At 67.5% G+C, this 115,343-nt stretch carries 93 protein-coding genes and 1 pseudogene (2 of these 94 only partly in view); 35 read left to right on the forward strand and 59 right to left on the reverse strand.

The features are described from left to right. The 3 genes and pseudogenes from OVA31_RS04360 to OVA31_RS04370 all read right to left on the reverse strand — a co-directional run. On the reverse strand, positions 1 to 15,017 hold the beginning of the coding sequence (locus tag OVA31_RS04360; RefSeq protein WP_267629874.1) for a non-ribosomal peptide synthetase. It extends 33,985 nt beyond the left edge of the window; the window shows 15,017 of its 49,002 coding nt (coding positions 1–15,017); its start codon is at positions 15,015 to 15,017; its stop codon lies beyond the left edge, outside the window. 100 nt (positions 15,018 to 15,117) lie between these two features. Then, a pseudogene (locus tag OVA31_RS04365) lies at positions 15,118 to 19,632 on the reverse strand (amino acid adenylation domain-containing protein); the annotation flags it as partial. A 74-nt stretch (positions 19,633 to 19,706) separates the two neighbouring features. After that, on the reverse strand, positions 19,707 to 27,791 hold the full coding sequence (locus tag OVA31_RS04370; RefSeq protein ID WP_267629875.1) for a non-ribosomal peptide synthetase: 8,085 nt from the start codon (positions 27,789 to 27,791) through the stop codon (positions 19,707 to 19,709). Between the two features lie 501 nt (positions 27,792 to 28,292). On the opposite strand from OVA31_RS04370, the gene OVA31_RS04375 reads away from it, so the two are divergent. From OVA31_RS04375 to OVA31_RS04390, 4 genes are read left to right on the forward strand one after another with little or no spacing between them, the layout of a single operon-like run. Continuing rightward, positions 28,293 to 29,774: an ATP-binding cassette domain-containing protein gene (locus OVA31_RS04375; RefSeq protein WP_267629876.1), complete on the forward strand. Its 1,482-nt coding sequence runs from the start codon at positions 28,293 to 28,295 to the stop codon at positions 29,772 to 29,774. Then, positions 29,771 to 30,586: an ABC transporter permease gene (locus OVA31_RS04380; protein ID WP_420714192.1), complete on the forward strand. Its 816-nt coding sequence runs from the start codon at positions 29,771 to 29,773 to the stop codon at positions 30,584 to 30,586. The genes OVA31_RS04375 and OVA31_RS04380 overlap by 4 nt, the downstream gene beginning before the upstream one ends. After that, positions 30,583 to 31,434 (forward strand): ABC transporter permease, encoded by an 852-nt coding sequence (locus OVA31_RS04385; RefSeq protein WP_420714139.1) that lies wholly within the window; start codon positions 30,583 to 30,585, stop codon positions 31,432 to 31,434. Before OVA31_RS04380 ends, OVA31_RS04385 begins: the two co-directional genes overlap by 4 nt. A 49-nt stretch (positions 31,435 to 31,483) precedes the next feature. After that, positions 31,484 to 31,852 (forward strand): GNAT family N-acetyltransferase, encoded by a 369-nt coding sequence (locus tag OVA31_RS04390; RefSeq protein WP_267629877.1) that lies wholly within the window; start codon positions 31,484 to 31,486, stop codon positions 31,850 to 31,852. Positions 31,853 to 31,885: 33 nt separating this feature from the next. On the opposite strand, the gene OVA31_RS04395 is transcribed toward OVA31_RS04390, so the two are convergent. The 15 genes from OVA31_RS04395 to rpsJ all read right to left on the reverse strand — a co-directional run bounded on the left by OVA31_RS04395 (position 31,886) and on the right by rpsJ (position 42,218). Further along, positions 31,886 to 32,980, reverse strand: coding sequence for a hypothetical protein (locus OVA31_RS04395; RefSeq protein WP_267629878.1), 1,095 nt, complete (start codon positions 32,978 to 32,980; stop codon positions 31,886 to 31,888). Beyond that, entirely contained in the window at positions 32,977 to 34,206 is a 1,230-nt protein-coding gene (locus OVA31_RS04400; RefSeq protein ID WP_267629879.1) for a sensor histidine kinase, read from the reverse strand. The genes OVA31_RS04395 and OVA31_RS04400 overlap by 4 nt, the downstream gene beginning before the upstream one ends. Positions 34,207 to 34,316: 110 nt before the next feature. Continuing rightward, on the reverse strand, positions 34,317 to 35,405 hold the full coding sequence (locus OVA31_RS04405) for a hypothetical protein (RefSeq protein WP_267629880.1): 1,089 nt from the start codon (positions 35,403 to 35,405) through the stop codon (positions 34,317 to 34,319). Beyond that, positions 35,392 to 36,663: a sensor histidine kinase gene (locus OVA31_RS04410; protein ID WP_267629881.1), complete on the reverse strand. Its 1,272-nt coding sequence runs from the start codon at positions 36,661 to 36,663 to the stop codon at positions 35,392 to 35,394. Before OVA31_RS04410 ends, OVA31_RS04405 begins: the two co-directional genes overlap by 14 nt. A 244-nt stretch (positions 36,664 to 36,907) precedes the next feature. Next, a complete protein-coding gene (gene rpsQ, locus OVA31_RS04415) occupies positions 36,908 to 37,207 on the reverse strand; it encodes a 30S ribosomal protein S17 (protein WP_267629882.1) in 300 nt (99 codons plus the stop codon). Then, complete coding sequence (gene rpmC, locus OVA31_RS04420) at positions 37,204 to 37,437, reverse strand: 50S ribosomal protein L29 (RefSeq protein WP_267629884.1); 234 nt, start codon at positions 37,435 to 37,437, stop codon at positions 37,204 to 37,206. The genes rpsQ and rpmC overlap by 4 nt, the downstream gene beginning before the upstream one ends. Continuing rightward, positions 37,437 to 37,853, reverse strand: a complete 417-nt coding sequence (gene rplP, locus OVA31_RS04425; RefSeq protein ID WP_161062057.1) for a 50S ribosomal protein L16 — start codon at positions 37,851 to 37,853, stop codon at positions 37,437 to 37,439. Before rplP ends, rpmC begins: the two co-directional genes overlap by 1 nt. Before the next feature lie 2 nt (positions 37,854 to 37,855). Then, entirely contained in the window at positions 37,856 to 38,674 is an 819-nt protein-coding gene (gene rpsC / locus OVA31_RS04430; protein ID WP_164308674.1) for a 30S ribosomal protein S3, read from the reverse strand. Then, the gene (rplV, locus tag OVA31_RS04435) at positions 38,674 to 39,084 is read right to left on the reverse strand and encodes a 50S ribosomal protein L22 (protein ID WP_164308673.1); all 411 of its coding nucleotides are present in this window, start codon (positions 39,082 to 39,084) and stop codon (positions 38,674 to 38,676) included. The genes rpsC and rplV overlap by 1 nt, the downstream gene beginning before the upstream one ends. Further along, positions 39,084 to 39,365 carry a 30S ribosomal protein S19 gene (rpsS, locus tag OVA31_RS04440; protein WP_005203946.1) on the reverse strand — a complete coding sequence of 94 codons (282 nt, stop codon included), beginning with the start codon at positions 39,363 to 39,365 and terminating at the stop codon, positions 39,084 to 39,086. The genes rplV and rpsS overlap by 1 nt, the downstream gene beginning before the upstream one ends. 20 nt (positions 39,366 to 39,385) lie before the next feature. Then, positions 39,386 to 40,222, reverse strand: a complete 837-nt coding sequence (rplB, locus tag OVA31_RS04445; protein WP_267629885.1) for a 50S ribosomal protein L2 — start codon at positions 40,220 to 40,222, stop codon at positions 39,386 to 39,388. Between the two features lie 32 nt (positions 40,223 to 40,254). Further along, positions 40,255 to 40,560: a 50S ribosomal protein L23 gene (rplW, locus tag OVA31_RS04450; RefSeq protein ID WP_164308671.1), complete on the reverse strand. Its 306-nt coding sequence runs from the start codon at positions 40,558 to 40,560 to the stop codon at positions 40,255 to 40,257. Positions 40,561 to 40,562: 2 nt separating this feature from the next. After that, positions 40,563 to 41,225, reverse strand: coding sequence for a 50S ribosomal protein L4 (gene rplD, locus OVA31_RS04455; protein ID WP_267629887.1), 663 nt, complete (start codon positions 41,223 to 41,225; stop codon positions 40,563 to 40,565). Then, positions 41,222 to 41,896: a 50S ribosomal protein L3 gene (gene rplC / locus OVA31_RS04460; RefSeq protein WP_164308669.1), complete on the reverse strand. Its 675-nt coding sequence runs from the start codon at positions 41,894 to 41,896 to the stop codon at positions 41,222 to 41,224. Before rplC ends, rplD begins: the two co-directional genes overlap by 4 nt. A gap of 16 nt (positions 41,897 to 41,912) precedes the next feature. Next, a complete protein-coding gene (gene rpsJ, locus OVA31_RS04465; RefSeq protein WP_003938093.1) occupies positions 41,913 to 42,218 on the reverse strand; it encodes a 30S ribosomal protein S10 in 306 nt (101 codons plus the stop codon). Positions 42,219 to 42,627: 409 nt separating this feature from the next. Between rpsJ and OVA31_RS04470 the strand changes: the two genes are divergently transcribed. From OVA31_RS04470 to OVA31_RS04490, 5 genes are all read left to right on the forward strand, one after another. Further along, positions 42,628 to 43,113 (forward strand): hotdog fold domain-containing protein, encoded by a 486-nt coding sequence (locus OVA31_RS04470; protein ID WP_420714140.1) that lies wholly within the window; start codon positions 42,628 to 42,630, stop codon positions 43,111 to 43,113. 61 nt (positions 43,114 to 43,174) lie between these two features. After that, the gene (locus OVA31_RS04475; RefSeq protein WP_267629889.1) at positions 43,175 to 45,859 is read left to right on the forward strand and encodes a carboxylate--amine ligase/circularly permuted type 2 ATP-grasp protein; all 2,685 of its coding nucleotides are present in this window, start codon (positions 43,175 to 43,177) and stop codon (positions 45,857 to 45,859) included. A gap of 3 nt (positions 45,860 to 45,862) precedes the next feature. Next, a complete protein-coding gene (locus tag OVA31_RS04480; RefSeq protein WP_267629890.1) occupies positions 45,863 to 47,662 on the forward strand; it encodes an N-acetylglutaminylglutamine amidotransferase in 1,800 nt (599 codons plus the stop codon). Between the two features lie 47 nt (positions 47,663 to 47,709). Then, on the forward strand, positions 47,710 to 49,656 hold the full coding sequence (locus OVA31_RS04485; RefSeq protein WP_267631405.1) for an alpha/beta hydrolase family protein: 1,947 nt from the start codon (positions 47,710 to 47,712) through the stop codon (positions 49,654 to 49,656). A 151-nt stretch (positions 49,657 to 49,807) separates the two neighbouring features. After that, complete coding sequence (locus tag OVA31_RS04490; RefSeq protein WP_267629891.1) at positions 49,808 to 50,515, forward strand: GntR family transcriptional regulator; 708 nt, start codon at positions 49,808 to 49,810, stop codon at positions 50,513 to 50,515. Positions 50,516 to 50,554: 39 nt separating this feature from the next. Here OVA31_RS04490 and hpxZ read toward each other — a convergent pair whose 3' ends face one another. From hpxZ to OVA31_RS04505, 3 genes are read right to left on the reverse strand one after another with little or no spacing between them, the layout of a single operon-like run. Further along, positions 50,555 to 50,932 carry an oxalurate catabolism protein HpxZ gene (gene hpxZ, locus OVA31_RS04495; protein ID WP_267629893.1) on the reverse strand — a complete coding sequence of 126 codons (378 nt, stop codon included), beginning with the start codon at positions 50,930 to 50,932 and terminating at the stop codon, positions 50,555 to 50,557. Further along, positions 50,929 to 51,483, reverse strand: a complete 555-nt coding sequence (locus OVA31_RS04500) for a DUF1097 domain-containing protein (protein WP_267629894.1) — start codon at positions 51,481 to 51,483, stop codon at positions 50,929 to 50,931. Before OVA31_RS04500 ends, hpxZ begins: the two co-directional genes overlap by 4 nt. Next, entirely contained in the window at positions 51,476 to 52,732 is a 1,257-nt protein-coding gene (locus OVA31_RS04505; protein ID WP_267629895.1) for an amidohydrolase family protein, read from the reverse strand. Before OVA31_RS04505 ends, OVA31_RS04500 begins: the two co-directional genes overlap by 8 nt. Before the next feature lie 79 nt (positions 52,733 to 52,811). Here OVA31_RS04505 and OVA31_RS04510 point away from each other — a divergent pair, with 79 nt between their 5' ends. The 6 genes from OVA31_RS04510 (at position 52,812) to OVA31_RS04535 (ending at position 59,707) form a co-directional block, all read left to right on the forward strand. Continuing rightward, positions 52,812 to 53,534 carry a FadR/GntR family transcriptional regulator gene (locus OVA31_RS04510; RefSeq protein WP_267629896.1) on the forward strand — a complete coding sequence of 241 codons (723 nt, stop codon included), beginning with the start codon at positions 52,812 to 52,814 and terminating at the stop codon, positions 53,532 to 53,534. Then, positions 53,531 to 54,643 (forward strand): acetamidase/formamidase family protein, encoded by a 1,113-nt coding sequence (locus OVA31_RS04515; protein ID WP_267629897.1) that lies wholly within the window; start codon positions 53,531 to 53,533, stop codon positions 54,641 to 54,643. Before OVA31_RS04510 ends, OVA31_RS04515 begins: the two co-directional genes overlap by 4 nt. After that, the gene (locus OVA31_RS04520; protein WP_267629898.1) at positions 54,640 to 55,368 is read left to right on the forward strand and encodes a YoaK family protein; all 729 of its coding nucleotides are present in this window, start codon (positions 54,640 to 54,642) and stop codon (positions 55,366 to 55,368) included. Before OVA31_RS04515 ends, OVA31_RS04520 begins: the two co-directional genes overlap by 4 nt. Before the next feature lie 165 nt (positions 55,369 to 55,533). Further along, positions 55,534 to 57,102, forward strand: a complete 1,569-nt coding sequence (locus OVA31_RS04525; protein ID WP_267629899.1) for an NCS1 family nucleobase:cation symporter-1 — start codon at positions 55,534 to 55,536, stop codon at positions 57,100 to 57,102. A 73-nt stretch (positions 57,103 to 57,175) separates the two neighbouring features. Then, positions 57,176 to 57,904, forward strand: coding sequence for an aspartate/glutamate racemase family protein (locus OVA31_RS04530; protein WP_267629900.1), 729 nt, complete (start codon positions 57,176 to 57,178; stop codon positions 57,902 to 57,904). Between the two features lie 438 nt (positions 57,905 to 58,342). Further along, the gene (locus OVA31_RS04535; RefSeq protein WP_267629901.1) at positions 58,343 to 59,707 is read left to right on the forward strand and encodes an 8-oxoguanine deaminase; all 1,365 of its coding nucleotides are present in this window, start codon (positions 58,343 to 58,345) and stop codon (positions 59,705 to 59,707) included. Positions 59,708 to 59,752: 45 nt separating this feature from the next. Here OVA31_RS04535 and OVA31_RS04540 read toward each other — a convergent pair whose 3' ends face one another. The 6 genes from OVA31_RS04540 to mftE form a co-directional block, all read right to left on the reverse strand. Further along, positions 59,753 to 60,871 carry a CynX/NimT family MFS transporter gene (locus OVA31_RS04540; RefSeq protein WP_267631406.1) on the reverse strand — a complete coding sequence of 373 codons (1,119 nt, stop codon included), beginning with the start codon at positions 60,869 to 60,871 and terminating at the stop codon, positions 59,753 to 59,755. 119 nt (positions 60,872 to 60,990) lie between these two features. Beyond that, on the reverse strand, positions 60,991 to 61,668 hold the full coding sequence (locus tag OVA31_RS04545) for a FadR/GntR family transcriptional regulator (RefSeq protein WP_267629902.1): 678 nt from the start codon (positions 61,666 to 61,668) through the stop codon (positions 60,991 to 60,993). A gap of 63 nt (positions 61,669 to 61,731) precedes the next feature. After that, complete coding sequence (locus OVA31_RS04550) at positions 61,732 to 62,160, reverse strand: PPOX class F420-dependent oxidoreductase (protein ID WP_267629904.1); 429 nt, start codon at positions 62,158 to 62,160, stop codon at positions 61,732 to 61,734. Positions 62,161 to 62,196: 36 nt separating this feature from the next. Next, entirely contained in the window at positions 62,197 to 63,522 is a 1,326-nt protein-coding gene (mftG, locus tag OVA31_RS04555; RefSeq protein WP_267629905.1) for a mycofactocin system GMC family oxidoreductase MftG, read from the reverse strand. Beyond that, a complete protein-coding gene (mftF, locus tag OVA31_RS04560) occupies positions 63,519 to 64,961 on the reverse strand; it encodes a mycofactocin biosynthesis glycosyltransferase MftF (RefSeq protein WP_267629906.1) in 1,443 nt (480 codons plus the stop codon). The genes mftG and mftF overlap by 4 nt, the downstream gene beginning before the upstream one ends. Then, entirely contained in the window at positions 64,958 to 65,689 is a 732-nt protein-coding gene (gene mftE, locus OVA31_RS04565) for a mycofactocin biosynthesis peptidyl-dipeptidase MftE (protein ID WP_267629907.1), read from the reverse strand. Before mftE ends, mftF begins: the two co-directional genes overlap by 4 nt. A gap of 182 nt (positions 65,690 to 65,871) precedes the next feature. Here mftE and OVA31_RS04570 point away from each other — a divergent pair, with 182 nt between their 5' ends. Together OVA31_RS04570 and OVA31_RS04575 are read left to right on the forward strand one after the other, a co-directional pair. Continuing rightward, entirely contained in the window at positions 65,872 to 66,984 is a 1,113-nt protein-coding gene (locus OVA31_RS04570) for a CaiB/BaiF CoA transferase family protein (RefSeq protein WP_267629908.1), read from the forward strand. Positions 66,985 to 67,216: 232 nt separating this feature from the next. Continuing rightward, positions 67,217 to 68,155 carry a type IV toxin-antitoxin system AbiEi family antitoxin domain-containing protein gene (locus OVA31_RS04575; RefSeq protein WP_267629909.1) on the forward strand — a complete coding sequence of 313 codons (939 nt, stop codon included), beginning with the start codon at positions 67,217 to 67,219 and terminating at the stop codon, positions 68,153 to 68,155. A 144-nt stretch (positions 68,156 to 68,299) separates the two neighbouring features. Here OVA31_RS04575 and OVA31_RS04580 read toward each other — a convergent pair whose 3' ends face one another. The 5 genes from OVA31_RS04580 to mftA all read right to left on the reverse strand — a co-directional run bounded on the left by OVA31_RS04580 (position 68,300) and on the right by mftA (position 72,310). Beyond that, positions 68,300 to 69,112 carry a mycofactocin-coupled SDR family oxidoreductase gene (locus tag OVA31_RS04580; RefSeq protein WP_267629911.1) on the reverse strand — a complete coding sequence of 271 codons (813 nt, stop codon included), beginning with the start codon at positions 69,110 to 69,112 and terminating at the stop codon, positions 68,300 to 68,302. A 159-nt stretch (positions 69,113 to 69,271) separates the two neighbouring features. Further along, on the reverse strand, positions 69,272 to 70,468 hold the full coding sequence (gene mftD, locus OVA31_RS04585; protein WP_267629912.1) for a pre-mycofactocin synthase MftD: 1,197 nt from the start codon (positions 70,466 to 70,468) through the stop codon (positions 69,272 to 69,274). Positions 70,469 to 70,547: 79 nt separating this feature from the next. Continuing rightward, positions 70,548 to 71,825: a mycofactocin radical SAM maturase gene (gene mftC / locus OVA31_RS04590; RefSeq protein WP_267629913.1), complete on the reverse strand. Its 1,278-nt coding sequence runs from the start codon at positions 71,823 to 71,825 to the stop codon at positions 70,548 to 70,550. 42 nt (positions 71,826 to 71,867) lie between these two features. Next, positions 71,868 to 72,212, reverse strand: a complete 345-nt coding sequence (gene mftB, locus OVA31_RS04595) for a mycofactocin biosynthesis chaperone MftB (protein ID WP_267629914.1) — start codon at positions 72,210 to 72,212, stop codon at positions 71,868 to 71,870. After that, positions 72,212 to 72,310 carry a mycofactocin precursor MftA gene (gene mftA / locus OVA31_RS04600; RefSeq protein ID WP_267629915.1) on the reverse strand — a complete coding sequence of 33 codons (99 nt, stop codon included), beginning with the start codon at positions 72,308 to 72,310 and terminating at the stop codon, positions 72,212 to 72,214. Before mftA ends, mftB begins: the two co-directional genes overlap by 1 nt. Before the next feature lie 110 nt (positions 72,311 to 72,420). On the opposite strand from mftA, the gene mftR reads away from it, so the two are divergent. The 3 genes from mftR (at position 72,421) to OVA31_RS04615 (ending at position 74,620) form a co-directional block, all read left to right on the forward strand. Then, entirely contained in the window at positions 72,421 to 73,041 is a 621-nt protein-coding gene (gene mftR, locus OVA31_RS04605) for a mycofactocin system transcriptional regulator (RefSeq protein ID WP_267629916.1), read from the forward strand. Between the two features lie 109 nt (positions 73,042 to 73,150). Continuing rightward, positions 73,151 to 74,206, forward strand: a complete 1,056-nt coding sequence (locus OVA31_RS04610) for a ferredoxin--NADP reductase (RefSeq protein WP_267629917.1) — start codon at positions 73,151 to 73,153, stop codon at positions 74,204 to 74,206. Between the two features lie 36 nt (positions 74,207 to 74,242). Next, a complete protein-coding gene (locus tag OVA31_RS04615) occupies positions 74,243 to 74,620 on the forward strand; it encodes a DoxX-like family protein (protein WP_267629918.1) in 378 nt (125 codons plus the stop codon). Positions 74,621 to 74,667: 47 nt separating this feature from the next. Here OVA31_RS04615 and OVA31_RS04620 read toward each other — a convergent pair whose 3' ends face one another. From OVA31_RS04620 to OVA31_RS04665, 10 genes are all read right to left on the reverse strand, one after another. After that, positions 74,668 to 75,396: a DNA alkylation repair protein gene (locus OVA31_RS04620; protein WP_267629919.1), complete on the reverse strand. Its 729-nt coding sequence runs from the start codon at positions 75,394 to 75,396 to the stop codon at positions 74,668 to 74,670. Between the two features lie 2 nt (positions 75,397 to 75,398). Then, complete coding sequence (locus OVA31_RS04625; protein ID WP_267629920.1) at positions 75,399 to 76,613, reverse strand: NAD(P)/FAD-dependent oxidoreductase; 1,215 nt, start codon at positions 76,611 to 76,613, stop codon at positions 75,399 to 75,401. Between the two features lie 133 nt (positions 76,614 to 76,746). Beyond that, positions 76,747 to 77,286 carry a hypothetical protein gene (locus OVA31_RS04630; protein WP_267629921.1) on the reverse strand — a complete coding sequence of 180 codons (540 nt, stop codon included), beginning with the start codon at positions 77,284 to 77,286 and terminating at the stop codon, positions 76,747 to 76,749. After that, positions 77,283 to 77,900 carry a hypothetical protein gene (locus OVA31_RS04635; RefSeq protein ID WP_267629922.1) on the reverse strand — a complete coding sequence of 206 codons (618 nt, stop codon included), beginning with the start codon at positions 77,898 to 77,900 and terminating at the stop codon, positions 77,283 to 77,285. Before OVA31_RS04635 ends, OVA31_RS04630 begins: the two co-directional genes overlap by 4 nt. Next, a complete protein-coding gene (locus tag OVA31_RS04640) occupies positions 77,897 to 78,424 on the reverse strand; it encodes a hypothetical protein (protein WP_267629923.1) in 528 nt (175 codons plus the stop codon). The genes OVA31_RS04635 and OVA31_RS04640 overlap by 4 nt, the downstream gene beginning before the upstream one ends. Then, the gene (locus OVA31_RS04645; protein WP_267629925.1) at positions 78,421 to 78,999 is read right to left on the reverse strand and encodes a hypothetical protein; all 579 of its coding nucleotides are present in this window, start codon (positions 78,997 to 78,999) and stop codon (positions 78,421 to 78,423) included. Before OVA31_RS04645 ends, OVA31_RS04640 begins: the two co-directional genes overlap by 4 nt. 102 nt (positions 79,000 to 79,101) lie before the next feature. Beyond that, positions 79,102 to 79,971: an SDR family oxidoreductase gene (locus OVA31_RS04650; protein WP_267629926.1), complete on the reverse strand. Its 870-nt coding sequence runs from the start codon at positions 79,969 to 79,971 to the stop codon at positions 79,102 to 79,104. Positions 79,972 to 80,023: 52 nt separating this feature from the next. After that, a complete protein-coding gene (locus tag OVA31_RS04655; protein WP_267629927.1) occupies positions 80,024 to 80,623 on the reverse strand; it encodes a TetR/AcrR family transcriptional regulator in 600 nt (199 codons plus the stop codon). Continuing rightward, entirely contained in the window at positions 80,620 to 81,960 is a 1,341-nt protein-coding gene (locus OVA31_RS04660) for a cytochrome P450 (protein ID WP_267629928.1), read from the reverse strand. The genes OVA31_RS04655 and OVA31_RS04660 overlap by 4 nt, the downstream gene beginning before the upstream one ends. Before the next feature lie 90 nt (positions 81,961 to 82,050). Continuing rightward, positions 82,051 to 83,046: an o-succinylbenzoate synthase gene (locus tag OVA31_RS04665; protein WP_267629929.1), complete on the reverse strand. Its 996-nt coding sequence runs from the start codon at positions 83,044 to 83,046 to the stop codon at positions 82,051 to 82,053. Between the two features lie 73 nt (positions 83,047 to 83,119). On the opposite strand from OVA31_RS04665, the gene OVA31_RS04670 reads away from it, so the two are divergent. Next, the gene (locus tag OVA31_RS04670; RefSeq protein ID WP_267629930.1) at positions 83,120 to 84,055 is read left to right on the forward strand and encodes an oxygenase MpaB family protein; all 936 of its coding nucleotides are present in this window, start codon (positions 83,120 to 83,122) and stop codon (positions 84,053 to 84,055) included. Here the strand turns inward: OVA31_RS04670 and OVA31_RS04675 are convergent. The 7 genes from OVA31_RS04675 to OVA31_RS04705 form a co-directional block, all read right to left on the reverse strand. Continuing rightward, entirely contained in the window at positions 83,989 to 84,966 is a 978-nt protein-coding gene (locus OVA31_RS04675) for a hypothetical protein (protein WP_267629931.1), read from the reverse strand. The two genes, OVA31_RS04670 and OVA31_RS04675, sit on opposite strands and share 67 nt — an antisense overlap. Positions 84,967 to 85,015: 49 nt before the next feature. Further along, complete coding sequence (locus OVA31_RS04680) at positions 85,016 to 85,771, reverse strand: alpha/beta fold hydrolase (RefSeq protein ID WP_267629933.1); 756 nt, start codon at positions 85,769 to 85,771, stop codon at positions 85,016 to 85,018. A gap of 55 nt (positions 85,772 to 85,826) precedes the next feature. Further along, on the reverse strand, positions 85,827 to 86,735 hold the full coding sequence (locus OVA31_RS04685; protein WP_420714193.1) for an alpha/beta hydrolase: 909 nt from the start codon (positions 86,733 to 86,735) through the stop codon (positions 85,827 to 85,829). A gap of 409 nt (positions 86,736 to 87,144) precedes the next feature. Next, positions 87,145 to 88,812: an FAD-dependent oxidoreductase gene (locus tag OVA31_RS04690; RefSeq protein WP_267629935.1), complete on the reverse strand. Its 1,668-nt coding sequence runs from the start codon at positions 88,810 to 88,812 to the stop codon at positions 87,145 to 87,147. Positions 88,813 to 88,815: 3 nt separating this feature from the next. Then, on the reverse strand, positions 88,816 to 89,574 hold the full coding sequence (locus OVA31_RS04695) for a crotonase/enoyl-CoA hydratase family protein (protein WP_267629936.1): 759 nt from the start codon (positions 89,572 to 89,574) through the stop codon (positions 88,816 to 88,818). After that, entirely contained in the window at positions 89,571 to 90,335 is a 765-nt protein-coding gene (locus tag OVA31_RS04700) for an SDR family NAD(P)-dependent oxidoreductase (protein WP_267629937.1), read from the reverse strand. The genes OVA31_RS04695 and OVA31_RS04700 overlap by 4 nt, the downstream gene beginning before the upstream one ends. Before the next feature lie 28 nt (positions 90,336 to 90,363). After that, on the reverse strand, positions 90,364 to 91,542 hold the full coding sequence (locus OVA31_RS04705; RefSeq protein ID WP_267629938.1) for a thiolase family protein: 1,179 nt from the start codon (positions 91,540 to 91,542) through the stop codon (positions 90,364 to 90,366). Positions 91,543 to 92,196: 654 nt separating this feature from the next. On the opposite strand from OVA31_RS04705, the gene OVA31_RS04710 reads away from it, so the two are divergent. The 7 genes from OVA31_RS04710 to OVA31_RS04740 are packed head-to-tail and all read left to right on the forward strand — an operon-like array spanning position 92,197 to position 101,035. After that, positions 92,197 to 93,369, forward strand: coding sequence for an acyl-CoA dehydrogenase family protein (locus OVA31_RS04710; protein WP_267629939.1), 1,173 nt, complete (start codon positions 92,197 to 92,199; stop codon positions 93,367 to 93,369). 16 nt (positions 93,370 to 93,385) lie between these two features. Then, the gene (locus OVA31_RS04715; protein WP_267629940.1) at positions 93,386 to 95,038 is read left to right on the forward strand and encodes an AMP-binding protein; all 1,653 of its coding nucleotides are present in this window, start codon (positions 93,386 to 93,388) and stop codon (positions 95,036 to 95,038) included. 29 nt (positions 95,039 to 95,067) lie between these two features. Beyond that, positions 95,068 to 96,234, forward strand: coding sequence for an acyl-CoA dehydrogenase family protein (locus tag OVA31_RS04720; RefSeq protein ID WP_267629941.1), 1,167 nt, complete (start codon positions 95,068 to 95,070; stop codon positions 96,232 to 96,234). A gap of 38 nt (positions 96,235 to 96,272) precedes the next feature. Beyond that, positions 96,273 to 97,154: an HpcH/HpaI aldolase/citrate lyase family protein gene (locus tag OVA31_RS04725; RefSeq protein WP_267629942.1), complete on the forward strand. Its 882-nt coding sequence runs from the start codon at positions 96,273 to 96,275 to the stop codon at positions 97,152 to 97,154. A 28-nt stretch (positions 97,155 to 97,182) separates the two neighbouring features. Then, positions 97,183 to 98,673 carry an aldehyde dehydrogenase family protein gene (locus tag OVA31_RS04730; RefSeq protein WP_267629943.1) on the forward strand — a complete coding sequence of 497 codons (1,491 nt, stop codon included), beginning with the start codon at positions 97,183 to 97,185 and terminating at the stop codon, positions 98,671 to 98,673. Then, the gene (locus OVA31_RS04735; protein ID WP_267629945.1) at positions 98,673 to 99,890 is read left to right on the forward strand and encodes a CaiB/BaiF CoA transferase family protein; all 1,218 of its coding nucleotides are present in this window, start codon (positions 98,673 to 98,675) and stop codon (positions 99,888 to 99,890) included. Before OVA31_RS04730 ends, OVA31_RS04735 begins: the two co-directional genes overlap by 1 nt. Then, the gene (locus tag OVA31_RS04740; RefSeq protein WP_267629947.1) at positions 99,887 to 101,035 is read left to right on the forward strand and encodes an acyl-CoA dehydrogenase family protein; all 1,149 of its coding nucleotides are present in this window, start codon (positions 99,887 to 99,889) and stop codon (positions 101,033 to 101,035) included. Before OVA31_RS04735 ends, OVA31_RS04740 begins: the two co-directional genes overlap by 4 nt. A gap of 287 nt (positions 101,036 to 101,322) precedes the next feature. Here OVA31_RS04740 and OVA31_RS04745 read toward each other — a convergent pair whose 3' ends face one another. The 8 genes from OVA31_RS04745 to OVA31_RS04780 all read right to left on the reverse strand — a co-directional run bounded on the left by OVA31_RS04745 (position 101,323) and on the right by OVA31_RS04780 (position 106,240). After that, positions 101,323 to 101,853, reverse strand: coding sequence for a nuclear transport factor 2 family protein (locus tag OVA31_RS04745; RefSeq protein WP_267631408.1), 531 nt, complete (start codon positions 101,851 to 101,853; stop codon positions 101,323 to 101,325). Then, on the reverse strand, positions 101,853 to 102,305 hold the full coding sequence (locus OVA31_RS04750) for an acyl-CoA thioesterase (protein WP_267629948.1): 453 nt from the start codon (positions 102,303 to 102,305) through the stop codon (positions 101,853 to 101,855). Before OVA31_RS04750 ends, OVA31_RS04745 begins: the two co-directional genes overlap by 1 nt. A gap of 8 nt (positions 102,306 to 102,313) precedes the next feature. Beyond that, entirely contained in the window at positions 102,314 to 102,721 is a 408-nt protein-coding gene (locus OVA31_RS04755; RefSeq protein ID WP_267629949.1) for a MaoC family dehydratase, read from the reverse strand. Beyond that, positions 102,718 to 103,029, reverse strand: coding sequence for a hypothetical protein (locus OVA31_RS04760; RefSeq protein WP_267629950.1), 312 nt, complete (start codon positions 103,027 to 103,029; stop codon positions 102,718 to 102,720). Before OVA31_RS04760 ends, OVA31_RS04755 begins: the two co-directional genes overlap by 4 nt. 119 nt (positions 103,030 to 103,148) lie before the next feature. After that, positions 103,149 to 104,699: an AMP-binding protein gene (locus OVA31_RS04765; protein WP_267629951.1), complete on the reverse strand. Its 1,551-nt coding sequence runs from the start codon at positions 104,697 to 104,699 to the stop codon at positions 103,149 to 103,151. Between the two features lie 64 nt (positions 104,700 to 104,763). Next, positions 104,764 to 105,165: a nuclear transport factor 2 family protein gene (locus OVA31_RS04770; RefSeq protein WP_267629952.1), complete on the reverse strand. Its 402-nt coding sequence runs from the start codon at positions 105,163 to 105,165 to the stop codon at positions 104,764 to 104,766. 41 nt (positions 105,166 to 105,206) lie between these two features. Next, the gene (locus OVA31_RS04775; protein ID WP_267629953.1) at positions 105,207 to 105,767 is read right to left on the reverse strand and encodes a nuclear transport factor 2 family protein; all 561 of its coding nucleotides are present in this window, start codon (positions 105,765 to 105,767) and stop codon (positions 105,207 to 105,209) included. Further along, positions 105,764 to 106,240, reverse strand: a complete 477-nt coding sequence (locus OVA31_RS04780) for a nuclear transport factor 2 family protein (RefSeq protein ID WP_267629954.1) — start codon at positions 106,238 to 106,240, stop codon at positions 105,764 to 105,766. Before OVA31_RS04780 ends, OVA31_RS04775 begins: the two co-directional genes overlap by 4 nt. A gap of 220 nt (positions 106,241 to 106,460) precedes the next feature. Here OVA31_RS04780 and OVA31_RS04785 point away from each other — a divergent pair, with 220 nt between their 5' ends. Then, the gene (locus OVA31_RS04785; protein WP_267629955.1) at positions 106,461 to 108,080 is read left to right on the forward strand and encodes a flavin-containing monooxygenase; all 1,620 of its coding nucleotides are present in this window, start codon (positions 106,461 to 106,463) and stop codon (positions 108,078 to 108,080) included. A gap of 44 nt (positions 108,081 to 108,124) precedes the next feature. Beyond that, positions 108,125 to 109,561, forward strand: a complete 1,437-nt coding sequence (locus OVA31_RS04790) for an aldehyde dehydrogenase (RefSeq protein ID WP_267629957.1) — start codon at positions 108,125 to 108,127, stop codon at positions 109,559 to 109,561. 203 nt (positions 109,562 to 109,764) lie between these two features. On the opposite strand, the gene OVA31_RS04795 is transcribed toward OVA31_RS04790, so the two are convergent. After that, positions 109,765 to 109,962: a ferredoxin gene (locus OVA31_RS04795; RefSeq protein WP_267629959.1), complete on the reverse strand. Its 198-nt coding sequence runs from the start codon at positions 109,960 to 109,962 to the stop codon at positions 109,765 to 109,767. 141 nt (positions 109,963 to 110,103) lie between these two features. Between OVA31_RS04795 and OVA31_RS04800 the strand changes: the two genes are divergently transcribed. The 5 genes from OVA31_RS04800 to OVA31_RS04820 are packed head-to-tail and all read left to right on the forward strand — an operon-like array spanning position 110,104 to position 114,667. Continuing rightward, positions 110,104 to 111,375 carry a cytochrome P450 gene (locus OVA31_RS04800; protein ID WP_267629960.1) on the forward strand — a complete coding sequence of 424 codons (1,272 nt, stop codon included), beginning with the start codon at positions 110,104 to 110,106 and terminating at the stop codon, positions 111,373 to 111,375. Continuing rightward, positions 111,372 to 112,553 (forward strand): FAD-dependent oxidoreductase, encoded by a 1,182-nt coding sequence (locus tag OVA31_RS04805; RefSeq protein WP_267629961.1) that lies wholly within the window; start codon positions 111,372 to 111,374, stop codon positions 112,551 to 112,553. The genes OVA31_RS04800 and OVA31_RS04805 overlap by 4 nt, the downstream gene beginning before the upstream one ends. 28 nt (positions 112,554 to 112,581) lie before the next feature. Continuing rightward, positions 112,582 to 113,364: an enoyl-CoA hydratase/isomerase family protein gene (locus OVA31_RS04810; protein ID WP_267629962.1), complete on the forward strand. Its 783-nt coding sequence runs from the start codon at positions 112,582 to 112,584 to the stop codon at positions 113,362 to 113,364. A gap of 43 nt (positions 113,365 to 113,407) precedes the next feature. Continuing rightward, complete coding sequence (locus OVA31_RS04815; protein ID WP_267629963.1) at positions 113,408 to 114,163, forward strand: SDR family NAD(P)-dependent oxidoreductase; 756 nt, start codon at positions 113,408 to 113,410, stop codon at positions 114,161 to 114,163. Positions 114,164 to 114,208: 45 nt separating this feature from the next. Beyond that, the gene (locus tag OVA31_RS04820) at positions 114,209 to 114,667 is read left to right on the forward strand and encodes a MaoC family dehydratase (RefSeq protein ID WP_267629964.1); all 459 of its coding nucleotides are present in this window, start codon (positions 114,209 to 114,211) and stop codon (positions 114,665 to 114,667) included. Positions 114,668 to 114,757: 90 nt separating this feature from the next. Here the strand turns inward: OVA31_RS04820 and OVA31_RS04825 are convergent, their stop codons facing one another. Next, on the reverse strand, positions 114,758 to 115,343 hold the 3' portion of the coding sequence (locus tag OVA31_RS04825) for a mycofactocin-coupled SDR family oxidoreductase (protein ID WP_267629965.1). It continues 239 nt past the right edge of the window; only the last 586 of its 825 coding nucleotides appear in the window; its start codon lies beyond the right edge, outside the window — the gene reads right to left on this strand; it ends in the stop codon at positions 114,758 to 114,760.

A 115,343-nucleotide genomic window follows, 5' to 3' on the forward strand; every position in this document is an offset into this window, starting at 1 on the left:
AGCGGGGCGATCCGGTCGGCGTCGGTGATCGGCGCGACGGTCGCGTTCGGTGCCTCGGTCGGGACGGTGACGATGCCGATCTGCTGTGCGCTGAGAACGCCTGCGGTGTCGTCGGTCACGAGCACGAGCATCGCGCCCGACGTGTCGAGCATGTACCCGATCCGGTCAGCCGGGGCCTCCGGGTCGATGGGCACGTAGTGGCCGCCTGCCGCGACCACGGCATGCAGGGCGACGAGCAGTTCCACCGACCGAGGAATACACACGCCCACGGCGACTTCCGGTCCCACGCCGCGCGCGATGAGATCGCGTGCCAGGGCCGACACCCGCGAGCCGAACCGGGCGTACGTGACCGAGTCGCCCTCGAAGACGAGCGCGGTCGCATCGGGTGTCGCCCGGACCTGCGCGGCAACATGATCGGTGATGAGGCCGGCATCGACGCCGACGTCGTCGCCGTGCGCCCACCCGGTGACCAACGCCCGATCGGCGTCGCTGATGGTGTCGACGTCGGAGAGGAGGCGATCGGGCATCTCGACGAGCGTGGCCAGCACCGTGCGGACATGGTCGGCAACGCGCACCACGTCGTCGTCGCCGATCACGCTCGGCAGGTATGTGAAGGCGAACCGCATGCCGTCACCCGCCGGGCCGACGATCAGATTGAGCGGGTAGTGGGTGGAGTCGGCGAAGTCGACGCCGGTGATGTCCAGACCGGCCGCGCGACTCCCCGACGCGAGGGCGTCGGAGTCGACCGGATAGGACTCGTAGACGGTCAAGGTGTCGAACAAGACCGGGTGCCCGCCGATCTCGCCGATGTCGGCGAGGCCGAGATGCTGATGATCCAGCAGGCGGGTCTTGGCGTCCTGCAGTACCGATGCGACCTCGCCGAGGGTCTGCGCGGGATCGCAGTCGACGATCACCGGGTTGGTGTTGATGAACAGGCCGATCGCGGCCTCCACGCCGTCGAGGTCGGCCGGACGGCCGGACACGGTCTCACCGAAGGCGACCACCTGCTGCCCGGTCAGCCGGGACAGCGTGAGGGCCCAGGCCACCTGGATCGCGGTCGACGGCGTCACCCCGTGGTCGCGGGAGAAGCGATGCAGTCCGGAGACCAGGTCGTGGTCGAGGTCGACGTCGCGTTCCGCCGGTGTCTCGGCAACCGTGGCCCGCTCGGGTGCGAGGAGGGTCGGGCCGTCCAACGGCGCCAACGCCTCTCGCCACGCATCCCGCGCGGCGGCACCGTCCCGGTCGGCCAGCCAGGTGAGGAAGTCGGCGTAGTCGGCGCGGGGCGTCGGCGGGGTGGGAACCGCGCCGTCGCCGAGGTAGGCGGCGAACAGGTCGGCGATCACCAGCGGCCCGGACCATCCGTCGAGCAGGATGTGGTGGTTGGTGATGATCAGCCGGTGCTCACCCGACGGCATCGCAACCCCGACGAACCGGATCGGACCGGGTCGTGCGAGGTCGAAGCGGGTGGTGCGCTGCTTGCCCGCCAGTTCCGCCAGCCGCGACTGTGCCGTCGGGGCATCGAGAGCACTGAGATCGACTGTCTGCCAATCGGGTTCGACGATCGGCGGCACCACCGTGACGGGAGTGCCGTCGGTTGTCCGCACGTAGGCGGATCGCAGCACCGGGTGTGCGCGGAACAGTTCGCCTGCCGCCCGACGCATCCGGGACTCGTCGATGCCGCCGGCGATCGCGATGATCACCTGGACCGAGTACACGTCGATCTCACCGGGACGGTCGACGATCTCGGACTGGAACAGCAGCCCGTTCTGCAGGGGGGACAACGGCCAGAGGTCCGCCGCCGGATACCGGCCGCCGAGTTCGTCGATCTCGTGCTGCGCGAGTCCGGTGGTCACCACATCGGATTCGGACAGTCCGGGGTCGCCCACGGCGTCGAGGTCGGCCACGATGGCGTCGAGTCCGTCCTGCCACCGTCGCGCGATCCCGGTGACCTCGTCCTCGTCGAGGACACCGCCCGGGAAGCTGAAGTCGGCCCGCAGGATCCGGCCGTCGCCACCGGCGACCGCGGAGACGTTGACCGCCAGGGACGACAGCGCCACCATCGCGCCGGACACCGACGGGGGCAGCACCGGAGCGTCGGTCGCCGGCAGGAAGCCGGCGGCATCGTCCGCCGCGACATCGTTGCCCGCGGCAGGACCCGCAGGACCACTGACATTGCCGAAGTAGTTGAAGCTGATCGACGGGAGCCGCAGGTCTGCGAGCGGCGAGCCGTCGCGCAGGTAGCGCAGTGACCCGAATGCCACGCCGTGATCGGGCATGGCGGCCCGGGAGTCCTTGACGGACTTGACCAACGCGGTGGTGTCGGCCGTGTCACCACCGTCCGCGGGGACATCGACGGTCAGCGGTGCGATGCTGGTGAACCATCCGACCGCGCGCGACAGATCGGCGCCCGGCGCGACGGTTTCCTCACGTCCGTGGCCTTCGAGCAGGATGGCGACACGACCACCGGTGGCCGCGTCCGTCACCGCGCGGGCCAAGGCGGCGAGCAGCGAGTTGTCGGCACCGGTCCGGTAGGCGTCCGGCACTCTGGTCAGCAGGGCCTCGGTCAGGTCGGTGGGCAGCGTCCACGAGACGGTCCGGACCGTCGCCTGCCGGTCTCGGCTCCGGTCGAAGGGCCGTCCCACCTGCTCGGCCTCTGGCGCCCGGAGGTGCCCGGCCCACATCGGGAGTTCCTCGTCCCGGTCGGCGAGATCGGCCAGCACGCCGGCCCAGCGCCGCATCGACGTGCCGGTCGGCTGCAGCGAGATCTCCTGTCCCGCCGAGTACTGCGCCCATGCCGTGACGAGATCGGTGATGATCGCCGACCACGACACGGCATCCACCGCGAGGTGATGGATGGCGACGATGAGCCTGCCGCGCCCGTCCGGGCTCCGCAGCCCGATGGCCTGGAGCACGGCACCGGTGCCCGGGTCGAGACGTCCCAGCGCCCAGGCGTGCCCGTCATGGACGGCGTCGGTGAAGGCATCCGAATCGATCGGGGCGTCGACGGCGTGGATCCGCACCGCGGTGTCGGCGCCGAACTCGTTGCCCGCGGTCAGCTCCCACTCGCCATCGCGCTCGACGAGCCGTGCACTGAGCATCGGGTGATGTGCGACGACCGCGGCGACCACCGTGCGCAGCTCGGGTTCGGTGATTCCGTCGGGCAGGATGAGCACGCTGCTCTGCGAGAAGTCGGCGATGTCGGACGGCTCGTCGGCGTGGTCGAGCATCCAGTGCACGGCCGGCGTGAGAGCGACCTCGCCCTCTCCCCCACCCGGGTATTCCGCCAGGTCGGCGACCGCGTCGGCACCGGCTGCCATCGCGAGGGCCCGCACGGTCCGCCGCTCGAAGATGTCGCGGGGACTCACGGTGTAGCCCGCGGCTCGCAGCGCCGACGCCACCCGGATGGACATGATCGAGTCGCCGCCGAGGGCGAAGAAGGACTCGGTGACCGAGATCCGGTCGACGCCGAGGGCACCGGCGAAGATCCCGGCGATCGCACGCTCGTCGTCGTCGGCGGGCGCCTCGTAATCGGTGTCCAGTGCGGTGAAGTCGGGCTCCGGCAACGCCCGACGGTCCAGTTTTCCGGAGCTGCCCAGTGGGATGGCGTCGAGCAGGGTCCACACGGTCGGCCGCATGTACTCCGGCAGGGCCTGTGCCGCCGCAGTTTTCGCCGGCTCGGGGTTGGCCGGGCCGACCAGGTAGGCGACGAGGTGTTCGGCGCCGCTGGACGAGCGGGCGACGGTGACCGCGGCGTGCACCACGTCGTCGACCGCGGTGAGCACCGACTCGATCTCGCCGAGCTCGATCCGCTGTCCGCGCAGCTTCACCTGGAAGTCGGTGCGGCCCAGATACTCCAGCTCGCCGCCGGAGTTGTGGCACACCAGGTCGCCGGTGCGGTACAGGCGAGCGCCGGGTGCACCGAACGGGTCGGCGACGAAACGTTCCGCGGTGAGATCCGGGCGGGCCGCGTAACCTCGGGCGATCTGCACGCCCCCGAGGTACAGCTCGCCGGGCACGCCGGCGGGTACCGGGCGCAGCCGGTTGTCGAGCACCCAGGTCGTGGTGTTCCAGGTCGGGTGCCCGATCGGCACGACGTCGCCGACGGTGGTCAGATCCTGGTGCGCGACCTCGACCGCCGCCTCGGTGGGGCCGAACAGGTCGTGCAGACCTGCTCGCGGCAGTGCGCTACGGGTGGCCTTCGCGACGGCCGGCGGCAGCGCCTCACCGGAGGCGAAGACGTACCGAAGCGAGGTGAGGTCTGCCAGCGTCTCGTCGTCGACGACGTCGAGGAACACCGACAGCATCGACGGCACGAAATGGACCGATGTCACCTGCTCCGACTCGATCACCGCGGCGAGGTATCCCGGATCGGTGTGACCGCCGGGCCGGGCGATCAGCATCCGCGCACCGGCGAACAGCGGCGCGAACAGCTCGGGCACCGAGACGTCGAAGGTGTACGGCGTCTTGAGGATCACCGTGTCCGAGGCATCGATCGGGAAGGTGCTCAGACCCCAGTGCAGACGGTTGAGGACGGCACGGTGCGACACCGTCACGCCCTTGGGCCTGCCGGTCGAACCCGAGGTGAAGATCGTGTAGGCGGCGTGCTCCGGATGCAGTGGCGCTCGCCGGTCGGCATCGGCGACGGGAACGATGTCGGGGTCGAACGGTGCCGTGGTATCGACGTCGAGCACGGTGACGCCGGCTTCGACGAACGCCTGTGGGGAGGAGTCGGGCCCGACGAGGACGAGGTCCACGTCCGCGGTGTCGAGCATGTGGCGCACTCGATCGACGGGGGCCTCGGTGTCCATCGGCACGTACTGGCCACCGGCGGCCACGATGGCGTGGATCGCGACCACCATCTCGACGGATCGCGGGATGCTCACGCCGACTGCGTCATCCGGGCCGACGCCGCGCGCGATCAGATCCCGCGCCAGGCCGCTGACCCGGGCCACGAGCTCTGCGTAGTCCACGCTCCTGTCCTCGAACATGAGGGCGGGCGCCGACGGTGTGCGTCGCGACTGCTCGACGATCGCGGTGTCCAGCGTGGTGTCGCGGACCGCCACGTCGGACCCGACGGAGAGTCGGCGGACGTCGCCGTGCTCTCGGTCGGTGAGCAACGGGCGGTCGCCGACCGCGGCCGACGGGTGAAGCGCGAGATCACCGAGGAGATCGACGAATCGGGTGGCCAGTCGCTCGATGGTCGAGGCGTCGAAGAGATCCGTCGCGTACACGATCGAACCGCGCCAGCCGTCGGGACCGTCTCCGACGGCGATGTCGATGGTCAGATCCACCTTGGCGGACGGCTCGCCTGCCTGTACCGGTGCGACGGTCAGCCCGGGCAGATCGATGCTCCCCCTCGACGAGGCGTCGACCGTCAACAACACCTGCGACAGTGGCGCAAACGCCTCCGAACGAGTCGGGTTCAGTTCCTCGACGAGATGTTCGAACGGAACATCCGCGTGCGCGTACGCGTCGAGATCGGTGCGCCGCACCGAGTCGAGGAGTTCGGCGAACGTCGTCGACGAGTCGACCTCGGTACGCAGGACGAGCGTGTTCACGAACATGCCGACGAGATGATCGAAGGCCGCATCGCCACGTCCCGCGATCGGCGTGCTGACGGCGATGTCGGTGGTGCCGGACAATCGGGCGAGCAGTACGGCGAGCGCGGCATGCACGACCATGAACGACGTGACTCCGCGATCGGCGGCGATCGCGGTGACCGCGGATGCGACCTCGGCGGGGACGTCGACCTCGACGGCCGCGCCACGCAGCGTCGCAACCGCCGGGCGCGGACGGTCCGCCGGCAGCTCGAGCACATCGGGCAGGGCCGCCAACTGTTTTGTCCAGTAACGGGTTTGCGCCGCCATCGCCGAGTCGGGGTCGTCTGATGAACCGAGGACCGCGCGCTGCCAGAGTGCGTAGTCGGCGAACTGCAGCGGCAGGGGTGTCCACGTCGGCACGGCACCTTCGGTCCGCGCGCGGTAGGCCGTGAGGACATCGGCGAGCAGCGGTGTCATCGATTCGCCGTCGGCGGCGATGTGGTGCACGACGAGGGCGAGCACGTGTCGTCGACGGTCGGCCACATCCGTGCCGAGTACCGCTCGAACCGGCAACTCGGTCGCGATGTCGAATCCGGTGGTGACGGCCTGTGTCACGGCGGCGGCGATCTCGGCGTCGGAGCCGTCGAGCTGCTGCCAACGCAACGTCGTCGACAGGTCGGTGGCCGGATGCACGGTCTGGACGGGCGCCCCGTCCACGTCCCCGAAGGTGCTGCGCAGCACCTCGTGTCGGCCCATGACGTCGACCAGAGCGTCGCGCAGCGCAGCGACGTCGAGGTCGCCGTCGAGGCGCAACACCAGCGGGATGTTGTAGGCAGGCGACTCCGGATCGAAACGGTTGAGGAACCAGATCCGCTGCTGCGAGTACGACAGCGGGAGGTGGTGCGGCCGTGGGATCGAGCCCGGCGCGACGGATGCCAGGGTATCGATCGCGGCACGGCTCACCACCCGAGCGAGATCTCGCACCGTCGGGTGGTCGAAGACATCGCGGACCCGCACGGTGGCGCCCGTGGTCGCGGAGATCCGTGCGGCGAGTCGGGTCGCTGACAGTGAGTTGCCGCCGAGGTCGAAGAACGATTCGGTCGCGCTGACCCGGTCGCGGCCCAGCAGGTCGCCCATGATCTCGGCGATCTGGGTCTCGCCGGGACCGACCGGTGCGACGAACTCGTCGGCCGAGAGCCGGTCCGGGATCGGCAGTGCGCGTCGGTCGAGTTTTCCGCTGGTGGTCAGCGGCAGGGCGTCGAGGACGACGATCGCCGAGGGCACCATGTACCTCGCGAGCCGCTCGCCCACCGCACTGGTGAGTACGCCCGGGTCGAGTTCCGCCGGACTGTCCGCCTCCGGCACCACATAGCTCACGAGACGGATGCCGGTGGCATCTCCCCCGACGCCCTGGGTGACCGCCGTGTCGACGCCCGGCTGCGCCGTGAGGACGGCGTCGATCTCGCCGAGCTCGACCCGCTGACCGTTGATCTTCACCTGGAAGTCGGCCCGGCCGGCGAACTCCAACCGATGAGTGCCCGTGTGTTCGTCGGGTGTCCAGCGGACGAGGTCGCCGGTGCGGTACATCCGACTGCCCGGCGCGCCAAGAGGATCGGCCACGAAGGCCGACGCCGACAGACCGGTCCGATTCAGGTAACCGAGCGCGAGGGCGTCGCCTGCGAGGTACAACTCGCCGACGGCGCCTGCCGGAACCGGGTGCAGCCGCTCGTCGAGCACCGCCACCGAGAAGCCGCCGACCGGGCGTCCGATGGTGATCGGTTCGCCGGGGACCACCGCCGCCGCGGTCGCCCACACCGTCGTCTCCGACGGCCCGTACAGATTGAACATCTCCCGGCCCGGCGCCCAGGCCTCGACCACGTCGGGTGGACACGCCTCACCTGCCGTCGTGAGGTGACGTAGCGAGGTGACGCCGTGGGGCTCCATCGTCGCGAGCACCTGTGGGGTGATGACCGCATCGGTGACCGCACCGTCGACGATCACCTCGACGAGCGCGGGTCCGGCGAAGACGTCGGCCGGGGAGATCACCAGGGTGACGCCGAGTCCGATGGCCCAGGCCATCTCGAAGAATGCGGCATCGAAGCTCGGGGACGCCACGTGCAGCACCCGGATGTCGGACTCGGTTCCCGAGATTCCCCTTCCCGAGATCGACCGCTGTGCGGCAAGCATTTCGGCGACGCCACGATGCGACACGGCAACGGCCTTGGGCCGTCCGGTCGAGCCCGAGGTGTAGATCAGGTACGCGAGGTCGTCGAGGCGGGCGGCGCGAGTCCGTTCGTCGTCGGCGATCGGTGCGCCCGACAGCCCGTCCAGCCGTGTCCGGATCGACGGGTGGTCGATCGCAATGCAACGGACCTCGCCGAAACGCTCGTCGAGTCCGGAGTCGCCTGCGGTGAGTGCCACGGCCACACCGGAATCGGTGAGGATGTGAGCGATACGGTCGGCGGGCAGCGTCGGATCGATCGGCAGGTACGCGGCACCGGTGGCCAGCACCGAGAAGACCGCGGTGACGGACTCGACAGACCGGGCGATCGCCACCGCCACCACGTCTCCGGGGCCGATGCCCTCGCCGATGAGCATGCGGCCGAGCCGGTGCGTGCGATCACCGAACTCGTCGTAGGTCACCGACCGGTCACCGAGGATCAGTGCTGTGCGGTCGCCGGTCACCTCACGCGCGGCGAGGATCTCGGTGATCGTTCGCGGCGATGCGGCGGCGGGCGACGTCATCGGCGCGAGTGCGGCACGTTCGTCGGCGTCGACGAGCTCGATGTCGCCGACGGCGCCGTCGGGCGTGGCCACGAATCCGGCCAGCAGCGTCCGGTACAGACCTGCGATACGCGTGATCTCGGTGTCCGAGAAGGCGTTCGGGAGATACTTGAATGTCAGGTCGATGTCGTCGCCCGACGGTGCGGCGGCGAGGTTGAGCGGATAGTGGGTGGCGTCGGTCAGCGACACCTGCCCGATCTGCAGGCCGGCCGCTGAGCTGCCCGCGGTGACCGCGTCGGCATCCACCGGATAGGACTCGTAGACGGTGAGCGTGTCGAACAGCACGTGATGTCCGGCGGCCGACGCGATGTCGGCGAGGCCGACATGCTGATGATCGAGGAGCCGTGCCTTGGTGGCCTGCAGATCGGCGAGGCCGTCGCGCACCGGTTGTGCCGCATCGACATCGACGACCACCGGCAGCGTGTTGATGAACAGGCCGATCATCGACTCGACACCGGGCAGTTCCGGCGGCCGGCCGGAGACCGTCTCGCCGAAGGTGACCGTGCTGCGTCCGGTCAGTCGGGACAGCAGCACGCCCCAGGCGTATTGGAGGATGGTCGGCACCGTGGTGTCGGTGTCGCGGGCCAACCGCGTCAGTCGCGACGAGAGATCGGTACCGGCGGCGACCGTCTGATCGCGGGGCAGTTCGTCTGCGGTGGGGGTGAATCCGGGCCGTACCAGGGTCGGTCCGTCGACGTCGGCCAGGATCTCGCGCCATGACGCCAGTGCCGCGTCGTCGTCCCGCCGGGCGAGCCAGTCGAGGAAATCGCCGTAGTCACGGCCGGCCGTCTCGTCGGTGCCCGGGAGTTCGAGGCCGCCGTAGTGTGCGAACAGTTCGGCCAGTACGAGCGGATTGGACCAGCCGTCGAGCAGCAGGTGGTGGTTGGTGACGACGAACCGCGTCACGCCGTCGGGGAGGTGGATCAGCCGGAAACGCAGCAGGGGCGGCGCGGCCAGGTCGAACGGTGTGACCCGATCCCCCAGGGCCAGTTCGTCGGCGCGGCGTTCGGCGTCGTCGGCCGGGAGTTCGCGGAGGTCGACGGTCTCCCACTCCGGGTCGACGTGTGGAGGCACCACCGCGAGCGGTGTGCCCGACTCGGTCCGCAGGTAGCCGGAGCGCAGCACCCGGTGATCGCCCAGCAGCCGACGTGCCGACTCGTGCAGACGATCGCCGTCGATCCGTCCGTGTATGTCGATGACGCCCTGGGTGACGTAGACGTCGAGGCCGGTCGCGTCGTCCGCCGGTTCGTGATCGGCCTCGGCGTGTTCGGACTGTGCCAGTTCGGCTTGATAGAACAGACCGCGCTGCAGTGGGGTGAGCGACCACAGGTCGGCGTCCGGGTACCCGATGGCGAGCTGATCGATCTCGCGCTGGGTGAGGCCCGTGGCCGCGACGTCCGACGGGCTCAGACCGGGATCGCCGACCGTGTCGACGTTGGTGGCGATCTCGGCGAGCGCACCGGTGAAGCCTGCGGCCAGCGATGCCACCGCCTCGTCGTCGAGAACCGTTGCCGGCGAGCTGAACTCGACCTCCAGGACACGACCCTCGGCGGTCGGCACGGTGTTGACGTTGACCGCGAGTTGCGCGAGCGCGGCCATCGTCCCCGAGACGGTGCCGGGCAGGCGCGGTGCGTCGGCGACCGGTGCGAACGCGACGTCTGCATCGACGTCGCGTGCGGCCCGCCCAGGACTCGAGGCCGCGCCCGCGCCGAGGAAGTTGAACGTGATCGGCGGCAACGGCCGAGAGGCCAGTGGCGAATCGGGTCGGAGGTATCGCAGCGCGCCGAAGGCGATGCCGTCGTCGGGCCGCTCGGCGATGGCTTCCTTGGTTGCCTTCACGAGCGCGGCGATGGGCGCGGTCGGATCGATGTCGACGGTCAGTGGCGAGACGCTGGTGAACCAGCCGACGGCCCGGGACAGGTCGGCGGGCGCCTCACCGACGTGTTCTTCGCGGCCATGACCCTCGAGCAGGATCGACACCGGGACCGGGCCGCCCTGGTGGCGGGCCACGGCGAGTCCGAGTGCGGCGAGCATGATGTCGTCGGCCCCGGTCCGGAAGGCGGTGGCGATGCGGCCGAGGACCGCTTCGGCGAGATCGGCGGGCACCCGGAACGTCTGGGATCGGACACCGGACTGCCGGTCCCGGTCTCGGACCGTCGGCGCGCCGAGCAGGGTGGGATGCTGCGGCAGGTGACGTTCCCAGATCGGCAGCTCGGCGGCGCGGGACGTCGCGAGGCCGTCGAGAACACTCGCCCACCGCCGCATCGATGTGCCGTTGTCCGGCAGTCTGATCGGCCCGCCGGCACTCTGCTGCGACCAGGCGATCGCGAGGTCGGTGATGATGGTGCGCCACGAGACGGCATCGACGGCGAGGTGGTGCACGGCCAGGATCAGTCGGCCCGGATCGTTGCCATCGCCGCGCACGCCGGTGCAGGCGATCATCTGTGCCGCCGCCGGGTCGAGGCGACCCAGCGCATCGGCATGAGCGGCGCGGACGAGTCCGGCACGGTCGGCGGCCCCCGCATGCCGGGCAGCGTCGTCGGTGCTCCACATGGTGAGGGCGTCGGCACCGGAGAAAGGCTCACCGGCCCGCATCGACCATCCGTCGGCTGTCCGCGTCAACCGCGCCGACAGGGCCGGGTGGTGGGCGACGACGGCGTCGAGCACGGCGCTCAGCCCGGCCTCGTCGACATGCGACGGCAAGGTGAGGACGACGGCCTGCGAGTAGTCCGCCACATCCGACGGCTCGTCGGCGTGTTCGAGCATCCAGTGGACAGTCGGCGTGATGAGCACATCTCCGACGGCGCCGCCCGGCAGCTCGTGCAGGAGGTCGCCGGGCGAGCTCTCGACGGCCCGGGCGAGGCCACGAACTGTCTTGTGTTCGAAGATGTCCCGTGGACTGAGCGGGAACCCTGCACCGCGCAGCAATGAGGAGACCTGGATCGACATGATCGAGTCGCCGCCGAGCGCGAAGAAGGATTCGGTCACGCCGATCCGGTCGGCGCCGAGCACACCGGCGACGATCTCCGCGATACGGCGTTCCGCCTCGGTCCCCGGCTCGACCGTCTCGGTGGATTCGGTCGTCGAGAAGTCCGGCTGTGGCAGGGCACGGCGGTCGAGCTTGCCTGCACTGCCGAGCGGCAGTTCATCGAGCACCGTCCACACCGTGGGCCGCATGTACTGCGGTAGCGCCTCGGCGACGGCACGCCGCGTCTCGTCGACGTCGACCGTCGACGTCGGGGCCAGATAGGCGACGAGGTGCTGCGCGCCGCCGGGCCCGGTGGCGACGGTCGCCGCCGCGTGGACGACTCCTGGCACCCCCGAGAGCACCGACTCGATCTCGCCGAGCTCCACCCGCTGACCGCGTAGTTTCACCTGGAAGTCGGTGCGGCCCAGGTATTCCAGCTCGCCCGCCGAATTGACCCGGACGAGATCACCGGTTCGGTAGAGCCGTCCGCCGGACGCACCGTACGGGTTGGCGACGAATCGGTCGGCCGTGAGGTCGGGGCGGGCCGCATACCCGCGCGCCACCTGCACACCGCCGAGGTAGAGCTCGCCCGGTACGCCGACCGGCACCACCCGCAGGCGTGCATCGAGCACCAGGGTCTGGGTGTTCCAGGTCGGCCGGCCGATCGGCACCACGTCGCCGACGACGTCGAGCGCCTGATGGGCGACCTCGACGGCGGCCTCGGTCGGACCGAACAGGTCGTGCAGCCCGGCGTGCGGGAACCGATCCCGGGCCGCGGCGGCGACGGAGGGCGACAAGGCCTCGCCGGAGCAGAAGACGTAGCGCAGATGGGTCAGCTCGGCCAATTGCCGGGCCGGGACCACATCGAGGAACACCGACAGCATCGACGGCACGAAATGCACCGACGTCACCCGGTGCGCCAGCAGCACGTCGGCGAGATACGTCGGGTCGGTGTGCCCGCCGTGGCGGGCGACGAGGAGTCGAGCCCCGGCGATCAGCGGCGCGAACAGCTCGGGAACCGAGACGTCGAAGGTGTACGGCGTCTTGAGGATCACCGTGTCGTCGGCGTCGAACGGGAAGGTCGCCAACCCCCATCGCAGCCGGTTGAGCACCGAGCGGTGACTGACCGTGACGCCCTTCGGCCTGCCGGTGGAACCGGAGGTGAAGATCGTGTAGGCAGCGTGGTCGGGATGCAGGGACGCGATCCGATCGGCGTCCGACACCCGTTGCGCGTCGGGGGCATCGAGGTCGATCGAGTGGTCCGCGTCGACCACGACGACGGGCGTCGCGTTGCCGGCGACAGGCGCAGGCCGGACACCCGGATCGACGAGAAGGACCGTCGCCCCAGCGGTGTCGATGATGTAGTCGGCGCGTTCGGCGGGCGCCTCGGTGTCGATCGGGACGTACTGTCCGCCTGCGGTCACCACCGCGTGGATCGCGATGACCATCTCGACCGACCGCGGAATGCAGACGGCCACCGCCACGTCCGGCCCCACCCCGAGCGAGATCAGCGCTCGGGCCAGCATGTTCACCCGGGCGGCGAACTCGGCGTGGTCGAGGACGCGGTCGTCGGACAGCAGCGCCGGGGCGTCCGGGTGGCGTGAAGCGAATTCGCTCAGGGCCTCGGGCAGGACCTGGGCCGGCAGGTCGACGCGCGGTCCGGTGGCGCCTGCGACGCGCCGGGACGCCTCGGCGTCGTCGACCAGGGCGAGATCACCGACCGCGGGATCGGCGCCTGCGGCGGCCGCGACGGAGATCTCGATCAGCAGGCCGCGGAATGCGGCCGCGATGCGTTCGGCGCCGGCGTGATCGAAAAGGTCTGTGGCATAGATGATCTTGCCGGTGATCTCGCCCTCGGCGGTTTCGGTCATCCCGACCGTGAGGTCGAACTTGGCGGCGTCGGCCCCCGGATCCTCGGCAGTGATCTCGAGCTCGCCGACCGCCGTCGGTCCGAGGCCGCTCTGGTCGAGGACGAGCAACACCTGGGCGAGCGGCTCGAACGATTCCGATCGCACCGGGTCCAGTGCCTCGACGACCCGTTCGAACGGCACGTCGGCGTGCGAGAAGGCGTCGAGGTCGACGCGCCGCACCTGGCCCAGCAATTCGGCCAGCGTCTGACCGGGGGTCACCTCGGTGCGTAGCACCAACGTGTTCACGAACATGCCGACGAGCTCGTCGAGGGCGACGTCGCCTCGGCCGGCGACCGGCGTCGCGACCGCGATGTCCGAGGTTGCCGACAACCGGGCCAACAGCACGGCGAGCGCGGCGTGGACCACCATGAACCTCGTGGTGCCGTGGGCACGCGCGAGCTGGTCGAGACCATGACGGACGTCCTCGCCGAGTCGGTACTCGACCGACCCACTGCGCATCGACGCCACCGCGGGACGCGGATGATCGGTTGGCAGTTCCAGCACGTCGGGGAGCCCGGCGAGCTGCGTCCGCCAGTGCCCGAGCTGTCGGGAGATCTCCGAACCTGGGTCACGGTCGTCGCCCAGCGCGTCCCGTTGCCAGATCGCGTAGTCGGCGTACTGCAACGGCATCGGCGCCCACGCCGGTGATTGTCCCTGTGCGCGTGCGGTGTACGCGATGGCGAGGTCGCGGGCGAGCACCGGACCGGACTCGCCGTCAGCGGCGATGTGGTGGACCACCACGACGAGGAGGTGTTCGTCGGGGCCGAGCGCCGCGAGTCTGGCCCGGATGGGCAGTTCACCTGCGACGTCGAAGCCGCGCCACAGGAGCTCACGCGCCTGCGCCTCGTCACCGATCCCCCAGTCCAACAGCGGGATCGCCACAGCGACATCGGAGATCTCCTGATGCGGCGTGCCGTCGGGACCGGCCGGATAGCGGGTGCGCAGCACTTCGTGACGCGCCACCACATCCGCGAAGGCATCTCCCATCGCGTCGGCGTCCACCGGGCCGCGCAGGCGGAGCAGGACGGGGATGTTGTAGGCAGGTGATGTCGTGTCGAACTGGTTGATGAACCACATCCGCTGCTGCGCGAACGACAGTGGCAGCGGCTCGGTTCGGAGCCGTGATCCGGCGACCGAAGCGAGCGCCGCGATGCCGGCCCGTCGTACGCCGGCGCCCGAAAGGAGTTCGGCGAGTTCACGTGCCGTGGGTGCGTCGAACAGCGACCGCACGGGTACGTCGGCCCCGAGCGCGTCGGCCACCCGGGCGGCGACCCTGGTGGCCGACAGCGAGTTGCCGCCGAGATCGAAGAAGCTGTCGATCACCGACACCCGGTCGACGCCCAGCACGTCGGCGAACACACCGGCGACCTTCGCCTCGACATCCGACTCCGGGGCCACGTACTCCCCTGCGCTGAACTCGGGTTCCGGCAGGGCCCGACGATCGATCTTGCCCGCCGAGTTGAGCGGGATGTCGTCGAGGACCATCCAGACCGTGGGACGCATGTACTCGGCCAGCGCCTCCGCCGTCACCGACTTGACCCGGTCCAGGTCGATCGGCTGACCACTCGCACCCGCCAGGTATGCCACGAGATGATCTCCGCCTGCCGGCGCGACGGCCACCGTCGCGGCCGCGTGCACCACGCCGGGCGCCGACGCCAGCACCGACTCGATCTCGCCCAGCTCGATGCGCTGACCCCGCAGTTTGATCTGGAAGTCGGTGCGGCCCAGGTAGTCCAGTGATCCGTCGCGCCGGTGACGTACCAGGTCTCCGGTTCGGTACAACCGCGACCCCGGCGGACCGAACGGGTCGGCCACGAACCGTTCCGCGGTCAGTTTCCAATTCCGGTCGGGCGGCATAGCCCCGGGCCAGTTGGATCCCGCCGACGTAGAGTTCGCCGGCAGCGCCTCTGGGTACGGGGTGCAGCCGTGCGTCGAGCACGTGCGCGGTCGAGTTCCACACCGGGACACCGATCGGCACCGATCCGAGCGACGGGTCCACATCGTCGATCTGCTGATAGGTGATCTCCACCGCGGCCTCGGTCGGGCCGTAGAGGTTGTAGAACAGCACCTCCGGCAACAACTGCCGCGTCTCGGCCGCCACGGCAGGCGGGAGCGCTTCACCTGTGGTGGACACGATGCGCAGCGAATCGAGCGACCGAATCCGTTCCGGACCGGCGACCTCGAGGAACACCGACAACATCGACGGGACAAAGTGCACCATGGTCGCCCGGTGCGCCGCGATCTGCTCGGCCACGTAGACCGGATCGAGATGACCGTCGGCGTCGAGCACCAGCAACCGGGCGCCGACCATCAACGGCGCGAACAACTCGGCCACCGAACAGTCGAAGGTGACCGGCGTCTTCAGCACAACGGTGTCGGACGAGTCGATCGGCAATTCGTCCAGGCCCCACCGCATCCGGTTGACCACGGCGTCGTGCGACACGGTCACGCCCTTCGGCCGTCCGGTCGATCCGGACGTGAAGATCGTGTAGGCCGCGTGGTCCGGGCGCAGAGGCGCGCGCCGCTCGTCGTCGCGCACGGGCGTGTCGTCGCCGACGACCGCCGAATCACATTCGACGACAACGATGTCCGCACCGGCCTCGACGACGGATCCCGGCGGGATACCCGGGCCGACGATGACGATCCCGGCGCCTGCGGTGTCGAGCATGTACCGGACCCGGTCCACCGGGGCGGCGACGTCGATCGGCACATATTGCCCACCGGCCGCGACCACGGCGTGAATGGCCACCACCATCTCCACCGAGCGCGGGACGCACACGCCGACGGCGACATCAGGGCCGACCCCGCGTCGGATGAGATCCCTTGCCAGGACGTTGATCCGGGACGCGAGCTCGCCGTAGGTCAGGGTGCGTTCGTCGGACACCAGGGCCGGCAGATCGGGGGTCGTCACGGCCTGTCGGGCCACCGCGTCCGCGATCGTCTCGGTGCGCACCGGCACCATCGCTCCGGCGGAGAGCTCTCGGCGGCGCTCGATGTCGGCCGCGCCCAGAACCTCGAGGTCGCCCATCGCACGATCGGGTTCGACGACGACCTGCCGGATGATCCGCTCGAAGATCGCAACGAACTCGACGACCGTCGCGCGGTCGAAGAGGTCGGTCGCGTACTCGATGACACCGGAGAGGGCCTGACCGCCATCGCCGCTCTCGATCAGGGTGATCGCGAGATCGTGATCGGTCAGATCGCGGTACTGCTCGACCAATTCCGCTGTGACGCCAGGCAGGTCGAACCGCGCGCCCTGTGCGTCCTGGAGAAGTAGCAACACCTGGAAGATCGGTGAATGTGCGGTGCTGCGGGTCGGCTGCAGCTTGTCGACGATCATGTCGAACGGGATGTCGGCGTTGCCCAGCGCCGCCAGATCCCGATCACGGACATCTCCGAGCAGCTCCCCGAAGCCGCGTGCCGGATCGACGGGGGTACGCAACACGACCGTGTTCATGAACATGCCGACGAGGTGTTCGAGCGCACGCTCGCCACGGCCGGCGTAGGGGGTGCCGACCACTACGTCGCGGTCACCGGTCAGGCGGTGCAGCACCAGCACCCAGGCGGCGTGCAACACCATGAACAGCGACGCGTTGTGCGTGTGCGCGAACTGCCGGATGGCGGCGAACAGTTCGTCGTCGATCTCGAAGGTCACGGCGTCGGCGTGATTGCCCTGCACCGGCGGTCGGGGCCGGTCGGTGGGCAACGCGATCAGTTCCGGCGCGCCGTCGAGATCCTGCTCCCAGAAGGTGAGTTGTTGTGCGGCAAGCGAATCGGGCGCGTCGGGGTCACCGAGGACGTGACGCTGCCAGACGGTGTAATCGGCGTACTGGACGTCGAGTCGCGGTCGGTCGGGGTCGCTCTCGCCTCGGCGGGCGACGTAGGAGGCCACCAGGTCCTGTGCCAGCGGGGTGAGTGACGCGCCGTCGCTGATGACATGGTGGGCGACGAGCGCGAAGACGAACTCGTCGTCGGCGGTCTGGAACAGTCGTGCGCGGATCGGGGGTGCCGTCTCGAGGTCGAAACCGACGCCGATCACGCCGGCGAGGGCTGCGTCGACAGCGGCCGGGTCGTCGGCCGGGATGCGGATCGCCGGAGTGATCTGGAGATCGGGGCGGTAGCTCCCCTCGCCGAGTACATCCTGTTCGGGCACACCGTCGGTCGACGGGAAGCGGGTGCGCAGGATCTCGTGCCGGCCGAGGAGGTCACGGACGGCGCCGTCGAGCGCCGACGGATCGAGATCTCCACCGAACCTGAGCACCAGCGGGATGTTGTAGACGTGGCTGCCCGGATCGAGGGTGGCCAGGAACCAGATTCGCCGCTGCGCATACGACAGCGGGATCGGCGACGGCCGCTCGGTCGCGACGAGCTCGGGTCGGTGGACGTGCTTGCGACCGGCCACCCGCGCGGCGAGTTCGCGCACCGTGGGTGCTTCGAAGATGTCCCGGACCGACACCACCAGGTCGAGATCGTCCTTGCACCTCGCGGCGATCTGCGCGGCCACCAGGGAATTGCCGCCGATGCCGAACAACGACTCGACGACGCTGATCCGATCGACGTCGAGGACGGCCTCGAACACCGTGGCGATCTGACGTTCCGCCTCGTCGCGCGGCGGCACGTACACCATCGCGCTCACCGGCGTCGGCACCGGGAGCGCCTTGCGATCGAGCTTCCCGTTGACGTTCAGCGGCAATTGGTCGAGGACCATCACAACGTCGGGAACCATGTAGTCGGGGACCCGGGTCGCGACGGCGGACCGGATCTCGGCGTGATCCAGATCGCCGCCGTCGGCACCGTTGCCGACCACGTAGCCGACCATCTGCTCGGGCTGGTCGTTGCGTCGTTTGATCGCGGCGGCCGCGGCATCGACGCCGGGCACGGCCAGGAGCGCGGCCTCCACCTCACCGAGCTCGATGCGGTATCCCCGGAGTTTCACCTGGGCGTCGCTGCGACCGATGTACTCCATCCCTCCGCCGCGGGAGATCACCACGTCGCCGGTGCGGTACATGCGCGCGCCCGGCTCGAACGGGTCTGCGACGAAGCGGGTTGCGGTCAGATCGAATCGGCCGAGATATCCGCGGGTCACCTGTCCGCCGGCGATGTAGAGCTCGCCCGCCACGCCCTCGGGCACCCGGGCGAGGCGCTGGTCGAGAATGTATGCCCGACTGCTCTCGATGGCCGCGCCGATCTCCGATGCGACGGTGTCCGCGACGAAATCGACGGTGAGCTCTCGCCTGGTCACATAGACGGTGGCCTCGGTGGGTCCGTACATGTTGTGCAGCGACGGTCCGGAGTTGCCGTCGGCCTCCAGCCGGTCGTCGTGCCATCGCCGCACCTGACCGAAATCGAGTGCCTCGCCGGCGAAGATCATGTGGCGGATCGACTGTGGGAGGCGATCTCCGGCCGGGGGCCGGACGGCCGCGGCCAGTTGATAGAACGCCGACGGGGTGAGGTGGACGACGGTGACCTGTTCGCGTTCGAGGACCTCGACGAAGTCGGCGGGTGACCGGGTGGTGATGTAGTCGAGCACCACCAGGCGACCGCCAAAGCTCAGCGACACCCAGATCTCGCCGACCGAGACGTCGAAGGCATACGACTGGAACATCGTCCACACGTCGTCGCACGACAGGTCGTAGGTCTCGCCGACCGACCGCAGCAGTGTGACCACGTCGTCGTGGGTGACCACCACGCCCTTGGGCTTGCCCGTCGAGCCGGAGGTGTACATCACGTATGCGGGATGGGCCCCGTTGATGCGCTGCGGGATGCGATCGACACCGTGATCGCTGCCGGCATCGGCAACCGTGGACAGGGACACGTCGAGGGCCTGCCAGGTCTCGATGGTTTCGTCGTCGGCCAGTACCAGCAACGGCCCGGCGTCATCGATGATCGTCTGGAGTCGTTCGAGCGGATGCGACCGGTCGAGCGGCAGGTAGGCCGCACCCGACTTGATCACGCCGAGCAACACGACGATCAGTTCTGCCGATCTCGGCATCGCGACACCGATCAGGACCTCGGGACCGGCGCCAGACGCGATGAGCCCGGCGGCCAGCCGGTCCGAACGCTCGTCGAGTTCCCGGTATGTCAGCGCCGCGCCGTCGAGGTCGACGACGGCGGTGCGGTCGGCGAATCGATGAGCGGACGAACGGAACAGACCCGGGAGCGAGCCCCAATCCGAGGAGCCCGACATCTCGAACGCGGTGGAACGGACGTGGTCGACGACCCGATTCGCCTCCGCGGCGATCTCACCGGCCGCCAGCCCGGCCTTCGGGATCAGGCCGGTCACGGTACCCACCACCGCCGACTCGGCGTCGAGCCCGCTTGCGGCGAGCACGCTCGCGGTGGCGGCGACCTGCGCCTGGAGCGCACCGAAGGTGACGGGGCCTGCCGCACCGCTGAACGCGGTCTGCTCCGGCGCCATGGCAGCCGCCATGGCGATCAGGTGCAGGGTGGATGGCCGGGGACCCCATCCGGAGGAGAGGTTCCACTGGCCGTGGTCGGGGGCCGTCACGCGCGATCGGCGCCTCTCACGGGGACCTCGCCGCTCACCGGGACAACCGTGCCGTCGACCGTCTGGGCGCCGGGGGCGTCCCGATGGCCGACGACCTCGGCCGCCCGAAGCCGCAGTTCTCGAACCACGGAGTCGAGGGCGTCGGGACCGGACGTGACCAGGTCCGGGACGCTGCTCATCAACGCCATCGTGAGGCCTGCGTTCGAATCGTCGGCGGGCAGCCCGGCCGACATGGCGGTCTTGATCGCATCCAGGTCGCCGAAGCCCATGATGAATCCGTTCCGTTCGACCGCCGTGGCCGTCGGCTCCGTCGCGGCGGCCCGGGTCACGAGATCTGCCAGGGCGACCGCGTCCTGCGCGGTGCTGGTGGCTTCATCGGCGAGATCGAGCACAATGTCTCCCACGATACAAGTCGTGTCGTCGGCGACCGCCTCGAGCACCCGGACATACCAGCCGGCGATCCGCTCCACCGTGCTCGCGTCGAAAAGATCCGTTGCGTAGAGCAACTGGGCCTTGATGGCACCGTCGGACGTCTGACCGGCCGGATCGTTCGGGAAGAGCGTGAGCTGCAGGTCGACCTTCGCCGAGGAGAGCTGCTCGTCCTCCGGCGAGATCCGCAGGCCCTCGAGTTCCAGCGTGGGGAACTCGATGTTCTGGAACGCGAACATGACCTGGAACAACGGGTTGTAGGAGGTGGGCGCCATCGGCAGCACGCGTGAGACGATCTGGTCGAAGGCCACGTCGGTGTGTGCCATGTCGACGAGATCCTCGTTGCGGACCCGCTCGAGAAGCGTGCCGAACTGCTCGCCGACCGAGAGCCGGGTCCGCAGTGCCAGAGTGTTCACGAACATCCCGACCACGTTCTCGAGTGCGGAATCACCGCGGCCCGCATACGGCGTGCCGATCACCACGTCGTCGTTGCCGGAGATGCGGCTCAACAGCAGGGCGTAGGCCGCGTGCGTGACCATGAACAGAGTGGTGTTGTTGACGCGCGCCACCGAGTCCAGCGCCCGGACGAGATCTGCGGGCAGCTCGAACTCGACGGTGCGCCCCTCGAAGCTCGGGGTGCGCGGCCGCGGGCGGTCGGTCGGGAGATCGATCTGGTCGGGCACGCCCTCGAGTCGATCCGCCCAGTACTGCAGCTGACGATCCCCCTCGGTGACATCGTCGTCACCGAGGGTCACCAGCCGATCGGCCTGCCACAGGGTGAAGTCCGCGTATTGCACTGGCAGCGGCACCCAGGCCGGTGCGGCCCCGCCGAGTCGAGCCGCGTACGCGGTCATCAGGTCACGGGCGAGTGGCGCCATCGATGCACCGTCGGCGCTGATGTGATGGACCACGAACACCAGCACATGCTCGTCGGGGCGAACCCGCAGCACCGACATCCGCAGCGGCGCCTTCGACACGATGTCGAATCCCTCGCCGGTGACCCGGGCGATCGCGTCGGTCAGGTCCCCGTCCACATCGGTGACGCGCAGATCGAGTTCGTCGACTATGTCCTCGGCCGGGATGATGATCTGGATCGGCAGGGCGTTGACCATCGGGTAGGTCGTCCGGAGCGACTCGTGGCGCCGGACGAGGTCACCCATCGCGGCCCGCAACGCGTCGGTGTCGAGCTCGCCGGACAGTCGAAGTGCCAGCGCGACATTGTAATTCGCCGCATCCGGGTCGGCGCGATTGAGCAACCAGAGGCCGCGCTGCACTCCCGAAACCGGCACCATCTCGGCACGGTTGCGGGCGGTCAGCGGAGGTTCGGACCGTCCGGTCATCGTCGAGGTCAGGCGTGCCGCGAACTTGGCCGCGGTGGGCTTCTCGAACAGGTCCTTCACCGGGACCCGGCGATCGAAGACCGCCGCGAGGCGCGACACCGCCTTGGTCGCCGACAGCGAGTTCCCGCCGAGTTCGAAGAAGCTGTCGTCGACACTCACCCGGGAGACGTCGAGGACCTGGGCGAAGACATCGGCCACCACGGCCTCCATCTCGCTGCGCGGCGCGACGAACTCCTTGGACATCGAGAAGTCCACCGGCGGAAGCGACGTGCGGTCGATCTTGCCGACCGGCGTGAGGTCGAAGGACGCCACGACGACCACGGTCTGCGGGACCATGTAGCCGGGCATGCGCGCCGAGGTGTGCTCGAGGATGTCCGCCGGTGACGGCGATGCTTCGTCGGCCGCCGTCACGTAGGAGACGAGAACGGTCTCGCCTGCGGGACCGGGCACGCCGAGGCTGAGGGCGTTCGCCACTCCGGGATGTTCCATGAGCACCGCGTCGACCTCGCCCGGCTCGATCCGCTGTCCGCGGATCTTGAGCTGGAAGTCGTTGCGGCCCTGGTAGATCAGGGCGCCGTCTGCAGTGCGGACGACCCGGTCGCCGGTGCGATACATGCGACTGTTCGGCTCGTGCGGATTCGCCACGAAAGCGCCTGCGGTCAGATCGGGACGGCCATGGTAGCCGCGGCCGAGCTGGACACCGGTGAGATACAGCTCGCCCGGCACCCCGACGGGCGTCGGCCGCAGACCACGATCCAGCACCAGTGCACCCACACCGGGCACGGCGGGGCCGATCGTCACCGCGTCGTCGGCGCGCATCGGGCCCGCCGCGGTCGCCCAGATCGTCGCCTCGGTCGGCCCGTACAGGTTGAAGAACTGACGACCGGCACCGACCCACCGACGCACCAGGTCCGGCGGGCACGTCTCCCCCACACTGACGACCGTCGACAGGCTCGGGACCCGAGACGGCTCGAGCGTCCCGAGAGCCGACGGTGTCATCACCGCATGCGTCACCCCGCCGTCGGCGATGACCTCGTCGAGTTCGGCGCCACCGAAGACATCGGCCGGGCTCACCACGAGCCGCCCGCCCGAACACAGCGCCATGGCGATCTCGAAGATCGATGCGTCGAAGCTCGGCGACGCGACGTGCAAGACCCGGGCGGCCGGACCGACCGACAGTGTCCGGCGCTGGTTGGCGACCATGTTCGCGAGTCCGCGATGGGTGACGGCGGCCGCCTTCGGCCGTCCCGTGGAGCCCGATGTGTAGATGAGATAGGCCAGGTCGTCGAGGCGCGCGGCCGACACGAGCTCGTCGTCGCGGATCCGGGTCCCGCAGTGACCTGCGACCTGCAACTCGATCTGCTCGTCGTCGATCACGAGCCAGTCGACGTCGCCGGGGACGTCGGCGGCGACATCGCAGACGGTGAGGCCGATGATCGGGGCCGCGTCGTCCAGCATGTCGGCGCGTCGCTCCGCCGGATGGCGAGGGTCGATGTTGACGAATGCCGCTCCGGTCTTCGCGACCGCGACCGTCGCGATCACCGATTGCGCGGACCGACCGATGGTGACGGCCACCACCGACCCCGGACCGGCGCCGCGTGAGATCAGTTCGCGCGCCAGTTGATTGGTGCGTATCTCGAAGACGTCCCAGCTGGTCGTCGAGCCGTCTCCGACCAGTGCGGGTGCAGCCGGGTTCGCCGCGCTCGCGCCGGTCGCCAGGAGCTCCCGCAGCGTCTGCGGCGCGGCGCGCGACGGCGACCGGTCGGACAGTGCCACGACCTCGTCGGGCGGCAGCAGGTCGATCTGGCCGAAGGGTGCGTCGGGGTCGGCCACCATCCCCCGCATCATCGTGATCAGCCGATCGCCGATCGCCGAGACCGTGGAAGCATCGAAGAGGTCGGTGGCGTACGAGATCTCGACGTCGTAGGGCTGCCCGTCCGCAGCGTGCTCGGTGACGGAGAAGGCGAGGTCGTACTTCGCGGCGGGCACGCGGGCATCGATCACCTCCGTCGAATCGGCCCAGTGCCGCAAGTCGCCGGACTGGTCCGACTGCATCGTCAGGGCGACCTGGAACAGCGGGGTGTGCGACGACGAGCGCTGCGGCGCAACCGCATCCACGACTCTCTCGAACGGGACGTTGGAATGTGCCATGGCCGAGGCCCGTGCCGTGTGCGCGGTGGCGAGCAGATCACTCACCGTGGTAGCGGTGCCGACCGGCGTGCGGAGCACCACCGTGTTGACGAACATCCCGACCAGGTCGGCGGTGAGTTCGTCGTCCCGGCCCGCGACGGCGGTACCGATCGCGACATCGTCGGTGTCGCCGTGGCGAGCGAGTACCGCGGCCACGGCGCCGTGGATCACGGTGAAGGGGGTGACCGACACCCGTCGCGCGAGCGACCGGATACCCGCCACGAGCTCACCGTCGATCGACACATCGACGTAATCGCCTGCACCGCCTGCCACCTCGGGTCGCGGGCGGTCGGTCGGCAAGGTCAGGAGATCGGGCATGCCGGAGAGTTCGGCCCGCCAGAAGTCGAGTTCTCGGGTCTGGAGCTCACTCGGCTGCTCGACGTCGCCGAGCATCCGGTGCTGCCACAGGGCGAAGTCCGCGTACTGGATGGGCAACGGGGCGAACCGGGGCGATTCGCCGTCCCGGCGAGAGCGGTAGGCCGTCATCAGATCCCGGATGAGGGGCCGAAGGGAGAAGCCGTCCGCGGCGATGTGATGGAGGACGACCACCACCACGAAGCCATCGGAATCGGCGAACAACGCCCAGCGGAAACCGATCTCGTCCACCAGATCGAAGCCGCGGACCGTCTCGCTCGCGACCGCTTCGTCGAGGGTTCCCTCGACCGGACGCACCTCGACCTCGGCACAGTGTCCGAGGTCGGCGACCGGGACCACCTCCTGGACCGGTTCACCGGCGACGGACGGGTAGCGGGTCCGCAGGGCCTCGTGCCGTTCGAGCACGTCGAGCACGGCCTCGCGCAGCGCGCCCAGGTCGGCATCGGGTCCCAGACGGATCGCACCCGGCATGTTGTAGGTCGCCGCCGCCGGGTCCATGCGGTTGATGAACCAGAGGCGGGTCTGGGCATGGGACAGCGGGATCGTGCTACCGCGGTCGGCGACCGGACCGAGCGCCGGCAGGTCGGCGTCGGCCGCGTCGTCGGCCCGCCGCGCGATCTCGCCGAGGTCGGAGCTGTCGAAGATGTCGGTCAACCGCAACGACAGTGCGTGCTCGGTCCGCGCCCGCGACACCAGGCGGGCGGCCGTCAGCGAGTCGGCACCGATCGCGAAGATGTTGTCGCGCAGGCTTACCCGCTCGGCACCGACCAGGTCGGCGACGAGACCGGCCAGCGCGATCTCCACCGCCGACTCCGGGGCCTCGAACGGCACGTCGACACTCGACGTCGGGGCGGGCAGCGCCGACCGATCGAGCTTGCCGGAGGCGTTGACCGGGAAGTCGTCGAGGACCACCACCGCCGACGGCACCATGTGCGACGGAAGGTTCTTGCGACAGAACGCGAGAACCCGTTGCTCCTCGACCGTTTCCGAGTTCGATCGCAGATAGGCGACGAGCATCGGTGCGGCGCCGTCGTCACTGCGGGCCACCACCACGACGGCGTCCACATGCGGGATGTCGGCGAGTACCGCCTCGATCTCCCCGAGCTCGACCCGCTGACCCCGGATCTTGATCTGGAAGTCGGTGCGTCCCAAGTATTCCAGCTCGTGACGATCGTTCCATCGGACGAGGTCGCCGGTGCGGTACATCCGTGTGCCCGCAGGCGCGAACGGGTCCGCGACGAAGCGGTCCGCGGTCAGGTCCGGCCGGCCCGCGTATCCACGTGCCAATTGCACCCCGGCCAGGTACAGCTCGCCGGCCACCCCGATCGGGACGGGCCGGAGGCGGACGTCGAGGACCCGGACGTCGGTGTTGACCACCGGACGGCCGATCGGCACCGGACCGGCCTGGTCGGTAACCAGATGCTCGGTGACGTCGACGGCTGCCTCGGTGGGGCCGTACAGATTGCACAGATCGACCGAACTCACGGCACCGACCTTGTCGGCGAGGGCTCGGCTCAGTGGTTCACCCGAGGTGAACACCTGACGCACGGTTGGGCCGAACACCGTTCCCGCGCCGGGCATGCCACTTGTCGCTGCGGTGGTGGCGCGGTTGCGCTGCGACAGGATGTCGACATACGCGTCGAGCATCGACGGGACGAAATGCAGCGTGGTGACGCCGCTCTCCTCGATGAGACGGGCGAGATATTCAGGATCGCGGTGACCGTCCGGGCGGGCGATGACCATGCGGCCACCGGTTCGCAACGGCCAGAACAGTTCCCAGACCGAGACGTCGAAGGTGATCGGCGTCTTGTAGAGCACCGCGTCGTCGGGGCCGATCGGATGACCGTCCTGCATCCAGCCCAGACGGTTGATCGCCGCGCGCTGCGTGACCTCGACCCCCTTCGGGACGCCGGTCGAGCCCGAGGTGAAGATGACGTAGGCCGAGGCATCGCCGCCGCGTCGCGGTGTGACGGTCGCGGTCCGCGGCGCGGGGCTCCCGTCGTCGAAGCGAGCCCAGTTCAGGTAGGCGGCATCGATCACGACCTCCGCGCCCACAGCGTCCGCGATCAACGCACGGCGACGGGCCGGCTGCCCCGGATCGACCGGCACGTAGGCGGCTCCCGCCGTGAGCACCGCGTAGACGGCACAGACCTGTGCGAGGCCACGCGGCAGCGACACCACCACTCGATCGCCTGCGGCGACCCCGTCGTCGACGAGACGTCCGGCGAGTCCGAGACGAAGCGCGTCGAACTCGGCGTAGGTCCACGTCCGGCCCTCGAACTCGACCGCGACCGCGTCGGGGGTGAGTGCCACCTGGCGCTCGAAGTCGTCGAGGGGCGAGGTGTCGTCGCCGGGCAGCCCGGCGCGCGGCCCGGCCCCCGTCTCGAGGAGGGTGGTGGCCTCACCGTCGAAGAGCAGGTCGACCTCGCCGATCGGGGTGTTCGGCTCGGCCATCAGTCGATCCATGAAGGTCAGGAACCGCCGCAGGTGCCGATCGAGCTCGTCCTGTCGATACAGCTCCGGATTGCCGTGCAGATCGACGACCAGACGCTCACCCGGTCCGGCCTGGTAGAGGTTGAGCCGGAGATCCTCGAGGATGCCGGAGGTCAGGATCTGATAATCCACCCGGGCACCCACGAGTTCGATGGGCTTGTCGAACATCATCATGTTGACGATCGGCCCGAACGATGCCGTGTTAGAGTCCGCCATCCCGGCGTCGAGCCGGATCTCCTCGAACCGGTACCGCTGGTGACGCAGGGCTCCCGTCATCTCCAGCTTCAGTTGGCCGACGAGTTCACCGGTGGTGAGACCTGTCACGTCACGGGCGACGATCGGCAGCATGTTGGAGAGCATCCCGCCCGCACGCTTGATCCGTGCGGTCGCGCGACCGGTCACCGGCAGGCTCAGTGCCACGTCGTCGGTGCCGCTCATCCGGGCCAGATATGCGGAGAACGCTGCGGTCAGCAGGACGGCGGGCGAACCCCCGATCTGCGCCGCGCGCTCTTCCAACGCGACCTGCCGTGCTGTGTCGAGCACGCTGCCGGCGATCAGGTTGACCGGATGCAACGGCGCCACGGCGGCGCTGACCGCGAGGCTGACCCGCTCCGGCAGGTCACCTGCGCGCTCGGTCCAGTGCGCGCGATCCGACTCGTGCCGGGTGCTCTCGGCATACGCCTGATCGTCGGCGACCAGATCGGCGAGCGATGCGTGCGGCCGATCGGTACGGGCCCGGCCTTCGACCGCCGCGTTGTAGCGCTCGAGTGTCTCCTGCATGGCCGTGAGTGCCGCATAGCCGTCGATCACGATGTGATGGGCGCGCAGATACCAGAGGGCCCGGTCATCGGCGACGCGGATCAGGCTCGTGACCGTGAGTTGATCGGCGACCAGGTCGATCGTGCGCTGGTAGTCGGCGTTCATCCACCGGGTCGCGGCCGCCATCGGGTCCGGGTCGTCGCGCAGATCGACGACCGCGAGGGTGAAGTCGACCGCCGGGTCGACCACCTGCATGGGCACGCCGCCGGACTCGATGATCCGGGTGAACGGGGACTGCAGATCCCACCCAACCTCACGCACCACACGCGCGAAGAGTTCGATGTCGAGGGGGCGGTAGTCGTCGCGGATGTCCAGGTAGTTGGCGACGGTCACCGAGTAATCCGGGGACAGGTTCTCGGCGAACCACATTCCCCGCTGAGCTGCGGTGAGTGCGAGTGGCTGGTACCCCGAGACGTCCGCTACGCGATCATCCATCGGGTCCATTCCACTCACTCTCGTCTGGGCGGTGTCGCGGTCCGCGCCGACCGGGACGTCCTCCGATCTCGCGAATCCACGCTGCCGAACATGTCATTAGTGATCGTTACTAAGTACTGCAATACACAGGTATTTCGCGCCGAGACCGTCGACCGTTACACGGCATCTCGCAGATTCCTGACCACGAACCGTAACGAACGACGAGCCGAGGACGGTAATCACCACGTCCTCCTTTCGACCGACCGCGGCATCTCCGCCCAGGTCACGCCTGCCTGCCGGCCCGCCACGAACTGGTTCACAACGGGAACTGTAGGAGCCGAACCTGTGGGAAAGCTGTCTGACCGATGTCAGGTGGCCCAGATGCACGATTCCGGGCCGCTCACCTACGACACCGACCACCTGCCACCTCCCGGGTCGTCGCCTCGGCCGCCTGTTCTGCGTAAGTTTGACTTGGTAACAGCCCCGTCACGCTCGAAAACATCGATCCGGAAGAGGAGCGGAATGCCTGAGCAATCACAAGGGCGTCACACGGTCGATGACCTGTACCGCCCCGAGGACGCCGATGCCGACGCTCACGGCGACGACGCGGTGACGCCGCGCGCGGAGGTGCACCGCATGTGGGACCCCCTCACGGATCCGCTCGATCCCGCCGATCTGTTGCCGCTCGACGAGCCCGGCGATCCCAGTTTGTGGGAGCGTGACCTGCACCCGCGCGAGGCCATCACCTGGGAAGAGTTCAGTGCAGGCGCCGAGCCGGCACCGCAACGCCAGGACGTCGGCCCATTCCACAACCCGAACGGCGTGTCGTCACATCACGAGGACGAGTCGACCAGCGACGTTGCTCCGCAGTCGGTCGCCGGTGCCGCCGATCCGACTCCCGGCCCGTCTGTGTGGCCGGAGAGCCCCGCTCCGGCCGATCCGCATGCGGCGGTGTCCGAGGCGATTCAGAACACGGTGACCGACCGGATTCCGCGAACCCCCGAACCCGCCGTCGCCGCGGTCGGCCTGCAGAAGCGTTTCGGCGATTTTGTCGCCGTGTCCGATGTCACGTTCTCGGTCGCGAAGGGCACCATCCTCGGGCTCCTCGGCCCCAACGGCGCGGGTAAGACGACCACCGTCAACATGCTGTGCACGCTGCTCAAGCCGGACGCGGGCAGCGGCCTCGTCGCCGGCCACGACATCGTGCACCAGGCCGCCGCGGTCCGTCGTTCGATCATGCTCACCGGCCAGTTCGCCGCGCTCGACGAATCTCTGACCGGGCGGGAGAACCTGATCCTGTTCGGGCGCCTGCTCGGTCTGACGAAACCCACGGCTTCGGTCCGCGCCGACGAACTGCTCGCCGCCTTCGGATTGACCGACGCGGCCCGCCGGCGGGTCCGCGAGTACTCGGGTGGCATGCGTCGCCGGATCGACATCGCGTGCGGGCTGGTCACGCGTCCCGAGGTGGTGTTCCTCGACGAACCGACCACCGGCCTCGACCCGCGTAGCCGTCAAGAGGTGTGGCAGCTCGTCAAGAGTCTGCGCGACCAGGGTGTGACGACGGTGCTCACCACGCAGTACCTGGAAGAGGCGGACGAGCTCGCGGACCAGATCGTGGTGATCGACCACGGCCGCGTCATCGCGCGAGGTACGGCCGACGAGCTCAAGTCACAGATCGGCACGTCGGTCTATCAGGTCACGCCCACCGACCCCGAGCAGGTGCCCGCGGTCCGAGAGGCCCTCGCCGAGCTGCTGGTCGAGTCGCCCTCACCCGGGACCTCGTCGCCGACCTCGTCGTCGCCGGATGCGAAGGGCCGCGACGGCGACCAGCCGATCTCCGTGTCGGTGCCTGCCCCCGACGGCGCGGACACCCTCGTCCAGATCGTCCAGCGGACGAGCGCCGCCGGCATCCGTCTCTCGGACGTCGCGCTGCGGCGGCCGTCGCTCGACGAGGTCTTCCTCGCCCTCACCGAACCCTCGACCACGAAGGTGCCCGTCCCCTGATCACGCAGACCTCCCCGGAACCGACCGGACCGACACAGGCCGCGGAGCCACAGATCCGCCCACCGCAACAGTGGTGGGCGCTGACCACCCGCGGTCTGTCCGGCATCGTGCGCAACGGCGAGATCATCTTCGCGATGATCGCTCCAGCCTTCCTCGCGGTGTGCTTCTACGTGCCGTTGCGGTCGTTGATGGATGCCTATCCCGGCATGAACTACGCGCAGTACCTGATGCCGATCATCGCGCTCCAATCAGTCGGCTTCGTCGCGTCGGCGTCGGCCATGCGCTCGTCGATGGACGGCCTGCGCGGCATCAACCTGCGTTTCCGGGTCATGCCGATGAACTCGCTGGTCCCGGTCGCCGCCCGCGGGTCGGCCAATGCGGTTCTGCTTGCCATCTCACTCGTCTTCGCGACCATCGCGAGTCTGCTGATCGGCTGGCGCCCGCACGGTGGCATCGGCGGGACCATCGGCCTCTACGCGGTGGCGTTCGTCGTGGGCCTGCTGGTCGCCGTGATCGCCGACGCGCTCGGGCTGTTGGCGAGCAGCCCGGAGTCCACGAGCCAGATGCTCGGACTGCCGATCCTCATCCTCGGCATGCTGTCGACCGGCTTCGTCCCCGAGAGCCAGTTCCCGGAGTGGATTCAGCCGTTCGTCCGCAATCAGCCGGTGTCGCAGTTCTCCGGGGCGATGCGGGCGTTCAACGACGGCACCGCGACATGGTCGGTGGTGGCGCCGACGGTGTACTGGTGCCTGGGCATGGCCGCACTGGCGGCAGGCCTGCTCGTCTGGGCCGAGCGGAGGCTGCGCGCATGACGACACCACCGCAGATGAGTTCAACCGCGGCGGCGGCCGCGACGATGCCGACCGGCGACGTCCCACCGGAACACTCCACCGATGCCTGGACGACCCAGACCCGAATCCTCACCGGACGACAACTGTCGGTGTGGGTGCGGGATTACTCCACGCTCGGCCAGAGCCTGCTGTTCCCAGCGCTGTCGATGGTCATGTTCAAGGTCGTCCTGGGCGATGCCGTTGGCAATGCGACCGGCCAGAACAGCGCATACGGAACCGTGCCCCTGGTGATTCTCGTGGGAGCGATGTTCGGCTCGATGGCCGCGGCGGTGCGGCTCAACACCGAACGCGGCACCGGCCTGCTCGGCCGCCTGTACGTTCTACCGATCAACCGCGCCGCCGATCTCAGTGCACGCATCATCGCCGAGCTCGTCCGTATCCTCGTGTCGACGGTGATCCTGCTGGTGGCGGGGCTGTTCATCGGATTCCGCTTCACCCAGGGTGTGTGGGCCGTCCTCGGCATCATCGGGGTCGCACTGCTCTACGGCATGGCGTTCTCGACGATGGTCCTCGCGCTCGCCGTCAATGCGAAACCGGCGGCCCCGATCGTGCCGATCATCTCGTTGTTCGCGAGTGTCCTGATGTTCTTCAACTCGGGGTTCAGCCCGCTCGAGGCCTATCCCGGATGGCTGCAGCCGATCGTCGCGAACCAGCCGATGACACCGGCGATCGAAGTGATGCGGTCACTCGCCGTCGGCGGACCGATCACCGAGAACCTCATCAAGGTGATCGCCTGGTCGGTCGTGCTCCTGGGAGTCTTCGTCTACCCGGCACTGCGCGGCTATCAGCGCGCCGCCACCGATCACTGACGGCCTCGACGGAACGCCGGAACCACTCGAGGGCCGTAAGCTCGCACCCATGGTCATCGACAAGACCGGAGCCCGCACCTCCGTCGCCGACAACCCGGCCGAACGCCGCTACGAGATCACGGTGGAGGACGCCGGCGGACCTCGGGTGGCCGGGTTCACCGCCTACCGTGACCGTGACGTCGACGGCACCGGACAACGCATCTTCTTCCACACGGAGGTGGCCGAGGAGTTCGGTGGACGTGGTCTCGGCACCATCCTGATCCGCGAAGCGCTCGACGCGACCCGCGCCGAGGGGCGCGTCATCGTCGGTGTCTGCCCGATGGTGGCGGCCTTCCTGCGCAAGAACCCCGACTACGCGGATGCGGCCCGCCCGGTGACCCCCGAGGTGCTCTCCTGGCTGGAGACCGCACTCAACTGACCGAACCGACGTGACGGTGTACGACGAACCCGGTCAGTCGTCGGACGTCGCGACCGGGACGGTCGCGCTGTGTTCCGACATCTCGCCGTCGGCACCGTATTCGATACGTCTGATGGTCGGTCCGGTGTTGACGACGATCGACGCGATCAGCGAGCGTCCCGGCGGCAGGACCCGCGCGGTGACCTGTCCGCTGTCGACGGCCTGCAACTCGTCGACCAGCACATCCCACAGTCGGTGCAGTAGGCCGCGGTCGGGCACCACGCTCAACGCACCGTCGTCGAGGAGCAGCACCGAGACACCGCGCCTGCGGGCCTGCCACACCGCGTCACGAACCTGGTCGGACTCCCACGCGGGAGCTCGGATCCCGTCGCGCAGCTGTGCCTCGGTGAGTCGGACATCGGCGACCTCGCCGATCGTGAACTCGTGCCCGCCGACGATCTCGCCGAGGATCGGTCGCGCTCGACGCTCCAGTTGAGAGAGTTGCCGGCCGCGCTCGGCCGCAGCCGCCGCCGTCGCGGCCTCGGTCGCGGCCTGCGCGACCGCACGTTCCCGGAGAACGCGGATGCGTTCCGCGAGCGGCCGGGCCATCAGCACGAACAGCATCGCCAGCACCAGGACCGGATAGCAGAACGCCGTGTTTCCCGCGCCCGTCACGAATCCGAAACCGATGGCCACACCCCACAGTCCGGCGATCGCGGTGCAGCACACGGCACCCACCCAGGCGAACGACGGCCGACCATGCACTGCGAGGAGGGTGAACACGATCGTTGCCGCGGAGACCGGGGGCGCCGTCTGGAGCTGCAGATAGGACTCCGCGGGCAGACTCCACAGCGAGATGGCGAGTCCGCAGACCGCCAGCACGGCCGCCGAGATCGCAGCGGAGACCGGAAACCGCGGACCACGAGTTCGCTGGACGACCAGGGTGGCGAGCGCGAAGATCATCAGACCGGCGATCAGGCCTGCCCAGTTGTGCACCGACCTGAGGTGCCATCCGGCAGCGATCGTCACGACGGTGTAGACCACCGCGAACAGCCAGAGTCCTCGCGTGACCGTCGACGAGCCGAGCCCGAACAGATCGACGGTCGCATCGTCGAGCTCCCGGTCCTCGGAACGCGGATTCGGCATCATGGGCGCCGCCACTGGACGACGACGGTCGTCCCGCGGCGGGGTGCGCTGATGATCTGCGCCATGCCGCCCGGCAGCGAAGCCATCCGCCCCCGGATTCCGGTGGCGATCCCATACCGTTCCGGTGCCACCGATCCGGGGTCGAACCCCACGCCGTCGTCGGTGATGGTGACCCGCACGGCGTCGCAGGCGAAATCGCCGCCGACCACACAACGAGCGGCGCCGCCCGCGTGCCGGTGCCAGTTGCGCACCGCTTCTCCCATCGACGCGGTCAGCGCCGAGACGACATCGGCGGGATAAAACACCGAGCGATCGTGCACGAACAACTCGCTGCGGACATCGTCGCTGACGGACGCGGCAGTTGCCCGGATCCGCTCAGCGACCTGCGCGGCCGAGACATCGCCGAGGTGATTGTCGTCGCTGCGGTCGAGTTCATCGAGCGTCGACGCGGCCTGGCTCGCGAGGCGCGGGTCGGGCCGCCCCGGTGTCACCGCGAGCAACGACGCGATCACCCGGTCGTGGATCACCGCAGCGAAGCGCGCGCGTTCGGCTTCCTGTGCCATCTCCGCGGCACCGGTCGCGGCCGAGGCCAGGATCTCGGCCCGGCGGGCGTCGAGTAGTCGCACGTTGGCCATCGTCGCGATCGCGACGGCCAAGAACACACCGCTGAGCGCCATCGTCAGCGGCGCACTGAGCAGTGCGACCGGCCGGATCTCACCGAAGCGGCCGACCTGGTTGGCCGCATGCACGGCCAGGGTGGCCGTGACGAGATGCGCAATGGCCCAGCGGGTACGCGACACCAGCACGAGTCCGATACTCGCCACCGACGGGAACTGCACCATCCACACCGCCCAGTGCGCCGGATCATTGGTCGTGCCATTCCATGCGACGAACCAGAGGAGCGTCGCGAGCACGTAGCCGAGCGCGGACAAGTACATCAGGCCGACGTGGCCCCGCGGCACCGGACGCAATGACGCCAGCACGAGCAGGATCGCCGGCCCGACGATCAGCACCATGCTGACCGGCGTCCACCAGTCGGCCGTGAGATCCGCGCACCGGATGGCCACCGGAATGGTCACCACCGTGAACGTGAGGAGACCGAGGCCGATGAAACGGGCGCCGCTGCGTTGCATCCGGAGCAGATCGGAGTCGTCGCTGACTGCGTGCGCACGCAGACCCCGCAGGCGGCCGGCGACCGCTCGCCCGGCCTGTGTGTGATCGATCACCATGGAAGTCCACCAGACTCCATAGCAGATCTGCCAGCCCCCGTTCGGACGGTCATCTGATCGTCATGACCCCGGTGTGGCGCACAGTGCCGACGGATCGGCATCGTCGCCGCCTACCCGAATGCGGCACCGTCCCCGATGCGCGACCACGCGCCTCCGACGATCTCGCCGGCCTCGGTCACGTCGTATCGCCGCGAGGCGTCGTCGACGTTGACGACGATCGTTGCGCGGGTCGCACGTCCCGGTGGCAGCACGCGCGCGGTGACCCGGCCGCCATCGAGACCCTCGAGCTCGTCCACGAGCGCATCGTCGAGACGCTCCTGCACCGAGTCGTCGCCGATCAGCCCACCGTCGTCGAACAGCACGACGGATACGCCGCGTTCGCGCGCCCGCCACACCGCTGCCCGGACCCGGGCCGAATCCCAGGCGGGTGCGCGGATGCCGTCGCGCAGCTGCGCTTCCACGAGACGGGCGCGCTGCACCTCGATCCGGCTGAACTCGTGGTCGTCGGCGACCTGTTCGAGCAGCGGCCGTGCCTGCCGGTCCAGTCGCCCGAGCTGTCGGTCCCGTTCGGCGGCCGCGGCGAGGGCGGCAGCGTCCGACGCTGCATATCCCAGCTCCCGATCCCGCAGCGTGCGGATGCGATCGGCCATCGGTCGCAGCATCACCACGAACAGCGACGCGAAGATCATAACCGGGTACACCCACAAGGTGTAGCCGAGTCCGGTCACGAACCCGGGCCCCCGGAAGCCTCCCCACAGGGATGCCGACAGGCTCATCGTGGCGGCGCCGATCCACGCAAGGCCGAGCCGTCCCCGCACGGCCAGCAAGGCGAGCACCACGATCCCGGAGACCGCTGCGGGAAGACATTGCAAGGTCTGGAAGGTGTCGGTCGGCACCGACCACCAGGCCGTCGCGGTCCCGGCGATCATCACCGCCACCACCGCTACGCCCCAGCGGAACGGGAACGGGTCGCCGACGACCCGGATCAGGGCGGCCAGATCGGCGGCCAGCAGCACGAACGCCGCAGCGAGGCCCAGCCAGTTCGCCGGACCGCGGATCTCCAGGCCGGAACCGATCGTGACCACGATGTAGACAGCGCCGAAGGCGAGCAGCGCACCGACCACCGGCAGGGATCGCAGGCCGAACAGGTCGACCGTCTCCCCCGCCGGTCGCACCGCAGGCGCGTCACGACCCGCCATCACGGACCCACTTCACTATCACGACGGTGCCCCGGCCGGGCTCACTGCGGACCTCGACGTCGCCGCCTGCCAGCCCGGTCATCCGTCCGCGGATCCCGACCGCGAGGCCCAGCCGTTCGGGAGGTACCCGGTCCGGATCGAAACCCTGGCCGTCGTCGACGACGGCCAGAGTCACCCGGTCTGCCCGAAAGTCGCCGACGACGAGGCAGGATGCGCCCGCGCCTGCATGCCTGCGGGCATTGCGGATGGCCTCACACATCGCTTCGATCATCGCGGACACCGCCTCGCCCGGATACCGTCCCGACGCGGACCGGTTGATCGACAACTCACGTTCGACGTCGTCGGCGGTCGCCGCGATCGCCGTTCGCACCCGCTGCACGAACTCGTCGACCCCCGTCATCGCCTCCGGCGGCTCATCGTCACGCCGGTCGAGTTCGTCGAGGGCCGTCACCGCCTGGGTCCCGAGCCCTGGGCGCGGACGCCCGACCTCGATCGCCAGCAGGATGGCTATGACCTTGTCGTGGATCAGTGCCGCGAAGCGTGCCCGCTCGGCCTCCTTTGCCGTCGAGGCCGCCGACGTCGCCGCAGCGTCCATTGCGGCCGACCGCGTCTCGTCGAGCAGGCCGGCGGTCCGCACGGTCACGACCGCAACCGCGAGGAACACACAGGTGAGCGCGATCGTGACCAGCGATCCGAGGTAGAGCTCGGGACGCAGATGTCCATAGACACCGATCTGGTTGGCCGTCTGGGCCAGGAAGGTCGCCACCACGATGTGCCCGATCGCGAGCAGGTAGCGACCCGCCATGCCGAACACCAGGCCGGGGACCCCGGGGAACTGGACCAGCCAGACGCTCCACCACGAGTGCCCCGGCGCGACGTCGCCGTCCCATGCCACGAACCAGAGTGCGGTCGCCAGCAGGAATCCGACACTCGACAGCGCGGCCAGGGCGGTCTGATATCTGAGTGTCGGTCGATAGGTGGCAGCGATGACGAGCAGGGCCGGTCCCGCCACCAACGCGGCGCTCAGCGGAGGCCACCAGGGATCGGTGAGTTCGGCGCGGGCGGCGATGACCGGCGACAACCCGACCGTGAAGGTGATCAGCCCGCAGCCGACGAAACGGGCCCCGATCCGCTGTACGCGGGCGCGATCGGTGGCGTCCGACGGCCCGACGATGCGGTCGCGCCACGGGCGCGCACGCCCATCGTCCGGCGTGGCCGACGCGCGACCGAACGTACCGGTCGCCGCCGCCCCGCTCATCGGATCATCAGCATCTGTGCGCACTCCTCGGGATCGACTCGCTGACCGGCGACACTGCCATGCCGCGTCCGATCGGTCGACCGCCCACCCGGCCGGCGTGCGCCGACCGCCACATCGATTATCGCCGCCACGCCCCGAGACCGCTCCGGTTGTGGGCGGCCCGCGCCCGTGGCGACGCGAAACGGCCCGCTCCCCCTGAAGGGAACGGGCCGTCTCGATGTGTCTGTTGCGGAAAAGGCCGCTACTACTTGGCCTTCTCCAGCACCTCGACGAAGCGCCACCGCTTGGTCGCCGACAGCGGGCGGGTCTCCATGAGCCGCACGCGGTCGCCGACACCGGCGGTCTCGTTCTCGTCGTGTGCCTTGACCCGACTCGTGGTCCGGATGATCTTGCCGTAGAGCGGGTGGCTCTTACGATCTTCCAGCTCGACCACGATGGTCTTCTGCATCTTGTCGCTGACCACGTAACCGATCCGCTCTTTGCGGTTGTTACGTACTTCGGTCTGTGACGATCCTTCTGGGGTCACTTTCTGGTCCTCACTCATGCGTCTTCACCATCCGGTCCCGACGCCAGACCCAGCTCGCGCTCACGCATCACGGTGTAGACACGCGCGATCTCGCGACGCACGGTACGCAGACGACGGTTGTTGTCGAGCTGGCCGGTGGCCATCTGGAAGCGAAGGTTGAACAGCTCTTCCTTCGACTCTTTGAGGCGATCGACCAGATCGGTATCACTGAGCTCACGCAGCTCGTTCGCAGCAACTCCGAGTGCCATCAGAACTGCTCCTCTCTGGTCACGATCCTGGTCTTGATGGGGAGCTTGTGCTGCGCGCGACGCAGGGCCTCGCGAGCGGTCTCCTCATTGGGGTAGCTCATCTCGAACAGCACACGACCCGGCTTGACCGGGGCGACCCACCACTCGGGCGAACCCTTACCGGAACCCATGCGGGTCTCGGCGGGCTTCTTGGTCAGCGGGCGGTCCGGGAAGATGTTGATCCACACCTTGCCGCCACGCTTGATGTGCCGGTTGATGGCAATACGTGCCGATTCGATCTGACGGTTGGTGATGTACGCACCTTCCAGAGCCTGGATGCCGTAGTCACCGAACGTCACCTTGGTGCCGCCCTTGGCCTGGCCCTTGAGGCTGGGATGGTGCTGCTTGCGGTGCTTGACCCGACGAGGGATCAACATGATCAGCCCTCCTTTTCCGTGGCCGCGCCGGCAGTGGCCCCCGCATTGGCGTCCACAGCCGGAGCATCGGCGGCACGACCCGCTTCGGTGCTCGTCGCGGTGGTACCCGAGGAACCGCTGCGACGCGGCCGGCTGGGCCGGCGCGGACGGCGATCTTCGGCGGCCGGCGCGGCTGCGGACAGCTCACGCTTGCCACCGACGATGTCGCCCTTGTAGATCCAGACCTTCACGCCGATGCGGCCGAAGGTGGTCTTGGCTTCGTAGAGTCCGTAGTCGATGTCGGCGCGCAGCGTGTGCAGCGGCACGCGACCCTCGCGGTAGAACTCACTGCGGCTCATCTCTGCGCCGCCCAGGCGACCGGAGCACTGGACCCGGATGCCCTTCACGTTCGGCTGACGCATCGCCGACTGGATCGCCTTGCGCATCGCGCGGCGGAAGGCCACACGGTTGCTCAGCTGCTCAGCGACGCCCTGGGCCACCAGCTGGGCCTCGGACTCTGCGTTCTTCACCTCGAGGATGTTCAGCTGCACCTGCTTGCCGGTCAGCTTCTCCAAGTCGCCACGAATCCGGTCGGCCTCGGCGCCGCGGCGACCGATGACGATGCCCGGACGGGCGGTGTGGATGTCGACGCGAACCCGGTCACGGGTGCGCTCGATCTCCACCTTGGCGATGCCGGCGCGCTCGAGTCCCGTGGACAGGAGCTTGCGGATGGCGACATCCTCTTTCACGTACTCCGCGTACTGCTTGTCGGCGTACCACCGCGAACTCCAGTCCGTGGTGATGCCCAGACGGAAGCCGTGCGGGTTGATTTTCTGACCCACTACTGGGCTCCCTTCTTCGGCTGACGCGACCGGCCTCGACCGGCGGTGGCCTTCTCGGGAAGGCTCTCCACGACGACGGTGATGTGGCTGGTGCGCTTGCGGATGCGGAACGCACGACCCTGTGCACGCGGCTGGAACCGCTTGAGCGTGGGGCCCTCGTCGGCGAAGGCGGTGGCGACGACCAGGGTCCGGCGATCCAGATCCAGGTTGTTCTCCGCATTCGCGACGGCGCTGGCGAGGACCTTGTAGACCGGCTCAGACGCCGACTGCGGGGCGAACCGCAGGATGTCGAGGGCCTCGTCGACGTTCTTGCCGCGGATCAGGTCGATCACACGGCGCGCCTTCATCGGCGTCACGCGAACGAACTTCGCGGTCGCCTTGGCTGTGGGATTCTCGGTTTGCGTAGTCATTACCGGCGCTTCGCTTTCCGGTCATCCTTGATGTGACCCTTGAAGGTGCGGGTAGGGGCGAACTCGCCCAGCTTGTGCCCGACCATGTTGTCCGAGACGAACACCGGGACGTGCTTGCGACCGTCGTGAACGGCGAAGGTATGACCGATGAAGTCGGGGATGATGGTCGAACGGCGCGACCAGGTCTTGATGACCTGCTTGGTGCCCTTCTCGTTCTGCGTGTCCACCTTGGCAAGCAGGTGGTCGTCGACGAACGGGCCCTTCTTGAGGCTGCGTGGCATTCTCTAACTCCCTCCTGTGCTTATCGCTTGTTCTTGCCGGTGCGACGACGCCGGACGATCAACTGGTCGCTGGCCTTGTTCTTGCGGGTCCGGCCTTCCGGCTGGCCCCACGGGCTGACCGGGTGGCGACCACCCGAGGTCTTGCCCTCGCCGCCACCGTGCGGGTGGTCGACCGGGTTCATCACGACACCGCGGACGGTCGGGCGCTTGCCCTTCCAGCGCATACGGCCGGCCTTGCCCCAGTTGATGTTCGACTGCTCGGCGTTGCCGACCTCGCCGACGGTGGCGCGGCAGCGCACGTCGACGCGACGGATCTCGCCGGACGGCATACGCAGGGTGGCGTAACTACCCTCCTTGCCGAGCAACTGGATCGAGGCGCCCGCACTGCGGGCCATCTTCGCCCCGCCGCCCGGACGCAGCTCCACGGCGTGCACCTGGGTACCGGTCGGGATGTTGCGCAGCGGCAGGTTGTTACCGGGCTTGATGTCGGCGGTCGCACCGGTCTCCACCACGTCGCCCTGCTTCAGGCCCTTGGGCGCGATGATGTAACGCTTCTCGCCGTCGACGAAGTGCAGCAACGCGATCCGCGCAGTGCGGTTCGGGTCGTACTCGATGTGAGCGACCTTGGCGTTGACACCGTCCTTGTCGTTGCGACGGAAGTCGATGAGGCGGTACGCACGCTTGTGACCGCCACCCTTGTGACGGGTGGTGATGCGGCCGTGCGCGTTACGGCCACCACGGCCGTGCAGCGGGCGGACGAGCGACTTCTCGGGATGGTCACGAGTGACCTCCGCGAAATCCGCGCCGGACGAACCGCGACGACCGGGGGTCGTCGGCTTGTACTTACGAATAGCCATGAGTCTGTAGTCCCTCTACTCTCGAGTCCCGGTCAGCCGACCGGGCCTCCAAAGATCTCGATGGGCTTGCTGTCAGCGGACAGCGTCACGATCGCGCGCTTGGTGGACTTGCGCTGGCCGTAGCCGAAGCGTGTGCGCTTGCGCTTGCCCTGCCGGTTGGCGGTGTTGACGCTGGTGACCGTGACGTCGAAGATCTGCTCGACCGCAATCTTGATCTGGGTCTTGTTCGAGTCCGGGTGCACGATGAACGTGTACACGTTGTCCTCGATCAGTCCGTAGGACTTCTCCGAGATCACCGGCGCCAGGATGATGTCACGCGGGTTGGCCTGCGTAGCCATACTCACGCCTCCTTCTTCTCAGTGTTCTGCTCGATGAACGCGTTGAGCGTCTCGACGCTGAACACCACCTCGTCCGAGTCCAGGACGTCGTAGGTGTTGAGCTGATCCGGTGCGATCGGCAGAACGTTCTGCAGGTTCGCCACGCTCTTCCATGCGGCGTCGTCCTCACGGCCGAGCACCACCAGGAACTTGCGGCGATCGCTCAGCGCCTCGAGGAACTGGCGAGCCGACTTGGTCGACGGGTTCTGCCCGGCAACCAGTTCGGTGATCACGTGGATGCGCTCGTTGCGGGCCCGGTCGGACAGGGCACCGCGCAGGGCGGCGGCCTTCATCTTCTTCGGGGTCCGCTGGCTGTAGTCACGCGGCTGCGGACCGTGAACGGTGCCACCGCCGGCGAACTGCGGCGCGCGGGTCGAACCCTGGCGGGCGCGACCGGTGCCCTTCTGGCGGTACGGCTTGGCCCCACCACCACTCACCTCGCCACGAGTCTTGGTGGCGTGCGTGCCCTGGCGGGCTGCGGCCTGCTGGGCCACGACCACCTGGTGCATCAGGGAGATGTTGGCGGTCGTGTCGAACAGCTCGGCGGGCAGATCAACGGTGCCGTTGGTCTTGCCGTCGGCCGACTTGACGTCCAGCGTCAGCTTTGTAGTCGTCTCGGTGCTCACTTGGCACCACCCTTCACTGCGTCGCGGATCACCACGATGCCGCCCTTGCGGCCGGGGATCGCGCCCTTGATCAACAGCAGACCGGCGTCGGCGTCGACCTTGTGCACGGTCAGGTTCTGCGTGGTCACGGTGTCGTTACCCATGCGTCCGGCCATCCGCATGCCCTTGAACACGCGACCCGGGGTGGCGCAGCCACCGATCGAGCCGGGTGCGCGGTGCACGCGGTGCGCGCCGTGGCTGGCGCCCAGACCGGAGAAGCCGTGACGCTTCATCGGACCGGCGAAGCCCTTGCCCTTGGAGGTGCCGGTCACGTCGACCTTGGTGCCGTTCTCGAAGATCTCGGCGGTCAGCTCCTGGCCGATCTCGAGCTCCGAGACATCCGCGATGCGGATCTCGGCGAGGTGGCGACGCGGGGTCACTCCGGCCTTGGCGTACTGCCCGGCGACCGGCTTGGTCACCTTGCGCGGGTCGATGGCGCCGTAGGCCAGCTGGACGGCGGTGTAGCCGTCGCGGTCCGCGGTACGGAGCTGGGTGATGACGTTCGGTCCGGCCTGGATCACCGTCACCGGGACGACGCGGTTGTTCTCGTCGAACACCTGGGTCATGCCGAGCTTGGTGCCCAGGATTCCCCGTGTGGCACTTTGATTGCTGGTTGCACTCTGTGTGGTCATATCTCTCGCCCCCCGCCTACTGGATGTTGACGTCGACGCTGGCCGGCAGGTCGATGCGCATCAGCGCATCCACCGTCTTCGGCGTCGGGTCGAGGATGTCGATGAGTCGCTTGTGGGTGCGCATCTCGAAATGTTCGCGGCTGTCCTTGTACTTGTGCGGCGAACGGATGACGCAATACACGTTCTTCTCGGTGGGCAACGGCACCGGGCCGACCACGCGTGCCCCGGTACGGGTCACGGTTTCCACGATCTTGCGCGCCGAAGCGTCGATCGCCTCGTGGTCGTAGGCCTTGAGCCTGATGCGGATCTTCTGTCCCGCCACGCTGTGTCCTCTTCCGTCAGTTGTTCTCGACAGACAAACACCGCGTGGCCTGGTCCGACACTGGAGGTCGGTGGACACATGACCGCCCGCGTGAGATTCGGGGATCGACGCTGTTCATCTATCGTTGTACGTAGGCTCGTCACTTGGTACGAGCCGGTTGTGCTCCGGCACCCGCGGTCGGGCGTGTCGTGTCCGTACCGCTGATTCAGGGCACGCGTTACACACCCGGTCCCGGAATCCGGGGCCTGGGAGTCATTCACCTGAAGGAGGCCGCACTGAAACCTGCGTCCGCCGCTCAAGGCAACCCGACAAGTATGCACCAGGTCGGGGCCGTAAGCCAAATCCGGGCGGGAGGGAGCATGGGCCGATGAGCGTTGACGTCATCTTACCCATGAGTAAGATCTGCTCCGTGAGTGACTCCGGCTCCTCGAGCCCCACCTATGCCCTGCGCCGCAAACTTCCCGACAACGCGATCGGGCACGCTCTGTTCTCGCTCGGCATGGTCGCCCGGGTGCCCTACTTCGGGACGGTACTGCCGATCGTCAGCGAGATGCGGCCCGGGTTCTGCCGGGTCACGGCACCCAATTGGTTCGGCGTCCACAACCACATCGGAACCTTCCACGCGATCGCGGCATGCAACCTCGCCGAGGCCGCGATGGGCATGCTCATGGAGGCGACCACGCCGACGAGCCATCGCTGGATTCCGAAGGCGATGAACACGCAGTACCTCGCGAAGGCGACGACGCGACTCACCGCGGAGGCCCGGCTCGACGACACCGTGAGCTTCGACGAGATCGTCGAGGGCACCGATGTCGTCGTCGGTGTCCGCGTTCTCGACAAGCACGGCACCGAGGTCGTGCACTGCGACATCACCACCTGGGTGACCCCGGCCTGACGCGCTCGCCCGGTCCGCAACTCACCCTGCCGTGGGCGTCGGTTGCTCCTACCCTTAGACGATGACGCCCGCAAACGCCTGCGCCGGGCCGGCCGACCCCGTGGGCGCGGTCCGCAAGGTCGGGGTCGAGGAGGAGTTCCACCTCGTCGACCTGCGCACGTCACGGCTGACCACCCGGGCTCCTGAACTGCTCGACGTGCTGCCGCCCGGCAGCCCCTATGTCGAGGAACTGCAGCGCTGCGTCATCGAGGCCAACAGCGATGTGCATCGACACCTCGACGACCTGCGCGTCGATCTGCAGGCCAACCGGTCGGTCCTCGTCGACGCCGCCGCGGGCCTGGGGATCGGCGTGGTCGCGGCGGGTTCCGTACCCCTCTCGGTGCCGACCGAGATGCTGGTCACCGAGACGCCCCGCTACCGGCGGATGCTCGCCGACTATCAACTCCTGGCCCGCGAGCAGTTGATCTGCGGCACTCAGGTACACGTCGACGTCACCGACCGCGACGAGGCCGTCGCCATCGCATCGCGCATCAGTCCGTACATACCGTCGCTGCTCGCACTGTCGGCGAGCTCACCGTTCTGGGCCGACGGCACCGACACCGGTTACGCGAGCGCCCGCACGCTCGTGTGGCAGCGCTGGCCGACCACCGGACCGTTTCCCGACGTGTACTCGGCGGCCGAGTACGACGACGAGATCGAGCGGCTCATCAACAGCGGCGTGATCACCGATCCGGGCATGGTCTATTTCGATGTCCGCCCGTCCGCGCGGGTCAACACCCTCGAACTCCGGGTCTGCGACAGCTGTCCGTCCGTGGACACCATCACCCTCATCGCCGGTCTGTTCCGCGCACTCGTGATCCGCGAGGCCCGCCGCCTCGACTCCCCGTCCCCACCGACGTCACCCGCGCTGTATCGGGCCGCGATCTGGCAGGCCGCCCGTGCCGGGCTCGAAGGCGACCTGATCGACGTCGACCACTCCGCACCCCGGCCCGCCGCAGACGTGATCACCGACCTCACCGCGTCGTTGCGGAACGAACTCGAGGACTGCGGCGACTGGCCTGCGGTCGATGAGCTCACCCGTCAGGCCCTGACCTTCGGGAGCTCCTCGGCACGACAGCGACGAACCCTGCGGCGCCGCGGTCGGTTCACCGCCGTCGTCGACAATCTGATCGCCGAGACGGCCGGGACCCTGACCGAGGGACCGCTGCCCGACGACCCCGAAGGCCGACTGCTGCACGGGTACCGCCGTCCCGAGCAGCCCGCCGACATCCCGACGGTGGACTCGCCGGACCGCGAGTCCTACGACGAGGCGGTCGCGTCCGCAGGCACGTCGCGTCCCGGCTACGCGGAGATCCTCGCGTCGGCCGCCTCGCTCGGCCCGAACACGCTGCGCAAGAGGCAATATCAGATCGAACGGGAACAGAGCATCGACGGTGTCACGTTCCGGGTGACCGGGCAATCGCGTGCCCAGCTCTTCCCGCTCGACGTGATGCCCCGCTACATCGGCGCCGACGACTGGCAGCGGGTCTCCCGAGGCCTACAGCAGCGGGCGCTGGCACTGAACGCCTTCCTCACCGACGTGTACGGCGACCAGGAATGCATGCACGACGGCATCCTTCCGCCCGAAGCGCTCGACCGCGCGCCCGGATACCGCCAGACCGGCCGCGTGCCGGCATGGCAACGGGTGCGCACCCACATCTGCGGTACCGATCTGGTCTCGCCCGAACCGGGACATTTCGTGGTCCTCGAGGACAATCTGCGCGTGCCGTCGGGAATCGCGTACGCGATGTCCAACCGCACGTTGATGACCCAGTTCATGTCCGAGATACCCATGCCGGCGGCGACCATGTCGGTCGCCGACGTCCCGCGCATGATCGGCGAGACCATCGCTGCGGCGGCGCCACCGGATGCCCACGCCGACGGCATCGACATCATGATCAGTTCGGGCTGGCAGGATTCGGCCTGGTTCGAGCACACCATCCTGGCGGCCGGCGCCGGACTGAGACTCTCGACACCGGAGCACCTCTCGGTCGACGTCACCGACGGCCCCGATGCCGGCCGCGTGTTCTTCCATCACGGCACCTCCCGTGTCCCTGTCAACACGGCGTATGTCCGTATGGACGAGGACATGTTGCTGTCCTCCAACGGTTTTCAGGATCAGCCGCTGCGCGACGGTATCCTCGACGGGCTGGGCCGCGGGCGATTCGCCCTCGCCAACGCGCTGGGCAACGGCGTCGGCGACGACAAAGCGATCTACTATTACGTCCCCGCGATGATCCGTTACTACCTCGGCGAGGAACCGCTCCTCGATCAGGTACCCACGTGGCTCTGCGCGGAACGCCATCAGCGCGATCACGTATTGGACAACCTGGAACATCTGGTCGTCAAACCCATTGACGGCCTGGGCGGTTCGGGAATCACGATCGGTCCCGAGTGCACCGAGGAGGAGCTGTCACGTCGCCGGGTCGATCTGCTGACCCAGCCGGAACGCTTCATCGCCCAGGAGGTGGTGGCCCTGTCCACCCACCCCACCTTCGACGGCAACGGCTTCTACGCCCACCATGTCGATCTGCGCGCCTTCGTCCACCTTCGCGGCGCGGGCGACGAGCGCGTTTCCGCCCACGTCGCCCCTGCCGCACTCACCCGGGTCGCCCCCGCAGGCAGCCTGATCGTCAACTCCTCGCGCGGCGGCGGCGGCAAGGACACCTGGATCCAGGGCGCCGATCCGGCGACCAGAGAGGGATGACCGATGTGTGGTGTATGCGGTGAGATCCGTTTCGACGCGACAACTCCCGACATCGGCGCCGTGGGGGTGATGACCGGATCGATGTCCCGGCGCGGACCGGACGGATCCGGTGTCTTCGCCACAGGTTCAGTGGCGCTGGGCCATCGGCGTCTCAAGATCATCGACCTCTCCGAACGTGGCGCGCAGCCGATGGTCGACCCGGAGCTCGGCCTGGCGCTGGTGTTCAACGGCTGCATCTACAACCATCGCGAGCTGCGGGAAGAGCTCGAGGCCAAGGGTTACCGCTTCTTCTCCCACGCCGACAGCGAGGTCATCCTCAAGGCCTTCCATGCCTGGGGAGCCGACTGCGTCGACCACCTCATCGGGATGTTCGCCTTCGCGGTGGTCGACACCGACACCGGCAGTCTCACGCTGGCCCGCGACCGCCTGGGGATCAAACCGCTCTATCTCGCCGAAACCCCCGGGCGGCTTCGGTTCGCGTCGTCGCTACAGGCTCTGCTCCGGGCCGGCGATGTGGACACCTCCATCGACCGGGTGGCCCTGCACCATTACTTCAGTTTCCATTCCGTCGTCCCCGCACCCCACACCATCTACAACGGCATCCGGAAACTGCCGCCCGCGACGGTCCGGACCATCACACCGGACGGCCGCAGCACGGAGAAGCGCTACTGGACGCCGGCCTTCTCCCCGCACCCCGACCGTGGCGACTGGGACGAATCGCGGTGGCAGCACGAGTTGCTGGATTCGCTGCGCACCTCGGTCCGCCGCCGGATGGTCGCCGACGTCCCGGTCGGCGTGCTGCTGTCCGGAGGTATCGACTCGTCTCTCGTGGTCGCGTTGCTGGCCGAGCAGGGACAGACCGACCTCGCGACCTTCAGCATCGGATTCGACTCTGCCGGTGGAGAATCCGGAGACGAATACGCGTACTCCGATCTGATCGCCGACACCTTCGCCACCGACCATCACAAGATCCACATCGGCACCGACCGGCTGCTGCCCGCGGTACCCGGCACCATCGCCGCGATGAGCGAACCGATGGTCAGCCACGACTGTGTGGCCTTCTATCTCCTGTCCGAAGAGGTCAGCAAATCCATCAAGGTGGTGCAATCCGGCCAGGGCGCCGACGAGATCCTCGGCGGATACGGCTGGTATCCGCCGCTGCAGCACACCCCCCGCGACGACACCACCAAGGCCTACGCGAGCGTCTTCTTCGACCGCGACCATGCAGCGATCGGCGAGCTGCTCGGCGAGGCCTACCACCTCGAGCAGGACTACGACCCGAGTTGGGAGTTCGCCCACGCCCACCAATCGGCGGCCGGCGCCCGGACCGCGGTCGACGCGGCGCTACGTCTCGACACCACCGTCATGCTCGTGGACGATCCCGTCAAACGGGTCGACACGATGACCATGGCGTGGGGCCTGGAGGCACGGGTCCCGTTCCTCGACCACGAGTTCGTCGAGCTCGCGGCCAGCTGCCCGCCCGATCTCAAACTCGCCCACGGAGGCAAGGGAATCCTCAAGGACGCCAGCCGTTCCCTGCTCCCGTCCGCCGTCATCGATCGCACCAAGGGGTACTTCCCCGTGCCCGGTATCCGGCATCTCGAGGGCGGCGTGCTCGATCTCGTCGCGGACACCCTCCGCTCGAGCGCGGCAACCACTCGGGGGCTGTACCGGCCGGAGGCACTCGACCGCTTGTTCGCCGACCCGAACGGTATCCGGACCACCCTGGATGCCAACGAGTTGTGGCAGGTTGCCATGCTGGAGATGTGGCTACAGAGCATGGAAGCAGTCACCGCCCCGTGAGCGTGAGCAGGGCGATTCCCGTCGGCACCCCCGGCCGCGACGGCTCGATGCCCGCGCACACCGTCCGTTTCGACGACCGCGGATGGCACACCTACGGTGCATCGGTGTCGCCGGACGGAAAGGCGTTCGCCTACATCGTCGACGACGGCACCGGATATCCACGTGCCGCACAGCGCTCCCTGTCGGTTTCCGGCGTCGGCGAACTCCGCTGGGTGAGCCTGCGGTCGACCGGTCCGGTGCGCAAGATCGTGCACTCGACCGACAGCAGGTGGCTGGCGGTCGAGATCGCCCCGAGCGGCGGTGAGCACCACCAGGTCTGGGTGGTGACCACCGATCCCGACGACGACACCGCCCATCGCATCGGCGCGACCCGCCCCGACGGGGATACTCCCGGGCGCCCTGCCGGCGGCGCCGGGCGATCCTTCGGCACCGTCTCGCTGGTCGGGTGGGACACCGATTGGGTGCTCATCACCGCGACCGAACCCGACGGCACCGCGCATTCGCTGCGGGTACACCCGGGTACGTCGGCGACCATGACACTCGACGTCCGTGTGGGCGGCGCGCTCATCGACTCATGGAAGGGCGCCACGCTCATCCGCGTCGGTCCGCGCGGCTATCGCGACATGCTGTTGCTGCGCCGACGGCTCGACATCGCGTCCGACAGCGTCGTGATGACGCCGCTGCTGCCCAACGATCCCGGCGCGGTCACCGATGACGGTCACATCCTGGACCAGGGTTTCGATCATCCGTCGCTGGTGTTCACCGGCCCCCCGCAGGATGCCGATCGCGATCTCGACAGCGTGCAGGCCATCGTCGTCAGCGATTTCGACAGCAAGTATCCGCGCCTGCTCGGCGTCGAGGTCGGTCGACACGGCGTCCGGTTCCGGGTCTTGGCGCAACGCCCGGACGCCGGCATCGACGAGTTCGTGGTGAGCAACGACCAGTCGACGGTGGCCATGCTCTGGAATGTGGCAGGGCGCAGCGAATTACAGATCCTCACCCTCCCCGATCAGACCTTGCACGATCCCATCGACCTGCCGGGCGAGGTGGCCACCGAACTCTCCGTCAGCGCGGCGGGGAGGCTGGTCGCCGTCACCGTGTCGAGCCCGCAACACTCACCGCTGGTCCATCTGATCCACACCGGGACCGGCGAGGTGATCCCGATCCGCGACGATGTGGTGGCCGGCGAGGGTCCGTCGACCGGACTCGTGCCGGAGGTGCTGGAACTGTCGGCCCGGGACGGGATGCCGCTGTCGGGTCTGCTGTTCCGCTCGAAGCGCGCGGGCCCTGGGCCGACCGTCTTGTATTTTCACGGGGGTCCCGAGGCGCAGACGCGCCCCGACTACAACTTCCTCTTCGGACCGCTGGTGGACGCCGGGATCACGGTGTTCGCCCCCAACGTGCGCGGATCGTCGGGATACGGGCGACTGTTCTCGCACGCCGACGACCGGTACGGCCGCTATGCCGGTATCGACGACGCGGCCGACTGCGCCGAACACCTTGTCGCACGGGGTATCGCCGATCCCGGAGCACTCTACTGTTCGGGTCGCTCGTACGGCGGCTATCTCACCCTCGCCTGCCTGACCTTTCACCCCGACACCTTCGCCGCCGGCATCGCCATCTGCGGGATGAGCGACCTCGAGTCGTTCTTCCGCAACACCGAGCCGTGGATCGCGGTGGCGGCGTACACCAAGTACGGTCACCCCGACTCCGATCGCGAACTGCTCGCCGACCTGTCACCGATCCATCGCATCGCCGACGTCCGGGCACCCCTGCTGGTGGTGCACGGCGCCCACGACACGAACGTGCCGGTCAGCGAATCCCGGCAGATGGTCGACGAATTGCGTGCCCGCGGTGCCGTCGCCGCGATGCTGATGTTCGACGACGAAGGGCACGAGATCGTCAAACGCCACAATCAGCAACGACTGACCGAGGCGGTCGCGGGCTGGATTCTCGACCACCCGTCGCGGCCCGGAGCACCGGAGGCACGATGAGGCACCGCCCCCGAGAAGCGCCCCGGAAAACCGCCCTCCGGAGTGGCGCCGCGCACCATCTGTCGATGCCCCGCCCATGGCGGGCGCATTTCGGGGGTGCTTGTCAGGAGGCGGGCGCTCTCGCGACGGGTGTGCGCGCTGTGGGGTGCCGATGAGCGCACGCATGACCGACCGGCTCATCGCCCAGCTGGTGGAGACGCGATCGGAGAGTGCGCGCGCAAACGTGCTCGAGGAACTCCGGCGGTTGATCCTGTCCGGCGGTGCGCCGCCCGGTGCGCAGATCCCGCCCGGCGAGGTCGCGGATGCCTTTCAGGTGAGCCCCATCCCCGTACGCGAGGCTCTCAAGACGCTGGTGGGTGAAGGCCTCGTCGTACACCAACGAAACGCCGGCTACCGCGTCAGCCAGCTCTCGATCGACGAACTCCGCGAGATCTATTTCGTGCGAGGAACTCTGGAGCAGGCCGCGCTGGCGCGAGCCGTAGACCTCATCGACTCCGCGGGTCTCGACCGCGCCCGGGGACGGCACGAGGAACTGGTGACAGCGGTGAAGTACGACGACCGCAAGGCCTTTCACGATGTCTCCCGCGAGTTCCACCGCGAGCTCACCACTCCGTGCGCCATGCCCCGACTGCTGAACATGTTCGAGGCGACCTGGAATCTCACCGAACCCTTCCAGGCGATGCGGGCGGTCGGCTCAGCGATCCAGGAGGCCCTCAACGACGACCACGCCGCGCTGCTCGACGCCTTTGCCGCCCGCGACACCGCCGCGGTGCTGGAGGTGGGGCAGATCCATCATCAGCGGCTGGAGAGCGCCATCGTCGAGACCGCGGCCGAACTGGGAGTACGCCACGACGACTGACGACACGGGCCACCGGCACTGCGCCCGGCGGGCCGCTCGTCAGATCGGCCGCGACGAGACGTGCGCGGCCACCACCTGCCACTCCCCCGCGAACCGCACCCACACCTGGGACTGCCGGCCGACCGCGGCCACACCCTCCCGACGGAACGTCGCGTTGGCGACCGCGTGGTCGGGGCCGAGCGGGGTGATGTCCACTCGGTCCAATGAGCGATCGAGACCGGCCGACGGGCGGGCCGCACGGAACGCGCGGATCTGGTCGTAGCCGAACAGTTCCTCGGTGGCACCGAACCGGATCGTGCGCGCGTCGTCCCAGAACAGTTCGTCGAGCACCGGTATGTCGTTGTCCACCAAGGCCGTTTCGTAGCGGTCGAAGGCACGTCGTACCGCCGCGCGGGTGAGGGCATACGGGTCGGTCATGAATCCAGCGCGAGCTTGCCGGATGGCCGGACACGCGCAGGCTCAGCCGCCGGCCGGGGGAAGGCCAGCCGTCGCGACAGGTACGCGAACACCGGTCCCAGGAAGTTCATCGCGACCACCGAGACCCAGGCGGCCCAGGGATTGCCCGGCGCGAAACCGAAGCCGCCGAAAAAGGTCGCGAAGAAGGACGCGAAGCCGAGGAACATCCCCGGTATCAGCGAGAAGGTGGCGAGGCGACCGGTGTACATCAGGGCGGAGTTCACCACGAAGATGATCAGCGCGAGCACGGCGTCCTTCGCCAGTTGCCCGCTACCGGCGATGGTGCCGATCTGCTGGTCGATCAGGACGATGACGAGAGCGAATGTCGACCCGACGGGCATCGTGACCCACAGTCGGCGGGCGTTGGCCATGGACGGGCCGCCCAGGAGAAACGTTCCTGCCCAACTGATGAAGATCGCCCACGGCGGGAGATGCAGAGCCGTGCCGCCGATGAAGGCGGTGCAGCCGGCGAGGAAGGAAGCGACGATTTCGTGAGGGATACGGTCACGCACAGAGAACCTCCGCGATGTGAGTGGTTCGGGTGGTCCGCGCGACGACGCGGCCACCCTTGATGACAAAACAGCGATCTGGTCGGTCGAGCAGGATGTCGGCGACGCAAGTCGACGACAGGACCACCATGTCGGCGGCTCGCCCCGGCAGGATTCCGTAGCCGTCGGCGATGCCGACCACCTCGGCAGCCATGTGGGTCGCCATGGTGAGAACCCTGGCGAGGTCTGCGCTCCCGGACAGATGGCCGACCTGAGCCAGTAGCAGACCGATGTCGAGCATGTCCGCATTCCCGTACGGCGTGAAGGCATTACGGATGTTGTTCGACGAGTAGGCGCAGGTCACTCCGGCATCCCAGAGATCTTTGACCGGTACCACTCCCCGCCTGACGTTCTCGGTGTCGCCGCGTCCGCCCAGGTGCATGTCGGTGGCGGGGAGCGGAACCACCGCGACACCCGCCGCGGCGAGATTCCGGAGCACGGCACGTCGCTCGGTCTCGTCGCGCCCGGCGAGGGACGTCATGTGTCCCAGCGCGACCCGACCGGCCATACCTCGACGATCGGTGGTCTCGGCGATGAAATCGGCCAGCGCGAAGCGGGGATCGTCTGCGTCGTCGGCGAAGTCGGCGTGCATGTCGACGGGCACATCGAACTCCTCGGCCAGGTCGAACACCATCTCGACGTGCCGATGACAGGTGGCGAGGTCGATCTCGTTGTAGGTGCACCCACCGATCACGTCGACTCCCCGCCGCAGTGACTCGCGCAGCAGGTCCGCGGTACCCGGAGCCTTCAGAATCCCCTCCTGCGGAAAGGCGACGATCTGCAGATCGACCAGCCCCCGATACTCCTCACGGAGCTCGAGAAGCACCTCGACGCCCAGCAGCCCGACGATCGGGTCCACGTCGGGATGGGCACGGATCACCGTGGTGCCGTTGATGATCGCCTGCTCGATGATCTGCCGTGCCCGGTGTCGCACATTGTCGGCGGTGAACTGGCGTTTGAGTTCGCCGGTCACCTCGATCGCGCCGGCCAGCGTGCCGTCGCGATTGGGTTTCTCCTTGTCGAGCAGTGCTTTGTCCAGATGGAGGTGCGACTCGATCAGGCCCGGGATCACCACACGGCCTCCGCAGTCGATCTCCTCACGGGCCGCGGAGCCGCATCGCGGCGAGATCTCTGCGATCCGCCCACCCTCCACGGCGATGTCGACGAGTGGAGCGTCGTCGACCACTCGCGCAGCACGCAGAATCAGGTCCATTTCTGTTCTCCTCGTGACTCGAACAACAACTGCCACTGTTGCGGCCGAGTGTTTCCGCGGTGCGCGCGAGGAGTAACGCATGAGTTACACTTGGTCATACCAAGAGACCAAGTTCGATTCGGGAGGCGCCGTGATACGACGAGGACGCACGCTCAGCGCGAGCACCGCGGCCTATCTCGAGGGCATGATCACCAACGAGCTCAACCCGGGCGACAAACTCCCGCCAGAACGGGTGCTCGCGGAGAACCTCGAGGTCTCGCGCACGACGATCCGCGAGGCGTTGCAGGAGCTCGAGCAGCGGCGGCTACTTGCCAGGACTCCCGGTCGCGGCACGATCGTGCTCCCCCGGTCGGCCAACGCGACGGCGATCCTGGAGACGATGGCCGATGATGCCGAGGAGGATCACGTGGCCGAACTGCGGATGCTGATCGAGCCACAGGTGGCGGGCCTGGCGGCGGACCGGGCCATCGAGTCCGATCTCGTGTCCCTCGAGGACATCCTGGCGTCGAGTCACACCGGACTGAATCCCGCCGAATCGCTCGAGCAGGATGTGGCATTCCATCTCCAACTGGCGCGGGCGGCGCGCAATCCGTTGCTGATCTCGCTCTGTCAGCTCAGCAGCGGGTGGGTACAGAACGTCCGTGCGCGCTCACACGCCACCCGCGAGGGCAGGCGGATGTCCTTCGACGGGCACAAACAGATCTTTCAGGCAGTACAGAACAGCGACCACGAGGCTGCGGTGGCGGCGATGACCGACCATCTCTCCGACGTCGCGCGACTCGTGGATCGGCGGGCGAAATGACCTTCTCATCACTGTCATCGGTGAACGAGACCGCGATTCTGGCGCAGGGTTCGGGACCGGTCGTCGGCGACGACTATCTCCCGTGCCGACCCGAGGAGATCTTCTGGGGTGATCTCCCTTGCGCGACCGACCGTCCCGTGATGAGCGTGCTGCCGGGCACCACGCTGACGATCGACACCCTGAGTCACGAGGGCATCCTCGCGGACCAGGGTCGCGATCCCCGCAAGTATTTCGGGGCTCACGGGGTCGCGCCCGAATGTGTCCTCGACGAAGCGGTCGCCTTGTGTGCGTCCGACCGCACACACCGCCAGGGCATCGACGGACCGCACGTCACCACCGGCCCCATCGAGGTCGTCGGCGCGATGCCCGGCGACCTGCTCGCGATGACGATCGTGGAGACGCTGCGGCGCGTGCCCTACGGGGTCGTGTCCAATCGCCACGGGCGGGGCTCCCTGCCCGGCGAATATCCCTCCGGCGGAATCACCTACAGCGCATTCGTCTCCGTGCAGGAAGAAGCGGACGCGGCATACGGGGTGCTGCCGCTGACCCAGGACGTCGACGGACCCGCGGCCCGGTTCCCGCTGTCCCCGTTTCTCGGGATCATGGGCGTGGCGGTCGACGGCGACACCCGCGCCCATTCCATCCCTCCCGGCGCCCACGGCGGCAACATCGACATCAATCTTCTGACCGCAGGCAGCACCCTGTACCTGCCCGTCCAGGTTCCCGGCGCGCTCGCCTACGTCGGGGATCCGCACTTCGCCCAGGGCGACGGCGAGGTCGCGCTCACTGCGCTGGAGGCATCGCTGCGCGCCACCGTCAGGTTCGACATCGTTCGCGCGCCGGACGTCGCGGCACGGTTCGGCGACCTCGTCGGCCCCATCGCGGAGACGCAGGAGTTCCTCGTCCCCACCGGCCTCGACACCGACCTCGACGTGGCGGTGCAGAACTGTGTCCGCGCCGCGGTGTCACTCCTGTCCGCGCGATACGGCATGGACCATGCTCAGGCACTCGCATACCTCAGTGCCGCAACAGACTTCAACATCTCCCAGGTCGTGGATGTCGTGAAGGGCGTGCACGCCCGGATCCGGCGGACGGACTTCGCGTCGTGAGCCTCGTCACGCGGCTCCGGGCGATCCCGGATGAGCGAATGCATCTGGTGCTCATGATCATCCTGACGTTCACCACGGGCATCAACGACGCGGTCGGCTATCTCGGCCTGGACAAGGTGTTCACCGGCAACATGACCGGCAACGTCGTGGTGCTCGGGATGGCCGTCGCAGGCGGCTCGGGTCTCCCCGTCCTCGGGCCTGCGATGGCGCTGGCGGGATTCATGGTCGGCGCGGCCCTGGGCGGCCGGGTCCTGCGCGGCCAGGGCAGGCAATGGACCACCCGAACCACCGCGTTGTTCGCGACCGTCGCGACGATCATGTTCGCGCTCGCCGCAACGCTGTTCGTCACCGGCCAGCATCCGGTCAGGCCGGCGATGATCACCATCACCACGCTCGCGGCCACCGCGATGGGGATTCAGGCAGCAGCGGCCAGAGTGGTGGCGGTCAAGGACGTGACGACTGTGGTGGTGACGTCGACCATCACCGGTCTGGCGGCCGATTCGGTCCTCGGTTCCGGGAAGGGCAGCGGCACCGGCCGCCGGGTCGCGGCAGTGGTGGCCATCATCCTCGGCGCTGCTGCCGGTGCCGCGGTGATGCACGCCCACATGGGTGCCGCGCTGCTGGTGGCAGCGCTCCTGATCACGGGTGTCACCGTCACCGGCGCGATCCACGATCAGCGGCGAACCGATGAGAATGCAGAGACGGCGGTCGCCGGCCGCACCTGAACGCGGCGGACCCGGTCAGACGGGTGCCGAATCTGGCACGAAAAGAATGCGGATATCCGGAAATATATCTATCCGTTAATTCCCGGGTAACAAACCATTCTTAGCTTGATCACATCAGCGTCCCCGATCATCCGGCGCTGACTCCGTCTGACCGGGAGAGCCACCATGTCCGCACCTTCTGCCGACGTCGCGACCGCACATGAGAGTGCGGCAGGCGAAAGCGTCATCAAACTCGGGTATCACCAGAACCTCACCAACTCCGATCTCGCGCCACTCAAAGAGCAGAAGTGGACGTGGTACAACATCTTCGCGTTCTGGATGTCCGACGTGCACAGCGTCGGCGGTTACGTGTTCGCGGGCAGTCTGTTCGCACTCGGCATCGCAGCGTGGCAGGTGCTCGTCGCACTGGTGGTCGGCATCATCGCCGTCAACCTGCTCTGCAACCTGGTGGCCAAACCATCGCAGCTGGCCGGCGTCCCGTATCCGGTGACCACGCGCGTTGCGTTCGGCGTCAAAGGCGCCAACATCCCCGCGATCATCCGTGGTTGCATCGCCGTCGTCTGGTACGGCATCCAGACCTACTTGGCCTCGGTCGCTTTCGGTCTGCTCGCTCTGAAGTTCTGGCCGGGCCTCGAGCCGTGGGGCGACGTCGATCAGCACGGCTTTCTCGGGTTGAGCGTTCTGGGCTGGGCAGGTTTCATCCTGATGTGGGTCCTGCAGGCGTTCGTGTTCTGGAACGGCATGGACACCATCCGCAAGTTCATCGACTTCTGCGGTCCCGCAGTGTATGTCGTGATGGTGGCGCTGGCGGCATACCTCATCGTGAAGGCGGGGTGGAGCAATGTCAGCCTCGACCTGTCGACCGGACCAGGATTGTCCGGATGGTCGTCGGTCACCCAGATGCTCAGCGCCTTCGCCCTGGTGGTCTCCTACTTCTCCGGTCCGATGCTCAACTTCGGCGACTTCTCGCGGTACGGCAAATCGTTCGCCGAAGTGAAGAAGGGCAATTTCTGGGGTCTGCCGGTCAACTTCCTGTTCTTCTCGCTCCTGGTCGTCTGCACTGTCTCCGCCGGCGCAACGGTGATCGGTCACGACGAGGACGGCAACATCATCACCGACCCCGTGCACATCGTCGACCAGATCGACAACACCACCGCCGCCGTGCTCGGTGTGCTGACGTTCGCGATCGCCACGATCGGCATCAACATCGTGGCGAACTTCGTCTCCCCCGCCTTCGATTTCTCGAATGTGGCGCCCACCAAGATCACCTGGCGCACCGGCGGCATGATCGCCGCCGTCGGCTCGGTGCTGATCACCCCGTGGAATCTGTTCAACAACCCCACCGCCATCCACTACACGATGGACACGCTCGGAGCGGTGATCGGTCCGCTGTTCGGCATCCTGATCATCGACTTCTACCTCATCAGGAAACAGCGGATCGAGGTCGACGACCTGTTCAGCATGGACCCGGGCAAGTCCTACTCGTATCGCAACGGCTGGAACCCGGTCGCGGTGATCTCGGTGATCATCGCCTCGATCCTCCCGATCAGCTTCGTCATCTGGGGCACCGCATATCAGGCCAGCTTCACCTGGTTCATGGGAGCCGCCGCAGGCGCGGTGGTGTACTGGCTCGGGATGAAGTTCGCGCCGACGAGTTTCATCTATGACTCGGGCGAGGTCCCCGCGGTGCTGCCGACCGCCAAGGACGGCAAGCTCGAACCGTCAGCGCTGTAACGCCGGCACGGGAACGTCGGCACGGGAACGTCGGCGCGGGAACGCCTGAATCCAGAGGAGTAACAGAGAGACGATGCGCATCTGCGTCATCAACCCGAACACCGCGACGGCGATGACCGACGTCATCGCCGTCGCGGCGCGTTCCGTGGCCCGACCGGACGCCTCGATCGTCGCCGTCACCTCGTCGATGGGGCCGGCGTCCATCGAGAGCCACTACGACGAGGCCTTGGCGGTCCCCGGGCTCCTGCGCGCCATCGCCGAGCATCCCGATCACGACGGCTATCTCGTCGCGTGCTTCGGAGACCCCGGTCTCGATGCCGCGCGCGAGCTGGCCGACGCCCCGGTGATGGGGATCGCCGAGGCTGCCATGCATCTCGCCGCCACTCTCGGACGCGGGTTCTCGATCGTGACCACCTTGGACCGTACGATCGGCCGCGCGGGAGATCTGGTCGAGCACTACGGATTCACTCGTCAGTGCCGAGGCATCCATGCCTGCGACATCCCGGTCCTCGAACTCGAGTCCAACCCGGCGACCGCGGAGATCCTCGAGAAGGCGTGCCGCGAGGCACTGCACGCCGACGGATCCGACGTGATCGTCCTGGGTTGTGCCGGGATGGCCGACCTGGCCCACCGCATCAGCGGCACAATCGGCGCCCCGGTGATCGACGGCGTAGCCGCCGGAGTCGGCATGCTGTCGTCGATGGCCGCGATGGGCCTGCGCACCGGAATCGCGTCCGGCGAGTTCGCCACTCCCCCACCGAAGATCTACTCCGGGCCGCTGGAGGACTTCGGGAAAACATGACCTTCGCCCGATCCGCGTCGTCGTCGGTGGCGTTCGCGTTCCCGGCGTCGGCGGGCATGTTTGGCCGCCACCCGGCTCGTGGAGCGATTCTCGTTCCCTGAGGAGCGAGCTTGCGAGGGTCTCGAAGGGGCGGCGTCGTGGTGTCCGGCTCCGGCACATCAGCCTTTCGCTGATCGAGTAGCTCCGGAGCGCCGGCGGAGGAGTGTATCAGCAGATGGACCGTCCGGTCATGACCGTCGACCAGGTCGGTGCTCCACGGATTTCGGACTTCCACCCAAACCGAAACTCCGGGGTAACACGACCGAAACCATTGCCGCAGATAGTCACTAATGCACATGATCGACCCGTCCGCGACCTCGCGGTGACGATCCGGGTGACCAGATTCCGGGACAGGGTTCCACTCCGCAGCTCTGTGCTGCGGCCTGCCCGGAGGTACTCATGGCCGAGAAGCCGTGCGATCTGCTGATCAGCAACGCCTACATCTACGTCGACACCGACTGGGAAGTCCCCGACGGTTGGATCGCCATCTCGGATGGTCGCGTCCACAGCATCGGGACGGCCACCGACGAGACCCCCGACGCGAGGACCCGGATCGACGCCCAGGGAAAACTTGTCACGCCCGGCCTGATCAACGTCCACCACCACATGTATCAGAACCTGACCCGTTCATTTGCGCCGGTGGTCAACGCCGGACTCTTCGACTGGCTGACCACGCTCTACCCGCTGTGGGCGCAGATCGACGACGAGGCCGTCTACCTGTCCACCTGGGTCGCGATGGCGGAACTGTTACTCGGCGGTTGCACCCTGTCGTCCGACCACATGTACCTGCATCCGCGAGATGGGTTGATAGACGCGCAGATCCGAGCTTCGCGTGATCTCGGATTCCGTTTCTACGCCAATCGGGGCTCGATGACCCGCTCCACTGCCGACGGCGGGTTGCCACCCGTGCAGGTCGTCCAGGAACCCGACGTGATCCTCGCCGATTCCGAGCGGCTCATCGACAAATTTCACGACCCCTCGCCGGGCGCGATGTCGCGCGTCGCGCTGGCGCCGTGCTCGCCGTTCTCGGTCACCGCCCAACTCATGTCGGATACCGCGGCCCTGGCCGAGAGCCGCGACGTCCGCCTGCACACCCACCTGGCCGAAGATCACGACGAACTGGCGTACTGCCAGGAGGTGTACGGCATGAGCCCGGTCGACTACTTCGACAGCGTGGGCTGGATGCAATCACGTTCCTGGGTGGCACATTTCATCTATCCATCCGACGACGAACAGGCGCGGATGGGCGCGGCCGGAGTCGGGGTCGCGCACTGCCCGAGTTCGAACATGCTCATCGGTGGCGGAACCGCCGACGTCGCGCGGCTTCGCGCACTCGGCGCTCCGGTCGGCCTCGGGTGCGACGGGTCGGCGTCCACGGATCACGGGTCGATGTGGCTCGAGGCCCGTGCCGCTCTGACGCTGGGTCGCTACCGGGGCGGATCGACCGCGATGACCGCCCGCGACGTGCTGAACATCGCGACGCGCGGCAGTGCGGCCTGCCTCGGCTGGGACGACGAGACCGGTCACCTGAGCCCCGGCGCGTGCGCCGACCTCGTCATCTGGACCGGCTCGGCCATGGCACTCGCCGGCGCGATCACCGACCCGGTGGAGGCGTGGTTGCGATGCGGCCCGATGTCGGCCGACACCACCATCGTGGCAGGCCGGATTCTCGTCCGCGACGGACAGATTCAGAATTCCGCCGCGTCCGACATCGTCACCGCACACACCGTCGAGGCTCGGCGTATCCAAGGAGTGGCAGTCTGACGACGGCACCGTCTCGGCCCCGTCAGGCTCAGCCGTGCAGCCGCCTCAGGCCTTCATCGTGACGTTCTTCGCCGCGAGCAGTGTGGACAGCGCCTGCGGGACGAGGGCCAGCCCCAGCACAGACATCGCCAGATTCCAGGACCCGGTGACGTCGTGCAGAGCGCCGATCGCGATCGGACCGATCGCGGCCACCACATAGCCGACCGACTGGGCCATCCCCGACACCTGGCCGGTGGCCACCGTCGACGGGCTTCGCAGCACCATGAACAACAGCACCAGGCTGATCGAGGCGCCCGGACCGAACATGATCATGATGACCCAGAGCGTCGTCCACACGTGAACGGTCACCAGCCCGATGAACCCTGCCGCGCACACGGCCACCACACCCAGGGTGATGGCCCGCTGATCGGCGAACCTTCCGGCGACGATGGGGATCAGCAGTGAGGCGGTCAACGCCACGACCTGGCCGATGGCCAGAGTGGTCCCGGCCTCGCCCGCTGTCCGGCCGTGGTCGATGAGGTACTGGGGCAGCCACGCACTGAAGGTGTAGAAGATGATCGATTGTGAAGCCATGAAGATCGTTATGGCCCAGGCGATCCGGTTCCGCCACAAGGACGTGGGCGTGCTGGTCACTGCCACTCGATGGACCCGAGTCAGCTGCGGAACCCAGACAACCAGCGCCACCACCGCGAGCAGCGTCCACGACGTCAGCGTCAGGCGCCAGTTGCCGTCGTCCAGATCGTCGATCGGGATGGTCAGGGCGGCGGCGACCGCCGCCCCGCCCGAGAGCGTCATCGAGTACAGCCCCGTCATCAGACCCGAGCGGTGTGCGAAATCGCGTTTGATGAGTGCGGGCAGCACCACGTTGCAGATGCCGATCGCCGTTCCGATCACCGCCGAGCCCAGGAGCAGACTCGTAATGTTCGGTACGAATCGCAGACCCATGCCCAGGATCAGGAAGATCAGCGAGCCGAAGATGGTCCGTTCGATCCCGTACCGCGCGGCGATGCGTGGCGCGATCGGGGCGCTGAACCCGAAGAACAGCACCGGCAGAGTGGTCAGCAATCCGGCTGCCGCACTGCTGAACCCGAGGTCGCCCATGATGTCGTCGACCAGCGGCGCCACCGAGACCACCGGCGGGCGAAGGTTGGCGGCCACGAGCATGATGCCGACCGCTGCGACGACGGCGGCGATCCCCCTCGGGGCATTGCCGCCCGACGACACGTCGGCCGTGCGTTCCGGCTCCGTCAGGACCGACGACGACTCCGCCTGCCTATCGCCCGTCAAGCCAGCCCCCGCAGCGCCGCATCGAGGTAGGAATGGACCGCGGCCCGGGCGGCAGCTGCATCACCGGCCTCGATCGCGTCGACCACGCCGACGTGGCCAGATGGATGATCACCGGCCGCCAACGTTGCCTCCACGACACTTTCGTGCAGGCGCTGCATCACCTCCACGATGCCGTCGTAGAGTTCGAGCAGCAGACGATTGCCCGAGATCTCGACCAACGTGGCGTGAAATGCTATGTCCTCCTGCGTATATCCCGCCACATCACCGATGGCGAAAGCATGCTCCGCGGCCCGCAGACGCATGCGCAACCCGGCGACCTCCTCGGCCGAGGCACTCTGGGCGGCGGCAGCCGCAGCCTCGACCTCGATGGCCCGACGCGCGCCGAGCAGGTCGTGCTGGGCCGACCCCGGAACGCAGCTCTCGATCGCCGCCGCAAGCAGGTTGCGACTACGCACATAAGTACCGTCGCCGCGCCGCGGGACGAGCATTCCGGCATGTTCCAGAGCTCGTACCGCCTCGCGGATCGTGTTGCGCCCCACACCGAACATCGCCACGAGGGCCGGTTCGGGAGGGATCCGCTCACCTACTGCCCACTCACCGGACCTGATGAGATCCCGCATCCGGTCCACCACGAGCTCGCTGGTCCGTCGCGGCGGGGTGATCACGTCGTTCATGGCAAACACCCTAACATCCCATGTTTGGCGACGAGGAAGCGTCCGTGCATGGGCGAGGAGGCATCACCCCGAGACGTCGAGCGAGGCGATCACCTTGGTCGGCTCGATCCACACCACGAGCTCGCCGGGGACCCCGTTGCGGTCGCCGAACTCTTCGGCACGGTCGGCTCCCATGTAGCGCGCACCGCAGAGTGTCGCGATCCGCTTCACCTCGTCGAGATCGTCAGCGGTCACCGCCCGGCCTTGGATCTGAACGAAGGCGTACGGCGGCTCGGGGAGGTCGACCGTCAAGACCACGCGCGAATCTCGTTGCATGCAGCGGGCTTTCGATGTGCCCGACCCCGTGTTGAAGGCAATGCGGTCCCCGTCCAGCACAAACCAGACCGGCGCGGCGAGCGGCCTGCCGTCGGCGGCGAGGTAACCGAGGTGGCCCGTCCGGGTACCGCCGGTCAGGAACTCACGGATGTCGGGATCGTCCAGGGATGCGGCCATGTCCCCACCATACGGCCCGGGCGCGTCGGCACACGGTCAGCGATCAGCCAGCACGGCAGCGATTCGGCATGCGAGCATCATGATCGTGGCGTGCGGCCCGCTGCGCCCAGCGGTCGGCAGGATCGATCCGTCGACGATCCGTAGACCTCGGACCCCGGAGACACCGCCGAGCTCGTCGGTACGGGTTCCCATGGGCATGCTGCCCCACGCATGCTGCGAGGTCCGTACGACGGGGTCGACCGCCACCGAACCGGGCTCGACGATGTCGGCGAACACGGCAGACCGCAGCATGTCGGTCACCGCCGCCACGCCCCGCTCGAGCCGGGCTGCCTCCGCCAAGTCGACGACACCGAGATCGACGATCGGATCGCCACCGATGACGCGTACCGCGCCTCGGGTACCCGGACGCATCGCGGCGACGCCGATGGCGGGCCCGACCGGCGGAAGACCTTCGACGTAGCGAGCCATATCACTGCTGTAGCAACGTATCTCGAGATCATCGGCGGTGTGGACCACCGACTGCAGCAACGCGGTCGGCGGGCCGTCGACACGGCTACGGTAGTGAACCAGCACCTCGCGGTGCTCACGGACGGCCAGGACATCGCGATCGGCAGCCCCTGCGAGTCCCGACCGCAGCAGGATCACGGCGGTGCCGATCGCGCCTGCGCAGAGAATCACCTCGCCGGTACCGACCACGGCGTCACCCACGACGACCCCGGTGACCTCGGCGCCGGACCGCCGCAGCCCGGCGACTTCGGCGTCCGCACAGATGGTGAGATTCGTCCGGTCCAGCGCGCCACGCAGGTACGCCTCCGCCGCAGTACGACGCACCATGCCGTCCCGGTTCGACCGTACCCGGTTGAGCCCGACGATCGGCCACGCGTCGGCCGGCGGTCGCACCGGAACGATGTCGCTCCAATAGGATTCGAATCGGGTAGCGACCTCGGCCAGCTCGTCGTCGGTGAACGGTGACACGCTCATCGTCCCACCGCGGCCGTCCAGCTCTGCGTAGGAGGCGCCGATCTCGTCCGGGCGCCATCCGGAAGGCCAGTCCGCGAAGTCGCCGGCATGCCACCTCATGAAGTAACCGCCGTTCACCGAGGAAGACCCGCCCAGCCCGCGACCGCGGACCACGGCGAGGCCCGATGGCTCCTCGTGCGAAACGGCATAGGGCGAACCGAAGGCGATCGGCAGGCCGCGGAGATCGCGAACCGCTTCGGTGGGCCATTGCGACGATCCGCGCTCGATCAGGAGGACGGTCCGGTCCGGATCGCGGGACAACCGCTCCGCGACCACACACCCCGCGCTCCCGGCGCCGACGATCACCACATCGGCGGTCGCGGGGAGATCGCCGAGGGTCATGTCTTGTTGGTGATCACCGGCCGCAGGGCACCGAAATCGCGGTGGCTCAATGCTCCTTGCCACAGCCCGGCGCCGTAGGCGAGATCGTCGAGACGCCGGAAAAGGGTGTAGGCGACCGGTCCGAGCGCCGGTCCGGCTTCGGGTTCGGCCACCACCTGGCGGACCCACGAGACCATGCCCTCCGCGATCGCGACCTCCACCGCGAGTCGGCGGAAGCGCGCGGACACGATCGCGAGGATCACCGCCACCGGCCAGTAATGCCGACAGATCGCCCCGGCCGCTTGCAGGAGTCCGAACCCGACCGCTCGCCCGGTCATCTGCGTCGCGACGATCGGCGCATCGGGCAGCTCGCCGAGCCGTCGTCGAAGGCGCATGCCGATCTGCCCGAGGATGATCATGGCGATCGCCAGGCCGATCTTCGTCCGGGTCATCAGCGCGACCACCGCAACAGCCATCGGCACTGACATCACGACGGGGGCGGCGAATCCACCGTGCCGGTCCGCGAGATAGGACGCGCCGGTTCCGTAGTACCGTCGGCGGTCGAGCACCGACCGCATCCCGGTCCGGTGGTCGTGGGACACCTGGGCGACCGGGTCGTAGCGGACCCGCCAGCCCGCCTTGTGCGTCCGCCAGCACAGGTCGACGTCCTCGGCGACCCGCAGAGTCTCGTCGAAGTCCTGAAAGGCGCTACGCCGCACCAACATTGCAGCACTCGGCACATACGGGACCCGGCTGCCGGGAACCACGGAGCACTCGTTCGGGCCCATGTCGAGCGACGAATACCCGTTCTCGTAGCGCTCGGACAGCGAGACATCGCAGTCGTCGCGACTCAGCCCCACGATCCGAGGTGCCACGATCCCGACCGCCGGATCGGAGAAATGCCCCAGCAGCATGGTCAGCCAATCCGCCGGGGGCACCACGTCGGAGTCGAGGAAGGCCACGAAATCCGTCGTCGCCGCCGCGGCCCCCGCATTGCGGGCGGCCGAGGGACCGCGATTCTCGTCGAAACGGATCAGCGTGACGTCCCGGCCGCACGCCCGCAGCGGTACGTCGGAGCCGTCGTCGACGACGATCACCTTCGCACCGGAGACGGCCTGCAGCAGACGGTCGACCCCTGGCTGGTTGCCGCGCACCGGCACCACGACCGTGACGTTCTCGGGTCGCGGCCCGAACATGGGGCGGGGGTTGGCAATTCCGCTGTCGAGCAGACGACGCGCAAGACTCCGGGTGGCCGCGTCGACAACCTCGATGCGGCCGTCGGCCGATGTCATCCCCAGCGCGGCGTCGGTGAGGCGGAGCATCCGGGTGGGCGATCCGCCGACGAGGTAGCGGAGATCCTTGTGCGGCGCGCACCGCATGTCGATCTGGACCTGGAAACCATCGGGCAGACTGTGGTCGACGGCAGCGGTCGGCGGCAGTTCCTTCTCGACCGCGGTCATGCGAGTCGCCCCGACTCTCCGACCGACCACGATCCGACGGCCGTGACCAGCGCGGTGACCAGCGCGTCGGTCACGCTCGCGCCGTGCTCCGCGCTCGCGCCGGTCGGATCACCCAGCACGCCGTTGGTGCTCACCGCGGCGACACCGCCGGCGCGCATCGCGGGCAGCAACGCGGAAACGGGGGTGACGTTTCCGACCTCGGCAGCGGAGAGGCTGACGTCCTCCGGCGAAAAGTGCAGCAGCACAGAGGTTTCGGTGATCCCGGCGTGCGCATCGGCCCCCGGAGTGGCGCAGGGGAACCAGGCGGCGTCGCGACCTTCGTAGCGCAGGGTGTCCACCGCGGCGGCCAGCGTCGGCCCGTTGCCGCCGTGTCCGTTGACGAAGACCACACGGTCCGCCCAGCGGCAGGCGCTGCGGCCGTACTCCACCAGGAGGAGGTGCAGGGCCTCGTGCCCGACCGAGATGGTCCCCGGGAAGCCCTCGTGCTCACCGCTCGCACCGTAGTTGATGGCGGGGGCGGCCGCCACGAGTCGGGGCTCCTCCCCGCCGTCGGCAACAGAGAATCGTTCGGCAGCGCGGCCGGCGACGGCCGTCGCGATCCTGCTGTCGGTGTCGAGCGGGAGATGCGGACCGTGCTGCTCGGTGGCGCCCAGCGGGACCAGAAGGGTGACCGATCGATCCGACAGTTGAGGCCAGCACAACTGTCCCAGTGCGGCCCGACGCTCCATTCGTTCAACTCTAGCGACGCGGTCGATGCGTGTTAACCGAGTCGGTGCAATTTGTTTGATTCGATTTCGATGATTCCCTGATTGCCCAGGCCCAGTTGTCCGAGCGATCGATCGGTTATGGGATGCTGGTCCGACAGACGTGAGACCCGACACATCGGGCGGGTACGGACCGGGAGGACATCATGACGTCAACGGCGCCGCGCAGCAGCGGAAAGAGTGGGCCCCTCAGCGCAATCCGTGTGGTCGAGTTCGCGGGCATCGGACCCGGCCCACATGCGGCGATGCTGCTGGCCGACCTCGGGGCCGACGTGATTCGCGTGCAGCGTCCGGGCTCGCTGCCGGCACCCGACCGCAACGCGGATGCGCTCCTGCGTGGCCGCCGGGTCGTCGAGGCGAACCTGAAGGATGCCGGGGACCGCGACACCATCCTGCGCCTGGTCACCAAGGCCGATGTGGTGCTGGAGGGCTTCCGGCCTGGGGTGATGGAACGACTCGGCTTCGGACCCGACGATCTGTCGGCCATCAATCCCGGCCTGGTCTACGGGCGGATGACCGGCTGGGGCCAGGAGGGCCCGCGTGCCGACCGCGCCGGACACGACATCAACTACATCTCACTGACCGGAATGCTGCACGCCATCGGCCGCAAAGAGGATCGCCCCGTGCCGCCGCTCAATCTCGCCGGCGATTTCGGTGGCGGATCGATGTTCCTCGTCATGGGAGTCCTCGCCGCGCTCCTCGAACGACAGACCTCGGGCAACGGACAGGTCGTCGACGCCGCCATGGTCGACGGTGCGTCGGTGCTCGGCCAGATGATGTGGGCCTTCCGCGGGACCGGACTCTGGAGCGACGCGCGCGGCGTGAACATGCTCGACACCGGCGCGCCGTACTACGAGGTCTACGAGACCTCCGATGGCAAGTACATGGCGGTCGGTGCGATCGAACCGCAGTTCTACGCCGAATTGCTGACCGGACTGGGCCTGGCCGACGCCGACCTGCCCGACCAGAACGATATTGCCAACTGGCCCAAGCTCAAAGAGGTGTTCACCGACACCTTCAAGTCGCGGACCCGCGACGAGTGGACAAAGGTCTTCGACGGTACGGACGCCTGCACCTCACCGGTCCTCGACTTCGGCGAGGCGCCGGCCGATCCGCACATGGCGGCACGCGCCAACCTCGTCGAGATCGACGGCGTGATGCAGGCACAGGTCGCTCCCCGCTTCTCCCGCACATCGCCGGAGACCCCCACGGGCCCGGTCCGCGAGGCGACCGACCCCGCCACCCTCTGGCAAGACTGATCCCCACCCCTCCCACACACTCCCCTCCCCTCCCCCCTAACCCCCTCCGCAGCCGCGACGGTTCCCGTCAGCCGCGCCCCCTTTTACCCGGCGCGGTTGACGGGAACCGTCGCGGCTGCGTTCTGGGTTTGGCGGGTGGAGGGGGTGTGGATGGGTTGGTGGGCGGTTCGGGGTTGTGCACAGATGTCGGCCCGAGCGTCCGATCGAGGCATGACCGGCGGATCATCGCTGCATGGACGAACACGGCGACACCTCGTCGTCGGACATGTTCCGCAGGCGCGACGCGCTCATCGCCCGCGGTTCCGATGACCGGCGACTGCGTCAGGAACTCGACGGCGGCACGCTGATCAAACCGTGGCGCGGCGTCTATCTTCCTGCGCCGGAATCGAGTTCCGCCGACGCCGCCTACCTGGCCCGGGTATTGGCCGCGTGCGAGGTCGCGGAGATCGACAAGGTGGTCAGTCATCAGTCCGCAGCAGCACTCCATGGCCTGCCGCTGCTGCACCCCGACCGTTCCCATGTGCACTTCACCGTGAATCGCGCCTCCGGTGGTCATCGACGGGGACAAGTCCTCCACCCTGCACGACTCGCGTCCGCCGACGTCGTGTCCGTCGACGGACGTACGGTCACCTCGCTCGCCCGCACCGCGGCCGACATCGCACGAACCGGGAACATGATCCAGGCCGTGTGTGTCTTCGATTCCGCACTACGTGCGGGAGCAACAGTCGACGAACTCCGCGACGTCGTGGCTCGCAACCGCGGTCGAGTCGGCAACACCGTGGCGCGCGCGGCCCTCCCCCACGCGAACCCGCAGTCGGAATCCATCGCCGAATCATTCAGTCGGGCACTGATCGTCGGCTTCGACGACGTCCCAACCCCCGTCGTGCAGCACGAGTTGTTCACACCCTCCGGGCTCTTCGTCGCCCGCGTGGACCTCTACTGGGAAGAAGACCGGATGGTCGGGGAGGTCGACGGTCGCGCAAAGTACACCGCCGATCTCGAACCGGGAGAGCAGCCCGGTGACCGGGTCTGGGATGAGAAACGTCGCGAAGACGCCATCCGGGACCTCGACGAGACCGTGGTCCGATGGGGATGGCAGGAGTGCATGCACCCCGAACGACTCCACGCACTCCTCCGCCGCGGCCTGGACCGCGCCCGCAGACGCCGCTGAACCGCAGCCGCGACGGTTCCCAGCATCCGCGCCGGGTAATCGGGGTCGCGGATGCCGGAAACCGTCGCGGCTGCGGAAAGGGGTTTGCGTGGGTGGGGCGAGAGGGGTGGGAGGGAGAGGGGTGGGAGGGAGAGGGTTGGGGGGTCAGACTTTGGAGTTGCCCATGTCGATCTGGAACTCCGCCCCGGTGATCGCCTTGGCGCCGTCCGAGGACAGATACAGCACGGCATCGGAGATCTCGTCCAACGAGGCCACCGGGTGGTAGTCGAGCACGGAGGTCAGATGTGGTGTCACCCAAGGCATACCGAAGATCCGGTGCGCCTCGGTGTCGGCGACCCCCATCGGGGTGTCGACCGCGTAGGGGTGGACGCTGTTGACCCGGATCCGGTAATGCCCGAGTTCCTTGGCCGCCGTCTGGGTGAGACCGCGCAGTCCGAACTTCGAGGCCGAGTACGACGCCTGCAACGGCATGGCCTTCAGCCCTGCCACGGAACTGATCACGACGATGGAACCGCCGTTGCCTGCCTCGAGCATCGCGGGGATGGTCGCCTTCAGGGTCTTCCACGTGCCGACCAGGTTGACGTCGACGACGTCGGTGAACTGCTCCTCGGAGAGTTCCCACACTTTGCCCCACGTGAGGATGCCCGCGTTGGCGATCACGTGGTCGAGACCGCCGAACTGTTCGACCCCGTCGGCGACCAGTTCTTGCTGGAACGCGAGGTCGCGTGTATCACCCTGGCGGGCAAGAATTTTACCCCCGGCCTCCTCGACGAGCCGGATCGTCTCGGCGAAGTCGTCGGTGGTCGCCGACGGATAGGTGGCGTGCTCGGCCACCGGACCGGCGATGTCGAGACCGATGATTGCCGCGCCCTCGCGTGCGAATCGCAGGGCATGATTCCGGCCCTGCCCACGTGCGATACCGGTGATGTAGACGACCTTGCCGTCGAATTGGCCCATCCGCCGAGTCCTCATTCTCTCGTTCTGGTCACCGGTGGCGATGGTCCCGTCTCCGCACCCCCGGCACCGGAGATACGCGAACACCCGCCACGGGTGAACTGTGTCGCAAAAACTGTAACACGTTCTACTTTGTGGCGGGCGTTCGCGAGACCCGAGAGATCAGTTGTCGCCGAAGGTGCGTTCGAAATCCTCCGGGATGATCAGGTCGTTCCGGGACAGTTCGTGAACACTCTTGTGCCCCAGCCCCATGACCACACCGTCGAGACCCATGCGTAGCAGGTCGAGGACGTTCTCGACACCGGCCTGACCGTTCGCCGCCAGACCCCAGAGGTAGGCGCGGCCGACCATGACGGCCCGGGCGCCCAAGGCCAGGGCCTTGGCAACGTCGCTGCCCCGGCGGACGCCACCGTCCAGCAGGACGTCGACCTGATTGCCCACCTGATCCGCGATCGGACCGAGCAGCCGGATCGTGGCCGGGGTGCCGTCCAGGTTGTTGCCACCGTGATTCGAGACGGAGATGGCCGACGCACCGATGTCGACGGCCCGCTTGGCATCATCGATTCGGGTGATGCCCTTGACCATGAACGGCCCGTCCCACTGCTCGCGCAGCCATTGCAGGTCCTCCCAGGTGGGCGGCGGAGTGTTCATCCACTGGCCGTAGGCTCCGAAGAACGTCGGTCCCTGCTCCCCCTTGGGCGTCAGGTTGGGCGCGGTGAGGTCGGGGATCTCGACCTTGCCGCCGCGGACCCAGTCGAGGGCGTAGCGAGGTTTGACCGCGATCTCCGGTGCCAGTTTCAGCAGCGCCTGGAAATCGACCTTCTCCGGGATGTCCGGGCTGCCCCAGTCGCGACCGATGTTGAACACCCAGTCGGTGGTGACGATGAGCCCCTGGGCGCCTGCCTCCTTGGCTCGCTGTGCGCGAGCGAGGATGTCGTCACGCGTGCCCAGCCAGTAGATCTGGAAGAAGACCTTGTCGTTGACGGCGGTGACCTCTTCCACCGGATGCGATGCGAAGCTCGACAGCCCCATGGCCGTCCCCCGCGCGGCTGCCGCTCGGGCGACCGCGACCTCGCCGTCGGGGTCGACGGCCTGCACGCCGGTCGGCGAGATCATCACCGGGAACGAGAGCTCCTGGCCCATCACCGTGGTGGACAGCTCGCGATCCGGCTGTGCGCCGACCACGTGCGGCGCGAAGCCGAGTTCGGAGAACGCATTGACGTTGTCGTTCAGCGTGATACCGGCCTGCGTACCGGCGACCAACGACGCGTACACCGACTTCGGCAGCCGCTTCTTCGCACGACGCTGCGCCTCGTGAACGGTTTCGAACCACGGGTTGCGGGCCCAGGGATTGGCCATTGTCTTTCCTACCTACTTCATTGTGGGATGGCAGCACGGATCACCCGAAGGGTCGGGCATCCCGTCGCTACGGGGTGGGTCAGAGTGTGAAGCCCGCGAGCGGGTTCTCGTCACAGCTCTTCGACGGCGGGGCACCGACCGGCAACAGATCGCCGTCGGCCTGGCGGGTCATCAGCGTCAGCGGCGTGCCACGTGAATGATCTTTGTTCGCAGTCGGTTTGGAGCGCTCACCGGCCAGCAACTGCTCGCCGTAGCCTTGCACGCACTCCGGGTCGGGCCCGGCAAGGGGCAGGCCGGTGAAGAATTTCGCGGCCATACAGCCGCCGCGGCACGCATCGAAGTGGGCGCACTTCGTGCAGGCTCCCGCGTTCTGCGGTTCGCGCAGTTCGGTGAACAGATCCGAGTGCTGCCAGATCTGCTGGAAGCCGCCGTCGGTGAGGATGTTGCCGGCGAGGAAGTTCTCGTGGATCGCGAACGGGCAGGCGTACACATCGCCGACCGGATCGATGAGGCACACCACGCGGCCGGCACCACACAGGTTCAGCCCCGGGAGTGCGCCACCACCATCGGTCCCGCCGAACGCGGAGAGATGGAAGAACGAGTCACCGGTCAGTACCCCGTCCCCGTGCGCGACAAGCCAGTTGTAGAGCTCACGCTGCTGTTCGGGCAGCGGGTGCAGATCGTCCCACACGTCGGCGCCGCGACCCGATGGACGCAAGCGGGTGATGCGCAGGGTCGCGTTGTACCGGTCGGCCAGCGCCTTGAACTCGTCGAGCTGCTCGACGTTCTGCCGCGTCATCACGACGCTGATCTTCGCGTCGGCGAAGCCCGCCTCGTGCAGGTTCTCCAGGGCGCGCACCGCCATGTCGAAGGAGCCCGGGCCGCGGACCGCGTCGTTGACCTCCGCGGTGGCGCCGTCGAGCGAGATCTGTACGTCGACGTAATCCGAGGCAGCCAGACGCTCCGCCACTGCCTTGTCGATTCGTAATCCGTTGGTGGAGAACTTCACCCCGACCTGGTGGCTGGTCGCGTAGTCGACCAGCTCCCAGAAGTCGGGCCGAACGGTCGGTTCGCCGCCGCCGATGTTGACGTAGAAGACCTGCATGCGCTGCAGCTCGTCGATGATCGCCTTGCACTGTTCGGTGGAGAGCTCGCGCGGGTCGCGCTTACCCGACGACGACAGGCAGTGCACACACGCGAGGTTGCACGCGTAGGTCAGCTCCCAGGTCAGGCAGATCGGGGCGTCTAGGCCCTTCTCGAACTGGTCGACCAGCCGTCCCACCTTGGGGGCCTTCGGGGCAGGCGGCGCAGGTGCGACGAGATCCGTTGCGGTGGGCGGAAGTTCCAATGTGGTCATCGGGTGTGACTCCTCAGGGCTGGGCGAGGCGAAGGACAGTACTCAGGCGGCGGGGCGGGGGACGATCATGCCCGAGTCGGCGAGCGCGCCGAGCGCCTGCACGTAGAGCGCACGATCTGCTTCGCCGATGCCTGCGGCGGCCAACGCGTCCGAGGCACTGGCGTGGTCGCCGAGTGAGGACACGATGTCCACGACTGTCAGGTTCTTCAGGAAGGACAGCTTGCGGGTGCCGAAATGGTAGAGCAGCGCGCCGAACGGCTCGGGCCGCAGAGCGACCTTCGGATTGAGCGTCCATGCCCCACCGGAATCGAATTGCGGTGCCGGGCCGGTGCCGGCGGCCGCGTCGAGGCGGCCGCCGGACACCGGTGCGGATGCCGGGGTCGACATCAGTAGACCCCGCACATCCCGTCGATCGACACCTCTTCGACGAGGGACTCGCCCACGAGCTCGGTGTCCTGCGTCGACGTGGCTGACTGATCGGCCATGATCCAACCTCCAATTTTTGACGGTAGTGATGCGGATCACCGAATACTATAATGGCACTCGGTGCAGAAAAACACCCCCGGGCCAAAACTGACCAGACGGACAGGTGACGATGAACCCATCAGACGCGGTGCACCCACTCGTACGCACCGCGCACGCAGGTCGCCGACCGGTCACCTCGCGAGCCCAGATCAGTGCGGTCGCGATCGACCTCTTCACCGCCAGAGGCTTCGAGGAGACGAGCGTCGACGACGTCGCGGACGCGGTCGGCATCGCGCGCCGCACCCTGTTCCGCTACTACCCGTCCAAGAACGCGATCGCCTGGGGCGATTTCGACGGACATCTCGCCGAGATGCGCGCCCTGTTGGCCGAGATCCCCGACGATCTGCCGATCGCCGAGGCCCTGGGGCGCGCACTCATCTCGTTCAACGAGGTGCCCGACACCGAACTCACCGCCCACCGCCGACGGATGTCGCTGCTACTGGGAGTGCCCGCGCTCCAAGCACACTCGATGCTCATGTACGCGGAGTGGCGTCAGGTGATCGCCGACTTCTGCGCGCACCGCCTCGACCTGGGCGAGCACGACCATCTCCCCCAGACGATCGCCTGGATGTGCCTGGGCACCGCACTCGCCGCCTACGAGCAGTGGCTCGCCCACCCCGGCTCCGACCTCGAAGCCCTGATCGTCGCCGGTACACGTACTCTGTCGCAAGGAGTCGGCGCGCTGTCGTGATCGGCTCCCCATGCGATACGCTGGACTAGAACGTGTTCTACTTTTGTTCCGGAACGGCGATGCCGGACGCCCGTCCGGACATGCCGGCCAGACATGGAGAGGTGGCGAGATGACCGAGTTGACACCGCATGGCTCGCGCAGTGTGATCCTCACGGTCGCCGAGGTCATCGACGAGACCGCGGACGCCCGATCAGTCGTCTTCGAGCTCCCGGACACCCTCACCGAGTCCTTCACGGACTACAAGCCCGGCCAGTTCCTGACGCTGCGGATTCCGAGCGATCAGACCGGGTCGGTTGCGCGTTGCTATTCGCTCGCGTCCGCGCCCGGCACCGACAAGCTGCCGAAGGTCACCGTCAAACGTACGGTCGACGGTTACGGATCCAATTGGGTCTGCGACAACCTCACCGCCGGCGCCCAGATCGAGGTGCTGCCGCCCTCCGGTGTCTTCACCCCCAAGGAACTCGACACCGAGTTGCTGCTCATCGCGGCGGGCAGCGGTGTCACCCCGGTGATGTCCATCCTGAAATCGGCCCTGCACGGCGGCTCCGCCCGGGTCACCTTCTTCTACGCCAACCGCGGCGTCGACGACGTGATCTTCGCCGATGAGTTGCGCGAACTACAGCACGCGCACGCCGATCGACTCACGGTGATCCACTGGCTCGAGTCCCTCCAGGGGCTGCCGAGCCATGAAGTGCTGACCACCACCTTCCGGCCGTACTCCGGGCACGCCGCCTACATGTGCGGTCCCGGTCCGTTCATGGACGCGGTCCACAAAGGCCTTGCGGGCGCCGGATTTCCGCATCACAACGTGCACACCGAGGTATACAACTCGCTGTCCGGGGACCCGTTTGCCGACGTGGAACTCGACGAGGTCAGCGAGGCCGAGGACGCCGAGGCCGCGACGGTCGAGGTGGAACTCGACGGCGAGACACACAGTCTGAGATGGCCGCGGAAACGGTCCCTGGTGGACATCATGCTGGCCGCGGGTCTCGACGCACCGTACTCCTGCCAAGAAGGCGAATGCGGTTCGTGCGCCTGCACCCTCAGCGAGGGTACGGTCGAGATGGAGAACACGGGGGCGCTCGATCCGGAGGACATCGCCGACGGTTACATCCTCGGATGCCAGGCGCACCCCACGTCGGACTCGCTCAAGATCGAGTTCTGACCCGCCGCCGCGCGAACTCGACGAGAAGGACTGACGATGAATCCCGAACGACTGGCACGTGGCCTCGGTGGCATGCTGTTGACCATCGGCACATTGCATTTCGTCGCACCGAAGCCGTTCGACGAGATCATCCCGAAAGAGATCCCCGCCGATCCGCGGACACTCACCTATGCATCAGGTGTCGCAGAGGTCGCCATCGGCGCCGGCCTGCTGGCACCGCGCACGCGACGCCCGGCTGCCGCACTGGCCGCCGCCCTCTTCGTCGCGGTCTACCCGGCGAACATCAACATGGTGCGACTGTGGAAGGACAAGCCTGCCGGGATGAAGGCCGTCGCGATCGGCCGGCTGCCGCTGCAGTTCCCGATGATCTGGGCCGCGGTCAAGGTGTTCCGCTCCACACCGCAGAGTCGCTGATCCACAACCGCTTTCGGGCCTCGTCGAGGTTTCGATGGCGGAGTCGCTCAGCGTAGAGACCGCAGATGCGCCCGTTCAACGGGATCGAGGTGCTCGGTCGCGTAACTCAGTGCGGTACGGCCCATCTCGGCAGCATGAGCACCCAGGTAATCGGTCAGCACGGTGCGGTCCACGCGTTTCCCGAGTTCGCGCAACATCCATCCGGTCGCCTTCTGGATCAGGTCACGACGATCCTCGATGACAACCGGGATCACGGCGAGCGTGGCATCGGGAGACCCGCGCTTGAGGAATGCGAACGTCCCTACGATGCCTGCTCGTCGGCACCACAGGTCGTCGGCTTCCGCCAGTTCGACAAGCGGCTGGTGGTCGGCCCGCGCGACCAGCCATTCGCCCAGGATCGGGTCGGCCGACGAGTCGATGAGATCCCAGTTGTCCACCCGCCCGTCGTGCAGGGCAGTCAGATAGAGCTCGACCCAGGCGATCTGCTCGGTGCCGGACGGAGCCCTCTCGTACTCGGCACGGAGCAGGAAGAGGGCGAGCAGGCGATGCTCGTGGATCGGCGAATCCAACAGCTCACGGATCACGCTCGGCTGCACTCCGCGAAATCTCTTGGCCACCTTGCGTAACGGCGGCACTGCGACACCGACGAACACATCGCCCTCGCCGTATTCGCCCGGCCCGGTCTTGAAGAAGCGCGCGGAACTCGCGGCCCGGACAGGATCCGCGAGGTCGGCGACCGCGGCCACGATCTCCGTTGCCGAGAACGCGGCGACCATCGTCAGCCGATGACGTCGGCGATCGGGGTCCGCGTCAGGAGCTTCGGGCGCGTCTTCATGACCGCGCCGACCTTGCCCGCACCGACCACGCCGGTCAGGATGCCGTCACGGCTGTAGTAGGCCAAGAACTTTCGGCCGTCGTCGTCCACCACGTGGACCTCGTCGGTCGACTCCGGGCGGCCGAGGACCTGGATCTTGAGATCGTACTGATCGCTCCAGAAGTATGCGGGGGTGGCGGGGATCATCGCGTCCGTCTTCGCGATCCGGTGCGCGACGACACTCGCCTGCTCGACCGTGTGCGTCCAGTGCTCGACCCGCCGTGTGCCACCGTTCTCGGTGCGCCAGTTGGCCACATCGCCGAGGGCATAGACGTCGGGCGCAGACGTCACACCGTGTTCGTCACAGGCGATTCCGCCACCGACCTCACGGGGGGCGACCTCGATGCCCGAACCGTCGAGATAGTCGATGACGGGCGCCGATCCGATTCCGACCACCACGATGTCGGCGTCGACCTCCGCGCCGTCGGACAGGCGCACCCCGCGGACCCGGAAGCCGTCCGACAGCACCTCGTCCACCCCGATGCCCGTGCGGACGTCGACGCCGTTGGCGACATGCAGCCGGGTGACCAGGTTGCCGATCTCGGCCCCCAGCGCCGCGACAAGAGGAGTCGGTGCCGGTTCGACCAGGGTCACCGTCAGGCCACGCTGGTTGAGACTCGCCGCGACCTCGCAGCCGATGAATCCGGCACCCACCACGACCGCCCGGGTCGCACCCTCGAGCTCACCGCGCAGGGTGAGAGCGTCATCGATGCTGCGCAAGACGTGCACACCCGGCACGTCGTCGGCACCGGGCAGCGACCGGGGCCGCAGCCCGGTGGCGAGGACCAGGGTCTCGTACGCCACGATCTCGCTGCTCGCGGGATCGTCGAAACGCTCGACGGTGACCGTGTGATCGTCCGGGGAGATGGCACTCACCCGCTCCCCGACCCGCAGGTCGATCGACGAATCGCCGAAGAACTCGGCAGGCTTCAGGTCGACGCGGTCATCCTTGCCGAGCAGCACCGACTTCGACAGCGGCGGGCGATCGTAGGGCGGATGGGGCTCGGCCCCGATCAGCGTGATGGTTCCGGCATAGTTGTTGGCGCGCAGGCTCTCAGCGACGCGGATCCCGCCCAGACCCGCTCCCACCACCACCACACCCGCGGTTGACCCACTCATCTGCGTCCTCCCGTGACGTATTCAGATCCGCGCCCACGAGGTGCGACCCGGCGCCGCGACGTCGACGCGTTCCGCGTCGCCTGCGGTCGCCGGCCACCGTGAGCCGGCCGGAGATGCGCTTGATTGCACCCCCTCATCGGGTGACATCGCCGACCATCTCGAGGTCGGCGAGCCGCCAGTTGCCCCCGACATTACGCATAGTGGCCCACCGAGCGGTAGAGGTGCGTTCTCCCCCGGCGCCGGCGGATGGGGTCACGCCGGGAAACCTCACGGACTGATCGGTGAACACCATCATCTGGGCCTGGTCTGCGGCGTACGCGTTCACCCCGACGCCGACCACTCGCACCGTCATGCTCGCTCCGCCCGTCACGGCCCCGGGCAACACCACGTCGGGCCCTTCACTGCGGTACTGGAGGAGCAACGAACCCGTCAGATGCGTGGCCACCGCCGCGCGATCGGACGGCGTGGCACCGGGCCCGAAGGTCATGAGCGCCGTGACCGCTTGGCTCGTCGCGGCCTGCACGGCGTCGCGCTGGTCCTCGTCGGGAACCGGGCGCGCGCGGTGGGCACCCACGAATCCGGCGATCGCGACGATCGTCGCGACGAGCAGAATCGCCACCGCCGTACCGAACCAGCGCCGTCCACGACGGGTGAGCTGCAACCCGCCGGTCATGTCAGCCCCGCCCGACTCATCAGCCACCCGGCGGCTGTTCGCGTCATCGTCACCTCGACGGTCACACGACGGTCGTCGTAGTCCCCACCGACCAGAGTCGGATCGGTGGCCTCCGCGACCACGAGAACACGTGCCTGCGCACCGACGTCGTCGGAGGGCGGATCCGTGATCAGACCGGCGGACAAGACCTGCCCGGTACTCGGCTGGTCCTGGCGACCGATCTCGGCGACGAGGGCGTCGCGCGACGTCACGAGTCGGTCGTGCTGAGCCCCGGTGGTCACCGCAAGCACCCGATCGATGTACCCGGCGGGGTCCTGGGGGTTCGCGGTCAGCAAGGTGGTCACCGCCGAATGTGATCCATCGAGTGCCGCCGTCGCGGCATCGGCGCGTTGGGCCGCAAATCGGTTGTGCACCGCGACGCCCACGATCACCGCGACCAGGACCACCGCGACGGCCACGGCGACCGCAGCCCCGATCATCAGGCGTCGCGACCTGCGACGGGCCCGATCGCGCAGCGGTCCCGCCGCCGCGACACGCGCCAGACGCGTGGTCCGGGTCGCCTCGACAACCCGTTGCCGCGCCTGTTCCAGGCGCCCCTCGACGACCTCACTCACGAGATCACCTCGACACGAGTCAGCAGCCAGTGGTCGGCGTTCTTGTCGAATCTCGCTGTGACCGAGGCCTTCTCGGTGATCGGCACACCTCCGGGCGCGGCGGGCGTCGTCACGATCTTCGCGCGGATCACCACGTCCCCGGTGTCGGGTCCCGCGTCGACGATGCCGACGGCCTCCGGCGTCCACACGACGCTGCGTGCACCATCAGCCGGCGGGCGGGCGAGTTCCGATGCATAACGGGCGGCGAACTCGCCGCCGACCAGTCCTCGGGCCCGAATCCGATCGGCCCGCCACGTCGCGCTGTCGACCGAGAAGACCTGCGCCACCACCTTGCCGGCGTCCTTGCGCAGTTCATCGCGGCTGCGCTCGGTGGCGGAGTCGGTGACCGAGATCCGCCACTGCCATGCCAGCACCGCGAGCAGGACGACGAGCACCGCCACGATCGCGCAGCCGATGACGACCGCCAATCGCCTCGAGACGATCCGGGAATTGCCGCCCCAAGCGCCGGCACGGGTATCGGTCATGGGATGTACTGCACCGCCGAGAGTTTCAGCTGACCGTCGTCGGGCGAAACCAGCACCCGTAGCCGGAACTGCCGGATCGCGGCGGCGCGTCCCGCGACCGCGTCACCGGAGAACTCGACCGTCGCAGCAACCAGGACTGCGGCTTCGTCTCCGGACCGGCCGGAGACCCCGGCGCCATCCACCGTTCCTCGCGCCACCGTCCCCTGGCTCTGGATGAATCGGCTGTAACCGTCGGCGGATTGCGCGAACTCGTCGTAGAATGCGCCGGCCGCACCGTCGAGGATGCGCCGCGCCTGGTCGAGCCGTCGATGATCGGGACTGAGCAGGAGGGACACCCTCGCCACCGCCGCCCGCTGGAAGTCGCTGTCGGTGTAGGCGTGCTCCGCGCGTACCCACAACGTCCCTCCGACGACTGCCGCGACCACGGCGACGACGGTCAGGACCGCCACCAGCCACCGGATGCGAGACGGGCGCCGCTCACCGGCCTCGATCTCCGCCGTCCGCAGTTCGTCGACCGCGCTGCGCAACTCGGCACGCGCGGTCCGCTCGTCGTCGAGCAGACGGTCGCCGGCCATGCGTCGTTCCTCTCACCGATGGCGCCGACGCCATCGTCGGGCCGATTCCACCCTAACCGTGACGCCGGACACAGCCGCAGGGGCGTCGTCCGCTCGGACGCCCTACCGCCCGTCGGCGCCGATTCGCTGCGAGTATGCTGCGCGCTGATCGTGGTCGTAGTCCAAGAACATGCTGTCCAGCTTGGTCATTCGGCGCGACATCCGCTTCATGCGCTGCGGGATCGTCGCGTTGGCATGCACCCAGCCCATGGACCGAGGGGCCGTCACGCGAACCCGCGGCCGGGCGATGATCGACACGACCTCTGCAGCGACGTCCTCGGGATCGACCGGCCGGACGAGCGAATTGGTCCGGAGCCCCGAGATCAGACCGGTTCTGGTGAAGGTCGGCAGCACCGTACTGATCCGCACGCCGGTGGATTCCAACTCCGCATCGAGGGCCTCGGAGAACTCGATGACGGCGGCTTTCGCGCCGTTGTAGATGGTCAGTCCGGGAGTGGGCAGACGTCCGGCGACCGATGCGATGTTGACGACCTGGCCGCGCCCCCGCGTCACCATCCGACGGGCCGCGAGCTGGGTTCCGGTGATCACCCCGATGACATCGATGTCGAAGGTTCGCCGGATCAGGGCCTCGTCGTAGGAGAGGAAATGCCCGACCGGCATGATCCCGGCGTTGTTGATCAGTACATCGATCGGGCCGAGGGAATCCTCGACGCCGGTGAGGAAATCGTCGAAGGACTTGCGGTCGGTGACGTCGACGGAGAATCCCTCGACTCCGAGGTCGGCGGCCGCCTTGCCGACCGCCTCCTCGTCGACATCGCCGAGGGCGACGACGGCGCCCGCGTCGAACAGCTGTGTGGCCGTCTCGAATCCGATGCCGCGCGCACCGCCGGTGATGGCGATGATCTTGCCACGCAGAGCGGATCGGATCTCGTCATGATCGGGGTTACGGCTGAGTCGGTCGCGGAGGGACATCACTGATCCTTTGGTGCTGAACGGAATTGAGGAGACGGGAAACCCGGTGCGGTCACCAGATCATCGGGGCCAGATACTTGGCGGCGAGTGCCCGGACCGCTTCGGGTTGCGTCCGGCTCTCGTCGGAGGTGGGGACCTCGAGATAGGAGATGACCAACCGGACGTGGAGCTCCACCGCCTGCAGCAGATCGTCCGCGGGCATCGTGGCGCCTGCCTCCCGTAGCGTGGCAGCGACCCGATCGGTCACCATGTCGATGAACAGGGCGGTCACCGACGCGGTGATGCCCTTCATCTCCGAGTCGGTGAGCACCAGGCGGCGCATCAGCGGATCCTCGGACACCATCAGCGCGCCCTCGGCGAAGGCCTCGACCACCGCATCGGCGGGTCCGAGCCCGACGACTGCCTGTTCGAGACGGCGCATGCCACGTTCGTAGAGATCGTTGGCCACCGCCAGCAGCAGCGCCTCCTTGTTGGGGAAGCGGCGGTAGAGCGTGCTCCGGCTGACGCCCGCCTGCGCGGCGACCTCATCCATGTTTGCGCGCCGGACCCCGACCGAGGTGAACTCGGCCCCGGCCGCCGAGAGGATCGCCTGTTCCTGATCCTCCGGTGACGAGGTGTTGCGCGTCTTACGCGGCGCCCGTGTCGTCGTCATCGGCGTCGGATGCTCACGGGGAGCTTGTCTTTGGGCACGGGAAGAGAGCTGTAGTCCATCGGCATCGTATAGCCGTCTGGCACCGACCACTCGTGATCGCGTACCAGATGATGCAGGATCGTCTTGATCTCCATCTGGCCAAAATACAGGCCGATGCACTTGTGGACGCCACCGCCGAACGGCATCCACGCCATCCGGTGACCCTTGTCCTCGGCGCGGTCCGCCGAGAAGCGCTCGGGATCGAACATGTCCGGGTTGGTGAAGAACTCGGGGTCACGGTGATTGGTGAGCTGCGGCACCGAGACGAAGCTCCCCTTGGGGACGAAGTATCCCTGGACCGAGGTGTCCTTGATCGCCATCCGCGGCTGCGCGGGCACCGGCGGACACATCCGCAGGGATTCCTTCATCACCGCGTCGATGACCGAGAGCTTGCCGAGGTCGTCATAGCCGAGCTCGCGATCGAGTTCCATCGACTGCTCGTACGCCTTCTGTTGCCACTCGGGCGCTTTCGCCATCCGGTAGGCCATCTGCGTCATGGTGATGGTCGACGTGTCGTGGGCGGCCATCAACACGAAGATCATGTGATTGACCACGTCCTCGTCCGTGAAGCGATCGCCGTCGTCGCTCTCGGCATGGCAGAGCACCGAGAACAGGTCCGGCGTCTCACGCGCCCGTTTGGCCGGGATGTTCTCGTAGAAGAACTCCTCGAGGACCTTGCGAGACCGGAGCCCCTTCCACCACCGCCCGCCGGGAACCGGCTTGCGCACGTATGCGACTCCTGCACGGACTGTCTCGATGAAGGCCTTGTTGAGTCTGTCCGCATCGTGCTTGGGCAGTTCTACGCCGAGGAACACCTCGAGGGCGACGTCGAGCGTCAGCTCCTTGAACTCGCTGAACAGCTTCACATCGCCGGAGGGGAACCGCTCGATCCGATCGGCGATCATCGGCGCCATCTCCTGCATGTAGCCCTTGAGCGCCGACGGGGTGAACGCCTGCTGGAGGATGTGCCGGTGGTGCCGGTGCTCGTCGAAATCGAGCAGCATGATGCCGCGATTGAAGAAGGGGCCGATGAAGTAGCTCCAGGCCGGACCGTTGGCGAAGGCCTTGTCGCGGTTCATCAGGATCTCGTCGGCCGCCCTCGGACCGGACGCGATCACCATCTGGATACCCAGCGCATTGAGCCCGGACACCTGGCCGAACCGTGCCAGCCGGTCGTCGCCGAACGCAAACGGATCACGGCGCATGGACATCATCTCGAGGATTCCGTTGCGGTCGGCGCACGGCACCTCGAGCACGTCGCTGCCGGCCGGGGACTTCGCGAACACCGTCGTTGTCACGTCACGTCTCCTCACACCCACAGATCAGGGACAGACTGTGACCCCGATCGCATTCTCTCGAACCATTGGAACAGAATATCGAAAATGTTTCTAGTCCCGGCCGTGATCGGGGCCCCGGGCGGACAGCAACGCATGACAGCGGACCAGGCGGTCGCGCCACCACTGCTCACGCGGCCCATCGGCCAACGGCACAGCGCTCCGATCGATGATGTGTTCGGGCCCGAACCAATGCATGGTGACCGCCCCTTCGGCCGGCAGGAAGGGCACGGCCACATCGGCACTGAAGAGAGCGCCGGTGCCGAGCCCGCAGGCGTGGTCGAGGGTCGGTAGTGCGGCCGCCGCTGCCACTCCGGCAGAAATGCCCACCGCCGAGTCGAGCGCCGACGACACCACGACGGGCAGACCGATCGAGTCGGCGATCTCCAGCGTCGCCCGCATCCCACCGAGCGGCGCGACCTTGACGATGGCCACGTCGGCGGCACCGGCGGCGACCACCCGATAGGGATCGGCTGCCTTCCGGATCGACTCGTCCGCGGCGATCGGGACGTCGACGGCACGGCGAACCTCGGCGAGTTCCTCCACGGTTGCGCACGGTTGTTCGACGTACTCGACGTCGCCGATCGCCCGGATCGCCCGGATCGCCTCGACGACAGTCCATTTGCCGTTTGCGTCGACCCGCACCCGAGCCACCCCGGCGCGGGCGGCGGCCACCCGCGCGACGTCGTCGTCGAGCGTCTGCCCGGGCTCGGCGACCTTGACCTTCGCGGTCGACGCCCCCGGATAGCGAGCCAGTATGCCGGCGACCTCGTCCGCCGGGACAGCCGGCACGGTCGCATTGACGGCGATCACGTTGCGTACCGGCGGCGGCGGCCCCTGGTAGGCCGCCTCGATCCCGGCCGCGAGCCACGCCGACGCTTCGTCGTCGTCGTATTCCACGAACGGACCGAACTCCCCCCATCCGGCCGGCCCGCGGAACACCATCGTCTCGCGCACGGTGAGGCCACGGAACCGCGTGCGCATCGGCAATCGGACCACCAACGCCGTGGCGAGCAGGTCGGCCGTTGTGGGCAGTGCGTTCCCGGACATCACCGGTCCCTTCTCACGAAGCCTCCTTGGAACAAATCTTTTACTTCGTTCCAAGCTGGGTTAGTCTCCTCACATGTCAGTCAACCAGGACTACGAGCAGTCGATCCGCGAGGCCGAACCGGTCATCGTCGACGACGAGGCCGATACGGCGATCCCCTCGCCGCGTCTCGGTGCCGATTCCCTCGTCTGGAAGTTCTACGGCGACAGTCGCGGAGTCCTTGGCTTCCAGCGCCTCGCCGGCACCGAGAACTGCATCGAACAGCTCGGCCAGGCAGTGCTCGACCACTCCGTCATCTTCGACGACTTCCTGGGTCGCGCGCGACGGACCGGACCACCGGTGATGAAGACCGTCTACAGCACCGAGCCCCAGAAGTGGGGACGCACGGTTCGCGACTTCCACCGCGACATCAAGGGCACCATCAGCGACGGATCGCGGTATCACGCACTCAATCCCGAGCTGTTCTATTGGGCACACGCGACGTTCGTCGATCAGGTGCTCTACATCACCGACACATTCATCCGCAGGTTGAGCTACGCCGAGAAGGTCCAGATCTTCGAGGAGAGCAAGATCTGGTACGAGCTGTACGGAGTCAGCGCCCGGAGCCAGCCGCAGACCTACGAGGAGTTCCTCGCCTATTGGGACGACATGCTGAACCGGTTCGTCCCGCACAAGACCGTCGTGTACGCCACCGGCTACATCCGCCAGGGCCTCCCCCGGCCCAAGAAGATCCCGGCGACGGTGTGGAGGGTGGCTTCGGTCCCGCTGAACGGATTCATCCGCACGGTCATCGTCGGCACGATCCCGCAACAGATGCGCGACGTGTGCGGTCTCGAGTGGGATGCCAAACGGGAGAAGCGCTTCCAGCGTTTCGCGGCGGCCATGCGGGCGGCGAATCCGGTGTTCAACCGACTGCCACTGAAATGGCTCTACGTGCCATGGGCCTACCAGGCCTGGCGAGAGATCGGCGTGGACCCACGGCCGTTGTACAACAAGAAGGGGTCGTCGTAGGACGACTCCCCCGGTGACCGGAGGCGCGGCGTGGGCCCCAGGTCTCCGTCGAGCGCTCTGCTGATCGATGGTCCGATCCGCGCGAAGTCTGCTGCCGCCGTCGACATCGGGTAGACGTCGGCGATCAGTGCCAGCCAGTGATAGATCTGCCGGAGATCGTCGGTCGACAACGGCCCGTTGACCCAGTTGTCACTCTTCCAGGTCTCACGTTCCCAGGTCTGCCAGGGGTAATCCGCGTCGGCCGGCGGGGACACCGAGTACAGCCCACGGACGATGACGTCGTTGCGAGCGGCCCCGGACTCCGTGCGCCATCGGGCCACGACCTCCCCGAACCCGACGTAGTCGTCGGCCGTCCACGCGCTCACCGGGAATCGCTTCCACCCTGCACGACGGATCGTCCTGGCGATCTTGCTGTCGAGCACCGGGCTCGGATGGTCTGGTGCTCCGCCGCCGGCGAAGTACAGAAACCACGTGAAGCCGGTGGGCCCGAGACGCTCGATCGTGTTGCCGCCGCGTTCGGGCTTCAGCAGTTCGAAGGCGGTGGCCGGATCCTCACGACTCGCCTGCGCCGCCTCCTGGAGCAATCTCCCGATCCGTCGTCTGTCGGTCGCCACCGCGACCATGCGGCGCTTGTTCTCGCCGGGGCGCCGACCGTGACAGAACGCGATGGTGTTCCACAGCAGGTTGATCGCATCGTCGGGGGACGCGAGGGCGGCGTCGGCCAGACCGAAAAGGTCTGTGCGTGAGATGGTCTCGCCGCACAACACACCGGGAAGACCATGCTCGGCGAGTTGCTCGGCCCACCATGGGCGGTCGACGCCGACAGCGTCGTCGAGGAGTTCTGTGGTGCGGTCGCCTGCGGCGAGCCAGTCGATCAGGATGGTCGGTGGTGCGAGATCGCGGGGACTCATGGTTCTTAGGACGCAGCCCGGGGCCGAGCGGTTCCCACGATCTGCTGGCCTATGGCGACCGGAGGAATTCACCTGCGGCCGAGTCGAAATCGGCGGCCCGGTCCCGGTGCACACTGTGACCGGCGCCGATCACCGTGAACCGGCCGCCGGGGAGCACCTCGCTGAGCGAGCGGAGATGCTGCGGCGGTAGGAAGCTGCGTCGTCCACCCGAGATGACCAGGGCAGGCGCCGTGACCGCCCGCAGACGCGTCCACCAGTCGGGGTCGGCGACCTCGAACTGGGTCGAGACGTCGGTGGCCACCCGCCGGTCGAATCGGATGATGGGAACCGGATTGCGTACGGCCCAGCCCAGTCCGCGCACGCGTTCGCCGAGCGATGCCGCGACGACGATGTTCTCGTCGAGATCGTGTTGATCCCGCGGCATCGGCGGGATCTCCTCGAGGACGATGCGCCGCACGCGGTTCGGCACATCCATCGCCAACCTGAGCGCGGAGTGCGCCCCGAGCGAATGCGCGACCACGTCGGCCACCTCGATGTCGAGGTCGTCGAGGACGAATCTCAGGTCGTCGCGGAAGTCGTCGAGCCGGTAGCTCGCGGCGTGCCCGCTCCGGCCGTGACCGCGGAGATCGACGGAGACGACCGACCTGCCCTCACGGCGTAGCGCCCTGGCGAAAGTGCGCCAGGTGCTGTGGTCACCGGCCATGCCGTGCACCAGCACGACGGGCGGACGATCGGGGTCGACCCCGGCGACCCGGACATTGAGTGCGAGGTCCCCCGAAGCGGTCGGTCGATGCAGCACGCGCATGCCATCGAGGGTAATGAGCGGTGCTGTCGCCGAGATTCCGGGTGCTGCCGGCGGATCAGTCGCGGAACCAGCCGCTCTTCTTCGCACGCATCACCATGTCCTGCCAGTAACCCCACTGATGGGTTCCGAGCGCCGGATAATCGGCCGTGATCCGCACTCCAGCAATCGCAGCCCCGACCTCGAAAGTGCGGGTCTGCGCGAGTGAGATGACCTCGAGCGGGGTGCCCTTGATGGATCCGATCGCATCGGTGTTGTACTTCCCCCACACACCCGACGCCGCGCCCACCCGAATGCGCATCCCCCGCATCCGGGGGATCTGGACGAGGGCGTCGTTGCGAACCCACCGTTCGTTCCACGGCAGACCCCACATGGCGTCGGCACTGAACGGACCGACCCCCGCGGCCATCCCGGCGTCGATCAGCGCCAGCCGCACCGCTTCCCGCATGGTCGGCGCAGACAGATTGAGGAAACCCGACATCGAGAAGACATGGGAGATCCGCTTCCGGTGGTACGCACCGTAGATCATCGCCGCGTTGCCGCCCATCGAGATACCCATGACGGCGTACTTACCCCGCGGCCCCACCGCGAGACCGCGCGCATCCAGTTCTCTCACAATGGTGTTCAGGCGACATGTCCAGCGATACCGGTACTTGATCTTGTTTCCCGGGCTGGCGGCATTCCAGTCGGTGTAGAAGCTCGCCAGTCCGCCGACCGGTTCCACCACGTTCACACCGGTGTTGGCGATCCGCTGAATCTGCGTCTCATGGCGCCAGCCGCTCTCGTCGTTCGTCGCCCGAAGCCCATCGAGCGCGATCACCGTCTTGTAGTTGCCCCATCTGGTCCACATGTCCACCGGCGTCGAGGGCATCCCGCACCCCGACACGTAGAAACGACCGAAAGAGGCCGCGTTTGCGGTCCCCGCGGCGACCACTCCCGTCCCGGCGGCCGCGGCGAGCGCGAGCAGAAACACGAGAAGGCGTCGCCGCGCGACGGCAAAGCGCCCGCGGTCGTTGAGAACTGGCACCGCAGCACCGTAATTCGCCCACACCTGCGATTGCCATGGTTGTGACCACAGCTCCCGCACATTGCAATCAGGGTGTTACCAAAGTGACGCATGTGACTGGGGCCGGGTCCGTGCTGTTCGACACCGGTTCGGCCGGATCACCGCAGGATTTGCCTTCGCTCCTGACGCAGACGACGAAGGCGGCCACACTCGCGGATCGCGAAGCGCAGGACGGGATTATGTGATTCATCCAGAGAAGCGGAGTGTCCTCCTCGCCAGGGACAAGCGGTTTCCGTAGAACGCATGGGGCGTCTGTTTCCGCCCACGACGGGTGCTGGAGAACGTGACCGGGGGCCAACGCAGTCTGGCCCTACCCGGGGATCGGTCCGGCGGCGGCCTCGCGCAGCTTCGCGATTGTGACTATCTTGCGACGGACGCTTCCCACCGCGCGGCTCGCGGTGCGCTCGGCCTTGTCGATGTTCGACCAGCCGCCGCCGTCGATCGGCAGCACTCCGCGCGACGCGAGCATCGCGACGACGTCGTCGCGCGACAGGGACGGTGTCGGCAGGGCCCCGCCGACGATGTCCTCGACAATCACCGACGCCGTCTCCTGTCCGCAGAACCGGTTGGTTCCGATACCGCCTGACGCACCGCGCTTGAGCCAGCCCGCGACATACTGCCCGGGCAAGTGCTCGCCCTCCGTATTGACGACGCGACCGGCATGATTGGGCACGGTACCGGTCGCCTCGTCGAACGGCAGCCCGTCGACGACTTGGCCACGGTAGCCGATCGATCTGATGACCAGGCCGGTGGAGAGCTCGCTCGTCTCGTCGGTCGGGCACACCCGGCCCTGCGCGTCGTAGCCGTTGCGGACGACGCGTACACCGGTGACCGTCGAGTCGCCGAGGACCTCGGTCGGTGCACTCAGGTACCGGAACACGACTCGTCGGTCGGCTGAGTGGGTGCCGTTCGCCGCGTACTCGCGGGCGAGCCGAACCTTCGATCCGATCGTGGTGTCGACGGTTCCGTCGTCGAGTTGGGCGGCGATCTGCGGCGACACCGTCAGGTCGTCGTCGTCGACGACGACGTCGACCCCGTCGACGAGGCCGATCGACAGGAACTCCGAGTTCGTGTAGGCACCGTCGGCGATGCTGCGCCGGCCGAGAATCACGACCTCGCGGATCGACGACGCCCGCAGCGCCTCCAGCGCGTGCTGCGCGATGTCGGTCGAGGCGAGCTCGTCGGGATCAGTGAGCAGGATGCGCGCCACGTCGAGTGCCACGTTGCCGTTGCCGACGATCACTGCACGGTGCGACGACAGGTCGTATACGTCGTCGGCGTGATCGGGATGCCCGTTATACCACGCGACGAACTCGGTGGCCGCTACCGAGCCGGGCAGATCCTCGCCGGCTATCCCCAGCTTCTTGTCGGTCGACGCCCCGCTCGCGTGCAGCACCGCGTGATAGCGGTCGGCGAGCTCGTCGAGCATGATGTCGCGACCGACGGTCACGTCGAGTCGGTACTGGAAGTTCTTCTTCCGCTCGGTCGAGGCGAAGGTTCGCTCCACCGCCTTGGTCGCCGCGTGGTCGGGCGCCACACCCGCGCGCACGAGACCGTACGGCGTCGGCAGCCGGTCATACATGTCTACCTGCACCGATCCGAACCTGACGAGTTCTTCGGCCGCGTAGAACGCGGCCGGACCGGCTCCCACGACGGCGATATACACGTCGCCGTCGGGGAGTTTCGGGACCCGCCTCAATGGTGCCTCGCCCGCCTCACCATCGTGGTCGAGGTAATAGTCGGCGTTCAATCGGAGGTACGGCTCGTCCTCGTCGGCGAGTTCGCCGTCCGGGAAGATCGCACCGACCGGACACGCGTCGACGCAAGCACCGCAGTCGATGCAACTCTCCGGGTCGATGTAGAGCATCTCGGCCGTGCGGAACTCGGGCTCTTCGGGCGTCGGATGAATACAGTTCACCGGGCAGACGCTGACGCAGCTAGCGTCGTTGCAGCACGGTCGCGTGATCACGAACGCCACGGATCAGCGTCCCTTCCACTGCGGCGCGCGCTTCTCGCGGAACGCGGTGGCCCCCTCTTTGGCGTCATCCGACGAACGGATCGGCTCGTAGATCTCCCACATCCGCTCGAAACGCTCGTCGTTGTCCCAGTCGCGCGCCTTGGTCCAGATCTCCTTGGTGCCGCGGACCGCGAGTGGACCGTTCTTGGCGATGCGCTGCGCCAGGTCGATGGCGGTGGCCAGCGCGTCGCCCTTCGGCGTGAGGCGGTTGATCAGTCCGGCATTGCGCGCCTGCTCGGCGTTGACGAAATCACCGGTCAGGGCCCATTCGAGACCGAGTGCGTACGGCACCCGCTCGGGCAGCCGGAGCAGTCCCCCACCACCGGCGAGTAGACCGCGCTTGACCTCCGGCAGACCGAAGACAGCCGTCTCGGAAGCGACGACGAGGTCGCACGCCAGGACGATCTCGAACCCGCCTGCGATCGCGTGGCCTTCGACGGCAGCGATGACCGGCTTGGCCGGCGGGGTCTGCGCGATGCCCGCGAAGCCACGCCCCTCGATGGACGGACGTTCGCCTGCGAGGAATGCCTTGAGATCCATGCCGGTACAGAACGTGCCACCCGCACCGGTCAGGACGCCCGCGGTGAGTTCGGGCGTCGCGTCGAGCTGGTCCATCGCGTCGGCGATCGCCTGCGCGGTAACCGTGTTGATCGCGTTTCGAACATCGGGGCGGTCGATGGTGACGACGAGGACGCCGCCTCGCACCTCGGTATGAACGGTCACTTCGGTGCCATCCTGATCGCGCCGTCGAGACGGATGACCTCACCGTTGAGCATCCCGTTGTCGATGATCGCCAAGGCGAGCCGGGCGTATTCGTCGGGATCACCGAGACGGGCCGGGTTCGGGATCTGGGCGGCGAGTCCGTCGCGGATCTCTGGGGAGAAGCGCGACAGGATCGGAGTGTCGAAGACCCCAGGGGCAATCGAGTTGACACGCACCAGTTTGCGCGCAAGGTCGCGCGCGGCCACCAGCGTCATCCCGACGACGCCTGCCTTCGCCGAGGCGTAGGGGATCTGGCCGATCTGGCCTTCCCACGCGGCAACCGACGCGGTCATGATGACGACGCCGCGCTCACCGTCGACCACCTCGTTGGTGACCATCCGGGCCGCTGCCAACCGAAGCACGTTGAAGCTGCCGATGAGGTTGGTGGTGATGAGCGACGTGTACATGTCGAGCGATCCTGGCTGGCCGTCCCGTTCGACGACGCGGACGGTGCCGCCGCGCCCGGCGCAATGCACCACAGTGCGCAGCGGGGCCTTGGCCACGGCGAGGTCGAGGGCGGCGTCGACGGCCGTCGGGTCGGCGACGTCGGCAGGTCCGAACTGGACCAGTTCGCCGAGATCGGCCGCAACGTCGGCGCCCGCCGACGTCGGCAGGTCGACGATCACGACGTGGACGCCCTGTTCGACGAGTCGTTTCACGGTTGCCAGGCCGAGGCCGGACGCGCCGCCGGTCACGATGGCGGATGTGTTGGTCAGTTGCATGTCGGTGTTCCTTTCCTGGGGAGGGTGCTCAGACGAGGGACTCGACGATGGTGGCGTTCGCCATCCCGCCTGCCTCGCACATGGTCTGCAGGCCGTAGCGGCCGCCGGTGGCGGCGAGGTGGTTGATCATGGTGGTCATGATGCGGGCGCCGGACGCGCCGAGCGGGTGACCGAGCGCGACCGCGCCACCCACCGGGTTGAGCTTGTCGTCGGGTACCCCGAGTTCGGCTGCAACGGCGAGCGGGACCGATGCGAAGGCCTCGTTGACCTCGAATGACGCGATGTCACCGACGGACAGGCCCGCCTTGGCGAGCGCCTTGCGCGACGCCGGTATCGGTGCGGTGAGCATGAGCATCGGATCGTCGCCGATGACCGCCGAGGCCACGATGCGGGCGATCGGTTTCAGCTTGAGCGCCGCAGCCTTCTGCTCGCTCATGATCAGCAGGGCCGACGCACCGTCGGTGATCTGCGAGGCGTTGCCCGCGGTGACCTTCCAGTCGATATGCCCGAAACGTTCCCGGTTGGCGTCGTTGCCGAAGACCGCGCGCAGCTCACCGAGTTTCGCCGCGGTGGTCCCGGCGCGGATCGATTCGTCCCGGTCGACGGACCCGGCCTCGGTGTGCACACCGATGATCTCGTTGTCGAAGGCGCCGCGGGCCACGGCAGCGGCGGCGCGTTCGTGTGACCGCGCCGAGTATTCGTCGAGCGCGGTGCGCGAGATGTTCCACTTGTCGGCGACGAGTTCCGCGGCGACACCCTGACTGACGAGCGCCCCGAACCGACTCTGCACTTCGGGACCGAACGGATCCGCGTCACCGCGCGCACTGCCCATCGGGACGCGGCTCATCGATTCGACGCCGCCCGCGATGACCATGTCGTACGTGCCGGCCATGACGCCCTGCACCCCGAAATCGACCGCCTGCTGGCCGGAACCGCATTTGCGCTCGATCGTCACCGACGGGACGTGCACGGGGAAACCCGCGGACAGCGCCGCCATCCGCCCCGGCGTCGCCGATTGCTCGAGGTTCTGTCCGACGCAACCGACCAGGATGTCCTCGACCTCGCCCGGCTCGATGCCGGTGCGGGTCACGAGCGCGCTCAGCACGCCCGCGAGCAGGTCGACGGGGTGGACGCCGGCCAGGGCTCCGCCCGCACGCCCCTTCCCCATCGGGGTGCGGACCGCGTCGACGATGACCGCGTTTGGCATTTCGATCTCCTTGTCGGTCGGCGTGCTCGACAACGCCCAACATTGATGATTATGTTTACCACAATTTAGGCGAGCGGAGTCACATCCGCCGACCGCCAGGTCCCGACGCCACTCCAAGAATGAGATCCAGATCATATTTATGATAATCCTTGTACTGGATTAACTCTCGCCCGAACTTTCCCGAGGAGGTGGCCGATGAACACGCGCCCAACCGTCGTCGCGACCGGCGCGGCCGAAAGCATCGGCGTCACGATCGAATTCCGGGACGGACCGACCACCATCCGCATCAACGCGATCGCTCCGGGCTCGGGACCGAGCCGTCGCAGGACTTCACACGCCGCGGGATCATCCACGAACAGGACCTCCCGGACCGGCTCCCGATGGGCCGTTTCGGCCTCCCATCCGAGGTCGGGAGATCGCCATCCCCCTCGACACCGCGGCCTCGTCGCACATCACCCGGAGTGACGGTGCCGATCGACGACGGCCGGGCCCCAGGGAATCGCGTGCAGAAATTTTCCGATGCCCAGTGCATGGCGGCTTAATTTATGACTATAGTTATTACAGTTGTGTAGACCGCGCTCACATTTCACCATCCGTGAGCGCCGACGTCACAAGCACCCACCAGCGATTACCCGAGCGAGGAGAGGGGTCACCATGCCCATGCCCCACACTGACAACGACGACCTGCAGGCCATCAAGCAGTTGGCCGCACGGGTGGCAGAGGAGCGGTTCGCTCCGAAGGCCGCCCAGTGGGACGCCGACCGCACCGCGGTCCCGCTCGAGGACCGCCAGTTCCTCGGCTCCCTGGGCTTTCTGGGCATCGCGCTCCCCGAGGAGTACGGCGGCTCCGGCGCGCCACTCTCCCACGCCCTGACGGTCATCGAGCAACTCGCCTATCACTGTCGCCCCGCCGCATTCCAGGTGTTCGAGTCCAACACCGGGCCGGCTCAGGTCATCGCCCGGCTCGGCACCGAGGATCAGAAGCAACGGTTCCTGCCGGGCATCATCGCGGGCGACATCACCATGGCGGTCGCGATCTCCGAGCCCGACGCGGGTTCGGCGGCGACGGACCTGACGACCAAGGCCGTCGTCGGCGCCGACAGCGTCCGGGTCACCGGCAACAAGCGCTGGATCTCCAACGGCAGCGAAGCCGACGTCTACCTGGTGTACTCGCGGATGTCCGACGCGCCGGGAGCCAAAGGCATCGGCGCCGTGCTCGTCGAGGCCAACCGCGCCGGCGTCAGCTTCGGCTCCCGCGAGAAGCTGATGGGCTTCCGCGGCATCCCGTCTGCCGACATCTACTTCGACGACGTCGAGGTCCCCATGGAGAACATCGTCGTGCGGCCCGGCGGCTTCCGGAAGCTGTTCACCGCGTTCTCCATCGAGCGACTCGGTAACACGACAATGAGCCTCGCCCTCGGCCAGCGTGCACTCGATCTGACAGTGCAGTACGTGCAGGAACGCGAGCAGTTCGGCAAGCCCTTGATCGAGTTCCAAGCCGTGCAGATGACCGTCGCCGACATGGCGTTGCAGGTGGAGCAGGCTCGACTGCTCCTCGAACGCGCCGCAGCCGGCGTGATCACCGGCTCGGAGCTGCCCAACCCGCTGCACGTGTCGCTGGCCAAGTGCACCGCCAACGAGATGGCCAAGAAGGTCACCGATCTCGCCATGCAGTTGCACGGCGGTAACGGCTACACCGAGGAGTTCGGCCTCGAGCGCATGCACCGCGACGCGCACGGCTGGGCCCTCGCCGGCGGCACCCCTACCATGCAGCGCACCCGCATCGTCTCGGAACTGCTCGGACGCAACTTCGATCAGCGCAAGTGAGTAAGGAGAACCATCAATGGACTTCTACACGGATCTTACGGCGAACTTCACCGATCCCGACGATTGGACGCTGGCCACGGTGCTGCGTACCCACGCCGCGAACACCCCGGACGCGTCGTGCCTGTTCGCCCCCGAAGAGGATCTCGAGCTGACTTACGCTGCGGCCCTCATGCAGACCGAGCGGATCGCCGGATCGATCAAAGCGGCCGGCGCCGCGCACGGCGACCGCGTCGCAATCATGGCGCAGAACTCGTCCCGGTTTGTTCTGACCTGGTGGGCCACCGCCGTCGGCGGCACCGTCGAGGTGCCGATCAACACGAACTACGAGGGCGAGTTCCTCAAGCACCAGTTCTCCGTCGCGCAGGCGCACTGGGCAGTGATCGACGATGAGTACGCGGCACGATTCGTCGCCGTCGCCGACGCTGACCCGGCCAACGGCGTCAACGGGGTGAAGAAGTTCTGGGTCATCGACAACGGTGCGCTCGACGAGGCACTCGCGACGCTCACCGCGGCCGGTTTCGACGCCGCGCCGTGGGATGAGCTGCCCGGTGGCGAGCCGCTCAACGCACCGGCGCCGTCTCCCCAGGAACTCGGCGCGATCTTCTTCACATCCGGCACCACCGGACCGTCGAAGGGCGTCGCGATGCCGCACGCCCAGCTGTATTTCTTCGCACAGGAAGTGGTCTGCCTGACGCGCCTCACGGCGTCGGATCGCTACCTGACCACGACGCCGCTGTTCCACGGCAACGCGACGTTCATGGCGGTGTACCCGGCACTCGTCGCCGGCGCCGGCGCGGTGATCCGCCGTAAGTTCAGCGCAAGCCGATGGATCGACCACGTCCGCGACTCGGGGGTCACCGTGACCAACTTCGTCGGCGTGATGATGGACTTCGCGTGGAAGCAGGAGCCACGCGAGGACGACCTCGACAACAGCCTGCGGTGCATCTACGCGGCACCCATCGCGTCGACGATCGCCGAGGACTTCAAGAAGCGCTACGGGATCGAGACGTTCGTCAACGCGTTCGGTCTCACCGAGACATCCGCACCGATCATCTCTCCGTACAACGTCGACATCCCCGTCGGCGCGGCCGGCCTGCAGGCGTCGGACTGGTTCGACATCAGACTGGTCGATCCGAAGACCGACCGCCAGGTGGCGATCGGCGAGGTCGGCGAGTTGGTCGTCCGCCCGAAGGTGCCGTTCATCTGCAGCAACGGGTACTACGGCATGCCGGACAAGACAGTCGAGGCGTGGCGCAACCTGTGGTTCCACACCGGCGACGCGCTGCGCCGGGACACCGACGGCTGGTACTACTTCGTCGACCGCTACAAGGACGCGCTGCGACGCCGCGGCGAGAACATCTCGTCGTATGAGGTGGAGCAGGTCGTGCTGGGGCACCCGGCCGTGCACGAGTGCGCCGTGGTCGGTGTGCCTGCCGACGTCGACGCGGGCGAAGATGAGGTACTTGCGGCGATCGTCCTCAACGAGCCTGTCGACCCGGCCGAGGTCCTCGCGTTCTGCGACGGACGTATCCCGGCATTCGCCCGTCCCCGCTATATCCGCACCGTCGACGCGTTGCCGAAGACGCCGTCGGAGAAGGTCCGCAAGGCGGTCCTCCGTGACGAGGGCATCACTCCCGATACCTTCGACGCCGAGCGCGCCACCGTCTGACCGGTCGAACACCGCAAGAAGGAAGCACCATGGACTACACCCCGGACTCCACGCACGAAGACATCCGCAAGGCCGTCGAGCAGTTGTGTCAGCGATTTCCCGATGAATACTGGATGGAGCACGACGACTCGCACGAGTTCCCGTGGGAGTTCTACAACGCGATTGCCGAGGGCGGCTGGCTCGGGCTCACCGTGCCCGAGGAGTACGGCGGAGGCGGCCTTGGCGTCACCGAGGCCGCGGTCGTCGAGCGGGCGATCTCGGCGTCGGGGGCCGGCATGGGCGGCTGCAGCGCCGTGCACATCGGCATCTTCGGCTTCGAGCCGATCATCCACCACGGCAGCGAGGAGATGAAGCGCAAGTATCTGCCGCGCGTCGTCACCGGCGACCTGCACACGTCGTTCGCGGTCACCGAGCCGGACGCGGGCACCGACACCACCAACATCAAGACCTTCGCCACCAAGGTCGACGGCGGTTTCCGGGTCACCGGCAAGAAGGTGTGGATCACCAAGGCGCAGGAAGCCGAGAAGATGCTGCTGCTGTGTCGCACCTCACCTCGCGAGGAGGGCGCCAAGCGCACGGCGGGCATGACGCTGCTGTTCGCCGATGTCGACCGCGACCACGTCCAGATTCGCGAGATCCCCAAGATGGGCCGCAACGCCGTTGACACGAACGAGTTGTTCATCGACGACCTGTTCGTCGCCGACGAGGACGTCGTCGGCGAGGTCGGGCACGGTTTCCGAACGATCCTCGGCGGCCTCAACGCCGAGCGCGTCATCTCCGCGAACGCCGCACTCGGCATCGGTGAGGCTGCGCTGCGGCGCGGCGTCCGCTACGCCAACGAGCGCGAGGTGTTCGGTCGCCCGATCGGGAAGAACCAGGGCATCGCCTTCCAACTCGCCGAGGCCCGGATCAAGCTCGACGCCGCTCAGGCCGTCCTCGACAAGGCCGCGTGGATGGTCGATGAGGGACTGCCATGCGGTAGGGAGGCGAACGCGGCGAAGTATCTGTGTGCCGAAGCCGGCTTCTTCGCTGCGGACGTGGCCCTGCAGGTGCACGGCGGTTTCGGGTTCGGCCGAGAATTTCATGTGGAACGCTACTTCCGCGAGGCCCGACTCATGCGCATCGCGCCGATCAGCCAGGAGATGGTGCTCAACTACGTGGCCGAGCACGTCCTCGGCCTACCTCGCAACTACTGATCGACGCGCCGGCATCGAGTAACGCACGAGAGGCAACCATGCACCCCTACCGTTCCATCCTTTTCGTTCCGGGACACCGACCCGCATGGGCCGAGAAGGCCATCACCGCCGGCGCGGACTGCATCGTTCTCGACCTCGAGGACTCGGTACCGGCCGCGGAGAAGGCCGCCGCCCGCGACACCGTCGCGGGGCTCATCGGGACCGTTCGGGAGAACCACCCGAACGTCGGGATCTTCGTCCGCGTCAACCCGCTGGCCACCCGCCTGACCGGCAGCGATCTGGAGACCGTCGTCGTGCCGGGGCTGAACGGGATCTTCGCCCCCAAGATCGAGGCCGAACGCGACGTGCTCCAGTACGACGCGCTGCTCGATCACTTCGAGACGCGCAACGGCGTCGACGGACTCGAATACATCGTTCCCGTCGAGACGGTCAAGGCCATCTGGAACTGCCGGGAGATCGCCGCGGCGTCGCCGCGGGTCGGCGCCATGATCGGCCCGACCGCCGAGCACGCCGACATCGCCCGCGAGGTCGGTTTCGAATGGACGCCCGAAGGTCAGGAGTCGCTGTACCTGCGCAGCCGGGTCTTGCTCGCCTGCCGCGAGTCGGGGCTGCACGCTCTCACCGCACTCTGGGAGGACCTGGCGAACATCGACGGTCTGCGCGCTTTCGCCACGCAGGGACGCGGTCTCGGGTTCCGCGGCATGATTGCGATCCACCCCAGCCACGTCGAGACGATCAACGACGTCTTCAGCCCGTCCGCCGCCGACATCGAGTTCTACCAGGGCATGGTCGACGCCTACGAGAAGGCCGCGGCCGACGGGGTCGGCGCGCTGCGCTACCGCGGGCTGCACATCGACAAGGCGCACTACGACAAGGCCGTCGGCTGGCTTGAGCGCGCCGCGGCGATCACGAACAAGTGACCCATCTTTTCGAAAGGAGTCTGGCCCCGTGTCTGATGTGAAGCAACCCGACCTGACGCACACCGTCGACCAGTCCTGGGTTCCCCCGAACCGCACCCTGCTGATAGGCGGCGCCGACGTCGCTCCCGAGGGCGACACCTGGGACGTCGTGAACCCGGCGACCGAGGAGGTCATCGCGACCGTTGGCGGCGCCTCCGCCCCCCAGGTCGACGCCGCCGTCACCGCCGCGCGCACGGCGTTTCCGAAGTGGGCCGCGCTGTCCGGCGAGGAGCGCAGCGTACACATCCACCGGTTCGCAGACGCCCTCGAACGGGCCGCGGACAAACTGCTCCCCTCGATCGTCAACGAGGTGGGCACCCCGGTCGCGCTGGCCGAGTACCTGCAGGTCAAGATGGCTGTCGACGAGCATCTTCGATGGGCAGCCGAGGCCGCCAAGACCGACCGCACACTCCACTTGGGCGAGTACGACAAGCCGGTGCCGACGATGAGCGACGTGGTCCACGACCCGGTCGGGGTGGTCGCGGCGATCACCGGCTACAACTATCCGCTGAACCTTGCCGTCTTCAAGTTCGGCGCCGCGCTCGCCGCCGGTTGCACCGTGGTGCTGTTCCCGTCCCCGCGTACCCCACTGACCACGCTGTTCCTGGCCGAACTCATCAAGGAGTCGGGCCTGCCTGACGGTGTTATGAACATCGTCGTCGGCGGCGTGGACGTCGGTAAACAACTGTCGTCGCATCCGGGCGTCGACCGGGTGTCGTTCACCGGTTCGGACGGGGTTGGCGCGCAGATCATGGCGCAGGCGGCGGCCAACCTGACCGGCGTCACCCTGGAGCTCGGCGGCAAGTCGCCGAACATCGTGCTCCCCGGTGTCGACGTACGCAAGATCGCCGTCGAGATGCATCTGCGGTGGTCGCGCAACGGCGGTCAGGGATGCGCGGCGCTCGCCCGGCTGCTCGTTCACGACACCGTGTACGACGAGTTCCTGGAAGCGGGTGCCAGCGCCTTCGACCAGATGGTCGTCGGCGATCCGTGGGACCCGCGGACCAACATCGGCCCGATGATCCGCCCGGATCACCGCGCGAGCGTGCAGAGCTTCATCGACGACTCCCTGGCCGTCGGCGGCCGCAAACTCCTCGAAGTGACCAAGCCGGTGCCGGAGAAGGGCTACTTCATCAACCCGGTCCTGCTCGGCGACCTCGCTCCCGACGCCCGCGCCGTCCAGAAGGAGATCTTCGGCCCGGTGGCCGTGATCCTGCCGTTCAAAGACACCGACGATGCGATCCGCCTCGCCAACGACACCCCGTTCGGTCTCGCCGCCAACGTGTGGTGCGACGACCCCATCGAGGCGCGCCGCGTCGCCGAGCAGATCCGTGCGGGCACCGTGTGGATCAACGGCGGCGGCGCCATGCGTCCCGACGCCCCGTTCGGCGGCTTCGGGCGGTCGGGCGTGGGCCGCGAACTCGGCGAATGGGGTATGCGCGAATACCTCGAGCCCAAGCACATCCAGTGGAGGATCTGATGAGTGACAATGGCGCACCCCTCGCCGGCCTGAAGGTCGTCGAACTCGGCACGATGTACGCCGCCCCGACCGCCGGACGCATGCTCCGCGACTTCGGCGCCGACGTCGTCAAGGTCGAGGACCCGACCACCGGCGACTACGCCCGCCAGTGGGTTCCGCAGAAGGACGGGCTCTCGCTCGGCTTCGCTCGGCTCAACGCGGGCAAGCGGTCGGTCGGCATCGACCTGCGGTCCGGCGACGGCCGCGAACTGGTCAAGCGACTCATCGCCGACGCCGACGTCGTCATCGAATCGTTCCGCCCCGGGCGGCTCGAGGACTGGGGTCTGGGCCCCGACGTCCTGCACGAGATCAATCCCGGACTGGTGATCGCCCGCGTATCCGGGTTCGGCCAGACCGGCCCGAAACGGTTGCTCCCGGGATTCGGCACGGTCGCCGAGACCGCCAGCGGCTTCGCGAACGTCAACGGCCAACCCGACAGCCCGCCGACGTCGCCGCCGTTCGGTTTCGCCGACTCCATCGCCGGGCTGTCCGCCGCGATGGGCACCTCGATGGCCCTGTTCAACCGCAGCCGCACCGGTCGCGGTGAAGTGGTCGACGTCGCGCTGTACGAGCCACTGATGTTCATCATCGGCGACATGTTCCTCAAGTACACGGCGCTCGGCGAGATCCAGCAGCGCATCGGCAACAGCACCGGTGCGGCGTCGCCGCGCGGCATCTACGAGGCCGGAGACGGCCGGTACCTGTCGATCGCCGCCTCCAACCAGGCGATCGCCACGCGACTGTTCGCGGCGATGGGCCGTCCGGAGGTGATCTCCGATCCGCGCTACGCGACCAACGCCGACCGGCTCGCCAACAACGACGAGGTGCAGGCCATGGTCATCGAATGGTGCAAGAGTGCTCCGCGCGACGACATCCTGGCGACGCTGGAGAAGTTCGAGGTGGTCTCCGCCGCCGTCAACGACGCATCCGACGTCGTCGCCGACCCGCACTTCCAGGAGCGGACGCTCGTCGAGATCACCGGCAACGACATCTTGCGAAACACGCTGATGCCCGGGCCGGTGCTGCACATGGCCGGTTATGCGGGCCCCGTCTATGACGGTGTCGCGACGGTCGGCGAGCAGACCCGCGAGGTCCTGAGCGAGCGTCTCGGTCTCGACGACGCCGAACTCGAACGCCTCGCTGCCGCAGGCGTCATCAATCATGGAGGAAACAAGTGACCACCAACGAGCCGAATCTGTTCGACCTCCCGGACAGGTATCGCGAACTGCAGGAACAGGCTCGTGAGCTCGCCGTGTCGGTGCGCGACATCGCGGCCCGGGCCGACGAGTCCAGCAGCACCGATCCCGATGTCCGGGCACGCCTGGCGGCGTCGAAGCTGACCGAGTTGGCCGTACCCAAGCGGTGGGGCGGCCGGTTCGACGCCGTCGACTCGCTCGCGATGACCGTCGTGCGCGAGCAACTCGCCGCCGAGAGCGGGCACCTCGACTCGATGTTCGCGATGCAGGGCATCGGTAGCTACGGGCTCGCGGTCGCGGGCGCCGACACCGTTCGCGACAAATGGCTGCCGCGGGTCGCGTCGCTGGATGCGATCGCCGCGCTCGGTCTGACCGAACCGCATGTCGGATCGGACCTCAAAGCGCTCACGACGACCGCGGTGGTCGACGGTGACGAGATCGTCGTGAACGGCCACAAGTCGTTCATCACCAACGGCGGGGACGCCGCCTTCTACAGCGTGCTCGCCAAGGAGGGCGACGGTTTTTCCCTGGTCCTGGTGCCGGCCGATACGCCGGGCGTGACCACCGAACGCCCGCATCAGATCATCGCCCCACATGTGCTCTCCGACGTCATCCTGACCGATGTGCGGGTGCCGCTCGACCATCGGATCGGTGAGCCGGGCAAGGGATTCTCGCTGGTGCTGGCGACCCTCGCGACGTTCCGCGTCTCAGTGGCGGGTGCGGCGGTCGGCATGGCCGAGGCCGCGCTGCGACTGGCGCTCGACCACGCGAACAACCGTCACCAGTTCGGTGGGCCGCTGTCGCGATTGGGATCGGTTCCCGAGCATCTCGCGTCCTGCTGGACCGACATCGAGGCCGCCCGGTCGTTGACCTACCGCGCAGCTGCGGCGTCCGCACGCGATCCGCGCGCCAACCTGCACCTGTCGTCGATGGCGAAGGTCGCGGCGACCGAGACGTGCGGCCGGGTGGTCGACCGGAGCGTCCAGATCATGGGCCGGTTCGGTATCACCCGCGGCACCGACATCGAGCGTCTCTACCGCGAAGCTCGCCCCACCCGCATCTACGAGGGTTCCACCGAGGTCATCTTCGACTCGCTGGCCAAGCAGCTGATCAAGCGCGGGTTGTAGCCCGTCCCGCTGCCGCCGACGGTGCTCGGCAGCGGAGACTCCGTCGCCTTGCTGCCCGCCAATACCTCACGGCCCTCTCGACCGGCATGATCGTTTCCGAGATGTCGGACGCTTCGTACCGACGGTCGACTGGCGGCGCCGACGGCACCCTTGTGCCTGGTCTCGTCTTCGGTTTCCGCGGTGGCCGTTCCGCCGCCGGCGTGCCTACACCGGGTTGGCCGGGCCTGCCCTCTCCATGTAGGTGCACGCAACAGCCCACGCCCCCGTCTGGGAGCGTGGGCTCGCGGTCATGTGAACCAGCCGCCCACGATCGCGCGCGGGGCGTCACCAGGCAGCCGAATCCGATCGTCGGACGGAAGTACCTCCCCGTAGAGGTCCGAACGGGTCGCGTAAACGAACCGGATCCGGCGGGCCGCGAACACCCATCGCCCATCGCGGACAACGTAGGAATCTTCGTATTCGTGTGCGGCGACGACAACGCCTCGGCCGGTGACGAGTTCGGCGTGCGCGGTCGCGATCCCCTCGCCCGTCTGCCCGGACACGTGCACCACATGCGTCTCCGGCGTATGCAGCATCCGGCGAAAGCCACGCATCGACGCGGCGAGCAGGTCGAGCACCGCCGGCCGTCCGGACGCGATCTCGCCGTCTCGATCAAGTACCGCGTCCGGCGCGAACATCAGCTCCAGCGCGTCGAGGTCGTGCGCGTCCACCGCGATCGCATAGAGAACGGCGAGGTCACGCAGGGACTCGCGGTCCGCCGAAGCACCGTCCTGGGTCACTTCCGTGCGAGCACGCACCCACGACGACAGGTCACGCATCACACGTCGAAACTGGGAGCGGGCAGTGTCTGGAGAAGGTCCCGCATCCGCTGTGGAATCGGCGCCTTCGCGAAGTCGGCGTCGCGGACCGCGAACACCATCTGTCCCTTGGTGAGCAGTTCGCCGTCGCGCGTGAACTCGAACCCCACGGCATAGGACGAGTTGCCTATCTTGTCGGCGACGGCCTGGCAGCGGAGCTTGTCGAGCACCTTCGCCGTCTGCTTGTACTGCGCCGATGAACTGAGCCCGACGGTCAGAACGCCGACCTGGCCGAGGAGATCGCCGCTGCGCAGGCCGTGCGCGGCCAACCAAGTGGAGTAGCAGCGCTCCATCCACCGGTAGTAGATCCCGAAGTAGGCGATGCCGACCGTGTCGCAGTCGCCGTAGGCGAGCTGAAAGTCCAGCGTCCCGTTCGCGATCGGATCGTCATTGCTGTTGTTCGCTGAGGCCATCGTCTCTCTCATTTGTCCATGATCACGGTCGCGGTACCGGACATCACGCGTCCGACACCGTCGACGTCCAACCAGATCTCACAGTCGATCCGCTGGCCCTCCGGCCCCTGCACCACCGCGGTGACCTCCGCGCCCGCGCGTACCGTCTGGCCGCCGAACACGTTGCCCAGAAACCGAACCCGGAACTCGCGAATCCGATCCCGCCCGCCCGCCCACTGCGCGAGCATCGACTGGATGTATCCCATATTGAGCGGCCCCTGATTGACCGGCGCGTCGCCGAGCCCGAGGTCGGCGACCGCACGTGTGTCCCAGTGGATGGGGTTCGGATCCTCCAGCAGAGCCGCCATGATCTTCATCTTCTCGGCGTCGACGACGATGTCCCGCCCGGTCACGACGTCTCCCACGGCAACGCTCACGACGCGTCCTTCCTCGGTAGCACCAACGAGTTCCAGCACGTGGCGACTTTCTCGTCGCCACGCCACAGATCGAATTCGTAACCGACGATGTCGAACGTTCCGGTCCGTCGGCCCACCTTGCGGTCGAACGACGTGATCGAACCGGTCACCCGGTACCTGCCGTAGGACAGCGGGGCGTGCATAGTCGTTCGGTGCTCCCCGAACATCGGCCCGTCGTCGGCGGTTGCATCGAACCATGCGAACAATTCGTCCCAGGTCAGGCCTTTTCCGCCGACCGACGCCATCCACGCCAGCACCGGCGGCGGCATCGGGTCGTACGGGTCGTCGCCGAGGGGCGTCGGCCAACAACCACACCCGCCACGGTGCGATGGTGTATTCGCCGCCGGGAAAGGCGCGGCCGACGATCGACGAGTATCTCTCGGTCTCGTCAGACATTTCCGTCGTGGTCCTCCCAGAAGGGTTTGCGCAGTTCTCGTTTGAGGATCTTGCCGGTCGGCGCCTTGGGCAACTCGCTGACGAACTCGATCGACCGCGGCTTCTGGTAACTCGCGAGATTCGCCTTCGCCTGCTCGATCAACTGCGCTTCGGTGACGTTCTGCCCCGGTTTGAGGACCACGAAGCCCTTGACGGACTCGCCCCACTCTTCGTCCGGCACACCGATCACAGCACATTCCAGCACCGCGGGATGCGTCGCAATGGCCTCCTCGACCTGTACCGAGTAGATGTTCTCCCCACCGGAGATGATCATGTCCTTGGCTCGGTCGACGATGAACACGTACCGCTCGGCGTCCCAGGTCGCGATGTCGCCGGTCCACATCCACCCGTCTCGCAGGGTGTGTTGAGTCTGTTCGGGTTTGTTGAGATAGCCGATCATGTTGGCCGGGCTCTTGACGATGATCTCGCCGGGCGTCTTGTTGTCGCATGCCACCGGGTCGCCGGTGAGCGGGTCGACCACCCGAACCTGTGTGACGAAACCTTCGCGGCCACACGACTTCAAGCGTTCCGGGTGGATGCCCGCAACGGCCTTGAGGTGATCCTCCTGAGAGAGGAACGTCATGGTCGTGCCCTCGGTCTGCCCGTAGCCCTGGATCAGGGTGCACGGGAAATTGTCGAGCGCCTGTCGCACGATGTTCGACGGCATCGGGCCGCCGCCGTACTGGATGTTGCGCAGACTCGACAAGTCATAGGACGCGAAGTTCTTCTGCGCCATCATCCAGTTCAGCATCGTCGTGACGCCGAGAAACGCCGACACCTTCTCGTTCTCGATCAACTCCAGCGCCAGGGTCGGTTCGAAGTTCATCAGGACCAGCGGGCAACCGTGCTTCAGGTAGTTCATCGCCAGCACGATCGGGATGTGGAACATCTGCCCGGTCAGCATGTAGACGTCGGTCGGCACGATCCGTTCGGCGACGGTCTGGTTCAGCATGCCGGCTGCGGCACTGGCGTGAGTGTGGAGCGCGCCCTTCGACGGCCCCGTCGTGCCGCCGGTGTACAGGAGGAAGAACGGGTCGTCGTCGGCGACCGGAATCCGCAGCTCGTCGGTGGATCCCCCGTCGATGAGGTCATCCAGGGTGCCGTCGCTTCCGGCACCGAACGACAGCCAGTGCGGAATGTCCAGCCGGCCTTGGAGTTCGGCCATCACACCGGCGAACTCGCCTTCGGCGATCAGCACCTTGGGCGCGGCGTCTATCAGCAGTTCGGCCAATGCCGGCGTCGCGAGACGCCAGTTCAGCGGCTGAGTGACGACTCCGATGCGGCCGGCGGCGAAGTAGAGCGCTTGGAATTCGACGCAGTTGCGCGAGATCATGGCGACCACGTCGCCGGGGACCACGCCCAGGGACAACAGCCCGTTGGCCATGCGCCGGACCATCTCGTCGAGTTCGGCCCAGGTGACGCGTCGATCGTTGGGGGCGTCGTAGATTGCCTGGTTGCCGGGAGTGAGGGCAGCCCATTTGGCGGGGATCAGTCCCTGATTCATTGTCAGTTCCCTAATGCTTCGTGTCGCAATTGTGGGTGCCTACGTGCTACGTGTCGGCGGCGATTCAGTAGGGCCGGTCGAGTTCCAGGTCGAGAACGTTGAGTCGAAGATCATCGTCGCCGACGATCTCGAGACGATAGACGCCCGCACTGAGCACCCGGATCTCACCGTTCTCGGTAGCGAGAAGCGTCAGGTAGTGCGTCGTCGTGGTGATTCCGTCCGCGGTGCCGTGGACGATGAGATTCGAGTTGAGGTGTCGGCGTTGGTCGGTCTGCGTCTGCGCGGACTGACGCATCAACGACATGATGGCGTCCTTGCCCTCGAAACTGACCGGGTCGTTCCCGGGCAGTTTCATCCGGAAGACGGCCCCGTCGGTGAAACAGGAGGCGATGGCGTCCATGTCTGCGGTGTCGTATCCGAGCGAGTAGCGGTTGATCAGGTTTTCGACGGCTTCGCGGGTTGGCATGTTCAGTGGCCTTTCGGGTGCGGGTTGGGGAATCGGGGTTTTCAGCGTGCTGCGAGGGAACGCAGCCAGGACAGGTCACCGCCGGTCAGGACCGACGGCCAGTCGGCCGGGCGGGCATCGCCGTAGGCGAGGTTGCGGTCATCAGAGGGCATCACATCGACGTACCGGTCCGCGGGCGTGTAGTAGAAGTACGACATGATGCGGTCGGCGATCCGCCAACCGTCGGGGGTACGTCGGTACCGGTCGCGGTAGCGGAGCCCGACGATCATCGGGGTGCCGTTGCGGACCACTTCGGCGTGACCGGTGAGCGTGCCGGATGCGACGTCGGAATCGGCGTCGTCGAACTCGACGATGAGCCCGTGTGAGTAGTGGAAGGTGGCTCCGAGCGCGTCGAACCGCCCCTGGTAGGTGTCCGTGATCGCGGCCAGCCCGGTCGCGTCGAACACGCCGTCGCCGGACCCGAGATGCGCGTCGGCGGTGAAGATCCGCGGCAGCGCGTCGAGTTCCCGCTCGTCCATCACGTGGAAGTACAACAGGACGAGCTCGGCGAGTTCCTGGCGGTCCTCGACTCGGCGTAGACGTGCTTCCAGTTCAGCGCTCATCGCGCGATCGCCCCGAAGGAGTCGATGGCGACGGGCGCGAGCATGGCCTCGTCGAACAGTGCGGTGCGGACCACGGCGATCCGCTTGGCGGTGAGGATCCAGCGTTCACCGTCGCGCACCATCGTGTCGTGGTAACGCCCCCAGATCTGGCGTGCGCCGCCTGCGGCGTGCGTGGTGATGGCGAGGAACGCCGACCGCACGTCGACGCTGTCGTCGGCGTTGGCCGTCGCGACCACGTTGGTCGCCATGTGCTGTGCCACGACGACGTCGGATGCGGCGAACCGGCGGTACAGATCGAGGAACGCTTCGCGACCGCGCCTGGTCCCGTCCTGCCTGGTCAGTTCGACGTCCTGGCGGACGATCCGCGCGAGACCGTTGATGTCCTTGGCATCGACGAGCGCTTGGTATTCGTAGAGCAAGCCGGCGGCGGCGTGATGGATCGCGACGGGGTCGTCAGCGTAACGGATCGACATCGGGTTCCCTTCGGCTCAAGCGAGTGATGCTGGCAATCATATGCATAGACTATGGCACGGATCACCACTTCGGACTAACCCGGAAGCGCCGAGGATTTTGCCCGACACTCGCATAACCCTGATTACTATGCGTATAGTTTGGATCACACACCCAGTGTGATCCCCACCACCCACAAGCGCAAGCACGCGATGCGTCACGCCCCCAAGGAGCATCGAGAACATGACGAAACCACCGACAACCGTGACCGATTACGAAGTACTCGTCGTCGGTGCCGGCTTCTCGGGCCTGCACTTGCTGCACCGCCTCCGCGGGGCAGGCCACCTCGTCCACGTCGTAGAGCAAGCACCCGAAGTGGGCGGCACCTGGTACTGGAATCGCTACCCCGGCGCCCGTTGCGACGTCGAGAGCGTCGACTATTCGTACAGTTGGGACGAGGACCTGCAGCAGGAGTGGGACTGGACCGAGAAGTACCCCGCACAGGGTGACATCCTCGCCTATCTCAAGCACGTGGCCGATCGGTTCGACCTGCGCAAAGACATCGACTTCAACACCACCCTGACCGGCGCGGAATGGGACGAGTCGCAGTGCCTGTGGACCGCGACCGCCGACGACGGCCGGGCCTACCGGGCGCGCTATCTACTGATGGCCGTCGGGTGCCTTTCGGTTCCCAAGGACATCGACCTGCCCGGCTTCGACAAGTTCGCCGGGCACGTGCTGCGCACCTACGACTGGCCTGAGGGCGAGGATCTGAACGGCCGGACTGTCGGCGTCATCGGCACCGGATCGACTGGTGCACAAGTGATTCCAGCCCTCTCCGAGACCGTCGGCGACCTCACCGTCATCCAGCGAACTCCCAACTTCGTCATCCCTACACGTAATCGACCGCTGCACGACGGTGAGCTCGACGAGATCAAGGCCGAATACGCCGATCGTCGAGCACGCAACCGGTCGCACCCGGCCGGAGTGTTCCGGTCGGACAACGAGAAGAACGCCTTCGACGTCGACGCGCGGGAGCGGTACGCGACCTTCCAGGAGCGGTGGGAAGGCGGCGGCATCAACTTCCTTGGCTCGTTCGCCGACCTGATGTTCGACCAGGCCGCCAACGACGCCGTCGCCGAGTTCGTCCACGCCAAGATCGACGAGATCGTCGACAACCCGGGGACCGCAGCTTCCCTCAAACCGCGCAGCTACCCGCTCGGTGCGAAGCGCCCGGTCATCGCCACCGACTACTACGAGACCTACAACAAAGACAACGTCCATCTGGTGGACGTGAAGCGCAACCCTCTCGACACGTTCACCGAGAAGGGTTTCCGACTCGCGGACGGCACCGAGTACGAGATCGACACGATGGTCCTCGCCACCGGCTTCGACGCATTCACCGGCCCTTTCACCAAGATGGACATCCGCGGCACCGACGGCCGCAGCCTGGCGCAGGTCTGGAACCGCGAGGGCGCCAAGACTCAGCTCGGATTCGGCGCCGCCGGCTTCCCGAACATGATCATCGTCGCCGGCGTCGGCAGCCCGTCAGTCCTCGCGAACATGGTCACCGCCATTGAACAGCACGTCGAGTGGATCTCCCGCCTGCTCGACACCATGCGCGAGCAGGGCTACACCACGATCGAAGCCCACGAGTCGGCCCAAGAGGCCTGGGTGCAGACCGTCGAGGACGTCGCGGCGATGACACTCTGGCCCAACGGCGATTCCGGATCGTGGTACCGCGGTGCCAATGTCGAGGGCAAGGTGCAGCTATTCATGCCGTACGCGGCCGGCATCGTCGAGTACGGCAATGCGATCGACAAGTCCGCCGAAAACGACTACGAGGGCTTCGTCCTCTCCTGACCAACGCACATATTTCTCGCCAGACACAACGAGAGGAACCACTCATGGCAATACCCAGCTACGACAAACTGTTCATCGGCGGCGAGTGGGTCGAGCCGGCAACCGACCGCAAGATCGAGGTCGTCTCGCCCATCAACGGCAAGGTGATCGCCACCGTCCCGGAGGCAACCGAAGCCGATATGGATCGCGCCGTCGCGGCAGCCCGCAAGGCCTTCGACGAGGGCCCCTGGCCGCGGATGACACCGGCCGAGCGCGCCGTGTACCTCAAGCGCGTCGGCGAGGAGGTCGTCAAGCGCATCCCGGCGATGTCCGAGGCGTTCACCAACGAGATCGGCGCACCCGCCGCCGTGTCGGCGGCGTTCCACGACAACGCCCGAAAGATGTGGGAGGACTCGGCCACCCTGCACGAGCGGTTCGAGTTCGAAGAGGAGCGCACCTGGCCGGACGGCGGCTCCGGCAAGCTGGTCCGTGAGCCGGTTGGCGTCACCGCGACGATCATCCCGTGGAACGGCCCGGTCGCGACCGGATCACTGAAGATCGGCCCCGCGCTCGCCGCAGGTTGCACCGTCGTGTTCAAGCCCGCACCGGAGGGTCCGGTGAGCGTCATGATGCTCACCGAGGCGTTCGAGGCCGCGGGGCTGCCCGCCGGCGTCGTCAACGTCGTGCCGGCCGGCCGCGAAGGCGGGCAGTACCTGGTGGAGCACCCCGGCGTCGACAAGGTGTCGTTCACCGGTAGCACCGCCGCCGGCCGCAAGATCATGGCGACGGTCGCCGATCGCATCGGCCGCATCAGCCTCGAGCTGGGCGGCAAGTCGGCCGCGATCATCACCGACGACGTTCCACTGGAGAACGTGCTGCCCACACTGATCTTCGGTGGCCTCGCCAACTCCGGCCAGGTATGCGCAGCACTCACCCGCGTCCTGGTGCCGCGCGCGCGTCAGGAGGAAGTGGTCTCAGCCATGGTCGACGCATATCGGGGACTCAAGGTCGGCGACCCCCGCGAAGACGACGTCGTGCTCGGCCCGTTGGCCGCCGAGCGCCAACAGCAGCGGGTTCTCGACTACATCGAGATCGGCAAGAACGAGGGCGCCCGGGTCGCGACCGGCGGCGGTGTCCCGGAGGGCCTCGACGAGGGCTACTACGTCGAGCCGACGATCTTCGCCGATGTCACCGCTGACATGCGCATTGCGAAAGAAGAGATCTTCGGACCGGTGGTCAGCGTCATGCCGTACGACACGATCGACGAGGCGGTCGACATCGCCAACGGCACCGAGTACGGGCTGTCGGGGGCTGTCTACGCCAAGGACGATGCAACCGCGGAGGCGATCGCCCGACGTATCCGCACCGGCCAGATCGGCGTCAACAACTGGGGCATGTGCGTCACCCAGCCGTTCGGCGGCTACAAACAGTCCGGCCTCGGCCGGGAGGGCAATGTCGAGGGTCTCGGCGCGTTCCTCGAGACCAAGTTGATCATGTACTGATCGGCCTACACCTGACAGTTCTTCCCCGTGTTGCGCTCCCTTCCCACCGCTGCAGAGCAAGGAAGGCGCGACAACACGGGGAAGAGTTTTTCCCGGTCCGCGTGGTCGGCGAGCAGAAGGCAGATTACTGAAAACGCGGCCGACACGAGCGCCACTGGACTGTTCGTGGCACTCGTCTCGGCCGCGTCGATGCGCGCAAAACCTCAGTCGTCGATGAGGGTGAGCGCGACTTCCGGGCACGATTCGACGCCGAGCACGGCGCCGTCTTCGAGCTCCTCCGGAATCTCACCGGTGAAGCGCACGACGACCTGCCCCTCGTCGTCTGTGTCGTACACCTCTGCGGCCGACATCCGGCACAGGCCGTGGCCCTGACACTTCGACTGATCTGCCTGAATCCTCATCTTTCTGACCTTCCCTTCATGAGCCGTGACCAGTTGTCGAACCCGGCCACCCCGGGCGATCCCGACTCAGTACTTGACGTCCAACTAGTAATAACTATTATCATAGTATTAGGTGAGACGGCACACATTAAGGAGAGCAAAGTGACCAACAAGGCCCGCTGCCCGGTTGCCCAGTTCGATCATCATTCGCCCGAACACACCGAGAGCCATGTCGAAATTTACAAGAAGCTGCGCGACGAGACGCCGGTCGCTTGGAGCGAATCGCACGGAGGCTTCTGGGTGCTGTCCGACTACGCCTCGGTGTACGAGGCGTCGCGCGACGACGACATGTTCTCGTCGGCACGACATGACGAGTACGGGGGCCCGGGGCTGGCCGTGACCGTCCCGAAGGCACCGACCCAGTTCCACATCCCGATCGAGATCGACCCGCCGAACTCGGCGCCTTACCGCAAGCTCATCAACAAGGTGACTGCGCCGAAGGCCGCCGAGAAGCTGCAACCCATGATCAAGCACTACGTCACCGGCATCCTCGACTCGGTGATCGAGTCCGGTGAGGCCGATCTGGCAATCGTGGCCGGCGTGCCCGCGATGGTCACCGTTGACTGGCTGGGCCTCGATCCTGCCGACTTCAAGATGTACGTCGACGCGATGCACACCCTGGTCTCCGCCTCACCGGACTCTCCGGAGTACCGCCATGCCGCCGACGTCGCCGTCCCGCAGGTGGAGCGGACTGTGCGTGCCCACATCGCCCACCGCCGCGACAACCCGAGCGACGACATCACCACGTACTTCATCGACTCCGACGTCAATGGACGAAAGATGACCGACGACGAGATCTACTCGATCCTCGAACTCATCATCTCCGGTGGCGTCGGCACCACGGCGTCGCTGGTCACCCAGTCGCTGGTGTGGCTGTATCAGCACCCTGAGGTCCGCACCCAGCTCATCGAAAATCCGTCGATGCTCGATATCGCCATCGAAGAGTTCCTGCGCGTCTTCTCGCCGACGCAGGCGCTCGGCCGCACCATCATGGAAGACGCGGACTTCCACGGCTGCCCGGTTCGCAAGGGTGACCGCGCATTGCTGTCCTGGGCGTCGGCGAATCGCGACCAGGAGCAGTTTCCCGATCCTGACGAGGTCGACATCACCCGTTGGCCCAACCGCCACATCGCGTTCGGAGTCGGCGTGCATCGCTGCGCGGGCCTATACATCGCGAAAGGCCTCGCTCGAGAGATCTTCACGCAGGTCTTCGAGCGCATGGGCGACTACGTCGTCGACCTCGAGAACATGGTGACCTATCCCGACCAGGGCACCAACGCCGGCTTCCACTCGATCCCGGTCACGTTCACGCCGGGTGAGCGCCTCCTGGGCGACACACCGATGTTCGCCGAGCACTACTCGAAGGCCGGATGAGCGTGACGGACGCCGATGACGGAGCCGTTGGGCTCGACGGTCGGATCGTGGTGGTCGGCGGAGGGCTGGCCGCCGCACGCGTCATCTCGACGTTGCGCCGCAAGAAGGTGACCGGGCCGATCGACGTGGTCACGGCCGAGCAGCATCTGCCCTATGACCGACCGCCGTTGTCGAAGGACGTACTCGCCGGGGCGAAGGACAGCTCGGCTCTGCGGTTCGACCCGGAGAAGCTGGATATCAGCGTCCACACCGGACGAGTCGCGACGGGCGTGGACACCCGGGCGCGCGTGCTGTATACCGACCAGGGCGACCTGCCGTTCGACGGCCTGGTCATCGCGACCGGCGCCGACCCGATCCGGCTGCCGGGCACCGGCGAACAGTTCACCCTGCGCACCATCGACGACGCGCTGGCTCTGCGCGACCGTCTGACGCCGGGCACCCGGGTGGTGATCATCGGCGCCAGCTGGATCGGCGCAGAGGTCGCGACGACGGCGCTGGCCCGCGGCTGCGCGGTGACCTGCCTGGAGTACTCGCCGGCCCCGCTGGCCAAGGCCCTCGGCACAGATGTGGCAGACCATCTCCTGCCATGGTGGTCGGACATCGATCTACGGTGCGACACTTCGGTGCGGGAAGTCGCCGACGCGGGCGTCGTGCTCGACGACGGCACGATCATCCCCGCCGACGTCGTTGTCACCGGGATCGGTGTCCGCCCGGCGGTCGGCTGGCTCAGCGGCTCCGATGTAGATGTGGACCGCGGCGTGATCACCGACGAGTACTGCCGGACGTCGGTACCCGGTGTCGTCGCGCTCGGCGACGCCGCGGAGCGCTGGTCGCCGCGGGCGGACCGTCATCTGGTCACCGAGCACTGGGACGACGCCGGCGGCGCGGCCACGACCGCGGCCGTGGCGCTACTCGGTGAGACGCAGGCCTACGATCCGGTGCCGTATTTCTGGTCGGATCAGTTCGGTCACAAGGTCCAGTACGTCGGCACTCACGAGCCCGAGGACGTCGCACACATCACCACCACGTCGGATTCGGATGCCCTCGACACGGTCACCTGGATCTCGCCGCACGGCACACTCACCGCATGGTTGGGGGTCGACCGCCCGCGCGATGTGATCCCCGCTCGGCTGGCGATCGGATCGCCTGCCGCCGACTTTGCCGCCGCCCAAGCATGAATGACATCAACCTGAAGGAGGTGCGCCGATGACCGGCGTGAACGTTACTCGGCAAGACGACGTGGTCTGGGTGGAGCTGAACCGCCCGGAACGCTTGAACGCCTACGACATCGACATGGCCCGCGCACTGATCGACGCGTTCTCGTCGGCGTCGGACGCCTATGCTGTCGTCCTGACCGGCGCGGGCCGCGGATTCTGCGCGGGCGGCGCACTCGACCAGCTAGACGACCCGGACCCCGCGCTGCTGCGTGAGCTGTTCACCGCATCGCTGCAGGTGTGCGATGCGATCCGCAGCTGCCCGCGGCCGGTGATCGCGGCGGTGAACGGTTCTGCTGCGGGCGGTGGCAATGAGCTGGTGATCGCGTGCGACTTCGCGATCGCAGCCGAGAAGGCGACCTTCGGCCAGACCGGACCGCGCGTCGGGTCGTCGCCGGTGCTCGGTGCGACGAATGTGCTTCCGATCCAGATCGGCGAGAAACGGGCCAAGGAGATGGCGATGCTGTGCCGTCGCTACACGGCGCAGCAGGCACTCGACCTCGGCCTGATCAACGAGGTGGTGCCGGGTGACCAATTGCGCACACGCGTCGGTGAGTGGATCGACGAGATCAAGGCACTCAGCCCGCGCTACCTCGAAATCACCAAGTTGAGCAGCAATCTGTACTGGAACACCGCGCAGGATTCGATGCGGAATGGTCTGGGCATGCTGCTGCAGGCCATCGGCAGTCCCGACATGGTCGAGGGTGCCGGCGCATTCCTCGAAGGTCGGACGGCACAGTTCCCGCCGCCACCTCGCCCGCGCGCGGCCCAGTGATCCGATTCTCCCGTCGACGAACATCACCAGGAGTGAGACGCACATGTCCGCATCCAACTACGACCTGACCGGCAAGGTCGCACTGGTCACCGGCGGCAGCCGCGGCCTGGGTCGCGCGATGACCCAGGCTCTCGCCGAGGCCGGCGCCGACGTCGTGATCGCCAGCCGCAAACTCGATGCGTGCGAGGTGGCCGCGGCCGAGGTTCGGGAATCCACCGGGCGCCGTGCCCTGCCGTTGGCGTACCACGTCGGCAACTGGGACGACGCCCAGCCGACCGTCGACGCTGTGGTCGAGGAGTTCGGACACCTCGACATCCTGATCAACAACGCGGGCATGTCACCGCTGTACGACGGTGTCGAGACGATCACCGAAGCATTGTGGGACAAGGTCTTCGACGTGAACCTGAAGGGCCCGTTCCGTCTGTCGATCGCCGCGGGCGAACAGATGCGCACTCAGGGCGGCGGTTCGATCATCAGCATCAGCAGTCGTGCGTCGGAGCGTCCCCGCCCCCATACCCTGCCCTACGCATCGGCGAAGGCAGGGTTGAACGCGCTCACAATCGCGCTCGCACACGCGTTGGGGCCCGAGGTGCGTGTCAACGCGATCATCGCCGGCACGTTCCTCACCGATGTCAGCAAGTCGTGGGACGCCGAAGCGTTCGCCAGACGCGCCGAGACATTCGCGCTAGGACGCGGCGGTGATCCCGCCGAGATCACCGGCGCCGCACTATATCTCGCCAGCGATGCCAGTTCGTACACGACTGGGTCGATGCTCACCGTCGACGGCGGACAGCCCTGACCCACCTGTCACTCATCACCCCGCACACGTCAAGAAGGAGAACGCATGCCAGGCCTCTGGTACGAAGAGTTCGAGATCGGCAAGGAATACAAGCACGCCTGGTCGCGGACGGTCACCGAATACGACAACGTCCTGTTCACGTCGATCACCATGAATCCCGCCCCGATACACCTCGACGCCGAGTACATGGCGACCCAGCCGCACGGACAGCGTCTGATGAACAGCCTCTACACCGCGGGCCTCGTCGGCGGCATGATCGTCTATGACCTGACGATGGGCACCACCCTCGGCAACCTCGGCTACACCAAGTTCGACTTCCCCAAGCCCGTCTTCCACGGCGATACGATCCGCGCCGAGAGCACCATCCTCGACAAGCGCGAGTCGAAGAGTCGCACCGACTCCGGCATCGTCTACTTCGAGCACCGCGGTCTCAACCAGCGCGACGAGATCGTGCATATCTGCCACCGTGCCGGCCTGATGCTCAAGAAGCCGACGAACGCCTGACGCCGTACACATCGAAAGACAAGCGCGCGACCGCTCTTGGCGGTCGGGCGCTCTCGTTCAGGACCGACGACATGCTGAGCCGACGCAGCCCTACTTGACAAGCACACCCGCATCGATCGGCATCGCCACTCCGGTCACGTACCGAGCCTGCGGGCCGGTCAGGAAGACGATCGCGTTGCTGACGTCGTCCACCTCGACATAGGGGATGTCCAGCACATGCATACCCCGCATGATCGGCTCGACCTGCTCGCGGGTCGGGTTCGCGGCGTCGGGCAGGAAGAGCCGGTAAATGGCGTCGTTGAGCAACATCGTCGTATCGACGTTGGTCGGCAAGACCGCATTCACCCGAATCCCCTCGGGTCCGAGTTCATTGGCGAGACTGCGCATGATGCCGAGGACGCCGTGTTTGGCGGCCGCGTAGTGCGCGTTGTTCGGCAGTCCCTTGAGGCCGGCCACCGAACTGGTGAGCACGATCGAGCCGCCGTCGCCGGTGGCACGCAGATGCGGCACCGACGCCTTCACCGTGTTCCACACGCCGGTGAGGTTGATGTCGATCATGTCGCGCCAGATCTCATCGGTGAGGTCGTCCACCGGAAAGCTGCCTGCGATGCCCGCGTTGGCGACGACGATGTCGAGGCGACCGAATGTCGCGACGCCCTCCGCAAGCACCAACGCC

It is taken from the genome of Gordonia sp. SL306 (genome assembly GCF_026625785.1).
GTDB lineage: Bacteria > Actinomycetota > Actinomycetes > Mycobacteriales > Mycobacteriaceae > Gordonia.

Bases quoted from the DNA above. Each gene is read 5' to 3' on its own strand.
- mftR (WP_267629916.1), top strand. From the start codon at position 72,421: ATGAACCCATCAGACGCGGTGCACCCACTCGTACGCACCGCGCACGCA.
- OVA31_RS04650 (WP_267629926.1), bottom strand. From the start codon at position 79,971: ATGTCCCTCCGCGACCGACTCAGCCGTAACCCCGATCATGACGAGATC.
- OVA31_RS04535 (WP_267629901.1), top strand. From the start codon at position 58,343: ATGGCCGAGAAGCCGTGCGATCTGCTGATCAGCAACGCCTACATCTAC.
- OVA31_RS04735 (WP_267629945.1), top strand. From the start codon at position 98,673: ATGAGTGACAATGGCGCACCCCTCGCCGGCCTGAAGGTCGTCGAACTC.
- OVA31_RS04760 (WP_267629950.1), bottom strand. From the start codon at position 103,029: ATGCCGCCGCCGGTGCTGGCGTGGATGGCGTCGGTCGGCGGAAAAGGC.
- OVA31_RS04525 (WP_267629899.1), top strand. From the start codon at position 55,534: ATGTCCGCACCTTCTGCCGACGTCGCGACCGCACATGAGAGTGCGGCA.
- OVA31_RS04810 (WP_267629962.1), top strand. From the start codon at position 112,582: ATGACCGGCGTGAACGTTACTCGGCAAGACGACGTGGTCTGGGTGGAG.
- OVA31_RS04750 (WP_267629948.1), bottom strand. From the start codon at position 102,305: ATGGCCTCAGCGAACAACAGCAATGACGATCCGATCGCGAACGGGACG.
- mftB (WP_267629914.1), bottom strand. From the start codon at position 72,212: ATGTCGACCCCGGCATCCGCACCGGTGTCCGGCGGCCGCCTCGACGCG.
- rplC (WP_164308669.1), bottom strand. From the start codon at position 41,896: ATGACCACACAGAGTGCAACCAGCAATCAAAGTGCCACACGGGGAATC.
- OVA31_RS04620 (WP_267629919.1), bottom strand. From the start codon at position 75,396: ATGGTCGCCGCGTTCTCGGCAACGGAGATCGTGGCCGCGGTCGCCGAC.
- OVA31_RS04805 (WP_267629961.1), top strand. From the start codon at position 111,372: ATGAGCGTGACGGACGCCGATGACGGAGCCGTTGGGCTCGACGGTCGG.
- OVA31_RS04820 (WP_267629964.1), top strand. From the start codon at position 114,209: ATGCCAGGCCTCTGGTACGAAGAGTTCGAGATCGGCAAGGAATACAAG.
- OVA31_RS04405 (WP_267629880.1), bottom strand. From the start codon at position 35,405: ATGGCGGGTCGTGACGCGCCTGCGGTGCGACCGGCGGGGGAGACGGTC.
- OVA31_RS04370 (WP_267629875.1), bottom strand. From the start codon at position 27,791: ATGGATGATCGCGTAGCGGACGTCTCGGGGTACCAGCCACTCGCACTC.
- OVA31_RS04785 (WP_267629955.1), top strand. From the start codon at position 106,461: ATGACGAAACCACCGACAACCGTGACCGATTACGAAGTACTCGTCGTC.
- OVA31_RS04530 (WP_267629900.1), top strand. From the start codon at position 57,176: ATGCGCATCTGCGTCATCAACCCGAACACCGCGACGGCGATGACCGAC.
- OVA31_RS04705 (WP_267629938.1), bottom strand. From the start codon at position 91,542: ATGCCAAACGCGGTCATCGTCGACGCGGTCCGCACCCCGATGGGGAAG.
- OVA31_RS04790 (WP_267629957.1), top strand. From the start codon at position 108,125: ATGGCAATACCCAGCTACGACAAACTGTTCATCGGCGGCGAGTGGGTC.
- OVA31_RS04410 (WP_267629881.1), bottom strand. From the start codon at position 36,663: ATGAGCGGGGCGGCGGCGACCGGTACGTTCGGTCGCGCGTCGGCCACG.
- OVA31_RS04715 (WP_267629940.1), top strand. From the start codon at position 93,386: ATGGACTTCTACACGGATCTTACGGCGAACTTCACCGATCCCGACGAT.
- OVA31_RS04770 (WP_267629952.1), bottom strand. From the start codon at position 105,165: ATGCCAACCCGCGAAGCCGTCGAAAACCTGATCAACCGCTACTCGCTC.
- OVA31_RS04570 (WP_267629908.1), top strand. From the start codon at position 65,872: ATGACGTCAACGGCGCCGCGCAGCAGCGGAAAGAGTGGGCCCCTCAGC.
- rplV (WP_164308673.1), bottom strand. From the start codon at position 39,084: ATGACTACGCAAACCGAGAATCCCACAGCCAAGGCGACCGCGAAGTTC.
- OVA31_RS04665 (WP_267629929.1), bottom strand. From the start codon at position 83,046: ATGTCCGGGAACGCACTGCCCACAACGGCCGACCTGCTCGCCACGGCG.
- mftC (WP_267629913.1), bottom strand. From the start codon at position 71,825: ATGACCACATTGGAACTTCCGCCCACCGCAACGGATCTCGTCGCACCT.
- OVA31_RS04610 (WP_267629917.1), top strand. From the start codon at position 73,151: ATGACCGAGTTGACACCGCATGGCTCGCGCAGTGTGATCCTCACGGTC.
- OVA31_RS04400 (WP_267629879.1), bottom strand. From the start codon at position 34,206: ATGGTGATCGATCACACACAGGCCGGGCGAGCGGTCGCCGGCCGCCTG.
- OVA31_RS04545 (WP_267629902.1), bottom strand. From the start codon at position 61,668: ATGAACGACGTGATCACCCCGCCGCGACGGACCAGCGAGCTCGTGGTG.
- rplW (WP_164308671.1), bottom strand. From the start codon at position 40,560: ATGGCTACGCAGGCCAACCCGCGTGACATCATCCTGGCGCCGGTGATC.
- OVA31_RS04655 (WP_267629927.1), bottom strand. From the start codon at position 80,623: ATGACGACGACACGGGCGCCGCGTAAGACGCGCAACACCTCGTCACCG.
- mftF (WP_267629906.1), bottom strand. From the start codon at position 64,961: ATGACCGCGGTCGAGAAGGAACTGCCGCCGACCGCTGCCGTCGACCAC.
- OVA31_RS04510 (WP_267629896.1), top strand. From the start codon at position 52,812: ATGAGTTACACTTGGTCATACCAAGAGACCAAGTTCGATTCGGGAGGC.
- OVA31_RS04710 (WP_267629939.1), top strand. From the start codon at position 92,197: ATGCCCATGCCCCACACTGACAACGACGACCTGCAGGCCATCAAGCAG.
- OVA31_RS04745 (WP_267631408.1), bottom strand. From the start codon at position 101,853: ATGCGTGACCTGTCGTCGTGGGTGCGTGCTCGCACGGAAGTGACCCAG.
- OVA31_RS04625 (WP_267629920.1), bottom strand. From the start codon at position 76,613: ATGAGTGGGTCAACCGCGGGTGTGGTGGTGGTGGGAGCGGGTCTGGGC.
- OVA31_RS04480 (WP_267629890.1), top strand. From the start codon at position 45,863: ATGTGTGGTGTATGCGGTGAGATCCGTTTCGACGCGACAACTCCCGAC.
- OVA31_RS04645 (WP_267629925.1), bottom strand. From the start codon at position 78,999: ATGGCCGGCGACCGTCTGCTCGACGACGAGCGGACCGCGCGTGCCGAG.
- OVA31_RS04395 (WP_267629878.1), bottom strand. From the start codon at position 32,980: ATGATGCCGAATCCGCGTTCCGAGGACCGGGAGCTCGACGATGCGACC.
- OVA31_RS04580 (WP_267629911.1), bottom strand. From the start codon at position 69,112: ATGGGCCAATTCGACGGCAAGGTCGTCTACATCACCGGTATCGCACGT.
- rplP (WP_161062057.1), bottom strand. From the start codon at position 37,853: ATGTTGATCCCTCGTCGGGTCAAGCACCGCAAGCAGCACCATCCCAGC.
- hpxZ (WP_267629893.1), bottom strand. From the start codon at position 50,932: ATGACCGACCCGTATGCCCTCACCCGCGCGGCGGTACGACGTGCCTTC.
- rplB (WP_267629885.1), bottom strand. From the start codon at position 40,222: ATGGCTATTCGTAAGTACAAGCCGACGACCCCCGGTCGTCGCGGTTCG.
- OVA31_RS04675 (WP_267629931.1), bottom strand. From the start codon at position 84,966: ATGAGTCCCCGCGATCTCGCACCACCGACCATCCTGATCGACTGGCTC.
- mftA (WP_267629915.1), bottom strand. From the start codon at position 72,310: ATGGCCGATCAGTCAGCCACGTCGACGCAGGACACCGAGCTCGTGGGC.
- OVA31_RS04475 (WP_267629889.1), top strand. From the start codon at position 43,175: ATGACGCCCGCAAACGCCTGCGCCGGGCCGGCCGACCCCGTGGGCGCG.
- rpsS (WP_005203946.1), bottom strand. From the start codon at position 39,365: ATGCCACGCAGCCTCAAGAAGGGCCCGTTCGTCGACGACCACCTGCTT.
- rpmC (WP_267629884.1), bottom strand. From the start codon at position 37,437: ATGGCACTCGGAGTTGCTGCGAACGAGCTGCGTGAGCTCAGTGATACC.
- OVA31_RS04575 (WP_267629909.1), top strand. From the start codon at position 67,217: ATGGACGAACACGGCGACACCTCGTCGTCGGACATGTTCCGCAGGCGC.
- mftE (WP_267629907.1), bottom strand. From the start codon at position 65,689: ATGGAGCGTCGGGCCGCACTGGGACAGTTGTGCTGGCCTCAACTGTCG.
- OVA31_RS04725 (WP_267629942.1), top strand. From the start codon at position 96,273: ATGCACCCCTACCGTTCCATCCTTTTCGTTCCGGGACACCGACCCGCA.
- OVA31_RS04485 (WP_267631405.1), top strand. From the start codon at position 47,710: ATGCCCGCGCACACCGTCCGTTTCGACGACCGCGGATGGCACACCTAC.
- OVA31_RS04670 (WP_267629930.1), top strand. From the start codon at position 83,120: ATGTCAGTCAACCAGGACTACGAGCAGTCGATCCGCGAGGCCGAACCG.
- OVA31_RS04515 (WP_267629897.1), top strand. From the start codon at position 53,531: ATGACCTTCTCATCACTGTCATCGGTGAACGAGACCGCGATTCTGGCG.
- OVA31_RS04700 (WP_267629937.1), bottom strand. From the start codon at position 90,335: ATGCAACTGACCAACACATCCGCCATCGTGACCGGCGGCGCGTCCGGC.
- OVA31_RS04490 (WP_267629891.1), top strand. From the start codon at position 49,808: ATGAGCGCACGCATGACCGACCGGCTCATCGCCCAGCTGGTGGAGACG.
- OVA31_RS04775 (WP_267629953.1), bottom strand. From the start codon at position 105,767: ATGAGCGCTGAACTGGAAGCACGTCTACGCCGAGTCGAGGACCGCCAG.
- OVA31_RS04550 (WP_267629904.1), bottom strand. From the start codon at position 62,160: ATGGCCGCATCCCTGGACGATCCCGACATCCGTGAGTTCCTGACCGGC.
- mftG (WP_267629905.1), bottom strand. From the start codon at position 63,522: ATGACCCTCGGCGATCTCCCCGCGACCGCCGATGTGGTGATCGTCGGC.
- OVA31_RS04540 (WP_267631406.1), bottom strand. From the start codon at position 60,871: ATGCTCGTGGCCGCCAACCTTCGCCCGCCGGTGGTCTCGGTGGCGCCG.
- OVA31_RS04505 (WP_267629895.1), bottom strand. From the start codon at position 52,732: ATGGACCTGATTCTGCGTGCTGCGCGAGTGGTCGACGACGCTCCACTC.
- OVA31_RS04615 (WP_267629918.1), top strand. From the start codon at position 74,243: ATGAATCCCGAACGACTGGCACGTGGCCTCGGTGGCATGCTGTTGACC.
- OVA31_RS04385 (WP_420714139.1), top strand. From the start codon at position 30,583: ATGACGACACCACCGCAGATGAGTTCAACCGCGGCGGCGGCCGCGACG.
- rpsQ (WP_267629882.1), bottom strand. From the start codon at position 37,207: ATGAGTGAGGACCAGAAAGTGACCCCAGAAGGATCGTCACAGACCGAA.
- OVA31_RS04375 (WP_267629876.1), top strand. From the start codon at position 28,293: ATGCCTGAGCAATCACAAGGGCGTCACACGGTCGATGACCTGTACCGC.
- OVA31_RS04630 (WP_267629921.1), bottom strand. From the start codon at position 77,286: ATGACCGGCGGGTTGCAGCTCACCCGTCGTGGACGGCGCTGGTTCGGT.
- OVA31_RS04720 (WP_267629941.1), top strand. From the start codon at position 95,068: ATGGACTACACCCCGGACTCCACGCACGAAGACATCCGCAAGGCCGTC.
- OVA31_RS04815 (WP_267629963.1), top strand. From the start codon at position 113,408: ATGTCCGCATCCAACTACGACCTGACCGGCAAGGTCGCACTGGTCACC.
- OVA31_RS04640 (WP_267629923.1), bottom strand. From the start codon at position 78,424: ATGACCGATACCCGTGCCGGCGCTTGGGGCGGCAATTCCCGGATCGTC.
- mftD (WP_267629912.1), bottom strand. From the start codon at position 70,468: ATGGCCAATCCCTGGGCCCGCAACCCGTGGTTCGAAACCGTTCACGAG.
- OVA31_RS04765 (WP_267629951.1), bottom strand. From the start codon at position 104,699: ATGAATCAGGGACTGATCCCCGCCAAATGGGCTGCCCTCACTCCCGGC.
- OVA31_RS04780 (WP_267629954.1), bottom strand. From the start codon at position 106,240: ATGTCGATCCGTTACGCTGACGACCCCGTCGCGATCCATCACGCCGCC.
- OVA31_RS04680 (WP_267629933.1), bottom strand. From the start codon at position 85,771: ATGCGCGTGCTGCATCGACCGACCGCTTCGGGGGACCTCGCACTCAAT.
- OVA31_RS04795 (WP_267629959.1), bottom strand. From the start codon at position 109,962: ATGAGGATTCAGGCAGATCAGTCGAAGTGTCAGGGCCACGGCCTGTGC.
- OVA31_RS04390 (WP_267629877.1), top strand. From the start codon at position 31,484: ATGGTCATCGACAAGACCGGAGCCCGCACCTCCGTCGCCGACAACCCG.